The sequence below is a fragment of the Pseudomonas sp. S2_C11 genome, from assembly GCF_054668395.1.
On the sequence record NZ_CP162765.1, the window covers coordinates 297400 to 409542 of the forward strand.

The 112143-nt window shown below is 60.4% G+C and carries 108 protein-coding genes and 4 tRNA genes (2 of these 112 cut by a window edge); 63 read left to right on the top strand and 49 right to left on the bottom strand.

The features are described 5' to 3' along the window. Window positions 1-335, bottom strand: the 5' portion of a protein-coding gene (locus tag AB4N48_RS01420) for a polyribonucleotide nucleotidyltransferase (protein ID WP_252868336.1). The gene continues 85 nt to the left of window position 1, outside the view; the window shows 335 of its 420 coding nt (coding positions 1-335); the start codon lies at window positions 333-335; the stop codon falls past the left edge of the window. Between the two features lie 110 nt (window positions 336-445). On the opposite strand from AB4N48_RS01420, the gene hrpB reads away from it, so the two are divergent. The 3 genes from hrpB (at window position 446) to AB4N48_RS01435 (ending at window position 4107) form a co-directional block, all read left to right on the top strand. After that, window positions 446-2965, top strand: a complete 2520-nt coding sequence (hrpB, locus tag AB4N48_RS01425; RefSeq protein ID WP_460094673.1) for an ATP-dependent helicase HrpB — start codon at window positions 446-448, stop codon at window positions 2963-2965. A 130-nt stretch (window positions 2966-3095) separates the two neighbouring features. Then, window positions 3096-3668 carry a hypothetical protein gene (locus tag AB4N48_RS01430; RefSeq protein WP_041477744.1) on the top strand — a complete coding sequence of 191 codons (573 nt, stop codon included), beginning with the start codon at window positions 3096-3098 and terminating at the stop codon, window positions 3666-3668. 13 nt (window positions 3669-3681) lie between these two features. Beyond that, window positions 3682-4107: a hypothetical protein gene (locus AB4N48_RS01435; RefSeq protein WP_052392144.1), complete on the top strand. Its 426-nt coding sequence runs from the start codon at window positions 3682-3684 to the stop codon at window positions 4105-4107. 11 nt (window positions 4108-4118) lie between these two features. On the opposite strand, the gene AB4N48_RS01440 is transcribed toward AB4N48_RS01435, so the two are convergent. Further along, window positions 4119-5198 (bottom strand): endonuclease/exonuclease/phosphatase family protein, encoded by a 1080-nt coding sequence (locus AB4N48_RS01440; protein ID WP_460094676.1) that lies wholly within the window; start codon window positions 5196-5198, stop codon window positions 4119-4121. 75 nt (window positions 5199-5273) lie between these two features. Then, complete coding sequence (locus tag AB4N48_RS01445; RefSeq protein ID WP_016773061.1) at window positions 5274-5948, bottom strand: YciC family protein; 675 nt, start codon at window positions 5946-5948, stop codon at window positions 5274-5276. A 177-nt stretch (window positions 5949-6125) separates the two neighbouring features. Between AB4N48_RS01445 and AB4N48_RS01450 the strand changes: the two genes are divergently transcribed. The 5 genes from AB4N48_RS01450 (at window position 6126) to AB4N48_RS01470 (ending at window position 10948) form a co-directional block, all read left to right on the top strand. Then, window positions 6126-6887, top strand: coding sequence for a DUF2076 domain-containing protein (locus tag AB4N48_RS01450; RefSeq protein WP_457265196.1), 762 nt, complete (start codon window positions 6126-6128; stop codon window positions 6885-6887). Between the two features lie 287 nt (window positions 6888-7174). Continuing rightward, the gene (locus AB4N48_RS01455) at window positions 7175-7654 is read left to right on the top strand and encodes a LabA-like NYN domain-containing protein (RefSeq protein WP_041477747.1); all 480 of its coding nucleotides are present in this window, start codon (window positions 7175-7177) and stop codon (window positions 7652-7654) included. A 35-nt stretch (window positions 7655-7689) separates the two neighbouring features. Beyond that, complete coding sequence (locus tag AB4N48_RS01460; protein WP_024014425.1) at window positions 7690-8295, top strand: 3'-5' exonuclease; 606 nt, start codon at window positions 7690-7692, stop codon at window positions 8293-8295. A gap of 324 nt (window positions 8296-8619) precedes the next feature. Then, window positions 8620-9555, top strand: a complete 936-nt coding sequence (gene yedA, locus AB4N48_RS01465; RefSeq protein ID WP_041477748.1) for a drug/metabolite exporter YedA — start codon at window positions 8620-8622, stop codon at window positions 9553-9555. A 52-nt stretch (window positions 9556-9607) separates the two neighbouring features. Then, complete coding sequence (locus AB4N48_RS01470) at window positions 9608-10948, top strand: DEAD/DEAH box helicase (protein ID WP_041477749.1); 1341 nt, start codon at window positions 9608-9610, stop codon at window positions 10946-10948. Between the two features lie 156 nt (window positions 10949-11104). Here the strand turns inward: AB4N48_RS01470 and AB4N48_RS01475 are convergent, their stop codons facing one another. Together AB4N48_RS01475 and AB4N48_RS01480 are read right to left on the bottom strand one after the other, a co-directional pair. Further along, entirely contained in the window at window positions 11105-12349 is a 1245-nt protein-coding gene (locus tag AB4N48_RS01475; RefSeq protein ID WP_460094678.1) for a TIGR03862 family flavoprotein, read from the bottom strand. A 293-nt stretch (window positions 12350-12642) separates the two neighbouring features. Continuing rightward, window positions 12643-13563: a histone deacetylase family protein gene (locus AB4N48_RS01480; RefSeq protein ID WP_460094680.1), complete on the bottom strand. Its 921-nt coding sequence runs from the start codon at window positions 13561-13563 to the stop codon at window positions 12643-12645. Between the two features lie 82 nt (window positions 13564-13645). Between AB4N48_RS01480 and AB4N48_RS01485 the strand changes: the two genes are divergently transcribed. From AB4N48_RS01485 to AB4N48_RS01495, 3 genes are all read left to right on the top strand, one after another. Beyond that, a complete protein-coding gene (locus AB4N48_RS01485) occupies window positions 13646-14215 on the top strand; it encodes a GNAT family N-acetyltransferase (RefSeq protein ID WP_460094681.1) in 570 nt (189 codons plus the stop codon). A 111-nt stretch (window positions 14216-14326) separates the two neighbouring features. Continuing rightward, a complete protein-coding gene (gene tesB / locus AB4N48_RS01490) occupies window positions 14327-15196 on the top strand; it encodes an acyl-CoA thioesterase II (protein ID WP_460094683.1) in 870 nt (289 codons plus the stop codon). Then, window positions 15193-15786, top strand: a complete 594-nt coding sequence (locus AB4N48_RS01495; protein WP_460094685.1) for an HAD family hydrolase — start codon at window positions 15193-15195, stop codon at window positions 15784-15786. The genes tesB and AB4N48_RS01495 overlap by 4 nt, the downstream gene beginning before the upstream one ends. A 133-nt stretch (window positions 15787-15919) precedes the next feature. Here the strand turns inward: AB4N48_RS01495 and AB4N48_RS01500 are convergent, their stop codons facing one another. Next, a complete protein-coding gene (locus tag AB4N48_RS01500; protein WP_258707226.1) occupies window positions 15920-16873 on the bottom strand; it encodes an alpha/beta fold hydrolase in 954 nt (317 codons plus the stop codon). Continuing rightward, entirely contained in the window at window positions 16874-17758 is an 885-nt protein-coding gene (gene ypfJ, locus AB4N48_RS01505; protein WP_041477755.1) for a KPN_02809 family neutral zinc metallopeptidase, read from the bottom strand. Between the two features lie 390 nt (window positions 17759-18148). On the opposite strand from ypfJ, the gene AB4N48_RS01510 reads away from it, so the two are divergent. Then, window positions 18149-19027: a DMT family transporter gene (locus tag AB4N48_RS01510; RefSeq protein ID WP_041477756.1), complete on the top strand. Its 879-nt coding sequence runs from the start codon at window positions 18149-18151 to the stop codon at window positions 19025-19027. A 121-nt stretch (window positions 19028-19148) separates the two neighbouring features. On the opposite strand, the gene AB4N48_RS01515 is transcribed toward AB4N48_RS01510, so the two are convergent. Then, window positions 19149-20483: an MFS transporter gene (locus tag AB4N48_RS01515; RefSeq protein ID WP_041477757.1), complete on the bottom strand. Its 1335-nt coding sequence runs from the start codon at window positions 20481-20483 to the stop codon at window positions 19149-19151. 361 nt (window positions 20484-20844) lie between these two features. Here AB4N48_RS01515 and quiC point away from each other — a divergent pair, with 361 nt between their 5' ends. Both quiC and AB4N48_RS01525 read left to right on the top strand, forming a co-directional pair. Then, entirely contained in the window at window positions 20845-22746 is a 1902-nt protein-coding gene (quiC, locus tag AB4N48_RS01520) for a 3-dehydroshikimate dehydratase QuiC (RefSeq protein WP_460094687.1), read from the top strand. A gap of 102 nt (window positions 22747-22848) precedes the next feature. Next, window positions 22849-23526 carry a TetR/AcrR family transcriptional regulator gene (locus AB4N48_RS01525; RefSeq protein WP_016773079.1) on the top strand — a complete coding sequence of 226 codons (678 nt, stop codon included), beginning with the start codon at window positions 22849-22851 and terminating at the stop codon, window positions 23524-23526. 118 nt (window positions 23527-23644) lie between these two features. On the opposite strand, the gene AB4N48_RS01530 is transcribed toward AB4N48_RS01525, so the two are convergent. From AB4N48_RS01530 to AB4N48_RS01545, 4 genes are all read right to left on the bottom strand, one after another. Then, on the bottom strand, window positions 23645-24499 hold the full coding sequence (locus AB4N48_RS01530) for a shikimate dehydrogenase (RefSeq protein WP_056790559.1): 855 nt from the start codon (window positions 24497-24499) through the stop codon (window positions 23645-23647). Between the two features lie 5 nt (window positions 24500-24504). Next, window positions 24505-24945, bottom strand: coding sequence for a type II 3-dehydroquinate dehydratase (gene aroQ, locus AB4N48_RS01535; RefSeq protein ID WP_460094689.1), 441 nt, complete (start codon window positions 24943-24945; stop codon window positions 24505-24507). A 269-nt stretch (window positions 24946-25214) separates the two neighbouring features. Beyond that, on the bottom strand, window positions 25215-26294 hold the full coding sequence (trmA, locus tag AB4N48_RS01540; protein ID WP_460094690.1) for a tRNA (uridine(54)-C5)-methyltransferase TrmA: 1080 nt from the start codon (window positions 26292-26294) through the stop codon (window positions 25215-25217). After that, on the bottom strand, window positions 26291-27586 hold the full coding sequence (locus AB4N48_RS01545; RefSeq protein ID WP_460094692.1) for an NCS2 family permease: 1296 nt from the start codon (window positions 27584-27586) through the stop codon (window positions 26291-26293). Before AB4N48_RS01545 ends, trmA begins: the two co-directional genes overlap by 4 nt. Window positions 27587-27806: 220 nt before the next feature. On the opposite strand from AB4N48_RS01545, the gene AB4N48_RS01550 reads away from it, so the two are divergent. Both AB4N48_RS01550 and AB4N48_RS01555 read left to right on the top strand, forming a co-directional pair. Continuing rightward, window positions 27807-28253: a DUF4879 domain-containing protein gene (locus AB4N48_RS01550; protein WP_323621423.1), complete on the top strand. Its 447-nt coding sequence runs from the start codon at window positions 27807-27809 to the stop codon at window positions 28251-28253. A gap of 67 nt (window positions 28254-28320) precedes the next feature. Then, the gene (locus tag AB4N48_RS01555; protein ID WP_056790548.1) at window positions 28321-28872 is read left to right on the top strand and encodes a DJ-1 family glyoxalase III; all 552 of its coding nucleotides are present in this window, start codon (window positions 28321-28323) and stop codon (window positions 28870-28872) included. 4 nt (window positions 28873-28876) lie between these two features. On the opposite strand, the gene AB4N48_RS01560 is transcribed toward AB4N48_RS01555, so the two are convergent. From AB4N48_RS01560 to AB4N48_RS01570, 3 genes are all read right to left on the bottom strand, one after another. After that, on the bottom strand, window positions 28877-29164 hold the full coding sequence (locus AB4N48_RS01560; RefSeq protein WP_016773085.1) for a HigA family addiction module antitoxin: 288 nt from the start codon (window positions 29162-29164) through the stop codon (window positions 28877-28879). 14 nt (window positions 29165-29178) lie between these two features. Continuing rightward, entirely contained in the window at window positions 29179-29457 is a 279-nt protein-coding gene (locus AB4N48_RS01565; protein ID WP_041477766.1) for a type II toxin-antitoxin system RelE/ParE family toxin, read from the bottom strand. Window positions 29458-29557: 100 nt separating this feature from the next. Continuing rightward, window positions 29558-30793, bottom strand: coding sequence for an MFS transporter (locus AB4N48_RS01570; protein WP_400501154.1), 1236 nt, complete (start codon window positions 30791-30793; stop codon window positions 29558-29560). Between the two features lie 471 nt (window positions 30794-31264). Here AB4N48_RS01570 and AB4N48_RS01575 point away from each other — a divergent pair, with 471 nt between their 5' ends. From AB4N48_RS01575 to AB4N48_RS01585, 3 genes are all read left to right on the top strand, one after another. Beyond that, window positions 31265-32710, top strand: coding sequence for a cytochrome ubiquinol oxidase subunit I (locus AB4N48_RS01575; protein ID WP_041477768.1), 1446 nt, complete (start codon window positions 31265-31267; stop codon window positions 32708-32710). 3 nt (window positions 32711-32713) lie between these two features. Next, the gene (cydB, locus tag AB4N48_RS01580) at window positions 32714-33721 is read left to right on the top strand and encodes a cytochrome d ubiquinol oxidase subunit II (protein WP_016773089.1); all 1008 of its coding nucleotides are present in this window, start codon (window positions 32714-32716) and stop codon (window positions 33719-33721) included. 85 nt (window positions 33722-33806) lie between these two features. Continuing rightward, on the top strand, window positions 33807-33974 hold the full coding sequence (locus AB4N48_RS01585; protein WP_016773090.1) for a DUF2474 domain-containing protein: 168 nt from the start codon (window positions 33807-33809) through the stop codon (window positions 33972-33974). A 72-nt stretch (window positions 33975-34046) separates the two neighbouring features. Here the strand turns inward: AB4N48_RS01585 and AB4N48_RS01590 are convergent, their stop codons facing one another. Both AB4N48_RS01590 and AB4N48_RS01595 read right to left on the bottom strand, forming a co-directional pair. Further along, window positions 34047-35171 carry a methyltransferase gene (locus AB4N48_RS01590; protein ID WP_460094695.1) on the bottom strand — a complete coding sequence of 375 codons (1125 nt, stop codon included), beginning with the start codon at window positions 35169-35171 and terminating at the stop codon, window positions 34047-34049. A 174-nt stretch (window positions 35172-35345) separates the two neighbouring features. Further along, window positions 35346-36056 (bottom strand): autoinducer binding domain-containing protein, encoded by a 711-nt coding sequence (locus AB4N48_RS01595; RefSeq protein WP_041477771.1) that lies wholly within the window; start codon window positions 36054-36056, stop codon window positions 35346-35348. A 313-nt stretch (window positions 36057-36369) separates the two neighbouring features. On the opposite strand from AB4N48_RS01595, the gene AB4N48_RS01600 reads away from it, so the two are divergent. After that, window positions 36370-37146, top strand: a complete 777-nt coding sequence (locus AB4N48_RS01600; protein ID WP_460094697.1) for a ferredoxin--NADP reductase — start codon at window positions 36370-36372, stop codon at window positions 37144-37146. A gap of 45 nt (window positions 37147-37191) precedes the next feature. Here AB4N48_RS01600 and mscL read toward each other — a convergent pair whose 3' ends face one another. Beyond that, window positions 37192-37605 carry a large-conductance mechanosensitive channel protein MscL gene (mscL, locus tag AB4N48_RS01605; protein ID WP_024014404.1) on the bottom strand — a complete coding sequence of 138 codons (414 nt, stop codon included), beginning with the start codon at window positions 37603-37605 and terminating at the stop codon, window positions 37192-37194. A gap of 285 nt (window positions 37606-37890) precedes the next feature. On the opposite strand from mscL, the gene katB reads away from it, so the two are divergent. From katB to radA, 3 genes are read left to right on the top strand one after another with little or no spacing between them, the layout of a single operon-like run. Beyond that, window positions 37891-39432 (top strand): catalase KatB, encoded by a 1542-nt coding sequence (gene katB / locus AB4N48_RS01610; RefSeq protein ID WP_460094698.1) that lies wholly within the window; start codon window positions 37891-37893, stop codon window positions 39430-39432. 60 nt (window positions 39433-39492) lie between these two features. Next, complete coding sequence (locus AB4N48_RS01615) at window positions 39493-40038, top strand: ankyrin repeat domain-containing protein (RefSeq protein ID WP_150742268.1); 546 nt, start codon at window positions 39493-39495, stop codon at window positions 40036-40038. A gap of 47 nt (window positions 40039-40085) precedes the next feature. Then, a complete protein-coding gene (gene radA / locus AB4N48_RS01620) occupies window positions 40086-41453 on the top strand; it encodes a DNA repair protein RadA (protein WP_095181861.1) in 1368 nt (455 codons plus the stop codon). Between the two features lie 189 nt (window positions 41454-41642). Here radA and AB4N48_RS01625 read toward each other — a convergent pair whose 3' ends face one another. Continuing rightward, a complete protein-coding gene (locus AB4N48_RS01625) occupies window positions 41643-42011 on the bottom strand; it encodes a PilZ domain-containing protein (RefSeq protein ID WP_041477779.1) in 369 nt (122 codons plus the stop codon). Between the two features lie 159 nt (window positions 42012-42170). Here AB4N48_RS01625 and AB4N48_RS01630 point away from each other — a divergent pair, with 159 nt between their 5' ends. The 3 genes from AB4N48_RS01630 to yjiA all read left to right on the top strand — a co-directional run bounded on the left by AB4N48_RS01630 (window position 42171) and on the right by yjiA (window position 45580). Next, entirely contained in the window at window positions 42171-44237 is a 2067-nt protein-coding gene (locus AB4N48_RS01630) for a carbon starvation CstA family protein (protein WP_041477781.1), read from the top strand. A 15-nt stretch (window positions 44238-44252) separates the two neighbouring features. Further along, complete coding sequence (locus tag AB4N48_RS01635; RefSeq protein WP_003228401.1) at window positions 44253-44450, top strand: YbdD/YjiX family protein; 198 nt, start codon at window positions 44253-44255, stop codon at window positions 44448-44450. A 152-nt stretch (window positions 44451-44602) separates the two neighbouring features. Continuing rightward, on the top strand, window positions 44603-45580 hold the full coding sequence (yjiA, locus tag AB4N48_RS01640) for a GTPase (RefSeq protein WP_041477783.1): 978 nt from the start codon (window positions 44603-44605) through the stop codon (window positions 45578-45580). Between the two features lie 114 nt (window positions 45581-45694). Here yjiA and AB4N48_RS01645 read toward each other — a convergent pair whose 3' ends face one another. The 5 genes from AB4N48_RS01645 to morA form a co-directional block, all read right to left on the bottom strand. Continuing rightward, window positions 45695-46399 (bottom strand): GntR family transcriptional regulator, encoded by a 705-nt coding sequence (locus AB4N48_RS01645; RefSeq protein WP_460094699.1) that lies wholly within the window; start codon window positions 46397-46399, stop codon window positions 45695-45697. An 18-nt stretch (window positions 46400-46417) separates the two neighbouring features. Further along, window positions 46418-47122: a FadR/GntR family transcriptional regulator gene (locus AB4N48_RS01650; RefSeq protein ID WP_016773102.1), complete on the bottom strand. Its 705-nt coding sequence runs from the start codon at window positions 47120-47122 to the stop codon at window positions 46418-46420. Window positions 47123-47171: 49 nt separating this feature from the next. Beyond that, window positions 47172-48485, bottom strand: a complete 1314-nt coding sequence (locus tag AB4N48_RS01655) for a C4-dicarboxylate transporter DctA (RefSeq protein ID WP_041477785.1) — start codon at window positions 48483-48485, stop codon at window positions 47172-47174. Between the two features lie 335 nt (window positions 48486-48820). Beyond that, window positions 48821-50074 (bottom strand): serine hydroxymethyltransferase, encoded by a 1254-nt coding sequence (gene glyA, locus AB4N48_RS01660; RefSeq protein ID WP_016773106.1) that lies wholly within the window; start codon window positions 50072-50074, stop codon window positions 48821-48823. 231 nt (window positions 50075-50305) lie between these two features. Continuing rightward, complete coding sequence (morA, locus tag AB4N48_RS01665; protein ID WP_041477787.1) at window positions 50306-54154, bottom strand: cyclic di-GMP receptor MorA; 3849 nt, start codon at window positions 54152-54154, stop codon at window positions 50306-50308. 286 nt (window positions 54155-54440) lie between these two features. Between morA and ettA the strand changes: the two genes are divergently transcribed. Together ettA and gdhA are read left to right on the top strand one after the other, a co-directional pair. Continuing rightward, window positions 54441-56105 (top strand): energy-dependent translational throttle protein EttA, encoded by a 1665-nt coding sequence (gene ettA / locus AB4N48_RS01670; RefSeq protein ID WP_016773108.1) that lies wholly within the window; start codon window positions 54441-54443, stop codon window positions 56103-56105. 349 nt (window positions 56106-56454) lie between these two features. Further along, window positions 56455-57792 (top strand): NADP-specific glutamate dehydrogenase, encoded by a 1338-nt coding sequence (gene gdhA, locus AB4N48_RS01675; protein ID WP_460094700.1) that lies wholly within the window; start codon window positions 56455-56457, stop codon window positions 57790-57792. On the opposite strand, the gene AB4N48_RS01680 is transcribed toward gdhA, so the two are convergent. From AB4N48_RS01680 to AB4N48_RS01695, 4 genes are all read right to left on the bottom strand, one after another. Continuing rightward, complete coding sequence (locus tag AB4N48_RS01680; RefSeq protein WP_460094701.1) at window positions 57789-58283, bottom strand: GreA/GreB family elongation factor; 495 nt, start codon at window positions 58281-58283, stop codon at window positions 57789-57791. The genes gdhA and AB4N48_RS01680 overlap by 4 nt on opposite strands. 70 nt (window positions 58284-58353) lie before the next feature. After that, window positions 58354-58710 carry a hypothetical protein gene (locus AB4N48_RS01685; RefSeq protein WP_073475524.1) on the bottom strand — a complete coding sequence of 119 codons (357 nt, stop codon included), beginning with the start codon at window positions 58708-58710 and terminating at the stop codon, window positions 58354-58356. Window positions 58711-58929: 219 nt separating this feature from the next. Then, the gene (locus AB4N48_RS01690; protein ID WP_056790507.1) at window positions 58930-60783 is read right to left on the bottom strand and encodes an Lnb N-terminal periplasmic domain-containing protein; all 1854 of its coding nucleotides are present in this window, start codon (window positions 60781-60783) and stop codon (window positions 58930-58932) included. A gap of 97 nt (window positions 60784-60880) precedes the next feature. Continuing rightward, the gene (locus tag AB4N48_RS01695) at window positions 60881-61369 is read right to left on the bottom strand and encodes a DUF3015 domain-containing protein (RefSeq protein ID WP_016773112.1); all 489 of its coding nucleotides are present in this window, start codon (window positions 61367-61369) and stop codon (window positions 60881-60883) included. 302 nt (window positions 61370-61671) lie between these two features. Here AB4N48_RS01695 and AB4N48_RS01700 point away from each other — a divergent pair, with 302 nt between their 5' ends. Then, the gene (locus AB4N48_RS01700; RefSeq protein WP_056790505.1) at window positions 61672-64110 is read left to right on the top strand and encodes a Lon protease family protein; all 2439 of its coding nucleotides are present in this window, start codon (window positions 61672-61674) and stop codon (window positions 64108-64110) included. A gap of 324 nt (window positions 64111-64434) precedes the next feature. Continuing rightward, on the top strand, window positions 64435-64755 hold the full coding sequence (locus AB4N48_RS01705) for a PA4575 family protein (RefSeq protein ID WP_016773114.1): 321 nt from the start codon (window positions 64435-64437) through the stop codon (window positions 64753-64755). Here the strand turns inward: AB4N48_RS01705 and AB4N48_RS01710 are convergent. Then, window positions 64752-66581: a hypothetical protein gene (locus AB4N48_RS01710; RefSeq protein ID WP_457265233.1), complete on the bottom strand. Its 1830-nt coding sequence runs from the start codon at window positions 66579-66581 to the stop codon at window positions 64752-64754. The two genes, AB4N48_RS01705 and AB4N48_RS01710, sit on opposite strands and share 4 nt — an antisense overlap. Window positions 66582-66741: 160 nt before the next feature. Here AB4N48_RS01710 and AB4N48_RS01715 point away from each other — a divergent pair, with 160 nt between their 5' ends. The 3 genes from AB4N48_RS01715 (at window position 66742) to AB4N48_RS01725 (ending at window position 68405) form a co-directional block, all read left to right on the top strand. Continuing rightward, on the top strand, window positions 66742-67230 hold the full coding sequence (locus AB4N48_RS01715; protein ID WP_016773116.1) for a TIGR00645 family protein: 489 nt from the start codon (window positions 66742-66744) through the stop codon (window positions 67228-67230). 131 nt (window positions 67231-67361) lie between these two features. Then, a complete protein-coding gene (locus AB4N48_RS01720) occupies window positions 67362-67667 on the top strand; it encodes a DUF6482 family protein (RefSeq protein ID WP_110603155.1) in 306 nt (101 codons plus the stop codon). Window positions 67668-67787: 120 nt separating this feature from the next. Continuing rightward, entirely contained in the window at window positions 67788-68405 is a 618-nt protein-coding gene (locus AB4N48_RS01725; protein WP_039761705.1) for an FKBP-type peptidyl-prolyl cis-trans isomerase, read from the top strand. A gap of 139 nt (window positions 68406-68544) precedes the next feature. Here the strand turns inward: AB4N48_RS01725 and AB4N48_RS01730 are convergent, their stop codons facing one another. The 3 genes from AB4N48_RS01730 to AB4N48_RS01740 form a co-directional block, all read right to left on the bottom strand. Continuing rightward, window positions 68545-68802 carry a PA4570 family protein gene (locus AB4N48_RS01730; RefSeq protein WP_460094702.1) on the bottom strand — a complete coding sequence of 86 codons (258 nt, stop codon included), beginning with the start codon at window positions 68800-68802 and terminating at the stop codon, window positions 68545-68547. 204 nt (window positions 68803-69006) lie between these two features. Then, window positions 69007-69348: a zinc ribbon domain-containing protein YjdM gene (locus tag AB4N48_RS01735; RefSeq protein WP_016773119.1), complete on the bottom strand. Its 342-nt coding sequence runs from the start codon at window positions 69346-69348 to the stop codon at window positions 69007-69009. 181 nt (window positions 69349-69529) lie between these two features. Beyond that, the gene (locus AB4N48_RS01740) at window positions 69530-70498 is read right to left on the bottom strand and encodes a polyprenyl synthetase family protein (protein WP_016773120.1); all 969 of its coding nucleotides are present in this window, start codon (window positions 70496-70498) and stop codon (window positions 69530-69532) included. 241 nt (window positions 70499-70739) lie between these two features. On the opposite strand from AB4N48_RS01740, the gene rplU reads away from it, so the two are divergent. From rplU to AB4N48_RS01765, 5 genes are all read left to right on the top strand, one after another. Continuing rightward, window positions 70740-71051: a 50S ribosomal protein L21 gene (gene rplU, locus AB4N48_RS01745; protein ID WP_007924746.1), complete on the top strand. Its 312-nt coding sequence runs from the start codon at window positions 70740-70742 to the stop codon at window positions 71049-71051. A gap of 35 nt (window positions 71052-71086) precedes the next feature. Beyond that, a complete protein-coding gene (gene rpmA, locus AB4N48_RS01750; protein WP_016773121.1) occupies window positions 71087-71344 on the top strand; it encodes a 50S ribosomal protein L27 in 258 nt (85 codons plus the stop codon). A gap of 193 nt (window positions 71345-71537) precedes the next feature. Further along, window positions 71538-72761, top strand: coding sequence for an Obg family GTPase CgtA (cgtA, locus tag AB4N48_RS01755; RefSeq protein ID WP_016773122.1), 1224 nt, complete (start codon window positions 71538-71540; stop codon window positions 72759-72761). Window positions 72762-72898: 137 nt separating this feature from the next. After that, window positions 72899-74017 carry a glutamate 5-kinase gene (proB, locus tag AB4N48_RS01760; protein ID WP_039761700.1) on the top strand — a complete coding sequence of 373 codons (1119 nt, stop codon included), beginning with the start codon at window positions 72899-72901 and terminating at the stop codon, window positions 74015-74017. A 10-nt stretch (window positions 74018-74027) separates the two neighbouring features. Next, a complete protein-coding gene (locus tag AB4N48_RS01765; RefSeq protein ID WP_041477794.1) occupies window positions 74028-74495 on the top strand; it encodes a CreA family protein in 468 nt (155 codons plus the stop codon). A gap of 185 nt (window positions 74496-74680) precedes the next feature. On the opposite strand, the gene rpsT is transcribed toward AB4N48_RS01765, so the two are convergent. After that, complete coding sequence (rpsT, locus tag AB4N48_RS01770; RefSeq protein WP_003228351.1) at window positions 74681-74953, bottom strand: 30S ribosomal protein S20; 273 nt, start codon at window positions 74951-74953, stop codon at window positions 74681-74683. Window positions 74954-75205: 252 nt separating this feature from the next. On the opposite strand from rpsT, the gene murJ reads away from it, so the two are divergent. The 6 genes from murJ (at window position 75206) to ispH (ending at window position 82758) form a co-directional block, all read left to right on the top strand. Then, the gene (gene murJ, locus AB4N48_RS01775) at window positions 75206-76744 is read left to right on the top strand and encodes a murein biosynthesis integral membrane protein MurJ (protein ID WP_016773124.1); all 1539 of its coding nucleotides are present in this window, start codon (window positions 75206-75208) and stop codon (window positions 76742-76744) included. 129 nt (window positions 76745-76873) lie between these two features. Beyond that, window positions 76874-77812: a bifunctional riboflavin kinase/FAD synthetase gene (gene ribF / locus AB4N48_RS01780; protein WP_016773125.1), complete on the top strand. Its 939-nt coding sequence runs from the start codon at window positions 76874-76876 to the stop codon at window positions 77810-77812. 13 nt (window positions 77813-77825) lie between these two features. Next, window positions 77826-80657, top strand: coding sequence for an isoleucine--tRNA ligase (gene ileS / locus AB4N48_RS01785; RefSeq protein ID WP_122693089.1), 2832 nt, complete (start codon window positions 77826-77828; stop codon window positions 80655-80657). Continuing rightward, window positions 80650-81162 (top strand): signal peptidase II, encoded by a 513-nt coding sequence (lspA, locus tag AB4N48_RS01790; protein WP_252884854.1) that lies wholly within the window; start codon window positions 80650-80652, stop codon window positions 81160-81162. Before ileS ends, lspA begins: the two co-directional genes overlap by 8 nt. After that, window positions 81155-81607 carry an FKBP-type peptidyl-prolyl cis-trans isomerase gene (fkpB, locus tag AB4N48_RS01795; protein ID WP_056790492.1) on the top strand — a complete coding sequence of 151 codons (453 nt, stop codon included), beginning with the start codon at window positions 81155-81157 and terminating at the stop codon, window positions 81605-81607. The genes lspA and fkpB overlap by 8 nt, the downstream gene beginning before the upstream one ends. Window positions 81608-81813: 206 nt before the next feature. Next, a complete protein-coding gene (ispH, locus tag AB4N48_RS01800; protein WP_016773129.1) occupies window positions 81814-82758 on the top strand; it encodes a 4-hydroxy-3-methylbut-2-enyl diphosphate reductase in 945 nt (314 codons plus the stop codon). On the opposite strand, the gene AB4N48_RS01805 is transcribed toward ispH, so the two are convergent. Next, complete coding sequence (locus AB4N48_RS01805) at window positions 82715-83284, bottom strand: GspH/FimT family pseudopilin (protein WP_252876923.1); 570 nt, start codon at window positions 83282-83284, stop codon at window positions 82715-82717. The two genes, ispH and AB4N48_RS01805, sit on opposite strands and share 44 nt — an antisense overlap. Window positions 83285-83414: 130 nt before the next feature. Between AB4N48_RS01805 and AB4N48_RS01810 the strand changes: the two genes are divergently transcribed. Genes AB4N48_RS01810 through thiO form a run of 7 tightly spaced genes read left to right on the top strand, consistent with a single transcriptional unit; the run spans window position 83415 to window position 90185 of the window. After that, a complete protein-coding gene (locus AB4N48_RS01810; RefSeq protein WP_460094705.1) occupies window positions 83415-83888 on the top strand; it encodes a GspH/FimT family pseudopilin in 474 nt (157 codons plus the stop codon). Continuing rightward, on the top strand, window positions 83885-84334 hold the full coding sequence (gene pilV, locus AB4N48_RS01815) for a type IV pilus modification protein PilV (RefSeq protein WP_071173641.1): 450 nt from the start codon (window positions 83885-83887) through the stop codon (window positions 84332-84334). Before AB4N48_RS01810 ends, pilV begins: the two co-directional genes overlap by 4 nt. Further along, complete coding sequence (locus AB4N48_RS01820) at window positions 84331-85044, top strand: PilW family protein (RefSeq protein ID WP_281120872.1); 714 nt, start codon at window positions 84331-84333, stop codon at window positions 85042-85044. The genes pilV and AB4N48_RS01820 overlap by 4 nt, the downstream gene beginning before the upstream one ends. 10 nt (window positions 85045-85054) lie before the next feature. Continuing rightward, on the top strand, window positions 85055-85534 hold the full coding sequence (locus AB4N48_RS01825) for a pilus assembly PilX family protein (protein WP_095181844.1): 480 nt from the start codon (window positions 85055-85057) through the stop codon (window positions 85532-85534). Beyond that, window positions 85521-88610, top strand: coding sequence for a pilus assembly protein (locus AB4N48_RS01830; RefSeq protein WP_460094708.1), 3090 nt, complete (start codon window positions 85521-85523; stop codon window positions 88608-88610). Before AB4N48_RS01825 ends, AB4N48_RS01830 begins: the two co-directional genes overlap by 14 nt. Before the next feature lie 15 nt (window positions 88611-88625). Beyond that, window positions 88626-89027, top strand: coding sequence for a type IV pilin protein (locus tag AB4N48_RS01835; RefSeq protein ID WP_460094710.1), 402 nt, complete (start codon window positions 88626-88628; stop codon window positions 89025-89027). A gap of 57 nt (window positions 89028-89084) precedes the next feature. Continuing rightward, a complete protein-coding gene (thiO, locus tag AB4N48_RS01840; RefSeq protein ID WP_252868304.1) occupies window positions 89085-90185 on the top strand; it encodes a glycine oxidase ThiO in 1101 nt (366 codons plus the stop codon). A 92-nt stretch (window positions 90186-90277) separates the two neighbouring features. Here thiO and AB4N48_RS01845 read toward each other — a convergent pair whose 3' ends face one another. The 4 genes from AB4N48_RS01845 to AB4N48_RS01860 form a co-directional block, all read right to left on the bottom strand. Beyond that, window positions 90278-91624, bottom strand: coding sequence for a sigma-54-dependent transcriptional regulator (locus tag AB4N48_RS01845; protein WP_460094712.1), 1347 nt, complete (start codon window positions 91622-91624; stop codon window positions 90278-90280). After that, entirely contained in the window at window positions 91621-93210 is a 1590-nt protein-coding gene (locus AB4N48_RS01850) for a sensor histidine kinase (protein WP_310220193.1), read from the bottom strand. The genes AB4N48_RS01845 and AB4N48_RS01850 overlap by 4 nt, the downstream gene beginning before the upstream one ends. Further along, on the bottom strand, window positions 93200-93433 hold the full coding sequence (locus tag AB4N48_RS01855) for a PP0621 family protein (protein ID WP_252868302.1): 234 nt from the start codon (window positions 93431-93433) through the stop codon (window positions 93200-93202). The genes AB4N48_RS01850 and AB4N48_RS01855 overlap by 11 nt, the downstream gene beginning before the upstream one ends. 127 nt (window positions 93434-93560) lie before the next feature. Beyond that, window positions 93561-94577 carry an outer membrane protein assembly factor BamD gene (locus AB4N48_RS01860; RefSeq protein WP_056790462.1) on the bottom strand — a complete coding sequence of 339 codons (1017 nt, stop codon included), beginning with the start codon at window positions 94575-94577 and terminating at the stop codon, window positions 93561-93563. A 151-nt stretch (window positions 94578-94728) separates the two neighbouring features. On the opposite strand from AB4N48_RS01860, the gene rluD reads away from it, so the two are divergent. The 8 genes from rluD to AB4N48_RS01900 all read left to right on the top strand — a co-directional run bounded on the left by rluD (window position 94729) and on the right by AB4N48_RS01900 (window position 101606). After that, window positions 94729-95691, top strand: a complete 963-nt coding sequence (rluD, locus tag AB4N48_RS01865; protein ID WP_016773140.1) for a 23S rRNA pseudouridine(1911/1915/1917) synthase RluD — start codon at window positions 94729-94731, stop codon at window positions 95689-95691. Then, window positions 95688-96410: a peptidoglycan editing factor PgeF gene (gene pgeF / locus AB4N48_RS01870; protein ID WP_095181838.1), complete on the top strand. Its 723-nt coding sequence runs from the start codon at window positions 95688-95690 to the stop codon at window positions 96408-96410. The genes rluD and pgeF overlap by 4 nt, the downstream gene beginning before the upstream one ends. A gap of 130 nt (window positions 96411-96540) precedes the next feature. After that, on the top strand, window positions 96541-99105 hold the full coding sequence (clpB, locus tag AB4N48_RS01875) for an ATP-dependent chaperone ClpB (protein ID WP_056790458.1): 2565 nt from the start codon (window positions 96541-96543) through the stop codon (window positions 99103-99105). A gap of 297 nt (window positions 99106-99402) precedes the next feature. Then, window positions 99403-99478: transfer RNA gene (locus tag AB4N48_RS01880), tRNA-Asn, on the top strand. A 9-nt stretch (window positions 99479-99487) separates the two neighbouring features. Continuing rightward, a tRNA-Pro gene (locus AB4N48_RS01885) sits at window positions 99488-99564 on the top strand. A gap of 5 nt (window positions 99565-99569) precedes the next feature. Further along, window positions 99570-99645: transfer RNA gene (locus AB4N48_RS01890), tRNA-Lys, on the top strand. Between the two features lie 97 nt (window positions 99646-99742). After that, window positions 99743-99819 (top strand) — tRNA-Pro (locus tag AB4N48_RS01895). Window positions 99820-99980: 161 nt separating this feature from the next. Further along, window positions 99981-101606 carry a methyl-accepting chemotaxis protein gene (locus AB4N48_RS01900; RefSeq protein WP_041477812.1) on the top strand — a complete coding sequence of 542 codons (1626 nt, stop codon included), beginning with the start codon at window positions 99981-99983 and terminating at the stop codon, window positions 101604-101606. Between the two features lie 156 nt (window positions 101607-101762). On the opposite strand, the gene AB4N48_RS01905 is transcribed toward AB4N48_RS01900, so the two are convergent. The 4 genes from AB4N48_RS01905 to AB4N48_RS01920 form a co-directional block, all read right to left on the bottom strand. Continuing rightward, entirely contained in the window at window positions 101763-103061 is a 1299-nt protein-coding gene (locus tag AB4N48_RS01905; protein WP_016773144.1) for an NAD(P)/FAD-dependent oxidoreductase, read from the bottom strand. A 63-nt stretch (window positions 103062-103124) separates the two neighbouring features. Continuing rightward, window positions 103125-103298, bottom strand: a complete 174-nt coding sequence (locus AB4N48_RS01910; protein ID WP_007909875.1) for a DUF3094 domain-containing protein — start codon at window positions 103296-103298, stop codon at window positions 103125-103127. A gap of 51 nt (window positions 103299-103349) precedes the next feature. Beyond that, entirely contained in the window at window positions 103350-103877 is a 528-nt protein-coding gene (locus tag AB4N48_RS01915; RefSeq protein WP_160768590.1) for an MOSC domain-containing protein, read from the bottom strand. After that, window positions 103874-104500 (bottom strand): DUF1780 domain-containing protein, encoded by a 627-nt coding sequence (locus AB4N48_RS01920; RefSeq protein WP_007909887.1) that lies wholly within the window; start codon window positions 104498-104500, stop codon window positions 103874-103876. Before AB4N48_RS01920 ends, AB4N48_RS01915 begins: the two co-directional genes overlap by 4 nt. Window positions 104501-104690: 190 nt before the next feature. Here AB4N48_RS01920 and AB4N48_RS01925 point away from each other — a divergent pair, with 190 nt between their 5' ends. After that, window positions 104691-105380, top strand: a complete 690-nt coding sequence (locus tag AB4N48_RS01925; protein ID WP_041477814.1) for an energy-coupling factor ABC transporter permease — start codon at window positions 104691-104693, stop codon at window positions 105378-105380. Window positions 105381-105445: 65 nt separating this feature from the next. Then, entirely contained in the window at window positions 105446-105661 is a 216-nt protein-coding gene (locus AB4N48_RS01930) for a hypothetical protein (RefSeq protein ID WP_016773148.1), read from the top strand. A gap of 7 nt (window positions 105662-105668) precedes the next feature. On the opposite strand, the gene yacG is transcribed toward AB4N48_RS01930, so the two are convergent. The 5 genes from yacG to pilB are packed head-to-tail and all read right to left on the bottom strand — an operon-like array spanning window position 105669 to window position 110280. Then, window positions 105669-105869 (bottom strand): DNA gyrase inhibitor YacG, encoded by a 201-nt coding sequence (gene yacG / locus AB4N48_RS01935; protein ID WP_016773149.1) that lies wholly within the window; start codon window positions 105867-105869, stop codon window positions 105669-105671. Next, on the bottom strand, window positions 105866-106489 hold the full coding sequence (coaE, locus tag AB4N48_RS01940) for a dephospho-CoA kinase (protein ID WP_460094714.1): 624 nt from the start codon (window positions 106487-106489) through the stop codon (window positions 105866-105868). Before coaE ends, yacG begins: the two co-directional genes overlap by 4 nt. Next, the gene (locus AB4N48_RS01945; RefSeq protein WP_130900966.1) at window positions 106486-107358 is read right to left on the bottom strand and encodes a prepilin peptidase; all 873 of its coding nucleotides are present in this window, start codon (window positions 107356-107358) and stop codon (window positions 106486-106488) included. The genes coaE and AB4N48_RS01945 overlap by 4 nt, the downstream gene beginning before the upstream one ends. A 1-nt stretch (window position 107359) precedes the next feature. Beyond that, window positions 107360-108577 (bottom strand): type II secretion system F family protein, encoded by a 1218-nt coding sequence (locus AB4N48_RS01950; RefSeq protein ID WP_095181835.1) that lies wholly within the window; start codon window positions 108575-108577, stop codon window positions 107360-107362. A 2-nt stretch (window positions 108578-108579) separates the two neighbouring features. After that, window positions 108580-110280, bottom strand: a complete 1701-nt coding sequence (gene pilB, locus AB4N48_RS01955) for a type IV-A pilus assembly ATPase PilB (RefSeq protein WP_056790439.1) — start codon at window positions 110278-110280, stop codon at window positions 108580-108582. A gap of 226 nt (window positions 110281-110506) precedes the next feature. Here pilB and AB4N48_RS01960 point away from each other — a divergent pair, with 226 nt between their 5' ends. Both AB4N48_RS01960 and AB4N48_RS01965 read left to right on the top strand, forming a co-directional pair. Next, window positions 110507-110923, top strand: coding sequence for a pilin (locus AB4N48_RS01960; protein ID WP_071173630.1), 417 nt, complete (start codon window positions 110507-110509; stop codon window positions 110921-110923). A 291-nt stretch (window positions 110924-111214) separates the two neighbouring features. Further along, a complete protein-coding gene (locus tag AB4N48_RS01965; RefSeq protein ID WP_315435464.1) occupies window positions 111215-111568 on the top strand; it encodes a BON domain-containing protein in 354 nt (117 codons plus the stop codon). Window positions 111569-111831: 263 nt separating this feature from the next. Here the strand turns inward: AB4N48_RS01965 and AB4N48_RS01970 are convergent, their stop codons facing one another. Both AB4N48_RS01970 and AB4N48_RS01975 read right to left on the bottom strand, forming a co-directional pair. Then, a complete protein-coding gene (locus AB4N48_RS01970; protein ID WP_252878910.1) occupies window positions 111832-112131 on the bottom strand; it encodes a DUF2845 domain-containing protein in 300 nt (99 codons plus the stop codon). Beyond that, window positions 112128-112143 carry the final stretch of a DUF748 domain-containing protein gene (locus AB4N48_RS01975; protein WP_460094717.1) on the bottom strand. The gene runs 2936 nt beyond the window's last position, so 16 of the gene's 2952 nt are visible here — the last part of the coding sequence; its start codon lies beyond the right edge, outside the window; the stop codon is at window positions 112128-112130. The genes AB4N48_RS01970 and AB4N48_RS01975 overlap by 4 nt, the downstream gene beginning before the upstream one ends.

Here is a 112143-nt window from a genome sequence, read left to right on the forward strand (position 1 = left end):
TCTTTACCCAGTTCGCTCTCGAGAATCGCCTGCAACTTGTGATTGTCGACCTGACCGTCCGGGCCGATGGCTTGCTTGAGCTTGGCCGGATCGATCTGCGCGGTGTGGCCCGGTTCGAAATAGATCGCCCCGGTGGCGAAGTCGACGGCAAACGCGATCAGCCCGGGAATGATGTAGAACAGCAGGCCGACGGCATCGAGCACGGCAATCGCCGGGTCGATCTTGCCGTCGATCTGGCCACGGCGGTCCGGGTAGAAAATCGAACCGCACGCCGACAGTTGCGTGAGCAGAGTGGTGACCAGAACACCGCCGATCAGGCGAGAGGGTAAGCGCATGGAAATGTCTCCTGAGTCATCAAATAACGAAGCTTCGTCTTGTGAAGTTAAGACCCTGACGAACGTCAGACAGTTCGTCGTTATACTCGCCGCTCTGTTTGGGAGCCAGCATGATTTCTTTGCCGATCGATGATGTTTTACCCGCCCTGCGTGAAGCCCTCGCGTCACGCCACGAAGCCGTGCTCGAAGCACCGCCCGGCGCCGGTAAGACCACCCGCGTGCCCTTGGCCTTGCTCAACGAAGCCTGGCTGGCCGGGCAGACCATCGTCATGCTCGAACCACGGCGTCTGGCCGCGCGCGCAGCGGCGGAACGTTTGGCCAGCGAGCTCGGCGAGCAGGTCGGTGAAACCGTCGGCTATCGCATCCGCCTCGACAGCAAAGTCGGCCCGAAGACGCGTATCGAAGTGGTCACCGAAGGCATTCTCACCCGGCGCTTGCAGGACGACCCGGCGCTGGAGGGTGTGGGCTTACTGATCTTCGACGAATTTCATGAACGCAGTCTCGACGCCGATCTGGCGCTGGCCCTCAGTCTGAACGGTCGCGAGCTGTTTCGCGCTGAACAGCCGCTGAAGATTCTGCTGATGTCGGCCACCCTCGAAGGCGAGCGCCTGGCGGGCTTGCTCGATGACGCGCCGATCCTGCGCAGCGAAGGCCGCATGTACCCGGTGACGATGCGCTGGGGCCGGCCGTTCCAACCAGGGGAATACATCGATCAACGCGTTACCCAAACCGTGCTCGAAGCGCTGCACGACGAGACCGGCAGCCTGTTGGTGTTTCTGCCGGGGCAAGCGGAGATCCGTCGCGTGCATCAGCAATTGGCCGACGCCATTGGCGAGCGCAAAGACATCTTGCTGTGCCCGTTGCACGGCGAACTCGACCTCAATGCGCAACGCGCGGCGATCGATCCGGCGCCGCCCGGTCAGCGCAAAGTGGTGCTGGCAACCAACATCGCCGAGACCAGCCTGACCATCAACGGCGTGCGCGTGGTCATCGATGCCGGGCTGGCGCGGGTGCCGCGTTTCGACCCGGGCAGCGGCATGACCCGCCTCGACACTCAACGCATCTCCAAGGCCAGCGCCACCCAGCGTGCCGGCCGCGCCGGGCGATTGGAGCCGGGCGTGTGTTATCGCCTGTGGTCACAGGATCAGCACGAACAACTGGCGGCCTATGGCAGCGCGGAAATTCTCTCGGCGGATCTGGCCAGCCTCGCTTTGCAGCTGGGGCGCTGGGGCGTGACCCCGGGCGAACTGGTCTGGCTGGATGTGCCGCCAGCGGCCGCGTATGCGCAAGCGCAGGATCTGCTGCAACGGCTCGGCGCCTTGCACGGCGACACGCTGACGGCCCACGGCCAGGCGATGGCTGAATTGCCGGCGCATCCGCGCATTGCGCATTTGCTGTTGCGCGGTCAGGCATTGGGGCTGGCGGCGATGGCCTGCGATGTGGCGGCGCTGCTCGGCGAGCGCGATATCCTGCGCGGCGCTGGCGCGGATCTGCACAGCCGATTGGTCCTGCTTTCTGGCCAAGAACGTGCCGGTCGTGGGGCGCAGGGCGGGGTGCAACGTGCCCGGCAATTGGCTCGGCAATATCGCGGCTATCTGCGCGGCAAGCCGAGCGAACCGGTAAACGATCCCGAGCATCCACGCTGGCTCGGCGCGCTATTGGCGCTGGCCTACCCGGATCGCGTCGCCCAGCAACGGCGTGCTGGGGGGGCCGAATACCGCTTGGCCAACGGTCGCGCCGCGCTGTTCGCTGAGGCCGACAGCTTGATGAAGCATGAGTGGATTGTCATCGCCGACCTCGGCAGCCGTCAGGGCCAGCGCGAAGAACGCATCTATCTGGCGGCGGATTTCGATCCGGCGCTGTTCGACTCGGTGCTCGCCGAGCAAGTGCGCAGCGTTGACCAACTCGATTGGGATGAACGCGAAGGCGTGCTGCGTGCCGAGCGCCAGCGCAAGGTCGGCGAGCTGATTCTCAGCCGCGAACCGTTGACCGGTCTCGATGAAAACGCGCGCAGTCAGGCACTGGTCAATCTGGTGCGACGCAAGGGTCTGGAGCTGCTGCCATGGACGCCGGAACTGCGCCAGTGGCAAGCGCGGGTGGCGCTGTTGCGCCAGCTCGATCTGCGCACTCAGGACGACAGCCAATGGCCGGATGTCAGCGATACAGCGCTGCTCAATACCCTGGAAGACTGGTTGCTGCCCTATCTGGGCAAGGTCTCGCGGCTGAGCCATTTCGCCAACCTCGACCTGTCGAGCATCGTGCGCAATCTGCTGCCGTGGCCGCTGCCGCAGAAGCTCGACGAACTGGCGCCGCATCATTTGAGCGTGCCGTCGGGTTCATCGATTCGCCTGGATTACAGCGACCATCCACCGATTCTCGCGGTGCGCTTGCAGGAGCTGTTTGGTCTGGCCGATACGCCTCGGATTGCCGGCGGGAGGCAAGTGGTCAAGCTGCATCTGCTCTCGCCAGCGCGGCGGCCGGTGCAGGTCACGCAGGATCTGGCCAACTTCTGGCGCAGCACCTATGCCGAGGTGAAGAAGGATCTGAAGGGGCGTTATCCGAAGCATTATTGGCCGGACGATCCCTTGGTCGCCGAAGCCACGGCGCGGGCGAAACCACGGGGCACCTGACCCGCAATGGCTGCGTGCCATTAGCCCATCCGTGCTAATTGCCCTTGGTTGTTCAGGCTCGCAAAATCGCCGCCTGAACAATAACAAGCCTTGTTGCCTGACAACTTGCGCCCAAGGAACGGAACTGCCCATGAGCTCTTTCTTCAAGTTCAAGAAGTTGATCTTCTTGTCGGCTGCGCTGCTGGCCGCCTCTGATCCGGCAATGGCCGAAGAGTCCAACCCGATTGGCGACTGGTGGATTATCTACGGCAACGGCGTGCCCCAGAAAAACATCATGTACGTCGCTGATGCCACCTCGGTCGTGCCTTCGCAGAAAACCAAAGGCGCGACCATGGTCGCAGTGACCCTGGTGTATGAAGAGCCGGGCAAACCGATGATCGACGTCTACAACCTCGAAGCCCAATGCTCTACGGGCAAGGTGCGTTTTATCAATGGCCAGTCCATCGAGCGTCTTGCCTACACCATGCGTCATCTGAAAGTTGCCAATCAATGGCAGACCCCCAAAGAGTTCTGGGTCCAGCAAGCGCTGAAGTTTGCCTGCGCCCCTGGCAGTCGCGCGAAAAACGACATGGCCGCCGTGGGCAAGATGGAATACCTGCAGATGATCGAGATGCTGCAGCAGATGTTCTTCAAGCTCGCGCCGATCCAGCAAAAGAGCCAGATGATGGACAACATCGACAGCCTGCTCGAACTCAAGAAATAGGCCGGGGCGACCAATGACTTACACACGTTTGTGGCTGGCAACCCTAGTGGCAGGATTGCTCTTGAGCGGTTGTGGCACTATCGCGCAGAGCCGCTGGGAAGGCCGCGATCTCCAGGAAGCACTGGACCTGTTCGGCACGCCTGATTCGATGAAAAAAGAAATCGGCCCAAATGGCGAACCCTTGGCCGTGCTGACCTGGTACAAGTCCGCGAGCTGGACCACCACCGAAGCGGCTGGCACTTCGATGACCCATACCGGCAACGGCATGGTGTACACCGAGCATTATCAGCAAGTTGGGCACAGTTCCGATTGCAAATTGCAGGCGAAGATCGATCAACAGAAGAAGATTGCACAGTTCCTGATCGAGGACGGGCGAATCCTGCATGGCAAGTGCCTGGGCGTCCGGTTTGTCCCCGGTTACATTCCGCCCGGCTTCTAAGGGCATAGCGCTTATGGCGCAGCGGGTAGCAAGAAGCGCGCAATCACCGGCAAGTGGTCGGAGATGCGCAAGGTATCGTCCTGTCGCACCTGGGCTTGCAGGCGTTTGAGCTTCGGGCTGTAGAACAGATAATCCACCGTGCGATCCGGGCCGTTGAGGCCGGGGTCGTTGGGGTAATGGGTCAGCCATTTGGCCCGGTCGATGCCGCCAGCCTCGTTGTTGGTCGGGATCATCGGGTATTTGTCCCACAGCAAGTGCAGTTCGCTGTCGGCAGAGTAGGGCGTGCGGCGCTCCACGGGCAGGCGCCGGTACTGGCCCAGCGGCAGCAGATTGAAATCGCCACCGATCAGCCAGGGCAGGCCTTGGCTTTCATACTTGTCGAGCACCTTGGCCACGGCGGCGACTTGCGCCTGCAGGTGGCCGTCCGGCTCGCTGGCGCGCTGCAGATGGGTGTTGAATACGGTCAGTTGTCCGCCATCGCTGAGCGGCAGTTTGACGGCCAGCAAAGCGTCTTTGGGCTGGAACTGGCGGCTGATGAAGTTGCTCGGGGCCACGGGCAGTTGCAGGCGTTCGGCGTGTTCGATGCGATAGCGACTCAAGGTGGCCAACTGGCGGCCGACGCTGCCGTAGATATGTGGCTCGGGAACAAAATCCGCCTTCCAGTCGAAGGCGCTGGTGCTGCACGGGTACAGATCGGCGACGCGTTCCTGCAACAGCTTTAGCTGATTCTGGTAATCGCTGGCCTTGGCGCCGTCGTCGAGCTCCTGCAACAGCACCACATCGGGTTGTTCGTCGCGGATCACCCGCGCCACTTCGTCGAGGCTGAAGGCCATGTCTTCGGCGGTCGGCGCTTCGTCGTCGCCCTGAGCCAGGTCATTCCAGAATACGTAGCGCTTGCCGGCGAGGAACTGCACGTTCCAGGTCATGACTTTCAGTGCTTGCCCGGGCACCAGCGTCGGCGCCGTGGTGCTGCAACGGACCGGCAGGGTTTCGCGGGCATCGGGGCGCCAGGTCAGGCTGAACAGCAGTACGCCGAACAGGACGACGGCAAGGATGACGAGAAGCAGGGTGTAGCGCAGCAGACGGGTCATGGCTCGGCTTATAGCGTTACAGGAAGTGGCCCCGAGCATACCTGACGGCAGCCGCGAAGCCCAAGCACGGCGCGGTCAGACCGCTCCGTTACGTTTGTCAGGCAATTCGCTGATCAGCATGAACAGGCGGAACAGCACCACACTGGTGAACAGTTGCAGAAAGCTGTGGGCACTGTCGATCAGCCCGGCAATCAGCGGATTCTGCGGTTCGGGGTACACCGCCAGCGTCGCGCCCTTGAGCAACCACAACGGAGTCATCACGCAGAGAATGCACAGCAGGATGCGCCAGAAGTGCCCGCGCGTCAGGCGCAGACTTTCCTTCATTGCCTGCAACGGCCCGAGGCCGCGCAGCACCAGCAGGTATTCAGCGAAGGCGAGCATGACCATCAGCATCAGGCCCGGCAGGAAGTACAGCGACAGGCCCAGCAGAATCAGCAAGGTATTGAGCGCGGTCAGCACGGCGAAGCGTGGCCACAGGGTTGCGGCCATCGCCAGCAGGTCGCGGTTGCGCGGCGACTCGCCACGGCTGCGCGCATCGAGAAACAGGATCAGCGCGGCGGTGTACAGCGGATACACCAGCAGGCCGACGATGATGCTGACTCCGGCGAAGGTGTCCGGCCCGGTGGCGTGATCGACCGCCTGCTGCAAGAAAGCTTCGACAATCACCAGCGGCAGGCACAACTGCACGATGCTGCCCAGATGGCGTTTGAAAAAATACAAAGAGTCGCGCAGTACTTCGAGGGCATTCATCAGTCGGTATCGCAGGTCGAAAACAGTGGCTCACTTTAACCGATGCAACGCGGGGCGACACAAACGTAAACATTCGGTAAAGGTCATTGAAACGTTTTGTCACTGTCTCCATTACAGGAGAGCACCGCGCCCAGAGTGGGCGCGGGCACGTTATTACCGGCAATCTACGAGGTCGCCATGAACAGCGAAGAGCAAACCCTGATCGATGGACTGTTTTCCCGGCTGCAACAGGCCGAGACGGAGGCAGCCCCGCGCGACGCCCAGGCCGAGGCGCGGATCAAGGAACACCTGACGCGCCAACCGGCGGCAGGTTATTTCATGACCCAGGCGATTCTGGTGCAAGAGGCCGCGCTGAAAAGCCTCGATGAGCAGAACAAGCAACTGACCCAGCAAGTCCAGCGCCTGCAGGCCGAGCTGCAATCGGCCAAGGCCCAGAGTGGCGCTGCGGCAGCGAGCGGTGGCGGTGGCTTTCTGTCGAGCATTTTTGGTGGCGGCAATTCGCGTCCGGCGCCGAGCCAGAGCGCAGCGCCGTCGTCCTCCGGCGGCTGGCGTGAACCAGCGCCGCAGCAGAGCTACCAGGCACCGGCGCCACAACAGAGCTTCGGCGCCGCGCCACCCAACTATGCGCAGCAGGCAGCCCCGGCGGCGGGCAACAGCTTCCTCGGCGGCGCGCTGAAAACCGCCGCTGGCGTGGCCGGCGGTGTGATGCTGGCGCAGGGCATCAGCAGCCTGTTCCACCACAATCAGCAACCGGAAGAAATCGTCGAGGTCATCAAGGAAGAACCGGCGCAGGTCGCCGATCAGAGCAACAACGGCTGGGGCGATGATCAGCGCGTGGCGGACAACGGCTTCTCGGGCAATGACCAGGGCGGTTTCAGCGACGCCGATTACAGCAGCGACAATTCGTCGTTCTTCGATGACGACGACTCTTTCGTCTGACATAGCCTTTCAAGGCTGACATCGACCCCTGTGGCGAGGGGATTTATCCCCGTTGGGCTGCGTAGCAGCCCCGCTTTTCCTAATTGGAGCGAGGACTGCTGCGCAGCCCAGCGGGGCGGTGCGACGTTTCGCTAAATCCCCTCACCACAACACCGTTTGTCAGGGACATCTCGGCGCCAGCCGGTGATTATTCGCTGAATCTTTCTCTTGGCTGGCATACTGATCGCCTTTTTCAGGCCTGATCGCCTGACCCCGCTTCGTGCGCTTGTGCGCCCACAGGAACTCCGGTGAAAAAAATCGCAGTGTTCGCCGATGTGCAGAACCTCTACTACACCGTGCGTCAGGCCTATGGTTGCCACTTCAACTACGCCGCATTGTGGGCGGACATCAGCAAGAACGGGCAGATCGTCGAGGCCTACGCCTACGCGATCGACCGTGGCGACAGCAAGCAGCAGCAGTTTCAGCAGATCCTGCGCAACCTCGGCTTCATCGTGAAGCTCAAGCCCTACATCCAGCGCAGCGACGGCTCGGCCAAGGGTGACTGGGACGTGGGCATTACCCTGGACATCATGGACGCCGCCGACCATGTCGACGAAGTGGTGCTGGCCTCCGGTGACGGCGATTTCGACATGCTGCTCGAGCGCATCATCAACAAGCACGGTGTGCAAGCGGTGGCCTACGGCGTCCCTGGCCTGACCGCCAACTCGCTGATCCGCGCCGCCAGCCGCTACGTGCCGATCGAAGGCGCGCTGCTGTTAAAGAATTAAGCTCAAGAACTTATCTGTACGGAGTTGAACCCGGTTTGGAACGCATCGCAGTCATCGACTTTGAAACCACCGGCCTGTCGCCGAACAGCAGCTGCCGCGCCACGGAAATCGCCGTGGTCATGCTGGAAAACGGCCGCATCGTCGAGCGTTACCAGAGCCTGATGAACGCCGGCGTGCGCGTCCCCGCGTTCATCGAGCAACTGACCGGCATCAGCAACGCCATGCTGCGCACCGCGCCGCCGGCCGAGCGGGTGATGGAAGAGGTCAACGAATTCGTCGGCTGCACGCCGTTGCTGGCGCACAACGCCTCGTTCGACCAGAAGTTCTGGGATTTCGAACTGGGGCGGATCAAACGCACACGCCTGCAGAATTTCGCCTGTTCACTGCTGCTGGCGCGGCGCCTGATGCCGGCGGCGCCGAATCACAAGCTCGGTACGCTCACCACGTTCGCGCAGTTGCCGCACACCGGCCAGGCTCACCGGGCCATGGCCGATGCCGAGATGGCGGCCAATCTGATGGCGCATTTGGCGCAAGAGCTGCGAGGCAAACATGGAGTGCGCGAGTTGAATCACGACCTGCTGTGCAAGTTGCAGAAAGTCCCTGCCGCAAAAGTCGGCGAGCATCTGCAGCGTTATCGCTGATCCCGGGTACTCCGACTGATCGTTCCCACGCCCAGCGTGGGAATGAAGCCCGGGACGCTCCGCGTCCCTTTCAAAGCCGAACGCAGAGCGTCCGTTGAGGCATTCCCACGCGGAGCGTGGGGACGATCCATGCGGTGTGTCATTCAACGCAACTGTGACTGATACACCGCTTTCGCGAGCAGGCTCGCTCCCACAAGGACCTTAGCGGTCTCAGTTGCTTTCATGCAAAAGTGTACCGGCGCGAAAAACAGGTTTTGTAACTTATTTTTGCGCGGCGGCCTTTCTAGAATAAACCGTTCACCGAATCTGACTGTCGAGCTGCCCATGCCTGCCTTGCGCCGTTTTTCCCTGCCGTTGATCGCTGCGTTTTTTGCGTTGTACGTGATTTGGGGATCGACCTATCTGGTGATTCGCATCGGCGTCGAATACTGGCCGCCGCTGTTGCTGGCCGGGGTGCGCTTTGTCATTGCCGGCAGCTTGATGTATGCCTGGCTGCGCTGGCGCGGGGCTGCGGCGCCGACCTGGGCGCAGTGGAAAGCGGCGGGGCTGGTCGGCATTCTGCTGCTCAGTTTTGGTAATGGCGCGGTCAGCGTGGCCGAGCACACTGGTGTGGCTTCCGGCGTTGCCGCGCTGGCGGTGGCGACGGTGCCACTGTTCACCTTGTTGTTCGGCTACTTCTGGGGCGCGCGCAATACGCGACTGGAGTGGGCCGGTGTGGCGTTGGGGATTATTGGCATCGCCATGCTCAACATGGGTTCCAACCTGCAATCGAGCCCGCTCGGCGCGATGTTGCTGATCTTCGCGGCGGCGAGCTGGGCGTTCGGTTCGGTATGGAGCAAGCATCTGCCGCTGCCAGCAGGGGCGATGGCCAGTGCGGTGGAAATGCTCGTCGGCGGCGTGGTCTTGCTGATCGGCAGTGCGCTGAGTGGCGAGCACCTGCAAGCCATGCCGCCGCTCGAGGGTTGGCTGGCGCTGGCCTATCTGATCTTCTTTGGCTCAATCATCGCCTTCAATTCCTACATGTATCTGCTCAAACACGTGCGCCCGGCGGCGGCGACCAGTTATGCCTACGTCAACCCGGCGGTGGCGGTGTTGCTCGGCGTGGTGTTTGTCGGCGAGACCATCGGCATCGAAGAAGCGCTGGCGATGCTGGTGATCATCAGCGCCGTGCTGCTGATCAGCCTGCCGCAGTGGCGTCGACCTGCGCAGCCACCCGTGGAAGAGGCGAAAGCCGTTCCGACGGAAGCGCGTACGAATTAGGGTAAACTGCGCGGCATTGCATCCCCGCGTCATTTTTTCCTACGGTACTCCCATGACTTTCGCCTCCCTTGGCCTGATCGAACCCTTGCTGCGCTCCCTCGAGACGCTCGGCTACCAGACCCCGACGCCGGTGCAGGCGCAAGCCATTCCGGCGGTGCTGGCCGGTCGTGACCTGATGGCAGCGGCCCAGACCGGCACCGGTAAAACTGCCGGTTTCGCTTTGCCGCTGTTGCAGTTGCTGACCATGGAAGGGCCGAAAGTCACCGCCAATTCGGCGCGTGCGCTGATTCTGGTGCCGACCCGCGAGCTGGCCGAGCAGGTCCACGAAGCCGTGCGCCAGTACGCGGAAAACCTGCCGCTGCGTACTTACGCGGTGTATGGCGGTGTCAGCATCAACCCGCAGATGATGAAGCTGCGCGGCGGCGTCGATGTGCTGGTCGCCACACCCGGTCGCTTGATCGACCTGTTCCGCCAGAACGCGCTGAAACTCGATCAACTGCAAACGCTGGTGCTGGATGAAGCCGATCGTATGCTCGACCTGGGCTTCTCCGAAGAACTGGCGAATATTTACCGCATGCTGCCGAAAAAACGCCAGACCCTGCTGTTTTCCGCGACCTTCTCCGATGATATCCGCCTGCTTGCCGGGCAGATGCTCAACGATCCTTTGAGCGTCGAAGTCAGCCCGCGCAACGTCGCTGCCAACACGGTCAAGCAGTGGATCGTCACCGTAGACAAGAAGCGCAAGGCTGAACTGTTCGTGCACCTGATGCGCAAGAACAAGTGGAAGCAGGTGCTGGTGTTCGCCAAAACCCGCAATGGCGTCGATGCGCTGGTGGAAAAACTTCAGGGCCTCGGTGTGAATGCTGACGGCATCCATGGCGACAAACCGCAGGCCACGCGCCAGCGCGCGCTGGACCGTTTCAAGCTCAGCGAAGTGCAGATTCTGGTCGCGACCGACGTCGCCGCCCGTGGTCTGGACATCGAAGACCTGCCGCTGGTGGTCAACTTCGATCTGCCGATCGTCGCCGAGGATTACATTCACCGCATCGGCCGCACTGGCCGCGCGGGTGCCACCGGTGAGGCGATTTCGCTGGTGTGTGCCGATGAAGTGAACATGCTCTCGGCCATCGAAATGCTGACGCGGCAGAACCTGAAGCGCCAGAACGAGCCGGATTTCGAACCTGAGCACCGCGTGCCTGATACCGATGCCAGCGGTCAGGTGATCAAGAAGCCGAAGAAACCGAAGAAGCCGAAAGCCTCGGGCGGTGGCGGTGGAAAACGCAATCTGGGCAAGTGGGTCGACAGCGGCGAGACCTCGGCACCGGAGCCATCGATCAAGCCAGTGCGCAAAGTGCCGGTGTTCAATACTGGGCCGCGTAAGCGCAAGCCGTGATTTGATGCGGCGTCTGCGATAACGCCTTCGCGAGCAGGCTCGCTCTCACATTGGGGATGCGTTTCCCTGTAGGAGCTGCGGAACGCTGCGATCTTTTGATGTTGATGTTGATTTTTGAAGATCAAAAGATCGCAGCCTCGTTTCACTCGTCAGCTCCTACAGGGGTTTGTGCTTAAGCCACTGCACGATTCCCAGCCCAGCCGCCCGCCCACTGGCAAAACACCCGGTCAGCAAGTAGCCGCCCGTCGGCGCTTCCCAGTCGAGCATCTCGCCCGCACAAAACACCCCCGGAAGCGCCTTGAGCATCAAGCGCTCATCCATCGCCTCGAATCTCACGCCACCAGCACTGCTGATCGCTTCATCCAGCGGACGGGTTTTCACCAGTGTCAGCGGCAACGCTTTGATCGCTCGGGCCAACAGCGCCGGATTGGCGAAGGTTTCGGCATCGGTCAGCTCGCGCAACAACGCTGCTTTAACCCCATCAATCCCCACCTGACTGTGCAGATGCTTGGCCATTGAGCGCGAGCCACGTGGTTTGCTCAGGGCTGCCTGCAATTTATCCACAGGCCGGCCGGGCAGCAGGTCGATGTGGATAACCGCTGCGCCATAGCGATTGATTTCCTCACGAATCGGCGCCGACAGCGCATAGATCAGGCTGCCTTCAATGCCGGTCGCGGTGATCACGCATTCGCCCAAGCGCGGGATGTCGTCGTTCAAACCGATGGCAATGTTTTTCAGCGGCGCGCCGGCGAATTTGCTCACCATCAGATCGCTCCAGGCCTGCACCTCGAAGCCGCAATTGCTTGGCTGCAACGGTGCCAGATCCACGCCGCGCTGCTCCAGCGGCAACATCCACGCGCCATCCGAGCCCAGGCGCGCCCAACTGCCGCCGCCGAGGGCGAGCAGGGTGGCGTCGGGGTTTACGCTGATTTCGCCTTGCGGGCTGGCGATCCGCAGTGCACCGCTTGCGTCCCAGCCGAGCCAACGATGGCGGGTGTGGATAACCACGCCGCTGTCGCGCAGGCGCTTGAGCCAGGCGCGCAACAGCGGGGCGGCTTTCATGTCGGTGGGGAACACGCGGCCGGAGCTGCCGACGAAGGTTTCGATGCCCAGATCGTGAATCCACTGGCACAAGGCATCGGCATCGAATGCGCGCAGCAGCGGGGCGATCTGCGGTGCGCGTTCAGCGTAGCGGGAGAGAAACGCCGGGTACGCTTCGGAGTGGGTGATGTTCATGCCGCCGACCCCGGCCAGCAGGAACTTGCGCCCAACCGAGGGCATGCCGTCGTACACGTCGACGCGGATTCCGGCCTGGCTCAGCACTTCGGCGGCCATCAGGCCTGCGGGGCCACCGCCGATGATGGCGACGAGGGGGGTGGCGGAGGCGGAGTTCTGGGTCATGGGCGTGCGCTGCGGTATGGCGGGACAAGGCGCGCATTCTAACAGCGCTGAACCCTGTGGGAGACCCCATGTGGGAGCGAGCCTGCTCGCGAACGCGGTCTGTCAGTCAATGAGATGTTGTGGGTGCTAAAGCTTTCGCGAGCAGGCTCGCTCCCACCGGGGCTGCGGTGTATTTCGAGGCTGGTTAAAAAACAAACAGTGCGCTGGGCGCCTTGCCCAGCATGGCCTGCAGTCCCTTTCACTCAGGTTATCCACAGCCAGTTCCACAGCGATTGTGGGTAACGCAGCACGTTTCAATGACAGCCGTGTGAATCCCAGACCCGTTGCGCGCTGTGATGGAGGATGCCGTGGCGGCGGGCGAGGGCGTGGCGATCCTTGCTGTAGCCGCCGCCGATCACCCCGACCACCGGGATGTCGCGGCCCAGGCAATGGCGCATCACCCGTTCATCGCGCTCGGCCACCCCGGCGTCGGTCAGTTGCAGATAACCGAGGGCATCGTCCTTGTGCACATCGACGCCGGCGTCGTAGAGCACCAGATCCGGTTGATACAGCGGCAGCAGGTAATTGAGCGTGTCATCGACCACCTGCAGATATTCGGCATCGCCCATGCCTTTGGGCAGCGGAATATCCCAGTCACTTTCGGCTTTGCGCGCGGGAAAATTCTTCTCGCAGTGCAGGGAAACGGTAATCGCCTCCGGCGTGTCATGCAGAATCCGCGCGGTGCCGTCGCCCTGATGCACGTCACAATCGAAGATCAGCACGCGATTGACCCGGCCGCTCTGCAACAGGTACTGGCTGATGATCGCCAGGTCATTGAAGATGCAGAAGCCAGCGGGGTAATCGTAGTGAGCGTGATGGGTGCCGCCGGCCAGGTGACAGGCCAGACCATGTTCCAGCGCTTGCTCTGCCGCCAGGATCGAACCGCCCACCGCGCGTACGGTGCGCCGCGCCAGCGCTTCATTCCACGGCAGGCCGAGGCGCCGTTGGTCTTCGCGGGACAACTCGCCGCTCATGTAGCGTTCGATATAGCTGCGGTCATGGGCGAGGGCGAGGATGTCGTTGGGGCAGATCTGCGGGCGCAGCAGGTCGGCGTCGCGGGTCAGGCCGCTGTCGACCAGGTGATCGCGCAACAGACGAAACTTGTCCATGGGGAAGCGGTGCTCCGCAGGAAACTCGGGGCTGTAGTCTTCGTGATAGATCAACGGCAAAGGCATGGCTTGTTTCGCGCAGAACCTGGGAAAGAATGAACGATCCTACCAGCGGTGTAGACTCAACGGCATGGAAATGGAGGGGACGATGGAGCCGATACTGGAGCTGCAAAGCGCGCGCTTGTTGATGCGTCAATGGCAGGACGAGGATTTGCCGGCATTCGCCGCGATGTGCGCCGATCCGCAGGTGATGCGCTACTTTCCGGCGCCGCTGACCCGGCTCGAAAGCGCCGCATTGATCGGCCGCGTGCGCGGGCATTTCGCCGAGCACGGCTTCGGCCTGTGGGCACTGGAGCGCAAGGACACGGGCGAGTTCATCGGTTTCACCGGGTTGGGCGTGGTCGGCTTCGATGCGCCGTTTACTCCGGCGGTGGAGATCGGCTGGCGTCTGGCCAAGGAACACTGGGGCCTGGGTTACGCCAGTGAAGCGGCGTGGACGGCTCTGCGCGCGTGTTTCGACCAGTTGAAACTGGAGGAAATCGTCTCGTTTACCGCCGGGCAGAACGCGCAGTCGGAGAAGGTCATGCAGGCGATCGGCATGCATCACGATCCGCAGGATGATTTCGATCACCCCAAGCTTGCGCTCGATCACCCGTTGTGCCGCCATGTTCTGTATCGCATCAGTCGCGAACAATGGCTGCAAACCTTGCATGAATAAGCCGACACGGACGTTTACAATGGCCGCCATCGTATTTGGCCCGTGCCAGAACCTGAATCGTCCGCCGCAGCCAAGACTGCGCGGCCATTGCTTTGTGTGAGGAGAGTCTGAATGAGCCAAGTGCTGGAAGATCTGGTCGATCTGCTGACCCTGGAACCGATCGAAGAAAACCTGTTCCGTGGCCGCAGCCAGGATCTGGGGTTCCGCCAGTTGTTCGGTGGTCAGGTGCTCGGCCAGTCGCTGTCGGCGGCCAGTCAGACGGTGGAAGAGGCGCGCCACGTGCACTCGCTGCACGGTTATTTCCTGCGCCCGGGCGATGCCAAGTTGCCGGTGGTCTATTCGGTTGATCGCGTGCGTGATGGCGGCAGCTTCAGCACTCGCCGCGTGACGGCGATCCAGAAGGGCCACCCGATCTTCACGTGCAGCGCTTCGTTCCAGTACGACGAAAAAGGCTTCGAGCATCAGGGCCAGATGCCCGTGGTGGTCGGCCCGGAAAACCTGCCCTCGGAGCTGGAACTGATTCAGCAGCGTGCGCACCTGATTCCCGAGCACATGCGTGAAAAACTGCTGTGCCCGAAACCGATCGAAGTACGCCCGGTTACCGAAAAAGACCCGTACAACCCGCAACCGGCCGATCCGATCAAATATGTGTGGTTCCGCGCCGACGGCGCCTTGGCCGACATCCCGGCGCTGCACAAATACCTGCTGGCGTATGCCTCGGACTTCGGTCTGCTGACCACGTCGATGCTGCCCCACGGCAAGTCGGTCTGGCAGAAGGACATGCAGGTCGCCAGCCTCGATCACGCGCTGTGGTTCCACAATGATCTGCGCGCCGATGACTGGTTGCTCTACGCGATGGACAGCCCGTGGGCGGGCAACTCCCGTGGTTTTTCCCGTGGCAGCGTATTCAACCGCGCCGGGCAACTGGTCGCTTCGGTGACTCAGGAAGGTCTGATCCGCCATCGCAAGGACTGGGCATGAGCCTGACCGCGGTTCGCCATTGGGTATTCGACATGGACGGCACGCTGACTGTCGCCGTGCATGATTTCGCGGCGATTCGCGTGGCACTGGCGATTCCGCCCGAGGACGACATCCTCACCCACCTCGCCGCGTTGCCAGCGGATGAAGCGGCGGCCAAGCATGCCTGGTTGCTCGAGCATGAACGCGATCTGGCGTTGGGCTCGACCCCGGCCACCGGCGCTGTGGAGCTGGTGCGCGACCTGCATGCGCGCGGTTATCGCCTCGGCATCCTCACGCGCAATGCGCGGGAGCTGGCACATGTCACGCTGGAGGCGATCGGCCTGGCCGACTGCTTTGCGGTCGAGGATGTGCTGGGTCGCGACGAAGCACCGCCGAAGCCGCATCCGGGCGGTTTGCTGAAACTGGCCGATGCCTGGCAAGTACCGGCCAGTGACATGGTGATGGTCGGCGATTACCGCTTTGATCTGGATTGCGGCCGAGCAGCGGGGGCGCGGACGGTGTTGGTGAATCTGCCGGATAACCCGTGGCCGGAATTGACCGATTGGCATGCGAAGGATTGTGTTGAGTTGCGGCGGATGCTGCAGGCCTGAGATCGTTGTTGTCTGATCGGACGCCTTCGCGAGCAGGCTCGCTCCCACAGGGGAATGCATTCCGAGTGTGGCATTTATTCCAAATGTGGGAGCGAGCCTGCTCGCGAAGGGGCCGGTGGATTCATTAGAAAACTCACTGATCAAACAACGCCTTCTGCCCCTCCGCCGACGTCAGCATGCCATCCCCGTCATGCCCGACCCCAGGCACTTCAATCAGCCGCTGATTGACCCCCTCGGGATGCCGGCGCAGTAAGTAGCCGAAATACATTTTTCCGCGCATCAAGCGGTAAGCCCCTTGCGCCTCGGCCGCGCAGCTCTTGTCCAGCGCCGGATGTTCCGGGTCGACGTCCTGCTGCCCGAGCAGATAAATCACCTCGCGTTTGACGTAAGCGCTCTCGACCTGCAACGGCGTTTGCCCGCCGGCATACACCGGCATGTCCGCCAGGCCGTACTTCCAGCGATTGAAGCCCGGGCATTGTGCGTGGTCGAACGCCACTGGCCGCTGCTCGTTGAAGTACGCGTAAGAAGAGGGATTGGCAACCACATAGCGCAAGCGAATACCGTTGGCCTTGAGCGCCGGCTGATCCTTGGCCAGCAGGGCGTAACGCTGCACCACCTGACCACCGCCGGAGTGGCCGAAGATCACGATCTGCTTCACGTCCGGAAACTGTTTGCGGTCGCTGAGCCGCGCGACGATTTCGTCCAGCGCCGCGTAGGAACTCAGCGGATTCGGCCCGGTGGACAAGCCGCCGCCCATCCACTCGTTGCCCTGCCAGCGCAGCACCGTCGGCGGCAAGGAATACAGGGTGACGTCGCTTTCATTGAGAAACTGCGGGGCGATCACCAGCGTGTGCGCGGTCTGCCCGGCGAGTTCGGCGGCGCTTTCCGCGCTTTTGCGGTAGGTCTCGGCGTTGCGCAGGCGACCGTGAATGACGATCAGCACCCGCTCGATCTTCTCAGGTGCCGGGCCGATGCCCACTGCCATTTCCCCGGCCTTGAGTTGCAGGCGACCGGCGCTGATCGCGTCGACGCCGGCCGCTTGCGCGGTGCCGGCGATGAACAGTAACGCCACAAGCCATTTATGCATTTACAGGGTTTTCGCCGCGAAGGTGTCGCACTGGCTTACCTGGCCTTGCGCGAATCCGGTTTTGAACCAGCGCACCCTTTGCGCTGACGTACCGTGGGTAAACGAGTCCGGGACCACACGGCCCTGGCCCTGTTGCTGCAAGCGATCATCGCCGATGGCGTTGGCGGCGTTCAAGGCTTCTTCGATGTCGCCGGGCTCCAGCCAGTTCAGGCGTTTTTGCGCGTTGTATGCCCAGACGCCGGCGAGACAGTCGGCCTGCAATTCCTGGCGAACCAGCAAGCCGCCGTCGCCTTCCATCTGCCGGCCTTGCTGACGCGCCGCCTGCATCTTCGCCGAGACGCCCAGCAGCGTCTGCACATGGTGTCCGACTTCGTGCGCAATCACGTAAGCCTGAGCGAAATCGCCGGCGGCTTTGAAGCGCTGCGACATTTCCTGAAAGAAGGCCATGTCCAGATAGACCTTCTGGTCTGCCGGGCAATAGAACGGGCCGGTGGCAGAAGTGGCCATGCCGCACGCGGAGTTCACTCGATTGCTGAACAGCACCAGTGTCGGGTCTTTGTATTGGCGTCCGGCCTGCTGGAAGATCGGACCCCAGGTGTCTTCGGTGTCGCCAAGGATCGAACGGACGAATTCGGCCTGTTCATCATTGGCCGGTGGCGCCTGACGGGTTTGCGAGGAGGGCGCCGGTTGGTCCATCTGGCCGGTCAACTGGCCGAGGATCTGCATCGGGTCCTGGCCGGTGAGCCAGCCGATGCCGACAATCAGCACGATGGCCGTCAGGCTCAGGCCCTTGCCGCCACCGAAGCGCATGCCGCCGCCACCGCCTGCGTCATCACCCCGGGCGTCGACGACGTTGTCACTGCGTCGGCCTTTTTTCCATAGCATGTGGGAATCCTCTTTTATTGCCGGTGATGAATCTGCTGGTGATGAGTGTTGCCGCTGTGTGAGTGTGGCGCCAGTCCGGTCGTCCGTCCATGCACACGCGCCCACATGGTGCGGGCCTGGTATTGACGGTCGAGCGGGCCGTGAATTCAATCCCGAGTGGAATTTCTTCTGCCGATTCATGAACCCGCCGTTTCGACGGCAGTCTGTGATGTTGCACACTGGCCGGGCGGCGAAGTGGCGGGAATCTTGCCTCAGGGTTTTGCCTGGCGGCGGTTTCCCGGCGCAGAAGAGTGCAACCTGTGCGGTTGCTGAAAGCTCGGCCGACTATGATTGCCACAACGATTGCCGCCAGCGCGAACGCTCGCCCGGGTATTTTTTCAGAGATTGCCAATGACCGTCAGCACCCCGCTCTCCGGTGTCAACCAGCCCTTCAAGGGGATCTTGCTGATTGTCGTGGCGACGTTCCTGTTTTCCAGCCACGACGCGTTGTCGAAATACCTCTCCGGTTTTTATCCGATCGTGATGGTGGTGTGGGCGCGCTATGTGGTGCACACCTTGTTGATGGCGGGGATTTTCCTGCCGCAGTCCGGTTTGCGCGTTCTGCGCACCAAGAAGCCGTTATGGCAGCTCGCCCGTGCCCTGTGCCTGCTCGGCACCAGCCTGTTTTTCACCACGGCGCTGCTGTACATCCCGCTGGCGGAAGCCACGGCGGTCAACTTTCTCGCGCCGGTACTGGTGACGGCGTTATCGGTGCCGCTGCTCAAGGAACGAGTGACGCGCGGACAGTGGATCGCGGTGATCTGCGGCTTCATCGGCGTGCTGATCATCGTCCACCCGGGCGGCGAACTGTTCACCCCGGCAATCCTGCTGCCGTTCTGCTCGGCGCTGTTCTTCTGCTTCTACCAATTGCTGACGCGCAAGCTCGCCGAAGTGGACAGCCCGACCACCAGCAACTTCTTCGCCGGGCTGTGCAATACCCTGGTGATGAGCGCGCTGGTGCCGTTCTTCTGGCAGGTGCCGACGTTGCCTCATGCCGCGCTGATGCTGGCGCTGGGCAGTTGCGGGATGACGGCGCATCTGTTCCTGACTCAGGCCTTCCGTCACGCAGCACCAGCCTTGCTGGCGCCGTTCGGCTATTGCCAGATCGTCTTTGCCGGGTTGTTGGGCTGGCTGCTGTTCAATCACACACCGAGCGGGTTGACGGTGATCGGTATTGCGGTGATCTGTTGCAGCGGATTGGCGGCGGCGTGGCAGCAGAGCCGGCGCTAGGGGGGAGCAAAGATCCCTTGTAGGAGCTGACGAGTGAAACGAGGCTGCGATCTTTTGATCTTAAACAGCAAGATCAAAAGATCGCAGCGTTCCGCCGCTCCTACAGGGGCAATTTAGCGGGTTATTCGACGGTCGGAATCTTGCGCGGTGCCATGAAGTACATCCACGTCAGTGCGAGGAAGTACATTGCAGGGATCAGCGTGAACAGCACCGTGTAGTTGTTGTTGGTAACGGTGAGGATGTGGCCGACGATCTGGGTCATGAACATCCCGCCGATCGCCGCGCACATGCCGCCGAAGCCGAACACCGTGCTCATCATGTGCTTGGGCGTGTAGTCCATCACCAGGCTCCAGATGTTCGCAGTCCAGGCCTGATGCGCGCCGATCGCCAGCGAGATCGCCGCCACCGCCACCCACAGATTCGCCGAGCCGGCGGCCATCACCACGCCGATGATGCAGCAGGCAAACAGCAACATCGACAGCAGCCGCGCCTTGATCGAGTTCATCCCGCGACCGATCAGGAACGAGGACAGAATCCCGCCGCCGACACTGCCGAAGTCAGCCGTGACGTAGATGATGATCAGCGGAATACCCATCTGCGTCACGTTGATGCCGAGGTTGTATTGCTGATTGAGAAACGGCGGCAGCCAGTACAGATAGAACCAGAACACCGGCGCGGTCAGCGAGTAGGCGAGGGCGAAGGCCCAGGTGCCGCGCATGCGCAGGATCTTGCTGAACGGCACGCGGGCCTGTTCCGGTTCGACTTGCTGCTGGATGTAATCGAGCTCCGACTGTTTCACCGTCGGATGGTCTTCCGGATTGAAATACTTCAAGCCCCAGAACAGCAGCCAGATGCCGCCGAGTGCCGCCATGCACAGGAACGCCGCTTGCCAGCCCCACACATGCAGGACCAGTGGCAGCAGCATCGGCGTGAACATCGCGCCGACGTTGGTGCCGGCGTTGAAGATGCCGGTAGCGACAGCGCGTTCACCGGCCGGGAACCACAGGCGCGTGGTTTTCACACAGGCCGGGTAGTTGGCCGCTTCCGTCAGGCCGAGGATGAAGCGGCAGACCATGAAGCCGACTGCGGAGGTCGCCAGGCCATGGGCGCCGGTGGCCAGGCTCCAGAGCAGTACGGCGCAGAAGAACACGCGCTTGACGCCGACCCGGTCGATCAGGCGTCCCTGCAGGACAAACCCGATCGCGTAGCCGACCTGAAACCAGAAGTTGATGTTGGCGTAGTCCATCGCCGTCCAGCTCATTTCCTTGGCGAGGATCGGCTGCATGACGCCGAGGGCGGCGCGGTCGATGTAGTTGAGGGTGGTGGCAAAAAACACCAGCGCCAGCATGCCCCAGCGGGTCTTGCCGACGGCCATGGCGCCGCGGATCTTGTCGCCAATGCCACCCGTGGCAGTGCTCATGGCCGGAGCCATGCGGGAAGTCTGTGAAGGAATCATGTGTTCCACCCGTTTTTGGATTTGTTATTTGGTGTTCTTTTCTGTCGAACACCTTGCCCGGTGGTTAGTGGCCGGACTCGATGTGCAACCGATGTTGGGCAGTGAACAAAAAATCGTCAATTCGCCAAATCGCCTTAGTGTTCGATAATCGCACGAAAAACTAACCGGGTAGTACACTTTAAATTGCTGCGCGCAGGGATGCAGCCAATAATTTCCCTCACTATAAAAACCCATTCCCCGGTAGGAGCTGCCGAAGGCTGCGATCTTTTGATTTTGCTGTTTTGGTAATCAAGATCAAACGATCGCAGCCTTCGGCAGCTCCTACAGTAAAGATAAAGCGGCGCAGTCCGGGAGTTGAAACATGCAGCGTTCCATTGCCACCGTTTCCTTGAGCGGCACCCTGCCGGAAAAACTCGAAGCCATTGCCGCCGCCGGGTTCGACGGCGTGGAGATTTTCGAAAACGACCTCTTGTACTACGACGGCAGTCCCCGGGAAATTAAACAGATGTGCGCCGATCTGGGGATCGCCATCACCCTGTTTCAGCCGTTTCGTGACTTCGAAGGCTGCCGCCGCGAGCGCCTGGCGCGCAACCTTGAGCGTGCCGAGCGCAAGTTCGATCTGATGCAGGAACTTGGCACCGACCTGGTGCTGGTCTGCAGCAACGCCTCGCCGGACAGTGTCGGCGATCAACAAATCCTCGTCGATGATTTGCGCCTGTTGGCCGAACGCGCCGGCGCCCGTGGCTTGCGCATCGGTTACGAAGCGCTGGCGTGGGGCCGTCACGTCAATACTTATCAACAGGTCTGGGACATCGTCCGTCAGGCTGATCACTCCAACCTCGGCGTGCTGCTCGACAGCTTTCACACCCTGTCGCTAAAGGGCGATCCCAGCGCGATCGCCGACATTCCCGGCGACAAGATCTTCCTCGTGCAAATGGCCGACGCACCGATCCTGGCCATGGATGTGCTGGAGTGGAGTCGGCATTTCCGCTGTTTCCCGGGGCAGGGCGAATTCGATCTGCCGGGTTTCCTCGCGCCGATCATCAAGAGTGGCTATAGCGGGCCGCTGTCGCTGGAAATCTTCAACGACGGCTTTCGCGCCGCGCCCCCGCGAGCCAACGCCGCCGACGGTTTGCGCTCGCTGCTGTATCTGGAAGAGAAGACCCGTCAGCGTCTCGAGCAGGAAGCGGCGCCGGTGGCCAACCGTGAGATTCTTTTCGAAACGCCGCCGGCCAGCGAATACAACGGCGTGGAATTTCTCGAATTTGCCGTCGATGAAGCGCTGGGCGCTAAGCTCAGTCACTGGCTGCAACGCCTCGGTTTCGCCAAGGCCGGGCAGCATCGCTCCAAGAGTGTCAGCCTGCTGCGTCAGGGCGATATCAACCTGATTCTCAACTCCGAGCCGTATTCGTTCGCCCACAGCTTTTTCGAAGCCCACGGCCCGTCGCTGTGCGCCACGGCGGTGCGGGTCAAGGACAGCGCCAGTGCGCTGGCCCGCGCGGTCGCTTACAAGGGGCAGCCCTATCGCGGCCTGGTCGGGCCGAATGAACTGGAGCTGGCGGCGGTGCGCGCACCGGACGGCAGCCTGATTTATCTGGTCGATGAGGACGCCGACGTGTACGGCACCGATTTCAATCTGTTGCCGGACGCGCAGACCGGCGGCGGCCTCAAGCGTATCGATCACATGGCCATGGCACTGCCGGCGGACAGCCTCGACAGTTGGGTGCTGTTTTACAAAAGCCTGCTGGATTTCGAAGCCGACGATGAAGTGGTCTTGCCCGATCCGTACGGTCTGGTGAAGAGCCGCGCACTGCGCAGCCGCGACAGTTCGATCCGGCTGCCGCTGAACATTTCCGAGAACCGCAACACCGCCATTTCTCATGCGCTGTCGAGTTATCGCGGCTCCGGTGTGCACCACATCGCCTTCGATTGTGACGACATCTTCGCCCAGGTCAGTCGCGCCAAGGAGGCCGGTGTGCCGCTGCTGGACATCCCGCTGAACTATTACGACGACCTCGCGGCGCGTTTCGATTTCGACGATGAGTTTCTCAGCGAACTGGCCTATTACAACGTGCTCTACGACCGTGACGCCCAGGGCGGCGAGTTGTTTCACGTCTACACCGAGCCGTTCGAGGGGCGTTTCTTCTTCGAGATCATCCAGCGCAAGAATGGCTATGCCGGCTACGGCGCGGCCAACGTTGCGGTGCGGCTGGCGGCGATGGCCAAATCCCGCAGCGGTGCGGTGCGTCAGGCGAAGTTGTAGGGAATTCGTAAACGCGGGATTAAACACCGGCTGCGCGGCTTCCTTCACTGTCCCGCGCGGCCCATAATCGCCAGCTTGTGCAGTGATGGCCGTGAGCCCGCGATGACCATGAATTCAGAACTTTCCGCCGCTGCTGTCGAGTCCGACGCAGTGCCGCGCAAGAGTCGCAAGAACAACCCGGAAAAGACCCGCGAGAACATTCTGCAGGAGGCGATCGTCGAGTTCGTCCAGCAGGGCTTGTCCGGTGCCCGCGTCGACGCGATCGCCGAGCGCATCCACACCTCCAAGCGCATGATCTATTACTACTTCGGCAGCAAGGAGCAGTTGTACGTCGAGGTGCTGGAGAAGCTTTACGGCGATATTCGCAGCACGGAAAACCGCCTGCACCTGGACGAGCTGCCGCCCGAGCTGGCGATCCGTCGGTTGGTGGAATTCACCTTCGATCACCATGACCACAACGTCGATTTCGTGCGCATCGTCAGCATCGAAAATATCCACAACGCCGAGTACGTAAAGCGTTCCGATGCGATCAAGGCGCTGAACAACACGATCCTCGACACCTTGGGCGGGATTCTGCAACGAGGCGCGGACGAAGGTTTGTTCCGGCGTGGCATCGATGCGCTGGACGTGCACCTGCTGATCAGTTCGTTCTGCTTCTATCGCGTGTCGAACCGCCACACGCTGGGAGAAATCTTCCAGATCGACCTGCCGGACGAAACCATCAAGCAGCGCCACCGCGAGATGATCTGCGAATCGGTGTTGCGCTACCTGAAGGCCTGACTCGATCCCCCCTGTGGGAGCGAGCCTGCTCGCGAAGGCGTCGATTCAGTCAACGAACAGGGCGACTGACACACCGCTTTCGCGAGCAGGCTCGCTCCCACAGGGGCCGCTTTGAAATTCAGCCATTCATGCTCTGAAAATGCTCAAGCATGCGCTGCGCATCCGGCACCACGCCGCTGAACAGTTCAAACGCCTTCACCGCCTGAAACACCGCCATGTTGCCGCCATCCAGGGTGCGGCAACCCAAGGCGCGGGCATCGCGCAGCAGCTCGGTTTCCAGCGGGAAATACACAATTTCCGCGACCCACATTGCCTTGCGTAGCAAGCCGGCCGGCACCGGTGAACCCGGCAGCTTGGCCATGCCCATCGGCGTGGTGTTGACCAGGCCATCGGCCTGCGCCAGCGCCCCGGGCAAATCCCGTCCCGCCTGCGCGCGACCGGCGCCAAAATGTTGATTCAGATTGTTCGCCAGGCTCTCGGCACGCTCGCGGTCGACATCAAAAATCGTCAATTGCCGTACGCCTTCGCTGAGCAGCGCGTGGGCCACCGCCGCTCCAGCCCCACCGGCGCCCATCTGGACTACACGTTCTAGGGCAGCGTCCGGCAGACCTCGGCGAAAACCCTCGGCGAAACCGAGGCAATCGGTGTTGTGGCCGACACGCTTGCCGTCCTTCAGCACCACGGTGTTGACCGCGCCGATACCGCGTGCTTCCGGGGACAATTCGTCGAGCAGCGGGATGACCGCCTGTTTGCACGGGAAAGTGATGTTCAGTCCGGTGTAATTCATCCGCTCCGCCGCTTGCAGCAGGTCGTGCAGGGCCGTGCTGTCGAGGTGCAATTGATCGAGGTCGATGAGCTGGTACAGATAACGCAGGCCCTGCGCATCGCCTTCGTGCTCATGCAGTGCCGGTGTACGTGAAGCCTGAATCCCGGCGCCGATCAGCCCGGCGAGTATCACCTTGGAACGCGACATGGTTCTTACCTCTGCAACCGCTGACCGAAATGCTCCAGCGCCAGGCGGTAGCCATGGCTGCCGAACCCGCACATCACCGCCGTGGCGATGCCGGAAACAAACGAATGATGACGAAACGGCTCACGGGCGTGGACGTTGGACAGATGCACCTCGATCACCGGCAATTCACTGGCGACCAGTGCATCGCGAATCGCCACGGACGTATGCGTCCACGCCGCCGGATTGATCACGATCCCGGCACAACGACCACGCGCGGCGTGAATCCAGTCGAGCAGCTCGCCTTCATGATTGGTCTGGCGAAATTCCACGGTCAGGCCGAACTCGTCAGCCGCGCGACCACACAGCGCGGAAATATCGGCCAGGGTGTCATGACCATAAGTCGCCGGCTCGCGGGTGCCAAGCAAGTTCAGGTTCGGGCCGTTAAGCACCAGAACGATAGGGGACATGGGGGTACTCCACTTATTGTTTTTGGCATGGGCCGAGAGGTTCCGGCCTGTGGAGATAAAATGTACTAGATGGTTACATCGGTCAATTGAACAGAAATGACCTGGGCGTTTTATGTTCGGTGATCGCACGGATCAAAAGATCGCAGCCTTCGGCAGCTCCTACAGATAACCGCGGTCCACATGTAGGAGCTGCCGAAGGCTGCGATCTTTTAGAGCACCCACAAAAAAGCCGTCAATCACGACGGCTTTCTCGTACCAACTACCCGCGATTAGCGTCGGGTCAGCAGCACACCGGATTCCATGTGATGGGTCCAAGGGAACTGGTCGAACAATGCGCACTTGGTAATGCAGTGGGTGTCATGCAGCTGGGCGATGTTGGCCGCGAGGGTGTCAGGGTTGCAGGAGATGTAGAGGATGTTGTCGAAGCGTCGTGTCAGCTCGCAGGTGTCCGGGTCCATGCCGGCGCGCGGTGGGTCGACGAAGACGCTGCCGAATTCGTAGCTCTTCAGATCGATGCCGTGCAGGCGGCGGAACGGGCGCACTTCGTTGAGCGCTTCGGTCAGCTCCTCGGCGGACAAACGCACCAGCGTGACGTTATCCACAGCGTTTTCGCTGAGGTTGCTCAGGGCCGCGTTGACCGAAGTCTTGCTGATTTCGGTAGCGAGCACTTTGCGCACGCGCGTCGCCAGCGGCAGGGTGAAGTTGCCGTTGCCGCAGTACAACTCGAGCAGATCGTCGCTGCGATCGCCCAGCGCTTCGTAAGCCCAATTGAGCATCTTCTGGTTCACCGTGCCGTTGGGCTGGGTGAACGCGCCTTCGGGCTGGCGATAGCTGAAGGTGCGGCCGCCGACTTCGAGTTTCTCGACGACATAGTCCTGACCGAGCACTTCGCGCTTGCCCTTGGAGCGGCCGATGATGCTCACGCCGAGATCGGCCGACAGCTTCGTTGCTGCCGCATGCCAGTGCTCGTCCAGCGGACGGTGATAGCACAGGGTGATCATCGCGTCGCCGGCCAGCGTGGTTAGAAACTCGACCTGAAACAGCTTGTGGCTCAGCGCTGAACTGGCTTGCCACGCGGCCTTCAACTGCGGCATCAACTGGTTGATGCGCAGGCTGGCAATCGGGAATTCTTCGATAAGGATCGGCGTGCGTTTGTCGTCCTGAGAGAACATCGCGTAGTGGCGTTCGCCGCCCTCGCGCCAGAGGCGGAATTCGGCGCGCAGGCGAAAGTTCTGCAGAGGCGAATCAAACACCGTCGGCGCAGGTGCATCGAACGGTGCCAGCAGATCACGCAAGCGCGTGACCTTGGCTTCGAGTTGTTCGGCGTAGGCTTGGGAATCGAAACTCATGCGTTGAACCAACCCAACTTGATCACAAACAGAATCGACAGAATCACCAGTGCCGGGTTCAGCTCACGGGCACGGCCGGACAGCAGCTTGATGGCGGTCCAGGCGATGAAGCCGAAGGCGATACCGTTGGCGATCGAATAGGTGAACGGCATGGCCAGCGCGGTAACCACAACCGGCGCCGCCACGGTGATGTCGTCCCAGTCTATTTCCGCCAGGCCGGAAGTCATCAGCACGGCGACGAACAGCAGCGCTGGCGCAGTGGCGAACGCCGGAACGCTGGCCGCCAGGGGCGAGAAGAACAGCGCCAGCAGGAACAGGATTGCCACGACGATGGCGGTCAGGCCTGTGCGGCCACCGGCACTGACGCCGGCAGCGGATTCGATGTAACTGGTCGTGGTCGAAGTACCCAGCAGCGAGCCGGCCATGGCCGCAGTACTGTCGGCGATCAGCGCACGGCCCATTTTCGGCATTTGGCCGTCCTTGCCCATCAGGCCGGCGCGCTTGGCGACGCCGATCAGGGTCCCGGAGTTGTCGAACAGGTCGACGAACAGGAAGGCGAAAATCACGCTGACCAGACCGGTGTCGAGTGCGCCTTTGATGTCCAGTTGCAGGAAGGTCGGCGCCAGCGACGGCGGCATCGACAGGATGCCGCCGAACTCGGTGACGTTCAGTGCGATCGAGGCGATGGTTACGGCGAGAATGCCGATCAGCACCGCGCCACGCACTTTCAGCGCTTCGAGGGCGACGATCACGGCAAAGCCGACGGTGGCCAGAATCGGTGCCGGTTTGGTCAGATCGCCGAGGCCGACCATGGTCGCCGGGTTGCTGACCACGATGCCGGCATTGTGCAGGGCGATCAGTGCCAGGAACAGGCCGATACCCGCGGCGATCGCCGAGCGCAGTGGCAGCGGAATGGCGTTGATGATCCATTCACGGATGCGGAAGATCGACAGCAGAAAGAACAGCACGGCGGAAATGAACACCGCACCCAGCGCCACTTGCCAGGTGTGGCCCATGTGCAGCACCACGGTGTAGGTAAAGAAGGCGTTCAGGCCCATGCCCGGAGCGAGAGCGATCGGGTAGTTGGCGATCAGGCCCATCACGGTCGAGCCGATTGCAGCCGCCAGACAGGTGGCGACGAAGATCGCGCCTTTGTCCATGCCGGTCTCGCCGAGGATGCTCGGGTTGACGAACAGAATGTAAGCCATGGCCAGGAAAGTCGTGACGCCCGCAAGAATTTCGGTGCGCACGTTGGTGTTGTGTGCCTTGAGTTGAAACAGCCTTTCCAGCATGTCTGCTCCCCGTGGCGCGCGTGGCGCCGTGAATGTATCGACCTCAACAGCAAAGCACAGACCGTCGCAAGCGCCTGGAAAATTGTCGTGGGCCGGAAAAAGCCGCGCATCATACCAGCCGCGTGAGGAATTTGGCGGATGTTGGTGTCGATCGTCGGCGAAGTTTTGCGCAGCCGACAACTGCGCCATACTGCGCGCTGATTTTTCGGAGTGGGCAGGCATGCGCAACAGCGGGATCAGGATTTTCGGATGGATTGCAGCACTGCTGCTGACAGCTCCGGCGTTCGCGGCATCGGCGCCGCCACTCTCCGAGGTGAAGGTGATCAAAGTACAGTCACCGTCCTGCGGCCTGGAAGATATTGCCGATAACCAGCCGCAAACCCAATGCAATCACAGCGGGCCGAATATCAAAGTCTTCGTGCTGGAAGTCGGCTATGGCCAGAACCAGCCACACGTGACTCTGGATGGCTTCGAGGTCAACGGCACCCGAGGCCCGGTGTGCGCCTTCGATAATGGCAATCTCACCGAGTGCACGCCCGGTAGCAAAACCGTCGGTTCTCTTTATACCTTCGATCTGGCCGGCAAACAGGAAGGCAGCTTCAACTTCAGCAACACCTCGATCAACGCCCCGCGCAACACGCTTTCGACCCAGCTTTACATCAAGTAACGGCTGTCTGCGAACAGGGTGGGACAAAGCTGACTACGCTTGACTGACTATCCAGCGGAAAGCGCCCATGACTTCCAGAGCCCTGATTGCCCTCGCCGAGGGCATCGACGATTTGCAAAGCGTGACCCTGATCGACGTGCTGCGCCGCGCCGGCATCGAAGTGGTCGCCGCCAGCATCGAAGGCCGACGCATGCTGACCTGTGCGCGCGGCACCCGGCTGACTGCCGACGGCATGCTGGTCGATGTACTGGCACAGACTTTTGACCTCATTGTCCTGCCGGGCGGTGCCGTCGGTTCCCGGCATCTGGCGGCGCATCAACCCTTGCAGCAATTGCTCAAGGACCAAGCCAGCGCCGGCCGCCTGTTCGCCGCCATCGGCGAAGCTCCAGCTGTCGCCCTGCAAGCATCAGGCGTGCTGCGCCAGCGACGCATGACCTGCCTGCCCGGCGCCAGCCATCAACTATCAGGCTGTACGTTTGTTGATCAAGCGGTGGTGGTCGACGGCAACTGCATCACGGCCCAAGGCTCGGGACCGGCGCTGGAGTTTGCCTTGACCCTGGTCGAGCAACTTGGTGGCAAGGCGTTGCGGGCGAGGGTAGCGGGGGAGTTGATGGCCTGACGGTTCAGCCGTGGGCTGCGAGGGGTTCTATCATTGGTTGCTCACGGTGCTCCGCTTGCCAAAGATCGTAGTCGGTTTGGACGCCTAGCCAAACGCGCGCCTTGCCGATCCCTGCACGCTCAAGTCGTACTGCCAGATCCGGGCTGATCGGCGCGTGTCCGTGCAGTACGCGCGAAAGATGCGGGCGTGCAAAGCCAAGGTGCCGGGCCAATTCGCTCACGCTGATACCAAGCTCGGGCAAGACATCCAGCAGCAGGGTTTCACCGGGGTGTGGCGGGTTGTGCATGGGCATGAGCCTGCCTCCTGTCAGTGGTAGTCCAGATAATCGACCAATTCGATATCCGAACCGACAAAACGAAAGATCACTCGCCAGTTGCCTGAAACGCTGAGCGACCAATATTCGCTCAGCTCACCTTTCAACGGATGCAGGCGCCAGCCGGGCAAGTCCAGGTCTGCGGGAAGCGTCGCTCGATCCATGAACTGCAACATGCGCGAAAGCCGTTTTGCATGGTCGGCACGAATTCCACGAGTCGTACCTGTTTCATAGAAGCCACGAAGGCCTTTGTGCTGAAAGGATTTGATCATGGCGGCGAGTGTAAGGCGATACATTACACCTGGTGCGGTAACTATGTACCGCACGTTGTCGCTTAATAAGTGCTAAGCAGGTGAGTTTTTTCCAAAAAACTCAGACCTTCTCTTCCACCGGCACATGCATCCGATCCCGATTCGCCAACGTCGGAAACAGTTTGATCCACGTCCCCGTCACCACCAGCGTGCCGATCCCGCCCATGACCACCGCCGGCACGGTGCCGAACCAGTGGGCGGTGAGGCCGGATTCGAATTCGCCCAACTGGTTCGATGCGCCGATGAACAGCCCGTTCACCGCGCTGACCCGGCCGCGCATTTCGTCGGGGGTTTCCAGTTGCACGAACGAGGCACGGATGACCATGCTGATCATGTCCGCTGCGCCGAGCACCACCAGCACCGCCAGGGAGAACCAGAACGAGGTCGACAAACCAAACGCGATAGTGGCGACGCCGAAGATGCCGACGGCGGTGAACATCACCCGGCCGACATTGCGTTCCACGGCAAATCGCGCCAGAAACAGCGACATCAGCAACGCACCCACCGCCGGCGCCGAGCGCAACAGGCCAAGGCCCCACGGGCCGGTCAGCAGAATGTCCTTGGCGAACACCGGCAGCAGCGCTGTGGCGCCACCGAGCAACACGGCGAACAGGTCCAGCGAGATCGCTCCGAGGATGTCCGGGCGGCTGCGGATGAAGCGAATCCCTGCCAACAGCGAGTCCAGCGTGGCTTTGCCTTTATTCAATGGCGTCTGGCGTGCCGGTAGGTTGAGCATCAGCGTGCAGGCGATCACGTACAGCAGCACGGTCGGGCCGTAGACCCAGACGCTGCCGAACGCATAGAGCAAACCGCCAAGAGCCGGAGCGACGATAGTGGCCGACTGCTGCGCCGATTGCGCGGCGGCAACCGCACGGGGGAAAAGCGCACTGGGGACGATGCTCGGCAGCAAGGCCTGAGTCGTCGGCATCTCGAACGAACGGGCGGCGCCGAGCAGAAAGGCGAGGATGAAAATCATCTCGCGGGTGACGTGATCGGTGGCGCTGCCGATGGCCAGCGCCAAGGCAATCAATGCCTGCAATGACTGGCAGAGTGCGGCGACCTTGCGCCGATCATAGCGATCGGCAACGTGCCCGGTGTGCAGCATGAACAGCACCCGCGGCGCGAATTCGACCAGCCCGACCAGGCCCAGATCCAGCACGTTGCCGGTCAGTTGATACAGATTCCAGCCGATCGCCACGGTGAGCATCTGGAAACCGCTGGCGGTGAAAATCCGCGCCAGCCAAAAGGCCATGAATGGACGATGGTGACGTAACAGCAGGGGCTCTTGAATGGGCATCTGAAGGCAGGTCTTGGGCGAGTGAACGGCGAGATTATCACCAGTCTGTAACAGGAAGTTGCTAGGAGAAACAATTCAGTTAGCCAGACATCGATCTTTCATGCTGACAATCAACCCTGTGGTGAGGGGATTTATCCCCGTTGGGTCGCGCAGCGGCCCCAAAAGCTGGAAGCGACGACTGCTGCGCAGCCGAACGGGGATAAATCCCCTCGCCACGGGGGAGTGAGGCAACTTGTCACGCGGCAAACCACCACGCAGTTCATTGGTAAAAATGGGACTACTCTTTCAACGTTGCTTGATCCAGATCAAGACCCCGACCGGAACTGATCTGGCGGCCATTTGGCCAGACTCCCTGCGTTGCGATGGTTGCAAGAAAAAGAACGAATCCGAATTCGCCGCACTCCATATCCGTGGGGGCAGTGGTGCAGGCCTCCGGGCCAGCTACCCGTATTACCTGACAGAGGAAGCCATATGTTCGGTTTAGAGGCTCTGGATCTCGCCCGAATTCAGTTCGCGTTCACCATCTCGTTCCACATTCTGTTCCCGGCCATCACCATTGGCCTGGCGAGTTACCTGGCGGTGCTCGAAGGCTTGTGGCTGAAGACCCGCAACGACACCTACCGCGATCTCTACCATTTCTGGTCGAAGATTTTTGCCGTCAACTTCGGCATGGGCGTGGTTTCCGGGCTGGTCATGGCTTATCAGTTCGGCACCAACTGGAGTCGTTTTTCCGACTTCGCCGGTGCCGTCACCGGGCCGTTGCTGACCTATGAAGTGCTCACCGCGTTCTTCCTTGAGGCCGGTTTCCTTGGCGTCATGCTGTTCGGCTGGAACAAGGTCGGGCGCGGCCTGCACTTCTTCTCGACGGTGATGGTAGCGATCGGCACGCTGATTTCGACCTTCTGGATTCTCGCCTCCAACAGCTGGATGCAGACCCCGCAAGGCTTTGAAATCGTCAACGGTCAGGTGATCCCCACCGACTGGCTGGCAATCATCTTCAACCCGTCATTCCCTTACCGGCTGATGCACATGGCCACGGCCGCGTTCGTCGCCACGGCGTTCTTCGTCGGCTCGTCAGCGGCCTGGCACCTGCTGCGCGGCAGAGACAACCCGGCGATCCGCACCATGCTGTCGATGGCCATGTGGATGGCATTGATCGTCGCGCCGATCCAGGCGGTTATCGGCGACTTCCACGGACTCAATACGCTCAAGCATCAGCCGGCAAAAATCGCTGCGATCGAAGGCCACTGGGAAAACCATGGCGACGAAGCGACGCCGCTGATCCTGTTCGGCTGGCCGGACATGAAAGAGGAACGCACCAAGTTCGCCGTAGAGATTCCATACCTCGGCAGCCTGATTCTGACCCACTCGCTGGATAAACAAGTACCGGCGCTGAAGGAATTTCCACCGGAAGACCGGCCGAATTCGACCATCGTGTTCTGGTCGTTCCGGATCATGGTCGGCCTCGGTTTCCTGATGATCTTCACCGGTTTGTGGAGTCTGTGGCTGCGCAAGCGTGACTCGCTGTATACCTCGCGGCCGTTCCTGCATCTGGCGTTGTGGATGGGGCCGTCCGGCCTGATCGCAATTCTTGCCGGTTGGTTCACCACGGAAATCGGCCGTCAACCGTGGGTGGTCTATGGCCTGATGCGCACCGCAGATGCTTCGTCCAACCACAGTTTCATGCAGATGAGCATCACCCTGATCATGTTCGTAGTGGTGTATTTCGCCCTGTTCGGCGCCGGTCTCGGCTACATGATGCGCCTGGTGCGCAAAGGGCCGAAGATCAGCGAAGGCAGCGCAACGCCGGACGGTGGTCCAGGCAAGAAACGCACCCCGGCGCGTCCGTTGTCCGCAGCCGACGATCCGGCCGAGGGCGAGCACGAAGACAACACTCGCTTGACCAAGGAGATTTGACTCATGGGTATCGATCTTCCGCTGATCTGGGCCGTGATCATCATCTTCGGCATCATGATGTACGTGGTCATGGACGGCTTCGACCTGGGCATCGGCATTCTCTTCCCGTTCGTACCCGGCAAGACCGATCGCGACGTGATGATGAACACCGTCGCCCCGGTCTGGGACGGCAACGAAACCTGGCTGGTGCTGGGTGGCGCGGCGTTGTTCGGCGCCTTCCCGCTGGCCTATTCGGTGGTGTTGTCGGCGCTGTACCTGCCGCTGATCTTCATGCTCATGGGCCTGATCTTTCGCGGTGTGGCCTTCGAGTTCCGCTTCAAGGCCAAGGATGAAAAACGTCACCTGTGGGACAAGGCATTCATCGGTGGTTCGATCGCGGCGACGTTCTTTCAGGGCGTGGCGCTGGGAGCGTTCATCGATGGTCTGCCTGTGGTCAATCGCCAGTTCGCTGGAGGTTCACTGGACTGGCTGACACCGTTCACGCTGTTTTGCGGCGCGGCGCTGGTAGTGGCTTATGCCTTGCTCGGCTGCACCTGGCTGATCATGAAAACCGAAGGCAAGCTGCAGGAACAAATGCACGACCTGGCGCGGCCGCTGGCGTTCGTCCTGCTGGCAGTGATCGGTATCGTCAGCCTGTGGACACCCCTGTCGCATCCGGAAATCGCCTCACGCTGGTTCAGCATGCCGAATCTGTTCTGGTTCATGCCGGTGCCGATTCTGGTGCTGGTCACCTTGTACGGCCTGATCCGCGCGGTGGCACGTAACGCCAACTACACGCCGTTCCTGCTGACCCTGGTGCTGATCTTCCTCGGCTACAGCGGCTTGGGCATCAGCCTGTGGCCGAACATCGTGCCGCCGTCGATCTCGATCTGGGACGCCGCCGCGCCGCCGCAAAGTCAGGGCTTCATGCTGGTCGGCACGCTGTTCATCATTCCGTTCATCCTGGGTTATACCTTCTGGAGCTACTACGTGTTCCGCGGCAAGGTCACCCACGAAGATGGTTATCACTAATCCAATTGCTGGGCTTGCCCTGTGGGAGCGAGCCTGCTCGCGAAGGCGTCCGCAGTGACGCCTTGGCTTAACGGAGATCGATGCAATGACCGGCAAACATTCCCTGCACGACATTGAAGAAGCCGAAAAAAAGCCGCTGTGGCAGCGGCTCGGCTGGTTGGCCCTGATCTGGGTTGGCAGTGTCGGCGTGTTGTTCATCGCCGCCAGCCTGATGCGCATGTTCATGAATGCCGCGGGTTTGACCACCCACTGAAATATCCCGTCCCGGCGCCTTCGGGTATGGACTCGCAACCCTCCTCACGGAGGGTTTTTTTATGCCGCAGATTTATTTGCGCGCTTTGAGGATGACGAATTTCGGCGTGGCCGCCACTTGCTCGACGCCACGAAACAAGCGCGCCAGTTTGCTGTGATAGCCCAGATGCCGATTGCCGACAATGTACAGCGCACCGCCGACCACCAGCGCCTCGCGCGCCTGCTGGAACATGCGCCAGGCGAGGAAATCGCCGACCACCTGTTGCTGATGGAACGGTGGGTTGCACAGCACCACGTCCAGCGACTGCGGCGCCTGCCCGGCCAGACCATCGCCAGCGCGCACGATCACTTCGCGAGCGCCCAATGCCGCGCGCCAGTTCTCGGCAGCCGATTGCACCGCCATGAACGATTCGTCGACCAGCGTGTAATGCGCATCCGGGTTCTGCAAGGCGCTGGCGATTGCCAGAACACCGTTGCCGCAACCGAGATCGGCGACTCGCGCGTGGCCAAGGTTCTTCGGCAGATGCGGCAAAAACGCGCGAGTGCCGATGTCGAGGCCTTCACGGCAGAACACATTGGCGTGGTTGAGCAGTTCGATTGCCGGTTCGTCGAGGCGATAGCGAGTCGGATAGGGCGATGTGGCGGGCGCTTTGGTTTCAGGCGTGGCGATCAGCAGTCGGGCTTTCTTCACGGCCAGCGACGCCTGCACCGGGCCAATGTAGCGCTCGAGCAGATCGCCGGCAGCGCGCGGCAGATGCTTGACCATGGCGGCGGCGATCACTTGCGCGCCCGGAGCGAGTTGCCCTTGCAGGCGGATCAACTGCTCTTCCAATAGCGCCAGCGTCTTGGGAACGCGGATCAGCACCCGGTCAAACGGCCCGACCAAAGGCTCACTGGCCGGAATCGGACGGATCGCATCGAACGCCTGGCCATTGCGCAGCAGATTCTTTTCCAGCCCGACGAAACCGAGGAACGAGTCGCCGCTGCTGCTCACCTCGACCTTGCCCAGCAGGCTGATCGCCAAGGCGCCAAAGCTGTCATTGAGCACCAGCACGCGGGTGCTGCTCTGAGGTTGTCCGCTGGCGAGATGATTGAGCAGGTATTCGTCCGCCGCATCGAAGGCTTGCAGCGGTTCATTCTGCTGTTCAGGCTGGCGGATCAGGTCGAGCTGGGCGAAAGGCGTTTCGAGCAAGGGCATGGGGCGGGGACTCAGGATATTCGGCAGATATCCCGTTGCCGGCAGATGGTGCGACGGGATCCGACCGAGTGGACTGCGATGCAAGCAGGTTGCGTCATCACTCGGAAAGGCCTGAATGGTACGTTTTTTTGCGCGTAAATACTCGCAGGATTACCGTGCGATATCGCTCGTCAGTCAGATAATCCCGGCACGAGCGGCGGCAATCACCGCGGAAATCTTGTTGCAGACGTTGAATTTTTCGATGACGTTTTGCACATGATAGTTAACGGTGCGTTCGCTCAGGCTGAGGATTCTCGAAATATCGTGAGCGGTTTTGCCCATGGCGGACAATTTCATGATCTCCAGCTCCCGGGACGATAGCCTCGGCTTGCTGGGTTTGGCCGGTGTGGGCACGGTGCGGGCATACAGGTCACTGAAGTGTCGGTTGGCAAAAAACAGATAACCGTAATGCTCATACAGTTCGAGCGGGCTGATCGGGCAGTGGGTTCGAGCCAGACTGATGATGCTGCACAAACCGCTGGTTTCGTCATGAAAGGCCTGCGACCAGCCATGCTGCAGCCCATTCTGTTTCAACGCCTGCCACAACTCGGGTGCATCGTTGAAGACTCTTTCTTCCCAGACAATGGGTAATATTGAGTGATTGCAATGCGCTATTACCGGATCAATATTGCGGAAGTTCTCTTTGTTGTACTGAATGTTCCATTCTTTAGGGTAGTTATTGATCTGCAAGGCATTCAGGTGGACATCACGATGAGGGGACGTCACTGCTATTGCACAGTAGTTAAAGCCCAGATTCTCGGCAAATCTCAGCAGTATCGGGTATGCCGCTTCAATGCCTTTGGCAAATGTCAGTTGTTTCAATTGTGATTCCTTCCACGTTTCCATGAACTTTGCCTCTGTATCTTGATATCGGGGTGCGGAATGGATCCAAAAGATCCGGCACGAATCGAAGTGTAGGATCTTTCCTGCGAAACGCCTTACATTTTTTCGAGATTGAAACTTTGATGTTTTTTATAAAGTGTTCTTAGCAATACGCGCTGTTATATTTTAACTGTCATCTTAAAGTTATTACTCTAGATCTAACATTGACATCACATCAAATGTGCAGCGCTGATTCTGTCAATATCATTACCAATGGAAGGTGTTTGGCAGCGCGGTTTTGCGGGACACTGTGGGCAATCGTTTCAAGGAGTGCCTCATGACTGCCAGTGCCGAGAAGTACACCACCCAGACCTTGCTCGATGTGCAACCGTTGACGGCGAACCTGTTCACGCTGCGCACCAGCCGCGACCCAGGCTTTCGCTTTCGTGCCGGCCAGTTCGCCCGACTGGGCGTCACCAAGGCCGATGGGAGCACGGTCTGGCGCGCCTATTCGATGGTGTCGTCGCCGTTCGACGAGTATCTCGAGTTCTTTTCCATCGTCGTGCCGGGCGGCGAATTTACCAGTGAGCTGAGCCGGCTTCAGGTCGGCGACAGCTTGATGGTAGAACGCCAGGCGTTCGGCTACCTGACGCTGGATCGCTTTGTCGATGGCCGAGACCTGTGGTTACTGTCCACCGGCACCGGGCTGGCACCGTTTCTGTCGATCCTGCAGGACTTCGAGGTCTGGGAGAAATTCGAGCGGATCATTCTGGTTTACAGCGTGCGGGAGGCGCGGGAACTGGCTTATCAGGAGTTGATCGCCGGGTTGGCGCAACGGGACTATCTGAGCGAATACGCCCACAAGCTGCAATTCATCCCCACTGTGACCCGCGAAGCGCATCCAGGCGCGCTGCGGGGCCGGATTACTACGCTGATTGAAAACGGCGAGCTGGAACGTGCGGCGGGCGTTGAGCTCTCGCCAGAGCATTCGCGTGTGATGTTGTGCGGCAACCCGCAGATGATCGACGACACCCGCGCCTTGCTGAAACAGCGCGACATGCGCCTGAGCCTGACGCGCAAGCCGGGGCAGGTTGCGGTGGAAAATTACTGGTAACGAAAACGGCACCCGCGGGTGCCGTTTTGATGACTACCGAATGCCTCAGGGCCGCTCGTTCTGCGCCTTGAGCAGGTCGCGAATTTCGCCCAGCAGTTGCTCTTCCTTGCTCGGGATCGGCGGCGCGGTCGGTGCTACGGCTTCTTCGCGCTTGAGGCGGTTGATGGCTTTGACACCCATGAAAATCGCGAAAGCGACAATCACGAAATCCAGCACCGTCTGCAGGAATTTGCCGTAAGCCAGCACCACTGCGGGCGCATCGCCCTGGGCTGCTTTGAGCGTGACAGCCAGATCACTGAAGTCCACTCCACCGATCAACAGGCCAATCGGCGGCATGATCACGTCGCCGACAAACGACGAAACGATTTTGCCAAACGCCGCGCCGATGATGATACCGACGGCCATGTCGACCACATTGCCTTTGACCGCGAAGGCCTTGAACTCGCTAAGCACGCCCATAGTTATTTCCTTGTTACAGATGAGTTTGGTGTTGGCAGTGTAAATCAGCGAAACGCCTCCTGCGCGAAACACCTTCTTACAATGCCCGTTTTTATCGACACATCGATTGACGATTAGTTTGCAAATTGCCAGCAATCGCGCGCGGAATACGCGCTAACCCGCTGACGGGAAAGCCAATTTCTTCAATCATGGTGTTACGTTCTTTCTATTTATGTTCTGCGGCACAGGCCTCTAGCCTTGGTGTGGCGCACCTGGATGCGCCCAATAAAACCAGAGGAACCTGATATGACATCCACTCCTGGACTGGGGGCTTTTCCCTTCCGCCGCACCTTCGGCGTACTGACTGCCGGGCTGCTGACCTTCTCGGTCAACGCCGCTCCGCTGACCCGCGATAACGGCGCGGCAGTCGGTGACAATCAGAACTCGCAAACTGCCGGCGCCAACGGCCCGGTGCTGCTGCAGGATGTGCAACTGATCCAGAAGCTGCAGCGCTTCGATCGTGAACGCATCCCCGAGCGCGTCGTACACGCACGCGGCACCGGCGCTCACGGCACCTTCACCGTGACCGATGACCTCAGCGACCTGAGCAAGGCCAAGGTGTTCGCCGCAGGCCAGAGCACGCCGGTATTCGTGCGTTTCTCGGCGGTGGTGCATGGCAACCATTCCCCGGAAACCCTGCGCGACCCGCGGGGTTTCGCCACCAAGTTCTACACTGCTGACGGCAATTGGGATCTGGTCGGCAACAATTTCCCGACCTTCTTCATCCGCGATGCGATCAAATTCCCGGACATGGTGCACGCCTTCAAGCCCGATCCGCGCACCAACCTCGATGACGATTCGCGCCGGTTCGATTTCTTCTCCCATGTACCGGAAGCCACCCGCACGCTGACCGAGTTGTATTCCAACTACGGCACTCCGGCCAGTTATCGGGAGATGGATGGCAATGGTGTTCATGCCTATAAGCTGATCAATGCGAAGAATGAAGTTCACTATGTGAAGTTTCACTGGAAGAGTCTTCAAGGCATCAAGAATCTCACGCCAAAACAAGTCAGCGAAGTTCAGGGTCAGGATTACAGTCATATGACCAACGACTTGGTCAGTAATATCAACAAGGGCAACTTTCCGAAGTGGGACTTGTACGTGCAAGTTCTCAAGCCACAGGATTTGTCCAAGTTTGATTTCGATCCATTGGATGCAACCAAGATCTGGCCGGGTATTGCCGAGCGCAAAGTTGGACAAATGGTCCTGAACCGTAATCCGGCCAATGTCTTCCAGGAAACCGAACAAGTTGCCATGGCTCCAGCCAACGTAGTTCCGGGTATCGAACCTTCGGAAGATCGTTTGTTGCAGGGTCGAGTGTTCTCCTATGCCGATACGCAGATGTATCGCCTTGGCGCCAACGCTTTGCAATTGCCGGTCAATGCACCGAAAACCGCAGTGAACAATGGCAATCAGGATGGTGCGATGAATTTCGGCGCCAGCCAGTCCGGTGTCAACTACCAGCCAAGCCGCCTGCAACCGCGTGAAGAAACATCATCGGCGCGTTACAGCCAGTCGGCGCTGTCGGGCAGCACGCAGCAGGCGAAGATCCAGCGTGAGCAGAACTTCAAGCAGGCCGGTGATCTGTATCGCTCGTACAGCAAGCAGGAACGCCGCGACCTGATCGACAGCTTCGGCGGCTCGCTGGCCACCACTGATGACGAGAGCAAGCACATCATCCTGTCGTTCCTGTACAAGGCCGACCCTGAGTACGGCAGCGGTGTGACCGAAGTGGCCAAGGGCGACCTCAGCCGTGTGAAAGCACTGGCGGCGAAACTGACCGACTGATAGCCATGCGGCGCACGCGAGGGCCAGTGCGGCCTCGCGTGCGTTCAAGGAGAGAGCCCGATGCGTATTTTTCTTTTGTGCCTGGCCGGGTGCCTGTCGCTTACTGCGTGGGCAACCCCGGTCGAGCAGAGCCCCGAAGCGATCAAGGCGCAGTTGCAGGATTACTACTTCGACGCCGCCCGCCGGGGTGATGTGCCGATGCTCGAGACCTTTATCGAGTCCGGCTATTCCCTCGATACCCGCGATAGCAAGGGGTACACCGCGCTGATTCTGGCGGCCTATCACGGTCAGGCGCCGGCGGTTGAGCGCCTGCTCGCCGCTGGCGCAGATGCCTGTGCCCAGGACCAACGCGGTAACACGGCGCTGATGGGTGCGATTTTCAAAGGCGAATTACAGATCGCCCGGCGCCTGATGGCCACCGATTGCAGCCCCGACCAGCGTAACGGCGCCGGGCAGACAGCGGCGATGTACGCCGGGCTGTTCAAGCGTCTGGAATTGCTTGATGCGTTGAAAGCCAAGGGCGCTGACCTCAATGCCGAGGATCCGCTGGGCAACAGCGCCGCGCGTCTGGCCAGCGGCGAAATCCGTACCGCTGCGCCGCGCTGATCATCGATGGCTGCGTTATCATCGCGTCTTTTGTTCCGGGGGTTCTGATGGCCAAGGCCAAGCGCATGTACGGCTGCACCGAGTGCGGCGCAACCTTTCCCAAGTGGGCCGGGCAGTGCGGCGAGTGCGGTGCCTGGAACACTCTGACTGAAACCATGATCGAAAGCGGCGGCGCCACGGCACCCACCGGGCGCACCGGTTGGGCTGGCCAGCAGGCGCAGATCAAGACGCTCGCCGAAGTCAGCATCGAAGAGATTCCACGTTTTTCCACCGCGTCCGGTGAGCTCGACCGCGTGCTCGGCGGCGGGCTGGTCGATGGCTCGGTGGTGCTGATTGGCGGTGATCCGGGGATCGGCAAGTCGACAATCCTGCTCCAGACCCTGTGCAATCTGGCCAAGAGCATGCCAGCGCTGTACGTCACCGGTGAGGAATCCCAGCAGCAAGTGGCGATGCGCGCTCGCCGTCTCGGCCTGCCGCAGGATCAACTGCGGGTGATGACCGAAACCTGCATCGAAACCATCATTGCCACCGCCCGCCAGGAAAAGCCCAAGGTGATGGTGATCGACTCGATCCAGACCATTTTCACCGAACAACTGCAATCGGCCCCGGGCGGCGTGTCGCAGGTGCGTGAAAGTGCGGCGTTGCTGGTGCGCTACGCCAAACAGAGCGGCACGGCGATCTTCCTCGTCGGCCACGTCACTAAAGAAGGTGCGCTGGCCGGTCCACGTGTTCTGGAACACATGGTCGACACGGTGCTGTATTTCGAAGGTGAATCCGATGGTCGACTGCGTCTGCTGCGGGCGGTGAAGAACCGTTTCGGCGCGGTCAACGAATTGGGCGTGTTCGGCATGACCGACAAGGGCCTGAAAGAAGTCTCCAACCCATCGGCGATTTTTCTTACCCGCGCTCAGGAAGAAGTCCCGGGCAGTGTGGTCATGGCGACGTGGGAAGGCACCCGACCGATGCTGGTCGAAGTGCAGGCGCTGGTCGATGACAGCCATCTGGCCAACCCGCGTCGGGTGACGCTGGGGCTGGATCAGAACCGATTGGCGATGTTGCTCGCGGTGCTGCACCGCCACGGCGGGATTCCGACCCACGATCAGGACGTGTTCCTCAACGTGGTAGGCGGCGTGAAGGTGCTGGAGACGGCGTCGGATCTGGCGTTGATGGCGGCGGTGATGTCGAGTTTGCGCAATCGGCCGTTACCGCATGATCTGCTGGTGTTCGGCGAAGTCGGCCTGTCTGGCGAAGTGCGCCCGGTGCCGAGCGGGCAGGAGCGGCTGAAAGAAGCGGCCAAGCACGGCTTCAAACGCGCCATCGTGCCGAAGGGTAATGCTCCGAAGGAATCGCCGGCGGGGTTGCAGATCATTGCCGTGACCCGCCTTGAACAAGCACTTGACGCACTGTTTGAGTGAACGCCGAACCTCTGTGGTGAGGGGATTTATCCCCGTTGGGGCGCGTAGCGGCCCTGAAAAAAACGGGTCTGCTGCGCAGCCCAACGGGGATAAATCCCCTCGCCACATAAATCCCCTCGCCACATAAGTCCCTTCACCACATAGATCCCCCTCACCACAGGGCATTCCAATTCGGGGTTGGGGGTGGCGCTAGATTTCGATCAGCGCACCCAGTTCGCGCTCCAGCTCGGCCTCATCCGCCAGATTCAGTTCGATCAACCGGCGCAGGCGCTGGATCGATTCCAGGCTGATGTGCCGGCAGATGAACCCCAAGTGGCCGTTTTCCTCGTGGGCCAGATGCACGTCCATTTCGATATCGACGTCTTCGCTCAGATGAATGTCGACTAGGAAGTCCTGCTCTTTATCCCCAAGCCACGGCTCCGGTCGCTCGATCAGCAGGCCCTTGAGCGACAGGTCGATCAACTTGACCGGCCAGATGTACTCGCCCTGTTTCAGCTCGGTTCGGGCATCGAACGCAATACGTTTGAAACGACGTCGATTGGCGGGGTGCTCGCTCATGGCGCAATCCTCATGAAGGTTCGCTGACTATAGACCGCGAATGCGGGCGCCAGCCAATCGCTCAAGCGTCTAGACCTATGTCGGGGTATGGCCTTTGGCGCCGTAAGCGCTAAACTCGGGGTGGCTGTCTTTCTTGTCCACCCTGGCTGGAATAATAAAATGAAAAATAATAATAGCCTGCTGCGCCACTTACCCTGGCTCGTGCTGGCAATCGTAGGAGCGTGCGCCCTGGGCGTAGTGGCATTGCGCCGCGGCGAGGCGATCAACGCCTTGTGGATTGTGGTCGCTGCCGTGGCCATTTATCTGGTTGCGTACCGTTACTACAGTCTGTTCATCGCCAACAACGTGATGCAACTGGATCCGCGTCGGGCCACCCCCGCCGTGCTCAACAACGATGGTCTGGACTACGTGCCGACCAACAAACACATTCTTTTCGGTCACCACTTCGCGGCCATCGCTGGCGCGGGGCCGCTGGTCGGTCCGGTGCTGGCGGCGCAGATGGGGTATCTGCCCGGCACACTCTGGCTGATTGCCGGTGTGGTGCTGGCGGGCGCGGTGCAGGACTTCATGGTCCTGTTCATGTCGACCCGACGCAACGGCCGTTCCCTGGGCGACATGGTGCGTGAAGAGATGGGCCGGATTCCCGGGACCATCGCACTGTTCGGCTGCTTCCTGATCATGATCATCATCCTCGCGGTGCTGGCGCTGATCGTGGTCAAGGCCCTCGCCGAGAGCCCGTGGGGCATCTTCACCGTGATGGCGACCATCCCGATCGCGATGTTCATGGGCATCTACATGCGCTACATCCGCCCGGGCCGCATCGGCGAGATCTCCGTGGTCGGTGTGTTGCTGCTGCTCGGCTCGATCTGGCTGGGCGGGCAGATTGCTGCCGATCCGGTATGGGCCAAAGCCTTCACCTTCACCGGTGTGCAGATTACCTGGATGCTGGTCGGTTACGGTTTTGTCGCCGCGTCGCTGCCGGTCTGGCTGATTCTGGCGCCGCGTGACTATCTGTCGACCTTCCTCAAGATCGGCACCATCGTCGCCCTGGCGATCGGTATTCTGGTGACCATGCCCGAGCTGAAAATGCCGGCACTGACCCAGTTCGTCGACGGCACCGGCCCGGTGTGGAAGGGCGGTCTGTTCCCGTTCCTGTTCATCACCATCGCTTGCGGCGCGGTTTCCGGTTTCCACGCGCTGATCTCGTCGGGCACCACGCCGAAGCTTTTGGATAACGAAACCAACGCCCGCTACATCGGTTACGGCGGCATGCTGATGGAATCGTTCGTGGCGATCATGGCCATGGTTGCCGCTTCGGTGATCGAGCCGGGCGTGTACTTCGCCATGAACAGCCCGGCCGCCGTGGTCGGCAGTGATGCCGCGTCAGTGGCGCAAATGGTCACCAGCTGGGGCTTCGCGATCACGCCGGAAGCGCTGCAAGCCGTGGCCCACGACATCGGTGAAACCACCATTCTGGCCCGTGCTGGCGGTGCGCCGACCCTGGCGGTCGGTATCGCGCAGATCCTGCACAGTGTCCTGCCGGGTGAAAACACCATGGCGTTCTGGTACCACTTCGCGATCCTGTTCGAAGCGCTGTTCATCCTCACCGCTGTGGACGCCGGTACCCGTGCCGGGCGTTTCATGCTGCAGGATCTGCTCGGCTCCTTCGTACCGGCGCTGAAACGCACCGAATCGTGGACCGCCAACCTGATCGCCACCGCCGGTTGTGTGGCGATGTGGGGCTGGTTGCTGTATCAGGGCGTGATCGATCCACTGGGCGGCATCAACACCCTGTGGCCATTGTTCGGCATCTCCAACCAGATGCTCGCCGGTATCGCGCTGATGCTCGGCACCGTGGTCCTGATCAAGATGAAGCGCCAGCGCTACATCTGGGTCACCCTGTTGCCGGCCACCTGGCTGTTGATCTGCACCACCACTGCTGGCTTCATCAAGCTGTTCGACGCCAACCCGGCGATCGGCTTCCTGTCCCTGGCCAAGAAGTACAGCGATGCGCTGGCCAACGGTCAGGTGCTGGCGCCGGCGAAAAGCGTCGAGCAGATGCAGCACGTGATCTTCAACGCCTACACCAACGCCACACTCACCGCGCTGTTCCTGTTCGTGGTCTTCAGCATCCTGTTCTATGCGCTCAAGGTCGGCATCGCCGCCTGGGGCAAGAAAGAACGTACGGATAAAGAATCGCCATTCCAGGCCCTGCCGGATGCGTAACCAGAGGATTGCAGCATGTTCAATGACCTGAGTCGCCTCGGTAAATACCTCGGTCAGGCCGCGCGCCTGATGGTCGGCATGCCCGACTACGACACCTACGTCGAGCATATGCAAACCAAACACCCGGACAAACCGGTGATGAGCTACGAGATGTTCTTTCGCGAACGTCAGGAAGCCCGTTACGGTGGCAAGGGTGGGCCGAAGTGCTGTTGAGCTGACAGCCTTCGGTTGAGGTAATCCCCTGTGGGAGCGAGCCTGCTCGCGAATACGGAGTGTCAGTTGATGAAGGATTTGACTGACACACCGCTTTCGCGAGCAGGCTCGCTCCCACATTTGTTTTTGTGTTCTTTTCAGGAGATCGGGTTTTGTCTTCTCCCATTCCGGTAACGGTCCTCAGCGGTTTCCTCGGCGCCGGCAAGACCACTTTGCTGCGTCATTTATTGAAAGCCGAGCACGGCCTGAAAATCGCCGTGATCGAAAACGAATTCAGCGACGCCGGCATCGACACTCAGTTGCTGGGTGACGAGCCGGTGCAGGTCATGACCCTGGCCAACGGCTGCGTCTGCTGCACCATTCACACCGATCTGACCAAGGCGCTGTACTTGCTGCTCGAGCGCCTGGACAGCGGCGAGATCGCCTTCGATCGTCTGGTGATCGAGTGCACCGGTCTCGCCGATCCGGCACCGGTGGCGCAGACCTTTTTCATCGACGAAGAGCTGCGCGAGCGTTACCTGCTCGACGGCATCATCACCCTGGTCGACGCCGCTCACGCCGACGTGCACCTGACCCAGACCATCGCCCAGGCGCAGATCGGTTTCGCCGATCGTCTGCTGGTAAGCAAGACCGATCTGGTCGATGAGGCGACGTTCACCGCGCTGAGCGAGCGCCTTACGCGAATCAACCGCCGCGCGCCGATCCGCGTGGTCGAGCATGGCAACATCGATCTGGCTGAACTGCTGGATGTGCGCGGCTTCAACCTCAATGCTGACCTGGGCGGCGGTTTGAGCTTGCGTCCGGTGAGCAAGGCGCCGTCGATCGATCGCATCTCCAGCCTGGTGCTGCGCACCGATCAGGCGCTGGATATCGATCAGCTCAGCGAGTTCATGAACGAGTTGCTGGAAGAGCACGGCAAGCAATTGCTGCGCTACAAAGGCGTGTTGAATATTGCCGGGGAAGATCGGCGCCTGGTTTTTCAGGGTGTGCTGAAACTCTATGGTTTCGACTGGGACACCGAATGGGCCGAGGGCGAGACGCGCGAGAGTGTGATCGTGTTTATCGCCGATGACTTGCCGGAAGAGAAGATTCGGGCGGGGTTTGCCAGGGTTGCAGCGCAACAAGCCTGATAATTTCAATAGCTCAACGGGCCTCTTCGCGAGCAGGCTCGCTCCCACAGTAGAACGCATTCTGTCAGAAGGAATGCAATCCACTGTGGGAGCGAGCCTGCTCGCGAAGGCGGTCTAACCGACAGCACAATGCTCAAGATCTGAACCCAGCAGTGTCTGCTCAAGATGATCCAGATGCCGATTCATCAGCCCCTCTGCCTTGGCAGCATCACCTCGCTCCACAACCTCAACCAACGCCAAATGCTCCTGCCATGCGCAACAGCTTCGCGTCGAATCCTGACTCCGCGCAATCGCCAACGAGGTCAACGGCACCAGACTGCGCAGAAAATGCGCCAGCGGCACATTCCCCGCCATCCGTGCCAATTGCAAATGAAACTCCCCCGATAACCGAATCGCCGCCCCCCGACGATCCTGCTCGACGGCGCGCTTCTCGCGCTCTATCAACGTGCGCAAGCATTTCAAATCGTCTGGCTGCGGACGCTGACAGGCCAACCGCACCAAGGTGTTCTCAGCCAGCCGTCGCGCATGCAAGGTCTGCCGGATCAGCTCCCGATCAGGCGCAGCCACTCGTGGTCGATGATTGGCGCGCAATACCACGATCTGCTCATGGGACAACTGCGTCAGCACCCGCCGCACATCGGCGCGGCTGGCGCTGAACATCGCCTGCAGACTGTCCTCGGTGAACCGGCTGTCTTCATCGATACGCTGCTCGAGAATCGCGTCGAACAGTCGCGGATACAACTCCTCCACCGGCATGCGCAGGCGAGAGACGGGCAGGGCGGTCGAATCGGCATGCGAGGCTGAAGCAAAACTGTTCATGGCCGTTCTCCTGGCAAATCAGGTGGGCAGGTTGTCGTCCGGAATATTCAGCTCAACGCCCATGCGCTGGCCTTCGCGCAGAATGTGCCGACGCATTTCGGCGCTGGCCTGAGCGCTGTTCTTGCTGCGGATCGCGCGGACTACGGCTTCGTTTTCTTCCAGGCGTTCGGCCAGATGTTCCGGTGAATTGCGCAACACTTCGGCACTTTGCTTGAGCGCGTTGCTGGTCTGCTGCACCACGCTCTGGAAAATCGGGTTCGAGGTCAGCGTGAACAGTTCTTCGTGGAAAGCGATGTAGGCGCTGACCCCGGCTTCACTGTCACCGGCCTCGAGGGCTTCGCGCATGTCCATCAGGGTCAGGCGCAATTGGCCGACTTCCTTGCTGCTGATCGATTGCGCGACCAGCCCGACGATGAACGGCTCAAGGGTGTAGCGCAGTTGCAGCACGTCTTCGAGACTGGCGCCGGCAACTGCGCTGTCGTGGCTCTGGCTGTCGCTGAGTTGTGCGTCGAGCACGACCACGCCTTTGCCCGGCATCGAGCGCACCAGGCCGAGTGTTTCCAGCACGATCACCGCTTCGCGCAGGCTCGGCCGGCTGATGCCCAGTTGTTCGGCAAGTTCTCGCTGGCCCGGCAGCATGTCGCCGGAGCGCCACTGGCCTCGGGCCAACGCGGCGCGGAGTTTTTCCACCACTGAATTGACGACGGTTGAAGTTGTAATCACGTATTGGCTCCCTGCGCCGTGCCTGCGCATTGGCAGGCACGGCACTCATTCAGAATTCTTTGGCCGCCGCCGGAGCGACGGTTTTTCGCGGTTGAAAGTTATAGCCCTGCTCGCCGTTGAGCACCTTGTTCGCGCGCTGCACGTCGATGTCCTTTTCCCAGCGGGCGATGGCCACGGTGGCGACGCAGTTGCCGATCAGATTGGTCAGCGCGCGGCCGATGCCCATGAACCAGTCCACGGCCAACACCAGCACCAGGCCGACCACGGGAATCGCCGGAATCGCCGTCAGCGTTGCCGCGAGAATCACCAGCGCCGAACCGGGAATGCCGTGGGCGCCTTTGGAGGTGATCAGCGAAACCAGCAGAATCGTCAGCAAATCGGTCATCGCCAATGGCGTGCCGGTGGCGTTGGCGATGAACACGATGGCCAGGGTCAGGTAGATCGAGAAACCGTCGAGGTTGAACGAGTACCCGGTCGGGATCACCAGACCGACCGTCGAGCTGCCGATACCGAGGTGTTCGAGCTTGCGCATGATCTGCGGCAGTACGGCGTCGGAAGAGGCAGTGCCCATGACGATCAGCAGTTCTTCCCGCAGGTACTTGAGCAGCGGCCACATGCGCAGGCCGGAGACGCGCATCACCAGACCGAGGATCAGCGCGACGAAGGCGACGCAGGTCAGGTAGAACAGACCGACCAGACTGCCCAGGTGCTGCAACGAATCGAGGCCGTATTTGCTGGTGGTGAAGGCGATGGCGCCGAACACGCCGATCGGCGCCAGACGCACGATCATGCCCATGATGCGGAAGATCACGTGGCTGAGTTCGTTGATCAGCCGCGAGATTCCCGAAGCGGCTTCGCCAACCAGATTCAGCGCACTGCCGAACAGCACCGAGAACAGCAGCACCTGCAGAATATTGTTGTCAGCGAAGGCACCGATCACCGAGGTCGGGATCAGGTCCATCAGAAATTGCGTGGTGGTGTGCATGTGCTGGCTGCGCTCGGCGAGGTCGCCCATGTCGGCGCTGGAGAGCTGCTCCAGATGAATGTTCGCGCCGCTGCCAATGCCGGTGCTGAAGGCGAACACCAGACCGATCACCAAGGCGATGGTGGTCAGCACTTCGAAGTAGATCACCGACTTCAGGCCGATGCGCCCGACCTTCTTCAGATCGCCCGCGCCGCTGATGCCGCTGACCACCACGCAGAATACGATCAGGCCGATGAGCATCTTGATCAATTTGATGAAGCCATCGCCGAGCGGTTTGAGCTGGGCGGAGTATTCAGGAAGGGTCAGCCCGCAGACGATGCCGAGCATCAGTCCGAGAACCACTTGAAGGAAGATTGAACGCGAGCACCATCTGAGCATGGGAGGAATCCTGGGTCGGTGTCCTGGCTGCCGCACGCGTTGCGCATCGGATGCAGGACTTAATTATTGTGGTCTTACCGGTATGTCCAGTGCAGGCGCAGTCTAGGCTTGGTTTTTTCCTGATTACAAGGGGAAAACATGAAATTGGCATGACCGGTCTGACCAGCGGCCAAAGCCGCGTAGGAGCTGCCGAAGGCTGCGATCTTTTGATCTTGTTTTTAAAATCCAGATCAAAAGATCGCAGCCTTCGGCAGTTCCTACAGGTGAATTGCAGGCGAAAAAAAACCGGCCAATCACTTGGCCGGTTTTTTCATGCTGCTGGTTTAACGTCGCGATTAAGCGCCGTACACCGGCAGTTTCTTGCAGATGGCTTTGACTTTCTCGCGAACGGCGTCGATCACCGCTTCGTTGTTCAGGTCAGCCAGGATGTCGCAGATCCAGCCGGCCAGCTCTTTGCACTCAGCCTCTTTGAAACCGCGAGTGGTCACAGCCGGAGTACCGAAGCGCAGGCCGGAAGTCACGAACGGCGAGCGTGGATCGTTCGGCACGGAGTTCTTGTTCACGGTGATGAACGCTTTGCCCAGAGCGGCGTCGGCGTCTTTGCCGGAGATGTCCTGCTTGATCAGCGACAGCAGGAACAGGTGGTTTTCAGTACCGCCCGATACCACGTCGAAACCGCGCGCGATGAACACTTCGGCCATGGCCTTGGCGTTCTTCACCACTTGTTGCTGGTAAGCCTTGAACTCAGGCTGCAGCGCTTCCTTGAAGCAGATCGCCTTGGCCGCGATCACGTGCTCCAGCGGGCCACCCTGGGCGCCCGGGAATACTGCGGAGTTGAGCTTCTTCTCGATCTCGGCGTTGGCACGGGCCAGGATCAGACCGCCACGTGGACCGCGCAGGGTCTTGTGCGTGGTGGTGGTCACGACGTCGGCGAACGGTACCGGGTTCGGGTAGACACCAGCGGCAACCAGACCGGCGACGTGAGCCATGTCGACGAACAGGTAGGCGCCAACCTTGTCAGCGATCTCGCGGAAGCGCGGGAAGTCGAGGATCTGCGAGTAGGCCGAGAAACCGGCAACGATCATTTTCGGCTTGTGCTCGACCGCCAGACGCTCGACTTCGTCGTAGTCGATCAGGCCGTTGGCATCGATACCGTATTGAACGGCGTTGTACAGCTTGCCCGAGGAGGAAACGCTGGCGCCGTGGGTCAGGTGACCGCCATGGGCCAGGCTCATGCCCAGAATGGTGTCGCCACCTTGCAGCAGAGCCAGGTAAACAGCGGCGTTGGCTTGGGAACCGGCGTGCGGCTGAACGTTGGCGTAATCGGCGCCGAACAGTTCCTTGGCACGGTCGATGGCCAGTTGCTCAACCACGTCAACATATTCGCAACCACCGTAGTAACGCTTGCCCGGATAGCCTTCGGCGTACTTGTTGGTCAGGACCGAGCCTTGAGCTTCCATCACCGCTGGGCTGGTGTAGTTTTCCGAAGCGATCAGCTCAATGTGTTCTTCCTGACGCTGAGCTTCTTGCTCCATGGCGGCAAAAAGGTCGGCGTCGTACTTGGCAATAGTCAAATCACGGCTGAACATGGCGGTCCTCAAGGATCGGGGGCAGAAAAGGGGGGCATTCTAACCCAACCGCTTTTGGATGACATATGAAACGACGTCATGTCGCAGACAAGTGGCGTTCATGACAGATGTGCGGTGCTTTTGCCGGCCCCTTCGCGAGCAGGCTCGCTCCCACATTTGAGATGCATTCCCCTGCTGCAATGCATTCCCCTGTGGGAGCGAGCCTGCTCGCGAAGGGCGCGCCGCAGATGTTCAGTCGAACATGAACAGCGCATCGTTACAGAACTGCGCTTCAAACCGTCCCGCCGGCATCGGCCGGCCGAACAGATAGCCCTGCACCTCATCGCAACCATGCTCACGCAGGAAGTCCAGTTGCTCATGGGTTTCCACGCCCTCGGCGATCACCGCCAGGTTCAGGCTGTGGGCCATGGCAATGATCGCCCGGGCGATCTGCGCGTCCTGTTCGCCGGACGGCAGGCCGTCGACGAAAGTACGGTCGATCTTCAGCACGTCGATCGGGAATTGCTTGAGGTAGTTGAGCGATGAATAACCGGTGCCGAAGTCATCGACTGCGATGCTCAGGCCGAGGTTCTTCAGCCCGGCAAGAATCTGCATCGCCTCGCTGACTTCGCGCATCAGGATGCTTTCGGTCAGTTCCAGCTCCAGACACGCCGGCGGCAGGCCGGTTTCGCGCAGGATCGTCGCGATTCGCGTGCCCAACTGGCCGTCGGAGAACTGCCGTGCGGAAATGTTCACCGACACCTTCGGCACCCGCACCCGTTGCTGGTGCCAGGTTTTCAGCTGTCGACAGGCCTCGCTGATGACCCAGTCGCCAACGTCCACCACCAGGCCGAGCTCTTCCAGCACCGGAATGAAATCCCCCGGCGGCACCAGCCCGCGACGTGGATGGCGCCAGCGCAGCAGCGCTTCGGCGCCGGTCAGGCGCTTGCCGTCGCCACTGAACTGCGGCTGGTAATACAGGACGAATTCGTTCTGCTCCAGCGCATGGCGCAGATCGCTTTCCAGTTCCAGACGCTCCAGCGCACTGGCGTTCATGTCGGCCTGATAGAACTGGAAGTTGTTCTTGCCGCGTTCCTTGGCGTGGTACATCGCCGTGTCGGCGTTCTTCATCAACTGGCTGAGTTCGTTGCCGTCCTGCGGACTCAGGGCGATGCCGATACTGGCGGTGACGAAGAACTCGCGGCCCTCGAGCACGAACGGCCGCACCAAGCTGGCGAGAATCTGCTCGGCGACATGAATCGCCCGGTTCAGCGCCAGTTCGCGATTGGAGCGATGCTGCAGCAGCAAGGTGAATTCGTCGCCGCCCATGCGCGCCACGGTGTCGTCGTCATCGACGCAGGCCAGCAGGCGCGTGGCCATGTCCTTGAGCATGCGGTCGCCGGCGGCGTGGCCGAGGGAGTCGTTGATCGGTTTGAAACGGTCGAGGTCGAGGAACATCAGCACCACCCACGACTTCTGCCGTTCGGCCGCTTGCAGCGCGGTGTGCAGACGATCCTGGAACAGCGTGCGGTTCGGCAAATGGGTGAGGGCATCGTAATAGGCGAGGCGGTGGATGCGCTGCTCGCTGGCCTTGCGCTCGCTGATGTCGCTGAAGAAACACACGTAGCTGGCCAGATCGCCCTCGTCGTCGAGCACGGCAGTGATGCCGACCCACGCCGGGTAATGCTCGCCGTTACGGCGCTTCATCCATACTTCGCCTTCCCAGGTGCTGTGCTCGTGCAACTGCTTGAGCACGTAGCGCAGGTGCGCATCCTGCTGCTCGTCGACGGTGAGCATGTTCGGCAACTGGTCAAGCACTTCGCCGACGCTGTAGCCGCTGACCCGACTGAACGCTTCGTTGGCCTGAACGATATAACCGGCCGGGTCGGTGATCAGGATTGCCGAAGTCGAGTGCTCGAATACCGTAGCGGCCATGCGCAAATCTTTTTCGGCACGGCGCTGCTGGCTGATATCGCGGCCGACGCCGAGCACGCCTTCGAACGCGCCGTGTTCGTCCCACACCAGCACCAGGCGCAGTTCGATCGGAATCTTGCGGCCATCGGCACGCAGGCAATCGAAGAGGAACAGTTGCGTTTGCACCTGACTGCGCAGCAATGCCAGTTGCTCGGGCTTGTCCAGCGCCTTGCTGACGCGGTCCATCAGCACATGAATGCCGTTCAGTTGCCCGGGATTGGCGATGATCGATTGCCAGCCGTTCTGGAAGATCCATTCGGCGTTGTAGCCAAGCACGGCCTGCACCGACGGGCTGACGTAGTTCAGCGAGAGCTTGCTGTCGGTGGAGAAAATCACGTCGCTGATGCTTTCGGCGAGCATGCGGTAGCGCTGCTCGCTGTCACGCAGCGATTCGCTCGCCTCAATCTGTTCGGTGATGTCCTTGGCGACGCCGATGATCCGCGTGACCTGATCATGCTTGTCCCGCGCCAGCGCCTGTTCACGGATGTCGAAGCGCCGCCACTTGCCGTCGCGATGGCGGAAGCGCAATTGGCATTGCAACAACTGGCTGTAACCGGCGTGACGCTGCAACTGCCGCGAGCGATGGTAATAGTCGGCGTCTTCCGGATGCAGAAGGATTTCCCAGAAGTATTCGCCCATCTGATGCAGTTCAGTGCGGTTGTACCCCAGGGTCTGGCCGAGGTGGTGGTTGCTGAAAATCATCCGCTGGCTGATCACGTCCTGCACATACAGATGATCCGGCACGGTGCGCACCACGTCCGACCAGAAGCCTTCGCGCTCCAGCAACGACAGCTCGATCAGCTTGCGGCTGGTGATGTCGTTGATGCTGAGGATCACCGCTTTATAGTCGTGCTGCTCGCTTGGCAGGCGCAAAACCATCCACAGATGCTGGTCGCGACCGTTGCTGTTGGGCAGTTTGATTTCCAGTTCCAGCTGTTTCTGCTGCTGCAGGACGGCGTCGAGGATCTGCTGACCGATCGCGCACTGCGGATGGCGCTGGCCATCGATCAGCAGTTGCCAGGCATCGTCGCAGGAATGCACATCGAGCAGTTGCAGGGCGACCTGATTGACCTCGGTGACGCGCATTTCCGCGAGCAACTGCTGGCGCTGCTGCGGTTGGTCGAGCCAGGCCTTGAGCTGGTCGCTGGTCTGGATCTGCGCCTTGTCGAACATCTGCTTGAGTCCGGACAGGTCAAGCACGCACAAGGCCACGCCGGTGCCTTCGAAAATATCCTGGTAACGCCGCCGGCCTTCATGCACCTGGCGCTGGCGCCGACGCATGTTCAACAGTGCAATCACCGGCAACATCGAAAACGCCAGGCCGAGCAGGCATTTGCCGATGAACGCCGGCAGCAATTCTTCCAGTACGCGCTGGCGGTCGAACAGCCCGCGCAGTTGCCAGTCGCTGCTGCTCAGCGGCACGGTCAGCACGGTGTTGGCGACATCGTCAGGCGTCAGCCCGCCAGCCTTGGCCGAGGGCAGCCCCGCTTCGCGGCTGATGATCTGGTGATTGAGGCGGTTTTCCACCAGCCACAGCGGGCGCAGGGCGGTGGCGTCCTGTTTGGTGAGCGAGTCGAAGAAGGTTGGCGTCAGGCGCAAGGCCCAGTAACCGCGACTGCTGCCGCTGGCCTGATGCAACAGCAGGTGTACCACCGAGCCGTCATCGGCATTGCTGAAGTAATGCGCCTGGGCGCGGCTGCGGCGCACCAGTTCGGTCAGGTAATCGGCGTCGGAACTGTCGGTGGCGCTGTCGCTGATGATGCGGCCGGAGGGCGAGAGCAGGGCCATGCTGCGCAGATCGGGCAGCGAACGTTGCAACTTGCGCAGGAGCATCTGCTGTTCGTCGGCGGTTTGCGGTTGTTCGACGATCGGTAGCAGATTGAGGGCGATTTGCGCATTCAGCGCCATGTTCAGGCTGACCTGAGCGGCGAGATCGGCGGTGTAGTCGATGGTGTACTGGCGCTGATTCTTCTGGGTTTCACGCAATTGATCGAGCAGTTGCCAGAACAGCAACGCGAGCAATAACAGCACGAGGGTGGCCAGCGCACCCTTCAATGTCCCGCGCAGGGGCGAGCCGGGCGCCGGTGGGGTGCTGCTCACAGAGGCTGGCGGAGTGACATTGGTCAAGCTGTGATCCTGCGATTTGGCTGGACTGGCGCGACGTGCACTATAAGCCGGACGCCCGAAGGGCGGCTAGCATGCCTTGAGTTGTGGCGAAGTGCCAGCCCCTCTCGGCTGGACTGCCATCGGTCATTAAGGTAGCTTTGCCGGTTACGCGGGGGCGTTCCAGCTCCTAGAATCAGACTTTTTCCGCGCGCACGCATTGATGATCCTCAAGTGAACGACGCGCACCGGTCTGGCCAGGCATCGCCTGCGCTCCAATCATTCATCTGTCACTGACCCAAGGTTCTCCATGGCTCAATACGTCTTCACCATGCATCGGCTGGGCAAAGTTGTTCCGCCGAAGCGGGAAATCCTCAAGAACATTTCGCTGTCCTTCTTCCCCGGCGCCAAGATCGGCGTACTCGGCCTCAACGGTTCGGGTAAATCCACGCTGCTGAAAATCATGGCTGGCGTCGACACCGAGTTCGAAGGCGAAGCCCGTCCGATGCCGGACCTGAACATCGGTTACCTGCCGCAAGAGCCGCAGCTCGACCCTGCCAAGACCGTACGTGAAGTGGTCGAGGAAGCGGTCAGCGTGATCAAGGATGCGCAAGCGCGTCTGGACGAAGTCTACGCGGCCTACGCCGACCCGGACGCCGACTTCGACAAGCTCGCCGCTGAACAGGCCAAGCTCGAAGCGATTCTGCAGGCCAGCGACGGCCACAACCTCGAGCGCCAGCTGGAAGTCGCCGCTGATGCGCTGCGTCTGCCAGCCTGGGACGCGAAAGTCGAACACCTGTCCGGTGGTGAAAAGCGTCGTGTCGCCCTGTGCCGTCTGCTGCTGTCCGCACCGGACATGCTGCTGCTCGACGAACCGACCAACCACTTGGACGCTGATTCGGTGGCGTGGCTGGAGCATTTCCTCCACGACTTCCCGGGCACCGTGGTCGCGATCACGCACGACCGTTACTTCCTCGACAACGTCGCCGGCTGGATTCTGGAACTCGACCGCGGCGCGGGCATTCCTTACGAGGGCAACTATTCGGGCTGGCTCGAAGCCAAGTCCGATCGCCTGGCCCAGGAATCCAAGCAGCAGTCGGCTCACGAAAAAGCCATGAAAGAAGAACTGGAGTGGGTGCGCAAAGGCGCCAAGGCCCGCCAGTCGAAATCCAAGGCACGTCTGCAACGCTTCGAAGAAATGCAATCGCAGGAATTCCAGAAGCGCAGCGAAACCAACGAGATCTACATCCCGGCCGGTCCGCGCCTGGGTGACAAGGTCATCGAATTCAAGAACGTCACCAAAGGCTACGGCGATCGCGTGCTGATCGACAACCTGTCGTTCTCCATGCCGAAAGGCGCCATTGTCGGCGTGATCGGTGGTAACGGTGCCGGTAAGTCGACGCTGTTCCGCATGCTGATGGGCAAGGAAACCCCGGATTCGGGCAGCATCGAAATCGGCGAAACCGTGCAATTGGCCTGCGTCGACCAGAGCCGCGAAGACCTCGACGGCAGCAAGACCGTGTTCCAGCAGATTTCCGACGGTTCCGACCAGATCCGCATCGGCAACTACGAGATCCCGTCGCGCACTTACGTCGGCCGCTTCAACTTCAAGGGCGGCGATCAGCAGAAGTTCGTCAAGGATCTGTCCGGCGGTGAGCGCGGTCGTCTGCACCTGGCGCTGACCCTGAAGGAGGGCGGCAACGTCCTGCTGCTCGACGAACCGTCCAACGACCTCGACGTGGAAACCCTGCGTTCGCTGGAAGAAGCCCTGCTGGACTTCCCGGGCGCCGCCATTGTGATCTCCCACGATCGGTGGTTCCTTGACCGTGTCGCCACGCACATCCTGGCGTACGAAGACGACTCGCAAGCGGTGTTCTTCGAAGGCAACTACACCGAGTACGAAGCCGACCGCAAAAAGCGCCTCGGCGAAGCAGCGGCCCAGCCACACCGGGTACGTCACAAGAAACTGGCCTGAAATCGGGTTGGTTGCAGAAAGCGGAGCCTTCGGGCTCCGTTTTTTTTGCCCTGGGTTTTTCCTGATAAACCGAGTTGCGGCTTTCGCGAGCAGGCTCGCTCCCACAGGGGTAACGCATTCCAAATGTGGGAGCGAGCCTGCTCGCGAATACGGTGTAACTGTTGGTGCAAGTCTTGGATCTGTGCTCCCCACTCAGGTGCAAAAACGGATCAAATACCCCTCGGATTTATATCCTGTGCACCATTTAATTTCATAACTGCGACATTTTGCTCTGTTCCTGTGCGCAATTCGTTTGTTACAGTCCGGCCCAATCTCCTCCAACGACAATAAATTTGCCGAGACTTTGCCCATGATCGAATCCGTCGAATCCTTCCTTGCGCGCCTGAAAAAACGCGACCCGGATCAACCCGAATTCCACCAGGCTGTCGAAGAAGTCCTGCGCAGTCTGTGGCCGTTTCTTGAAGCCAATCCGCATTACCTGACTTCAGGCATTCTCGAGCGTATCTGCGAGCCGGAGCGCGCGGTGGTGTTTCGCGTGTCGTGGGTCGACGATCAGGGCAAGGTCCAGGTCAATCGCGGCTTCCGTATCCAGATGAACAGCGCCATCGGCCCGTACAAGGGCGGCCTGCGCTTCCATCCGTCGGTGAACCTCGGCGTGCTGAAATTCCTCGCCTTCGAGCAGACCTTCAAGAACTCGCTGACCTCCCTGCCCATGGGCGGCGGCAAGGGCGGTTCCGACTTCGATCCGAAGGGCAAGAGCGACGCCGAGGTCATGCGTTTCTGCCAAGCGTTCATGAGCGAGTTGTATCGCCACATCGGCGCCGACGTTGACGTGCCGGCCGGTGATATCGGTGTCGGTGCGCGGGAGATCGGTTTCCTCTTTGGCCAGTACAAGCGCCTGAGCAACCAGTTCACCAGCGTCCTCACCGGCAAGGGCATGACCTACGGCGGCAGCCTGATTCGCCCGGAAGCCACCGGTTTCGGCTGCGTGTACTTCGCCGAGGAGATGCTCAAGCGCCGCGGGCAGGGCGTGGAAGGCAAGCGCGTGGCGATTTCCGGTTCCGGCAACGTTGCTCAGTACGCGGCGCGCAAAGTGATGGACCTGGGCGGCAAAGTGATTTCCCTGTCCGACTCCGAAGGCACGCTGTACTGCGAGGCAGGCTTGAGCGAAGCACAGTGGCTGGCGCTGCTGGAGCTGAAGAACATCAAACGCGGGCGCATCAGCGAACTGGCGAGCGCCCATGGTCTGGAATTCCGCGCCGGCGAACATCCGTGGTCGCTGCCGTGTGATATCGCGCTGCCCTGCGCGACGCAGAACGAACTCGACGCCGAGGCCGCACGCACGCTACTGCGCAATGGCTGCGTCTGTGTGGCTGAAGGCGCGAACATGCCGACCACGCTGGAGGCTGTGGATATCTTTATCGAGGCCGGCATTCTGTTCGCACCGGGCAAGGCGTCGAATGCGGGCGGTGTTGCCGTCAGCGGTCTGGAAATGTCGCAGAACGCCATGCGCCTGCTGTGGACGGCGGGCGAGGTGGACAGCAAGCTGCACGCGATCATGCAGTCGATCCACCACGCCTGTGTGCATTACGGCGAAGACAACGGTCAGGTCAATTACGTCAAAGGCGCGAACATCGCCGGCTTCGTCAAAGTCGCCGATGCGATGTTGGCGCAAGGCGTGGTTTAAGCCGGTTCGATGCTGATCACTTCGATCAGTTGATCGCCGGCAGGTCGCTGCCATAGCACTTCATCGTTGAGCCGGGCGCCGAGCAAGGCCCGGCCCAGCGGTGAGGCCCAGTTGATCAGGCCCTGACTGGCATCGGCCTGATCCTCGCCGACCAGTTGCACGCGGTGTTCAGTGTCGTGTTCGTCGGCGAAGGTCACCCAGCTACCGATTTGGACCTTGTCGGTGGAGGTCGCAGCGACTGCGACTTGGGCGCTGCTCAGGCGTTGAGTGAAATAGCGCAGATCCCGTTGCAGATCGGCCAGACGTTGCTTGTCGGCCTGCTCGCTCTTGGCCGTTTGCTCGGCATGCAGGCTTTGCAGTTCGGCGACCTTGGCGTGCAACTGTGCCAGACCTTGCGGTGTGACGTAATTGGGCTGCGTGCTGACCTGACGTTCGACCGGCTGATCAGCCTGCGCGGCGGCGTTGTCTTCGTTGACGAATGCGCGACTCATGAAGTCCTCCTGTTAAAGGATTTGGGCCATGGTTGCCGGCATTTGGTTTCAACGGATGTCTGCAAACGACCTATTGCGAGCGATAAGCCCGCCCGACGTCCTGGTCCTTCTGCTGCTGCCAGGCGCGTTCGCGTTCATCCCAATGTTCGTTGCGATATTGCTCGCGATCCTTGTTTTCGAGCATCGCCTGACATTGGCGGAAGCCGTCGACCCAGCCGTCGGCGTATTGCTGGTCCTTGAGATAGCGCGGCACGTTCTTGCGAAACTCGCCGCTGATCGAACCTGCCGCTTGCCGGCCACTGACGCAACCGTCATCGAAACCGTCGGCGAAGGCCGGTGGATAACCCTTGGCGATCAAGTCTTCATGGGTGGTCTGGCAACCGCCCAGCGCCAATACAACGCCCAACAATCCCACGCACCGCCACATCGCACTCTCCCGCGCCGATACTCGGCTCATAAGGAAAGTCTAGAAGGGGATTCATGAGGCGGCTGTCGAAGGCCTGTGAAAAATCCATTGCACACCACAAGGCCCCTGTGGGAGCGAGCCTGCTCGCGAAGGCGTCTTGTCAGGCAACACTGCTATTGACTGACCCACCGCTTTCGCGAGCAGGCTCGCTCCCACAGGGAGATTTACACAGGCTCGGGATCAGTAGTGATACCACTTCACTTCAAGCATGACTTCCGTTTCCGGGCTGGCGAGCTGGCTGAACTCGCGCTGAGCGCTCAGGCGCAAACCGAGGTTGCGCGACAGCTCCCACTGCTGATTCAGGCTCAGGCTGCGGCGCACTTCACCGTTGAAGAAGTAGTCGCCCTTGGCCTCCAGGCTCAGATTGCCCAGCGGGTTTTTCCACAGCACGCCAGTGTTGAAGCCGCCGGCCGGGGAAACAAACTCGGCGAAGTCGTTGTTGTGTTCCACGCGCACCGTGCCAAGGGCGAAGCCGAGCACGTCTTCGCCCAACTGCCACGTGCCGCCGCCGCCACCGTTGACATGGCTGACCAGCGTCTCGTCATCATGCTTGCCCGGCACGCGCTCAAGGCCACCGGTGACTTGCCACGACAGCGGTTGCAGCAGCTCGTTGCGCGGTGTCAGCGAACGAATGGTCGCCAGGTCCAGTTGCTGCAACTGCCAGTCATTGCTTTCGTATTGGCGCAGCTTCAGTTGCAGGATCTCGATCTGCGCGCCGAGAGGAAAGCTTTCGGCGTTGTCATTGAGGTCGTGATAAGCCATGCGTAGGCCATATTCGCCAAAGGCGCGATCGCCTCGCGTACCTAGGCCGGCCTGCCAGGTGCGGGACTCGTGGCCATCTTCGGGCAGACCGGGTTGCGGAATTTCCAACTCCGGCGCCGGGTTCTTGTTGATCGCCCGCAGCAGTTCGAAACTGCGCTGCGCTCGTTGCGGGTCGCGCTCCTGGCCGTTGGCGCGGTAGCGCTCCAGACGATAGGCGGCGTCGACGATCAACGCCTGGCGCGCGCGCGGCAGCGCCTTGAACGTCGGCTCTTGCAGGACTTTTTGATCGGCGCTGACCTTGAGCACCCATTGCTGTTCTTCATCGCTCAACGGTTCGGCGCGGCTGAGCAGTTCACGTTCGCGGGACGGGCGATATTCGATGTGTTCGACCAGCCCGGCCTCTTTCACCGCTTTGACAGTGTCGGTCGGGATCGCGGTCAGCGGGAATTGTTCGGTCAGGCGCAGGCTCGGTCGCGCCACTTGCAGCAGTTCCAGCAAACGATACGAGCAGTTTTCGTCGAAGAAGAAGTAGTCGAACTGGATCTGCTTGAGCTCCCACACATGTTCGACCATGCGTGCGGTTTCTTCCTGAGTCAGGTTGAGGCGGTATTCCCACAGGTCGCGGTTTTCCAGGCTGCGGTATTCCGAGAGTTTTTCCTGATACGGCACCAGCGCAAACAGCCCCGGGTAGCCGCCCATCAAGCCTTTCCAGGCATACAGAATGCTGTTGTCCGAGCCTTCGATGTAGGCACCGAAGTTGATCGCGTAGCTGAGCAGCGAAGTCTTGTCGGCCTGCACATCCGCCTGATCGATGCGCAGCAGGGTGTGGCCGAACATCGACGAAGGGCTATTGAGATACGCCGCCGGGAAGATCATCACCGCGCTGTGCGGCGAGACGTCCTTGAACCATTGCTTGTATTCGGCGCATTCGGGCGCTGGCAGGTCGGCGAGATTGAGCTGCGCTTTCAGCCAGCGTGTACGCGCCGGGTAGACGCATTGTGCGTGTTGCTCGCCGAGGCTGGCCGGGGCGTACAGCGCCTGCACGGTGGCGGCCAGTTCGCGGTCCGGATGCTCGTTGCCGTCGGGCGCGAGAAAGAACTTCTTGTCGCTGACATAGCTGCGCCAGCCGCCGAGTTTGGCGGTTTCGTAATGACCGAGGGAAATCCAGAAGCGGTCGTTGGCCAGTTGCTGCAAACGTTGAGGATCGATGTGAGGCGCGGCGGACAGCGGGGCGCAGACACAGAGCGCCAGCCAGGCAAGGCGTTTGAGCATAGTCGGCAACTTGAACAGGAAAAGAAATAAAAGACCCAAAGAGGGGCGGGCCAAAAAAACAAAACCCGCTTCCCGAAGGAAGCGGGCGGGGTCGAGCTTAAGCCTGAGTTGCGTACTTGGCCAGACGTGGGTCCGATTTCAGTACCGCCAGGGTGTTGGTATGCACGTCTTCAGCGGTCACGTCAGCCTTGCTGAAGATCTGCTGGAAGTGCTCGTGGGTCACTTGCGCGAAGTGCGCGCGATCTTCCGGTGCTACGCCCAGGACCACGGCATAAGTGGTCAGCGCTTCGCCATTGCCTTTGGCCATGTCTTCGGACAGCTCGTTCATCATGCCATTCATGGCGAACCAGGATTTGCCGCCGTAGGTCAGCGATGCGTTGGTCGAGCAACCGTTGGTGCCGGAAGTCATACCGAACGTGGCGTTACCGGAAGTGCCGTTGGTGGTGGAAGCAAGGAAGTGCGCCGGGGTGCCACGCTGACCTTCGAACAGCATGTTGCCCCAACCGCAATCCGGGCCGCCCGGGGCTTGCGCCATTGCGTTGATGGATACAGCGGTGAAGAGAGTACCGAGAAGAATCCGTTTCATAGCTTTGTTCTCTTTATGTGCATACCAATGGACAGGGTTCTGGCCCTTCGCGCTCTGCCCGAGGACAGAGCCGAAAGTGTCAGTGGGCCGGTATTAGTTCCAGCCGCGCAGTTTGGAGTTTAGGCACGTTCCAGCGGTTCCGTGATTTTTTGCAAAATATTTGGAATAAACCTCTGATTTATCGGGATGCGTCGGCCGGCCGCGCGCTTGTCTATGCTTTGTCATGTGGCGCGCCTTGCCAGTGGGGCACGGGCAGCGCCAGAATGCCGCTACCTGCCCCGCCTGATTGTTAAGGAAGCCCGATGCCTGATCCTGTTGCTGCCAGCCTGCGTCTTGCGCCCGAAGCGCTGACTCGTCCGTTTTCCGCTGAACAGTTCAGCTTCACTAGCACCAATGATCTGGAGCCCTTTCGCGGTGTGCTCGGCCAGGAACGCGCGGTCGAAGCCTTGCAGTTCGGTGTGGCGATGCCACGCCCCGGTTACAACGTATTCGTCATGGGCGAGCCCGGCACCGGCCGTTTCTCGTTCGTCAAACGCTACCTGAAAGCCGAAGGCAAGCGCCTGCAGACCCCGGCGGACTGGGTCTACGTCAACAACTTCGATGAGCCGCGCGAACCGCGTGCACTGGAGCTGCCATCGGGCACGGCGGCCTCGTTCATCGCTGACATCAACGGCCTGATCGACAACCTGCTGGCGACTTTTCCGGCGGTTTTCGAACACCCGTCCTACCAGCAGAAAAAAAGCGCCATCGACCGCGCCTTCAACCAGCGCTACGACAAGGCGCTGGACATCATCGAGCGCCTGGCCCTGGAAAAAGACGTCGCCCTGTACCGCGACAGCAGCAATATCGCCTTCACGCCGATGCTCGACGGCAAGGCCCTGGACGAAGCCGAATTCGCGCAGTTGCCGGAAGCCGAGCGCGAGCGTTTTCACGATGACATTTCCGGCCTCGAAGAGCGCCTGAACGAAGAACTCGCCAGCCTGCCGCAGTGGAAGCGCGAGTCGAACAATCAACTGCGCCACCTCAATGAAGAAACCATCACCCTGGCCTTGCAGCCGTTGCTGGCGCCGCTGTCGGAGAAGTACGCGGAGAACGCCGGGGTCTGCGGTTACCTGCAAGCGATGCAGGTCTACCTGCTGAAAACCGTGGTCGAACAACTGGTCGACGACAGCAAGACCGACGCCGTCGCGCGCAAGTTGCTGGAGGAACAATACGCACCAAGCCTGGTGGTCGGGCATCCGGCCAGCGGCGGTGCACCGGTGGTATTCGAGCCACATCCGACCTACGAAAACCTGTTCGGCCGCATCGAGTACACCACTGATCAAGGTGCGCTCTACACCACTTACCGGCAGTTGCGTCCGGGTGCGCTGCACCGCGCCAATGGCGGTTTCCTGATTCTCGAAGCGGAAAAAATGCTCAGCGAGCCGTTCGTGTGGGATGCGCTCAAACGCGCCCTGCAATCGCGCAAACTGAAAATGGAGTCGCCGCTGGGCGAGATGGGCCGCTTCGCCACCATGACCCTGAATCCGCAGCACATCCCGCTGCAGGTCAAAGTCATCATCATTGGTGCGCGGCAGCTGTATTACACGCTGCAGGATCTCGATCCGGACTTCCAGGAGATGTTTCGCGTTCTGGTCGACTTCGACGAAGACATCCCGATGGTCGACGAAAGCCTCGAGCAGTTCGCCCAGCTCCTGAAGACGCGTACTTCGGAAGAAGGCATGGCGCCGTTGACCGCCGATGCGGTGGCACGATTGGCGACCTACAGCGCACGGCTGGCCGAGCATCAGGGGCGCTTGTCGGCGCGCATTGGCGATCTGTTCCAACTGGTCAGCGAGGCGGATTTCATTCGCCATCTGGCCGGCGATGAAATGACCGACGCCGGCCATATCGAACGCGCCCTGAAAGCCAAGGCCACCCGCACCGGGCGGGTCTCGGCGCGGATTCTCGACGACATGCTCGCCGGAATCATCCTCATCGACACTGACGGTGCAGCAGTCGGCAAGTGCAACGGGCTGACGGTGCTGGAGGTCGGTGATTCGGCGTTCGGCGTGCCGGCGCGGATTTCCGCCACGGTCTATCCGGGCGGCAGCGGTATCGTCGACATCGAACGTGAGGTCAACCTCGGCCAGCCGATTCACTCCAAAGGCGTGATGATCCTCACCGGTTATCTGGGCAGCCGTTACGCCCAGGAATTCCCGCTGGCGATTTCGGCAAGCATTGCGCTCGAGCAGTCGTACGGTTACGTCGACGGCGACAGTGCATCGCTGGGCGAGGCGTGCACGCTGATTTCGGCACTGTCGAAAACCCCGCTCAAGCAATGTTTTGCCATCACTGGATCGATCAACCAGTTTGGCGAAGTGCAGGCGGTCGGCGGGGTCAACGAGAAGATCGAAGGCTTCTTCCGCCTCTGCGAAGCACGCGGTCTGACCGGCGAGCAGGGCGCGATCATTCCCCAGGCCAACGTCGCCACGCTGATGCTCGATGAGAAAGTCCTCGCCGCCGTGCGCGCCGGCCAGTTCCACGTGTATGCGGTGCGTCAGGCCGATGAGGCGCTGAGCCTGCTGGTGGGCGAGCCGGCCGGAGAGCCGAACGCCGATGGCGAATTCCCCGAAGGCAGCATCAATGCCCGAGTGGTCGAGCGCCTGCGCGATATCGCCGAGATGATCAGCGAAGAGGACTTGAAAGAGGCCGAGAAGGAGCTGGCGCAGGAGGCTCTCGCCGAAGCCAAACCGGCCTGATCAGTTCACGCCAGACCCTGTGGGAGCGAGCCTGCTCGCGAAAGCGCTGTATCAATCGACGAATGAGTTGGCTGATCCATCGTCTTCGCGAGCAGGCTCGCTCCCACAATGCTTTTCCAGATTGATTTCTGCGGAGATCTTCGGGGAATGTGTCACGAGTCTGGCGCCAATATTCACACAATGACCATTCGGCGCCTTCTGGTTCCATTTGGCTTGCGCGGGACACTTTTCTTCTATTCTCAGGTCAAGGATATCGACAGTATCACTGGATCGAGCCAGTCCTCCCATGGGGGCTGAATACCGGCTTTACCGAGGGTCGCCGCCATGTCGCGCAACCTCTGTCTCACCCGTCAATGCCTGGGTCTGGTGACCCGGATCGAATGCGCCGTCAAGCCGCTGGCCGGCGACAACGGCATGTGGACGCTGCTCTTCGCGGCCGGCATGGCCGGCGAACAACCTTCCGCGATCAAAGCCCAAGGCCCTTTTCACGGCCCGGTCGCGGCCGAGTCGATTCTCGACACCATCGTTGAAAGCCTGACCTTGCATGGTTACGAACTGGCCGATGATCCGCAGATCTGGAGCCTGCACCTGCAAGCCCAGTTGCGGCAGATCAACGGCGGCCGTGGGCGCAGCCTCAACGGTTAAGGTGCTGACTGGTCGACCTGCGCCTTGTCGAGCTTGACCTCAAAACCGTATTGCACGGTGGCGAGGTCGGTGCGCTGATAGGTTTCCACGCGAGTCGGGCGACCGTAAAAATAGTGCACGCCGAGTAGCGCCGGGCCTTCTGCACTGGCGTCGTGGCTGACCGAAAGAATCTGCTTGAGGTAGTGGCCACTGTCGTCCTTGACGAAGAAACGCCATTCGTTGGCCGGGAAGGTTTTCAGGTCGACCACCAGCGTGTTGTCCTTGATCGCCAGGCCTTTGGGCAATGACTGCGCGTCGTAGGATTGCTTGGCCACCGTGGCCAGAAATAACGGCATCGAGCCCACGGCAATCGCCGGGGTTTCCGGAAACAGGTTCAGATCATATGTAATCGTCGCTTGCAGCGGATCGACCTGATACGCCTCGGGCGGCAGTTCGATCGGCTCGTCGAGTTTGCCGCCGCGCTTTTCCGTGAAGAAAGTCACCGGGCTGACGCCGGGATTGAGTTGGTCGCCAAGCAATTCGTCATTGAAGGTGCGGCGGTGGGAAAACTCGATACGCGCCGCGCTCGGCTCTTCCACCGATTGATGAATGCGCACGCCGGCCTTCAATTGTTCCTCGGTCAGGTCCGCGCCTTTGAGCCAGTTGGCGGCGAGATCGTCATACACCACAACTGGCAGGTCCAGCGGCTGCACGGCTTTGGCCGTGGTGTGCGGATTGAAGGTGCGCACCGGCAGGTCCAGGGATTTGCGCGTCACTGTTGCCGAGGAGAAGTCGAGCACACTGACTTCCAGTGTGTCGATCGGGCCGTGGAAATACACCTTGTTGTAGCGGCGCGGGTGTTCTTTCTCGAAGGCTTGCTGTTCGTCGCTGAGCTGTTTTTCCAGGGTGTCGCTCCAGCTCTTCTGCTTCTGTAACTGCGTCAGTTGCTTCTGGTAGAACGCGACCTGCTCCGGGCTTTCGTTGATTGAACCGGCGCGCACCAGGTATTGGCCGCTGGCGTCGCGGGCCTGGACGATCAGCGGATTGATCCGGGTTTCGGCCACTTCTGCCGCGAGCGGCAGGCTGTTGCTGACTTCGACCTCGGCGAAGTTCTTTTCCAGCTTGAGCAGTTTGACGCTGAGGTTGTCGTTGCTGCGGGTTTGGCCGACATCTTTGTGCGTCAGGTCGAAGCTGTACAAGCGACGGGGCGCAATGACCTCGACCTGGCCTTGCAGGCTGACCGGTTGTGGCAGGCTTTTTTTGTCGACGTTGAGGCCATCGATGAACGGATAGGTCACCGTCAGGTCATCGGGGTTGGTCACGTTGGAGCTGGACGGGCTGAGCTGAATGCCAGGATCGGTCTCCGACCACTCCGGCTGCCAGGCGATCACGCGTTTGTTGCTCAACGTCACCGAGTGCCACTCGATGCCGTGCGGGAATAGAAAACCGCCGGGAATGTTCAGGTTGAACGGGAATACCGGTTGCAGATCGGTCAGGTAATCCGAACTGGCGTCCTTGTGCAGCACGAACAGGCCGTTGATGAAGGTATCGACTAGCGCCTGCGGGGTAGGGTAGTGCTTGAGCACGGCGAGGGCGTCGGCACCGTATTCGGTATGCGGGGTGATGTCGTCAAGCTTGAGCCTGGCCCGTTCGAGCAACAGCAGCGAACCGCCGAGTTCGGTGATGGCGTCCTTGAGCTTCGGATCGCTGATCGTGTCCAGGGACTGTTCGAAGGTGGCGGTCTTTTCGTCAAGGTTGGCGACTTGTTTTTCATCGCCGGGCGAGCAACCGCCGATGAGCAAGGCGAGGCAGATTCCGGCAGTCGTCAAGGCTGATCGCACATCCATTTCCACGCATCCTGTCCACTGTCATTGGGCTGTCAATGCTTTGGACACTAGCAGAAAAACTTTGTCACACACACGCAGGTGGCGGATTTTCCGGCGGTTTCTGGCTGTCACAGCGGGCTGTTATACTCGCCGCCATTTCCAGCCCCTTGTGTGAGAGTCAATGGAACGCTTTATCGAAAATGCAATGTACGCCACCCGCTGGCTGCTGGCGCCGATCTACATCGGCCTGTCCCTCGGTCTGCTGGCGCTGGCATTGAAGTTCTTCCAGGAAATCATCCATATCCTGCCCAACGTCTTCGCCATGGCTGAATCGGATCTGATTCTGGTGCTGCTGTCGCTGATCGACATGGCGCTGGTGGGTGGTCTGCTGGTGATGGTGATGATTTCCGGCTACGAGAACTTCGTCTCGCAACTGGACATCGACGAAGGCAAAGAGAAGCTCAGCTGGCTGGGCACCATGGACTCGTCGTCGCTGAAGATGAAAGTCGCGGCGTCGATCGTGGCGATTTCTTCGATCCACCTGCTGCGCATCTTCATGGATGCCAAGAACGTCGATCCCGAGCATCTGATGTGGTACGTGATCATTCATATGACTTTTGTGGTGTCCGCGTTTGCCATGGGTTACCTGGACAAGGTCACCAAGCACTGATCAGCCGATCAAGGCAAAAAAACCGCCCGTCTGTAGCGAAACAGACGGGCGGTTTCGTTTGTGGCTTGTGCTTTCAAGCGCAGCGGCCTATGCCTGTAACGGTGCGATTCGCCACGGTGTGAGGTGCTTCCATGAACCTGCAAGAGTTGAACGCGTTTGCTGTTGCCAAAAAGGTCGACGAGTTGAACCTGATCTCCATGGAAGGGGGCATTTACCTGTTGGAAGCGAGGATGCATGGGACGGCGTATCCGTTGAGCGATCTCAAGGGCAATATGCTGACGCTGCGCTCAGTGGAGCACGCGCGGGATCTGCTGCATGCCTTCCCGGTGCTGCCATTCAACCTTGTGCACACCTCGGTCCATGACGAAATGTGCGGGCTGGTCGCTGACCTCGATGAAAGCCTGAAAGTGCCGCTCGCCTGGCGCTCGGCCCTGTAGCCCCGGCCCCAAGTCCGGGGTATCTGTGCTAGTCTGCTCGCCCTTTTGGTTCCGGGCGCGCCGGGACGCGCTGTGCACGCACGGCAAGTCCTGTTGCCGTCCGCACAGCGGAGCAGTGTCATGTCCGAAGTAAATCTGTCCACCGACGAAACCCGCGTCAGCTACGGTATCGGCCGTCAACTCGGCGACCAGCTGCGCGACAACCCGCCACCGGGTGTCAGCCTGGACGCGATCCTGGCCGGTCTGACCGACGCTTTCGCCGGCAAGCCAAGCCGTGTTGGCCAGGAAGAAATGTCCGCCAGCTTCAAAGTGATCCGCGAGATCATGCAAGCCGAAGCAGCGGCCAAGGCTGAAGCCGCGGCTGGCGAAGGCCTGGCCTTCCTCGCCGAAAACGCCAAGCGTGACGGCATCACCACCCTGGCTTCCGGCCTGCAATTCGAAGTGCTGACTCAGGGCGAAGGCGCCAAGCCGACCCGTGAAGACCAGGTACGTACGCATTACCACGGCACCCTGATCGACGGCACTGTGTTCGACAGCTCCTACGAGCGCGGCCAGCCTGCAGAATTCCCGGTTGGCGGCGTGATCGCTGGTTGGACCGAAGCCCTGCAACTGATGAATGCCGGCAGCAAATGGCGCCTGTACGTGCCGAGCGAACTGGCTTACGGCGCACAAGGCGTGGGCAGCATCCCGCCGCACAGCGTTCTGGTATTCGACGTCGAGCTGCTGGACGTTCTGTAATACCGAGCCTGCCTAGATGGCGGGCTAAAAAATGTGGGAGCGAGCTCGCTCGCGAAGGCGGTTTTTCAGTCGACTCATTCGTTGACTGATTTATCGCTTTCGCGAGCAAGCTCGCTCCCACAGGTTTTTTTAATGCTGCTCATATTTCGATCTTGTTGTGCAGCTCATTGGTCGGGCGCAACGCCCGGGCATAGCAGAACAGGAACAGATTGCGCACCAGCTCCTTGAGTATCAGCGGCTCGCTGGAATTGAGGCTGCTGACGTCCAGATCACCTTGATCCTGCAGCTCATGCAAGGCTTCTTCTTCAAGCACCGCACAGACTTCGCCGGTTTCCCGATGGAGGATTCTGAGGTACGGGTGTGGGCGATCCAGCCAGGCGTCGATCAAATAAGTCATGGGTCTCATCTCCTTGAAAGGTTTCAATGAGAATAATTCTTATTCGTCAAATAGCAAGTGCCTATTGGCGGATTGTGGACTTTTCCGGGTAAAGGTTGTGTCAGATCAAAATGGCTGGCTGATGGCCATGCGCGGATTTATTGAGCTGAAGCGGGGAGGGCAAAGCTCCATCCCACGGCTGGCGCAGGATGGATGACGCAAGGCTCAGACTTTTCTGACGAACTCGGATTTGAGCTTCATCGGGCCGATGCCGTCGATCTTGCAGTCGATGTCGTGATCGCCATCGCACAGGCGGATGTTCTTGACCTTGGTGCCGACCTTGACCACCAGCGACGTGCCTTTGACCTTGAGATCCTTGATCACGGTGATGGTGTCGCCGTCCTGCAGGACGTTGCCGACCGAATCTTTCTTCACGGCATCATCGGCCGCCACTTCGGCTTCGCCGCTGGCAGACCACTCGTGGGCGCACTCGGGGCAGACCAGTTGGGTGCCGTCTTCGTAGGTGTATTCGGAATTGCATTTCGGGCAGGGTGGCAACGTGCTCACTAAGGTTCCTTGGGTATCAGGAGGACTAAAGGGCGCACATTGTATAGGGTTTTACGCGGAGGAGGGCATAGCGCAGAAACAACTGTGGGAGCGAGCCTGCTCGCGAAAGCGCTGTGTCAGTCAACATTGAGTCGATTGGCAGATTGCTTTCGCGAGCAGGCTCGCTCCCACAGGGGATGAATCAGTGCGTGCGGGCTACCGCGAACTCGCTCAATTCAACCAGCGCATCGCGGTATTCGCTGGCCGGCAGCGCCTCGAGGCACTTGATCGCGCGGGCCACGTAATCGCGGGCCAGTTGCGCGGTGTACTCCAGCGAGCCGGACGCTTCGACGGCGATGCGGATGCTTTCCAGGTCTTCGATCCCGCCTTTCTGGATCGCCTGACGCACCAGTGCCGCCTGCTCGGCCGTACCTTCGCGCATGGTGTAGATCAGCGGCAGGGTTGGCTTGCCTTCGGCCAGATCGTCGCCGACGTTCTTGCCCAGGGTTTCCGCGTCGCCTTTATAGTCGAGCAAGTCATCAACCAGCTGGAACGCCACACCCAGGTGATCGCCGAACGTGCGCAGGGCTTCACTCTGCTCGGCGGTCGCGCCAGCCAGGGCGGCGGCGCTGTGGGTCGAGGCTTCGAAGAGCATCGCGGTCTTGCCGCGGATGACTTCCATGTAGGTTTCTTCGCTGGTGCTGGCGTCTCGCACCTTGGACAGCTGCAACACTTCGCCTTCAGCGATGATCCGCGTGGCTTGAGACAAAATCTTCATCACCGGCATCGAGCCCAGTTCGACCATCATTTCGAACGAGCGCGAATACAGGAAGTCGCCGACCAGCACGCTCGGGGCATTGCCCCACATGGCGTTGGCGGTCGAGCGGCCACGGCGCATGCCGGACATGTCGACGACGTCGTCATGCAGCAGGGTCGCGGTGTGCAGGAATTCGATGGTGGCGGCCAGCAGGCGCATGTCGTCGCCTTCGCGACCCAGGGCCTTGCCACACAGCAACACTAATAAAGGACGCAGGCGTTTGCCGCCGGCCGACGTGATGTAATCGCCGATTTTCGATACCAGCGGCACTCGAGACGTCAGCTGCTTCTTGATGATGCCGTCGACGGCGCTAAAATCGTCCGCCACCGCGCGGTAGAAAGCTTGGGGTTGCATCAGCGAGAGTCGCTCCAGAAGGGTTGCGCGGCATGCTAGGACCCCCGTCCAGACCTGTCAAGGCGCGATGGACGGCCACTTGCGCGAGGCAGATTGCTTGCGTACAATCGCGCACCCTGAACTTCCTGGGCAGCACCTGCCTTACGCAATTGCACTTGGGCCGTTCCAGCCCCATGCAGCCATGCCAGCCAATACCTCTTCTTATAAAGAGCTGGGTGAGCAGGATTATCGGAGAAATACCATGTACGCAGTAATCGTTACCGGCGGTAAGCAATACAAGGTCGCTGAAGGTGAATACCTGAAGATCGAAAAACTGGAAATCGCTACTGGCGAATCCGTGACTTTTGATCGCGTTCTGCTGGTCGCCAATGGCGACGACGTGAACATCGGCGCACCAGTTGTTGCTGGCGCAACCGTCAAGGCTGAAGTGATCTCCCAAGGTCGTCACGATAAAGTCCGCATCATCAAGTTCCGTCGCCGTAAGCACCACATGAAGCGTATGGGCCACCGCCAGTGGTTCACCGAGATCAAAATCACCGGTATTCAGGCTTAATTACAGCCTAATTCCTCACTAGGAGAATTGAACTCATGGCACACAAAAAAGCTGGTGGTAGTACCCGTAACGGTCGCGACTCAGAAGCCAAACGCCTTGGCGTGAAGATGTATGGCGGCCAGGTCATCAAGGCCGGCAACATCATCGTGCGTCAGCGCGGCACCCAATTCCACGCTGGCTACGGCGTTGGCATGGGCAAGGATCACACTCTCTTCGCTAAAATCGAAGGCGTGATCAAGTTCGAAGTAAAGGGCGCCTTCGGTCGTCGTTACGTGAGCGTAATCGCGGCTTAATCGCGAGATCGCTGGAGAAGCCCTGTCTTGCGACGGGGCTTTTTCGTTTGTGGGGTGAGTCTCTTGCAAAGCTGTTTGTATGGGCTGTCGGCGTGCGATGCAGGTCGTGTCTTGGGGTCGCTGCGCTCATTTTTGCAAGAGTCTTATGTCTTGATTGTTTTTCGGCTCGTCCGTACGGCGAGAGGCGTTGGTTATGAAGTTTGTTGATGAAGTATCGATTCGCGTAAAGGCCGGTGACGGTGGCAACGGTGCCATGAGTTTCCGCCGGGAAAAATTCATTGAAAACGGCGGCCCGAACGGCGGTGATGGCGGTGACGGCGGTTCCATCTACATGATGGCCGACGAAAACCTCAATACCCTGGTCGACTACCGTTACACCCGTCACTTCGATGCCGAGCGTGGCTCCAACGGTGGCAGCACCGACTGCACCGGCAAGAAGGGCGAAGACCTGATCCTGCGCGTGCCGGTCGGCACTACCGTGATCGACTCCGCCACCCAGGAAGTCATCGGCGACCTGACCAAGGCTGGTCAGAAACTGATGGTAGTGCAGGGCGGCTGGCACGGTCTGGGTAACACCCGTTTCAAATCCAGTACCAACCGTGCGCCGCGTCAGACTACGCCAGGCAAGCCGGGCGAGCAGCGTGACCTGAAACTGGAAATGAAAGTGCTGGCCGACGTCGGTCTGCTGGGCTTGCCGAACGCCGGTAAAAGTACCTTTATCCGTTCGGTCTCGGCCGCCAAGCCGAAAGTCGCCGACTACCCGTTCACCACACTGGTGCCGAACCTGGGTGTGGTCAGCGTCGATCGCTGGAAAAGCTTCGTCATTGCCGACATTCCGGGCTTGATCGAAGGCGCTTCCGATGGTGCCGGCCTGGGTATTCGCTTCCTCAAGCACCTGGCGCGTACGCGTCTGCTGCTGCACCTCGTCGACATGGCGCCGCTGGATGATTCCAGTGCTCCGGACGCGGCTGAAGTGATCGTCAACGAGCTGATCAAGTTCAGCCCGTCGCTGGCCGAGCGTGATCGCTGGCTGGTGCTGAACAAGTGCGATCAGATCCTTGAAGAAGAGCACGATGCTCGCGTCAAGGAAATCGTCGATCGCCTGGAATGGACTGGTCCGGTGTACGTGATCTCGGCCATCGCCAAGATCGGTACCGAGCGTCTGTGCCACGACATCATGCGTTACATGGAAGACCGTGCCGATCGCCTCGCCGCAGACCCTGCGTACAAGGAAGAGCTGGCCGATCTCGATCAGCGCATCGAAGACGAAGCCCGTGCGCAGTTGCAGGCGCTGGACGACAAGCGTGCCCTGCGTCGCAGTGGCGTGAAGTCGGTCCATGACATCGGCGACGATGACTGGGACGAAGAAGATGTGGATGACGAAGACGGTCCGGAAATCATTTACGTGCGTGACTGATCCGTTGCGATAAACTTGAACGCCGCTCAATCGAGCGGCGTTTTAGTATCCGGAAATCGATCGTTGGTCAGCAATCGCCACGATTAACGTCACGGGCAGTGCCAGGTCGCGCTGCCCTCAAGCTAAGGTTGAAGATGATGCGGAGCAAGGTGACAGGTGCGCAGCGTTGGGTCGTGAAGATCGGCAGCGCTTTGCTGACAGCTGACGGCAAAGGGCTGGATCGCGCGGCAATGAGTGTCTGGGTCGAGCAGATGGTGGCGCTGCATGAGGCGGGCGTCGAGCTGGTGCTGGTGTCCTCCGGGGCGGTAGCGGCCGGCATGAGTCGCTTGGGCTGGACCGCACGACCCAGTGCCATGCACGAGCTCCAGGCGGCCGCTGCAATCGGTCAGATGGGGTTGGTGCAGGCGTGGGAGTCGAGCTTCGCCGAGCATGGCCGGCACACTGCACAGATTCTCCTGACCCACGACGACCTGTCCGACCGCAAGCGCTACCTCAACGCCCGTAGCACCTTGCGTGCACTGGTCGAGCTGAAGGTCATTCCGGTGATCAATGAAAACGACACCGTGGTCACCGATGAAATCCGTTTCGGCGACAACGACACGCTGGCGGCGCTGGTGGCCAATCTGGTCGAGGCCGATCTGCTGGTGATCCTCACTGATCGCGACGGCATGTTCGACGCTGATCCGCGCAACAATCCCGATGCGCAGCTGATTTATGAAGCGCGCGCCGATGATCCGACGCTCGATGCGGTTGCAGGCGGTACCGGTGGTGCGCTGGGGCGCGGCGGCATGCAGACCAAGTTGCGTGCGGCACGCCTGGCAGCGCGTTCCGGTGCGCACACCATCATCGTCGGCGGGCGGCTTGAGCGTGTGCTCGATCGCCTGAAGGCGGGCGAGCGCATTGGCACGCTGCTATCGCCGGAGCGCGGCATGCTCGCGGCGCGCAAGCAGTGGCTGGCCGGGCACCTGCAAACCCGTGGCACCCTGGTGCTGGATGAGGGGGCGGTGTCGGCGTTGTCCAAGGGCAACAAAAGTCTGCTGCCGGTGGGGGTGAAACTGGTTCAGGGCAGTTTCCGTCGTGGTGAGATGGTCGTCTGTGTGGCGCCGGACGGTCGGGAGATCGCTCGGGGTCTGGCCAATTACAGCGCCCTGGAAGCGCAAAAAATCATCGGTCAGTCGTCGGATGCGATTGTCGGTTTGCTCGGTTACATGGCGGAGCCGGAACTGGTTCACCGTGACAACCTGATTCTGGTCTAAGGAAAATTCGATGCGTGTAGCGAAAGGTTTGTTGGGCCTGCTGATGGCCATGCCATTGCTGGTCTCGGCCGAGGAAATCGGTCAGGTGTCGACGGTGTTCAAGTTTGTCGGGCCGAATGACCGGATCGTGGTCGAGGCCTTCGACGATCCGAAAGTCGAGGGCGTGACCTGCTACCTGTCTCGCGCCAAGACCGGCGGAGTGAAGGGTGGTCTGGGTCTGGCAGAGGATCGCGCCGAAGCCTCGATTGCCTGTCGTCAGGTCGGGCCGATCAAGTTCAAGGGTGAGTTGAAGGACGGCGACGAGGTGTTCAAGGAGCGCACCTCGCTGGTGTTCAAGACCATGCAGGTGGTGCGTTTCCTCGACAAGAAGCGCAACACGCTGGTGTATCTGGTCTACAGCGATCGCTTGATCGAGGGTAGTCCGCAGAATGCGGTCACGGCCATCCCGATCCTGCCGTGGGTGCCGGTCCAGCAATAAGCGCCACCAATCCGAACTGTGGGGGCGAGCCTGCTCGCGAAGAGGTCATGTCGGTCGATAGAAATATCAACTGGCAGATCGCATTCGCAAGCGGGCTCGCTCCCACAGTTTTTTTGCCTGTAGCTTGTTAAATCACAGGCAATAAAAAACCGACCCTGAGGTCGGTTTTTTAATGACTACGTCGATTAAGCGGCTTCTTTCAGCGCTTTGACGTGGCCATTCAGACGGCTCTTATGACGAGCAGCCTTGTTCTTGTGGATGATGCCTTTATCGGCCATACGGTCGATAACTGGCACAGCCAGAACGTATGCAGCTTGAGCTTTTTCAGCGTCTTTTGCGTCGATGGCCTTAACTACATTCTTGATGTAGGTACGAACCATGGAACGCAGGCTGGCGTTGTGGCTGCGACGCTTCTCAGCCTGTTTTGCACGTTTTTTGGCGGAAGGTGAGTTGGCCACCGTCGAGCTCCTCGAAAGACTTTTTAGGAAATAGCAAACAAAATAGGCCGCGAATCATGCCGATGAAGACTTGTCTTGTCAAGGGCACTTGAATCGTTCCGCTAAGTGGTAGGTATAAAGAGGCGGGATATTTATTTCCGGCGCTTGACCTGTAAACTCGCGAGCTTTGGCTCTGTGCTGTTGCGGCGCGGAGTATCGCACAAGTAGGCGCATTGTTCGCCTGCTGTTTATCGACAGGCACAAACTCTCTCAATGAATCTGCTCAAATCGTTGGCCGCCGTCAGCTCTATCACGATGCTTTCCCGGATTCTGGGTTTCGTTCGTGACACGCTGATCGCGCGGACATTCGGCGCCGGGATGGCCACGGATGCCTTCTTTATTGCGTTCAAACTGCCCAACCTGCTGCGGCGGATCTTTGCCGAAGGGGCTTTCTCCCAAGCGTTCGTGCCGATCCTGGCCGAATATAAAAGCCAGCAGGGCGAAGAGGCGACGCGCACCTTCATTGCCTATGTATCGGGCCTGTTGACGCTGGTGTTGGCGGTTGTGACTGCACTGGGCATGATCGCCGCCCCTTGGGTGATCTGGGCCACGGCGCCCGGTTTTACCGATACCCCGGAAAAATTCCAGCTCACCTCCGATCTGTTGCGGGTGACCTTTCCTTATATATTGCTGATCTCGCTGTCGTCGCTGGCCGGCGCGATCCTCAACACCTGGAACCGCTTCTCGGTGCCGGCCTTCGTACCGACTCTGCTCAACGTCAGCATGATCGTGTTTTCGCTGTTCCTCACGCCGTATTTCGATCCGCCGGTCATGGCACTCGGGTGGGCGGTGTTGGTCGGCGGTCTGGCGCAGTTGCTGTATCAGCTGCCGCACCTGAAAAAGATCGGCATGCTGGTGCTACCACGCCTGAACCTGCGCGACAGCGGCGTTTGGCGGGTGATGAAGCAGATGCTGCCGGCGATTCTCGGCGTGTCGGTGAGTCAGATTTCATTGATCATCAACACCATCTTCGCCTCGTTTCTGGTCGCAGGTTCAGTGTCGTGGATGTATTACGCCGACCGTTTGATGGAATTGCCGTCGGGCGTATTGGGCGTGGCGCTCGGCACGATTCTGCTGCCGACACTGGCCAAGACCTACGCCAGCAAGGATCGCCACGAATACTCGCGCATCCTCGATTGGGGGCTGCGCCTGTGCTTTGTGCTGGTGCTGCCGTGCGCGCTGGCACTGGGGATTCTTGCCGAGCCGCTGACTGTTTCGCTGTTCCAGTACGGTCAGTTCAGTGGCTTTGATGCCGAGATGACCCAGCGTGCACTGATTGCCTATTCGGTCGGCCTGCTCGGGATTATCGTGATCAAAGTGCTGGCGCCGGGCTTTTATGCGCAACAGAACATTCGCACCCCGGTGAAAATCGCAATTTTCACGCTGGTCTGCACGCAGTTGTTCAACCTGGCGCTGATCGGGCCGCTGGCCCACGCCGGCCTTGCCTTGGCGATCAGTGCCGGTGCTTGCCTGAACGCCGGGCTGCTGTTCTACCAACTGCGCAAGCAAAAGATGTATCAACCGCAACCGGGCTGGGGCAAATTCGGCTTCAAGCTGGTCGTTGCGGTGACCGTGATGTCGGCGGTCTTGCTGGCCGGCATGCATTTCATGCCCGCCTGGGATGAGGGCCATATGCTTGAGCGCTTCTTGCGCCTGGGCGCGCTGGTGGTTGCTGGCGTGGTGGCGTATTTCGGTATGTTGTTGCTGTTGGGTTTCCGCCTGCGCGACTTCAATCGCAAGGCCTTGAGCTGAGGTTTCAGCCTTCATGAGCAGGCATGGGCCGGCGGTTTTGTCGGCTCGTTCACTTTGCGTTACGGTGTTGCCTGTCGTCGGCCGTCGGGTGTGGTTATAATCGACCACTTTATGAGCAAGAAGCGCGTTATGCAGCTGGTTCGAGGCCTCCACAACTTGCGCCCCCAGCATCGGGGCTGCGTCGCCACTATTGGCAACTTTGACGGTGTTCACCGTGGTCACCAGGCTATCCTGGCGCGGCTGCGTGAGCGTGCGCTCGAGTTGGGCGTACCCAGCTGCGTGGTGATTTTCGAGCCGCAGCCACGGGAGTTCTTTGCCCCCGACACCGCACCGGCACGTCTGGCGCGGTTGCGCGACAAGCTGCAATTGCTGGCCGCGGAAGGCGTCGACCGGGTGTTGTGCCTGGCTTTCAACCAGCGGCTGAGCAAGCTCAGCGCCAGTGAGTTCGTCGATACCATTCTGGTCGATGGCCTTGGCGTGCAGCATCTGGAGGTCGGTGATGATTTCCGTTTCGGTTGCGACCGCCTCGGCGATTTCGATTTTCTGATGCAGGCCGGGCAGGTTCACGGTTTCACCGTCGAAGCGGCGCAAACCGTCGAGCTGGACGGCATTCGCGTCAGCAGCACGCAGGTGCGCAACGCCTTGGCTGCGGCCGATTTTGCCTTGGCCGAACGCTTGCTCGGCCGTCCGTACCGCATCGCCGGTCGCGTGCTGCATGGCCAGAAACTGGCCCGGCAACTGGGCACGCCCACTGCCAACATTCAACTCAAGCGTCGTCGCGTGCCGTTCACCGGGGTCTATCTGGTGAATGTCGACATCGACGGCAAGACCTGGCCCGGCGTCGCCAATATCGGCGTGCGCCCCACGGTGCAAGGAGATGGCAAAGCCCACCTCGAGGTCCATCTGTTAGATTTTGCCGGCGATCTGTATGACCGGCGTTTGACGGTGGTTTTCCACCAAAAGCTGCGTGAAGAGCAGCGCTTCGCCTCTCTGGAGGCATTGAAAACGGCGATCAATGCGGATGTCGCCACCGCCCGTGCACTAGCCGCACCTAGCGCCCATCGCTAATGAAGAGCCTTAAATGACCGACTATAAAGCCACGCTAAACCTTCCGGACACCGCCTTCCCAATGAAGGCCGGCCTGCCACAGCGCGAACCGCAGATCCTGCAGCGCTGGGACAGTATTGGCCTGTACGGAAAGTTGCGCGAGATTGGCAAGGATCGTCCGAAGTTCGTCCTGCACGACGGCCCTCCGTACGCCAACGGCACGATCCACATCGGTCACGCACTGAACAAGATTCTCAAGGACATGATCATCCGCTCGAAAACCCTGTCGGGTTTCGACGCGCCGTATGTCCCGGGCTGGGATTGCCACGGCTTGCCGATCGAGCACAAGGTGGAAGTGACCCACGGCAAGAACCTCGGCGCGGATAAGACCCGCGAGCTGTGCCGCGCCTACGCCACCGAGCAGATCGAAGGGCAGAAGTCCGAGTTCATCCGTCTCGGCGTGCTGGGCGACTTCGCCAATCCGTACAAGACCATGGATTTCAAGAACGAGGCCGGTGAAATCCGCGCCCTCGCCGAAATCGTCAAGGGTGGTTTTGTCTTCAAGGGCCTCAAGCCGGTGAACTGGTGCTTCGATTGCGGTTCGGCTCTGGCTGAAGCGGAAGTCGAGTACGAGAACAAGAAGTCCTCGACCATCGACGTTGCGTTCCCGATCGCCGACGAAGCCAAACTGGCTGCGGCCTTCGGTCTGGCCTCGCTGAGCAAACCTGCTGCGATCGTGATCTGGACCACCACCCCGTGGACCATCCCGGCCAACCAGGCGCTGAACGTGCACCCGGAATTCAACTACGCCCTGGTCGATATCGGCGACAAGCTGCTGGTGCTGGCTGAAGAGCTGGTCGAAGCCTGCCTGGCGCGCTATGGCGTGCAAGGTTCGGTCATCGCCACCACCACCGGTAAAGAGCTGGAGCTGATCAACTTCCGTCACCCGTTCTACGATCGTCTGTCGCCGGTGTACCTGGCTGACTACGTCGAACTGGGCGCAGGCACCGGCGTGGTTCACTCCGCCCCGGCCTATGGCGTGGACGACTTCGTGACCTGCAAGAAATACGGCATGGTCAACGACGACATCCTCAACCCGGTACAGAGCAACGGCGTGTACGTGCCGTCGCTGGAATTCTTCGGCGGCCAGTTCATCTGGAAGGCCAACCCGGCTATCGTCGAAAAACTGACCGAAGTCGGTGCGCTGATGCACACCACCGTCATCGAACACAGCTACATGCACTGCTGGCGCCACAAGACCCCGCTGATCTACCGCGCTACTGCGCAGTGGTTCATCGGCATGGACAAGGAGCCAACCAGCGGCGACACCCTGCGCGTGCGCTCGCTCAAAGCCATCGAAGACACCAAGTTCGTTCCGGCCTGGGGCCAGGCGCGCCTGCACTCGATGATCGCCAATCGTCCGGACTGGTGCATCTCGCGTCAGCGCAACTGGGGCGTGCCGATCCCGTTCTTCCTCAACAAGGAAAGCGGCGAGCTGCATCCACGCACCGTCGAGCTGATGGAAGAAGTCGCCAAACGCGTTGAAGTCGAAGGCATCGAAGCCTGGTTCAAACTCGACGCCGCCGAACTGCTCGGTGATGAAGCGCCGCAATACGACAAGATCAGCGACACCCTCGACGTCTGGTTCGACTCCGGCACCACGCACTGGCACGTCCTGCGCGGTTCGCACCCGATGGGCCACGAGAGCGGCCCGCGTGCCGACCTGTACCTGGAAGGTTCCGACCAGCACCGTGGCTGGTTCCACTCGTCGTTGCTGACCGGTTGCGCCATCGACAACCACGCACCGTATCGCGAACTGCTGACGCATGGCTTCACCGTCGACGAGTCCGGCCGCAAGATGTCCAAGTCGCTGAAAAACGTGATTGAGCCGAAGAAGATCAACGATACGCTGGGCGCCGACATCATGCGTCTTTGGGTCGCGTCGACCGACTACTCTGGCGAAATCGCTGTGTCGGATCAGATCCTGACCCGCAGCGCCGATGCCTATCGTCGTATCCGTAACACCGCGCGCTTCCTGCTTTCCAACCTGACCGGTTTCAACCCGGCCACCGACCTGCTGCCGGCCGAAGACATGCTGGCGCTGGATCGCTGGGCGGTGGATCGTACGCTGTTGCTGCAACGCGAGTTGCAAGAGCACTACGGCGAATACCGTTTCTGGAACGTGTACTCGAAGATCCACAACTTCTGCGTGCAGGAGCTGGGCGGTTTCTACCTCGACATCATCAAGGACCGCCAGTACACCACCGGTGCCGACAGCAAGGCCCGTCGCTCGTGCCAGACCGCGCTGTTCCACATCTCTGAAGCGCTGGTGCGCTGGATCGCGCCGATCCTCGCCTTCACTGCTGACGAGCTGTGGCAATACCTGCCGGGCGAGCGTAACGAGTCGGTCATGCTCAACACCTGGTACGAAGGCCTGACCGAGCTGCCGGAAGGCTTCGAGCTGGGTCGCGCCTACTGGGATCGCATCATGGAAGTGAAAGTCGCGGTCAACAAAGAGATGGAAATCCAGCGTGCGGCGAAAGCCGTCGGTGGCAACCTGCAGGCCGAAGTGACGCTGTTTGCCGAAGAGGCGCTGAGCGCCGACCTGGCCAAGCTGAGCAACGAGCTGCGCTTTGTCCTGATCACCTCGACTGCCAGCGTCGCGCCATTCGTTCAGGCTCCGGCCGATGCAGTGGCCACCGAAGTCAGCGGTCTGAAACTGAAGATCGTCAAATCGGCGTTCCCGAAATGCGCGCGGTGCTGGCATTGCCGCGAAGACGTCGGCGTGAACCCGGAGCATCCGGAAATCTGCGGTCGTTGCGTCGACAACATCAGCGGTGCTGGCGAGGTTCGTCACTATGCCTGATGCCATTGGCCGTTTCGGACGGCTGAGCTGGCTGTGGTTGAGCCTGCTGGTCCTGGTCATTGACCAGGCCAGCAAGTTCTACTTCGAAGCCAGGCTCGAAATGTTCCAGCAGATCGTGATCATTCCCGATCTGTTCAGCTGGACGCTGGCCTACAACACTGGCGCTGCTTTCAGCTTCCTCGCCGACAGCTCCGGCTGGCAGCGCTGGCTGTTTGCGCTGATCGCCATTGTCGTCAGTGCGGTACTGGTGGTCTGGCTCAAGCGCCTGGGCCGCAACGACACCTGGCTGGCCGTCGCCCTGGCACTGGTGCTGGGTGGCGCGCTGGGCAACCTGTATGACCGCATTGCCCTGGGCCATGTGATCGACTTCATTCTGGTGCACTGGCAGAACCGCTGGTATTTCCCGGCGTTCAACATTGCCGACAGCGCGATCACCGTTGGCGCGATCATGCTGGCACTGGACATGTTCAAATCGAAGAAAACCGAAGAGGCTGCTCATGACTGAACCGCAATCGACTGAGCAACGCATCGGCCAGAACACCGAAGTCACCCTGCACTTTGCCTTGCGCCTGGAAAACGGTGACACCGTCGACAGTACCTTCGACAAGGCCCCGGCGACCTTCAAGGTCGGCGATGGCAACCTGCTGCCGGGTTTCGAAGCCGCACTGTTTGGCTTCAAGGCCGGCGACAGGCGCACAGTGACCGTTGAGCCGGAAAACGCTTTCGGACAGCCAAACCCGCAGAACGTGCAGACCATCCCGCGTTCGCAGTTCAACGACATGGAGTTGTCACCGGGTCTGCTGGTGATCTTCAACGATGCGGCCAATACTGAATTGCCAGGAGTGGTGAAGGAATTCGATGACACGCAAGTGACCGTCGACTTCAACCACCCGCTGGCGGGCAAGACGCTGACCTTTGACGTGGAAATCATTTCCGTCAAAGCAATCTAAAAATGCAGGAGTGAGCTTCTGTGGCGAGGGGATTCATCCCCGCTGGGGTGCGAAGCGCCCCCAGACCAGTCAACGGATTCTGAGATAAGTCCGTTGAAGGTCTGCGACTGCTACGCAGCCGAGCGGGGATGATTCCCCTCGCCACAACAAGCAGGTCTCCACAGTCTGTTTTCCATTGTTTTCGCGCGCAAGACACGAGGCACAGCATGCAAATCAAACTCGCCAACCCCCGTGGCTTCTGCGCCGGTGTGGACCGGGCGATCGAAATCGTCAACCGCGCCCTGGAAGTCTTCGGGCCGCCGATCTATGTGCGTCATGAAGTGGTGCACAACAAGTTCGTCGTCGAAGACCTGCGCAGCCGTGGCGCGATTTTCGTCGAAGAGCTCGATCAGGTGCCCGATGACGTGATCGTCATCTTCAGCGCCCACGGTGTTTCCCAAGCCGTGCGCAACGAAGCTGCAGGTCGTGGCCTGAAAGTCTTCGATGCAACCTGCCCGCTGGTGACCAAGGTGCACATCGAGGTCGCCAAATACAGCCGCGACGGTCGCGAGTGCATCCTGATCGGCCACGCCGGTCACCCGGAAGTCGAAGGCACCATGGGCCAGTACGATGCCAGCAACGGCGGCGCGATCTACCTCGTCGAAGACGAAAAGGACGTGGCCGCATTGCAGGTACGCGATCCGGAAAGACTCGCCTTCGTCACCCAGACAACCTTGTCGATGGACGACACCAGTCGCGTTATCGATGCCCTGCGCACGCGCTTCCCGGCCATCGGTGGTCCGCGCAAGGACGACATCTGCTACGCCACACAAAACCGTCAGGACGCCGTCAAGCAACTGGCCGACGAGTGCGACGTGGTGCTAGTGGTCGGCAGCCCGAACAGTTCCAACTCCAACCGTCTGCGCGAATTGGCTGAGCGCATGGCGACTCCGGCGTACCTGATCGACGGTGCCGAGGATCTGCAACAGAGCTGGTTCGACGGCGTCGAGCGCATTGGTATTACCGCTGGCGCCTCGGCACCGGAAGTGCTGGTCCGGGGCGTGATCCAGCAATTGCAGGCCTGGGGCGCGACCGGTGCCGATGAGCTGGCTGGCCGTGAGGAGAACATCACGTTCTCGATGCCGAAAGAGCTGCGCGTCCGTTCGATCTGACGCTTCTGCTTTTGTCGCACAGCGCCTGTTCGGTCTCCTGACTGCTCAGGCGCACGCGACCGGTCGCCGCCAGCACGATCTGCCGCTGGCTGACCGGCTCGCGCGGCGAGCAGATGTGTATCGTCCCCGCCTGAAATCGCCGCCCCGGCATCAGTGGCTGCCCCAGATGACTGAAGCGCACATAGCGGCTCACCCACCAGTTGCCGACAATCGGCACTTTCGCCTCACTGGCGCGTTCAACCAGCAGCGGATTGCTGCTGTCCTCCGGCCCCTTGCCGCTTCTATCCAGAATGATCCGCCAACCCTGACTCCAGTCACTCCCGATGCCATGGATCACCACGCTCTGATTGTGCGTGATGGCCAGTGTGCGAGCGTGGCGGATGCCTTCGAGCAGCGACTGCGCTGCGTGGTCGCGCTGATTCGCTTGCTTGAGCGCGGCGAACGCCGGGCTGACCAGCAGCAGAACAATTGCGCCAATCGCCAGTCCCATAAGCAGTTCAATCAGGCTGAAACCGTGTTGCGGCATGAAAAATCCCTCCGTGGAATGGTATGAGCAGCGCAATCCGTGCGCCGCGCAGGGCAAATCAGTCGGCGCGTGCCGAGCGAATGTTCTAGCGTGTAAAAGCAGGTATAGCCGACGGCAACGGAGGGCACCGATGGATCTTCGTACAAAAGGTTTCACGCTGGTCGAGTTGCTGGTCGCCATTGCGGTGTTCCTGATACTGATCACGCTGGCGGTGCCGGCCTTTACCCGTACGATCCAGAGCAGCAAGGCGGATACCGAAGTCGGCGACTTGCAGCGGGCAATCAATTTCGCTCGCCTCGAGGCAATCAATCGCGGCGTGACCACGCGTCTGCGTCCGACCGCTGGCGGCAGTGTCTGGACCGGTGAACTGGCGGTCTACGACAGTACTGGCAATCCGGCCAATGTGTTGCGGGTTGTTCCAGCAATGAGCAGTGGCGCGACTCTGACGCTACCCTCAGGAGTGACCGCACTGGATTTCAACAACCTCGGCGGTCTGGCGGCACCGTCGACGGCGGTGGTCATCGGTTACACGCTGGGCACGCAAAGCAGGACGCTGAACGTGTGTTTGAACGGACGCACTCAACTGGGTGGAAATTGCGGATGAGGGCAGGGAGCAAAAACGCACAGGAGGGCATGACGCTGATCGAAGTGCTGGTCGCGTTGCTGATTCTGACCGTCGGGCTGTTGGGCGCAGCGGCGGTGCAGCTCAATGCGCTGAAGTACACCGACAGTTCGCGGATGACCAGTCAGGCCAGTTTCATCGCCTATGACATGATGGATCGCATCCGCGCCAATTCCGGCGCCAACTACACCGTCACGCCACCGACCTCGGGCAATCTCAGTAATGCGCGGGACCAGGATCTCTACGATTTCACCACCAACATCGCCAACTTCGGCGGCCCGACCGCGACGGGCAGCATCACCCTCAACCAGCGGGTCTACACCATCACCATTACCTGGAGCGATGCGCGCGCGGCGAACGCTGCCAGTGCCCAGCGCAGTTTCGTCCTGAGCAGCCGGGCGGCGGTCGATCCGGTGGCCACACCATGAAGCGTGCCAGCCGTGGTTTCGGCCTGATCGAATTGCTGATTGCTCTGGCTTTGGGGCTGATCGTAGTGCTCGGCGTGGTACAGATTTTCATCGCCGCAAAAAACACTTACGTCAGTCAGAACAGCGCCGCAGCGATGCAGGAAGATGCGCGCTTCGTTCTCAGCAAAATGATTCAGGAAATTCGTATGGTCGGCATGTTCGGCTGCCTCGGCACCATCGTCGACTCCAGTTCTGCAGGGGATTTCAACACCGCGCAACTCATCCCGATCAACTGGGATAACGCCAGTCTCAAGCTGACCATGGTCACCGCCGATGTCGGCAGCGGCGGGGGAACGCCGACCTGGACGGTGATTTCCGATTGTCGCAACAGCGCGGTCGCCTACAGCGGATTGCGCAGCCCGACCACGGGGCAGATCGCGTTCCCGATCCGGCGCCTGATCTACAGCTTCAGCAATAACCAGATCCTCATGGGCACTGGCAGCGGCAATCCGGCGCAGCAAGTGCTGGTGAACAACGTCAGCGCCTTCAACGTCACATTCGGTCTGGCCAGCTCCGCGACCGACGTCGCAGCTTCAACGTACAGCAGCAACCCCGGCGATCCGGCGCGCATCCGCAGCGTGCGCCTGAGCCTGACCCTCACCGACCCGAACAATCGGGTGCGCAATCAAACCTTCAACGTGGTTGCGGCATTGCGCAACCGCTTGCCATGAGGGGGCGGCGATGAGGATTTCCTTGCAACAACGTCAGGCCCAGCGCGGCATGGTCCTGTTGGTGAGCCTGGTGTTTCTGCTGTTGCTCACATTGATCGGTTTGTCCTCGATGCAGAGCGCCAACCTGCAAGAGAAAATGGCCGGCAGCGTAAGCCTGCGCAATCAATCGTTTCAGGCTGCGGAAGCGGCGTTGCGTATCGGCGAAAGTGCGGTGCAGCTGGACAGTTACTCGTTGGCGGTGTGCAGCGGCACGACCCAATGTCTGCCGCCGGCGGAGTCGTCAGTGGTCAGCTCGGCCGGCTTCAATTCGACCTCCGGGGTGACCTGGATCGCCGCCGGTAATGGCTTTTATGGCGTGCAGAACATCGGCACGACCCTGACGGCGGTGAACGTACCAAGTAACACTTCGGCGACGTTGTATCGAGTCACTGCGGTCGGCATCGCCGGCAATTCGCGTAGCGTGGTGGAGAGTGTCTATGCGAAGTATTGAGCGCGGCCTGTCGCTGCTGATCGGCATGCTGCTGAGTTGCTACCTGGCGGCACCGGCCTGGGCTTTCACGCCTTCCGATTCGCCATTGCTGAGCGCGGCTGCGGTGGCGCCAAACGTGATGCTGCTGATCGACGACTCCGGCAGTATGAACAGCATCATCTACGCCGCCGGATTCGACCCGAACGTCAACCGCACTCCCGCCCGGCAGTGCAATGCCTTCCTCGGCTTGTGCTCTGCACTCAACGCGCCGCAGATTACCGGCGACACGGTGTTTCTATCGAGCCTGCCGACTTCCGGGTGCTCGGGAGGCGCCTATGCGTTCTACAACAACAGCGTGGCGCCGTTGTGCCTCAAGCTCCCAGACCCGGTAGGCAACGAGAACACTCGGTATTCCGCCGATTACATTTCCTACATAGTCAGCCTCGCCAACAGCACCGGCACCCGCGACTTCACTACGGGGGCGATTCCCAACGATTACCGGATGAACGTGGCGCGCAACGTTTCCACCGCACTGGTGAGCAGCAACCGCACTTTGCGCATGGGCCTGTCGACATTCAATCCGGCGACCAGCAGCAACCCGGGCAACGGCGGTTTCATCGCTCGCTCAATCACCGATTTGTCACCCGTCGCGGGCAGCGTCACCCAGGCCCAGGCAGACACCAACTACAACGCGCTGATCTCATCGATCAACGGCTTGAACGCCGTGGCCAACACGCCATTGGCCGAGAGCTATTACGAAGTCACGCGCTACATGCGTGGGTTGGCGCCTTACTACAACGGCACGCCGGCGAGCTATACCAGTCCGATTCAATACCGCTGCCAGAAAAACTACGGCGTGGTGATTACCGATGGCTTGCCAACCTATGACCGTACCTTCCCGACCAACGATCCGCTGGGAGGCAGCCGGCTACCGAACTGGGATGGCGTGAATAACGATGGCGACAACCTCAACGGTGACGGTGAAGGCGACACGCTTTATCTGGATGACATCGCCAAATTCGCCTTCGACATCGACATGCGTTCGACCGGTACTGACGCAGCAGGCAAGAGCTGGAACGCGGTGGATTTTCCCAGGCAGAACATGAACACCTACACCGTGGGTTTCGCGGCGGATAACGACATGTTGTCCGACGCCGCCAGTTATGGGCAGGGCAGGTATTACCAGGCGACCGACAGCTCCGGGCTCAATGCGGCGTTATCGTCGGCATTGAGCGATATCACTTCCAAGGCCGGCTCCGGTGGTGCCGGTGTTGCCAGCAGCAGTACGTTGACCAGTGGCAGCAGTTTTTACCAGACAACCTACGATCCCAAGGATTGGCGCGGCACGATCAGGTCGTTCGGCTTTACCTCGACCGGCACGGTAAATACCTCGGCGGCGCAATGGTCGACCGACACCACCATCGTGCCCTCTGCCACAGCGCCGAATTTCCAGTCATGGAACACCTTGAGCAACACGCCCATTGCCCTGGCACTCCTCAACTTTTCCCCGGCGCAGCAGACTACGCTAAATCAGGGGTTGCCCGCCGGAATCAACGGCAATGATCTGGTGGAGTGGAGCAAGGGGACCAACAAGGCCGGGCTCAAAGTGCGCACTGCGCTGTTGGGCGACATCATTAATTCGCCGCTGGTGCTCGCGTCGCCTTCGGACAAGACCGCATCCGATCTGACGGGTGACAGCAGTTACACCAACTACCTGACCACCAAGGCTGCGAACATGAATGCCAGTCTGGTGGTGAACGCCAACGACGGTTTCGTCAACGTGATCAATTCGGCGAACGGCACCCGCCGTTATGCCTACATGCCCTCCAGCGTGCTGCCTTCGTTGCGGCTGATTGCGGATACCAATTACGTCAACGGCGTCAGCCACAAGTTTCTCGTGGACGGTCAGGTCGGCGTGTTCGATGCGCAGGCCGGCACCACCTGGAGAACGCTGGCCATTGGCGGAACGGGGGCCGGTGGTAAAACCTTCTACGGACTGCAACTGTTCGATGCCTCGGCAGGCAACGTGATCAAGGCACTGTGGGAAGTCAGTGCGCCGGCCACGGCCAACACGGCGAATGCGTTCAATGATCTGGGTTACGCCTATGCCAGGCCGGAAGTGGCACGCTTGGCCAATGGTCGCTGGGCGACATTCATCGCCAATGGTTACGGCAGCAATTCGGGGGTTGCAGCGTTGTATGTGCTGGATGCGCTGGATGGTTCGCTGATCAGGAAAATCGTCATCGACAGCACGGAAACCGGCAACGGTCTGTCTTCGGTAAAACTCAGGGTCAATTCCTCGAACGTAGTGCAGGCTGCCTACGCTGGTGACCTGAAGGGGCGTATGTGGAAATTCGACTTGAGCGCACCCGGGGCAGAAAGCTGGGGCGTGGCGTTTGCCGGCAAGCCATTGTTCACCGCCCCGGGCGGGGCAACGCAGCCGATCACCGCGCAACCGCTGCTGGCGGATAATCCGCAGGGCGGCAAGCAGGTGTTCTTTGGCACCGGCAAGTTCAACGAGACTGCCGACAAGACCAACAAGGATCTGCAGGCGTTCTATTCGATCTGGGATGCAGAGGGTGGGGCCGGCCAAATCACCGTTAGCAGTTTGCAGGCACAGGCGATTACCGGCTCGTTCTCCGGCAGTTCCGGGCAGTTTCTGACCACCAGCCAGAATGAAACGACGTATCCGGCAGAGAAAGGCTGGTATCTGCCGCTGGTGTACAACAACGTGCTGACCGGCGAGCGCGTGATCAATCAGGCCAGTATTGTGTTGGGACGAGTTGTTTTCACCACTGCCAGCGTCGATACCACCGACCCTTGTTCGAGTTTTGGTACGGGCCGACTGGTCGAACTCGATGCGTTCAACGGTAAGATGCTCAACTACGCCGTGATCGACACCACCGGTGACCGTTTGGTCGACAGCAACGATACGATATCCAGTGGCGTGATTTTTACCGGCGGCATTCCGACCCTGAACTTCATCTCGGCTAACGGCGAGCGCAAGGGCACGACTGACACCAGCGGCGCGGTCACGGTCATTGTGGAAAAAGGTGGCGGCGGCAGCCGTCGTATCATGTGGCGACAAATCCAGTAAGCGAGAATTTGAGGCATGCGCAGATCCAGCCGAGGTTTTACCCTGATCGAGATCATGATCGTCACCGCGATTATCGGGATCATCCTCACCATCAGCATTCCCAGCTACAACGAATACGTGAAGAAGGGCCGTCGCGCCGAAGTGGTCTCGCTGCTCTCGGAGCAGGCGCAGACCCTCGAACGCTTCTACACCCGCAACAATGTCTACACCGGCGTCACCGGGCTGAGCCCGGGCAATGATTTCTACACCATCACCCCGACGCTGACCGACCAGACCTTTGTGCTGACCGCGGTGCGTAAAACCGGCTCGGCCATGGCCACCGACAAATGCGGGGATTTCACTCTGACCAACACCGGCGTGCGAAGCATGAACAACGCGACTACCGGTGTGACCGCCAAGGATTGCTGGGGCCGCTGACGCATTCTTTTTCGGGCGCCTTTTGCGCCCACTGTCTTTTTTACGGTTGGATCAAACATGACCAGGCAACAGCAAGTAGTGATTGTCGGCGGCGGGGTGATTGGCCTGCTCACTGCCTACAATCTCGCCTCCGAAGTGCGCAGCGTGGTGCTGCTGGATCGCTCGAATGTCGGCCAGGAATCGTCCTGGGCTGGCGGCGGCATCGTCTCGCCGTTATACCCGTGGCGCTACAGTCCGGCAGTCACCGCGCTGGCGCATTGGTCGCAGGATTTTTATCCACAGCTCGGCGAGCGCTTGTTTGCTGACACTGGCGTTGATCCTGAAGTGCACACCACTGGTCTGTATTGGTTGGATCTGGACGATGAAGCCGCAGCCATGGCCTGGGCCGCGCGGGAAAATCGGCCGCTGCGGGCTGTGGATATCTCGGCGGCACATGACGCGGTGCCGGTGCTTGGCAGCGGTTTCAGCCGAGCGATCTACATGGCCGATGTCGCCAACGTGCGCAATCCACGGCTGGTCAAATCGCTGAAAGCCGCGCTGCTGGCGCTGCCGAACGTGACGATTCACGAGCAATGCGAAGTCAGTGGTTTCGTCCGCGAGGACGAGCGCGTGGTTGGCGTGCAAACCTCCACTGGGGTGATGAGCGGCGACGAGTTTGTGCTGACGGCGGGGGCGTGGAGCGGCGATCTGCTCAAGACGCTGAACCTGACGCTGCCGGTCGAACCGGTCAAAGGCCAGATGATTCTCTACAAGTGCGCGGCTGATTTCCTGCCGAGCATGGTGCTGGCCAAGGGACGTTATGCGATCCCGCGTCGCGACGGTCACATTCTGATCGGCAGCACGCTGGAGCACGAAGGTTACGACAAGACCCCGACCGATGTAGCGCTGCAAAGCCTCAAGGCCTCGGCGATCGAATTGCTGCCGGCGTTGGCGGATGCCGAGGTGGTCGGGCACTGGGCCGGGCTGCGGCCGGGGTCGCCGGAAGGGGTTCCCTTTATTGGCCGGGTGCCGGGGTTCGAGGGGTTGTGGCTGAACTGCGGGCATTACCGCAACGGGCTGGTGCTGGCGCCGGCATCGTGTCAGTTGTTTGCCGATGTGATGTTGGGGCGAGCGCCGATTATTGATCCGGCGCCGTATGCGCCTGAGGGCCGGATTTAGTCAGAGGCTGGTAGACCGCCTTCGCGAGCAGGCTCGCTCCCACAGGAATACTCATTCCAAATGTGGGAGCGAGCCTGCTCGCGAAGGGGCCTTCAATCCAGTCCCAATTTCTTCAGCCGATAACGCATCGACCTGAACGACAGACTCAACCGCTGCGCCGCCGCCGTGCGGTTCCAGCGGGTTTCCTCCAGCGCCTGCAAAATCAGTTTGCGTTCGACGCTCTCCAGATAATCCTCAAGATTGTCGACCTGCGTCAGATCGGCCATCGCCCCGTCCGCCGTGCAATTGCCTTCGCTCAAACGCAGATCCTGCGCTTCGATCGTGCGGTTTTCACACAGGGTGTGCGCGCGTTCGAGAACATTCTCCAGTTCGCGCACATTGCCGGGAAAGCGATAGTTCTTCAGCGCCTCCAGCGCTTGCGGGTGCAGGCGCGCTTCGGGGTGTCCGGTGTCTTTGGCCAAGCGCTTGAGCACGTGCATGGCAAGCGCCTCGATGTCGTCGCGGCGTTCGCGCAGGGACGGTACGCGCAGTTCGATGACGTTGAGCCGGTAATACAGATCCTGGCGGAAACGCTCGGCTGAAACTTCGGCTTCAAGGTCTTTGTGCGTGGCGCAAAGGATGCGTACGTCGACCACTGTTTCCTGCTGGCCGCCGACGCTGCGCACGGCTTTTTCCTGAATCGCCCGCAGCAGTTTTACCTGCATCGACAGTGGCAGATCGGCGACTTCATCGAGAAACAGAGTGCCGCCATGGGCCGCCTGGAATAGCCCCGGCTTGTCTTCGACGGCACCGGTGAAGCTGCCTTTGCGGTGGCCGAAAAATTCGCTTTCCATCAGTTCCGACGGAATTGCCCCGCAGTTCACCGGCACAAACGGCTGGCTGGCGCGCGGGCCTTGTTCGTGAATCAGACGCGCGACCAGTTCTTTGCCGCTGCCGGATTCACCACTGATGTACACCGGCGCCTGACTGCGTGCGAGCTTGTCGATCTGCTTGCGCAGATTAGCCATCGGCGGCGAATCGCCCAGCAAGCGTCGCTCGATTGCCGTGCTCAAGCCGCCCGCTGTCGGCAGGCGCAGCGCCGAGCTGACCAGTTCACGCAGGCGCGGCAGCTCCACCGGTTTGGTGAGGAAATCGAACGCCCCGGCCTTCAATGCATTGATGGCCGTTTCCAGGCTTCCGTACGCAGTGATCATCGCCACCGGCAGGTTTGGATCGCGTTGCTGAATGTGTTGCACCAGCTCCAGCCCGGTGCCGTCGGGCAGGCGCATGTCGGTCAGGCACAGGTCAAAGTGCTCGCGCTGCAACAGCGCCTGAGCCTCGCCCAGATTGCGTGCGCTGAAGGTCTCGAGTTTCATCCGTCCCAGGGTGATTTCCAGGAGCTCGCGGATATCCGGTTCGTCGTCGACGATTAGAATTTTTTGCCGTGGGCTTGTATTCAACTTTGTTTCCGTCCGTGAGCAAAAGTGATGCAAAAGCAGCCGCCGCCTTGGCGTGATTTGAAGTCTAGGCGTGCCTGGTTGCTTTCGCACAGCTCACGGGACAGATAAAGGCCAAGACCGGTGCCCTGACTGCTCGTAGTGAAGAACGGCTCAAACAGATGCGCCTGTTCATCGGCCGACACGCCGGGGCCGTTGTCCTGCACTTCGAGCACTGCCAATTGGCTGTCGGGGTCGACGAACAGTGCCAGCCAGACGTCGGCCTGCTCGTGCAGTTGGGCACTGTGACGCCAGGCGTTGCGGATCAGATTGTCGAGAATCTGCCGCAGCTGGTTGGGGTCCATCAGTGTGGTGAAATCGCCGGAATTGATTCGCAGATGAATGTGCTGGCGTTCGGTGGCCTGCTCGCGGGTTTCGCCGACGAAGTCTTCCAGCCACGGCTTGAGGTCCAGCCGTTGCGGCGCGCTTTGCTGGCGGCGGGACAGTTGCAGGACGTTTTCGATGACTCGGTTCATGCGCTGGGAGTGGTCTTGAATAATCTGCGTCAGACGTCGATCTGCGCTATCGAGTTCCTCGGACTCGGCCAACAGCTGCGCGGCATGACTGATCGCGCCCAGTGGATTGCGAATTTCATGGGAGATGCCGGCGGTCAAACGCCCGAGCGCAGCGAGCTTGAGTTGCTGGGCTTGTTGGGTGATTTGCGCGAGGTCTTCGAGAAACACCAGCGTCTGCTGGTTCGGACTCTGCTCGAGAGCGATGAAGCTGGGTTGCAGCTCAAGGCCATTGCCGGGGATTTTCAGACTCTGCGGGCGCAAGGTCGGGTTGTTGCGCCACAGTTGCAGGCGCTCGACGAGTGCTGGCGAATATTCGTCGATCAAATGACCTTGCAGGTGACTATGGCCGAGCAGACTCTGCGCACTGTGATTGGCCAGTTGTACCCGGCGTTGTTCGTCGAGTACCAGAATGCCGGTGCGCATGCGTTGCAGGATCAACGCATTCAACGCCTCCAGGCTGACCACCTCGCTGGCGCGTTGTTCGGCCAGGGTCTCGCTGACTTCGAGGCGACGAATCAGCCCTTGCACCAGCAATGAGGCGGCGAAGCACAGCGCGCCGAGGGTGCCGGCTTGCAGGTACGCGTTGGCGCTCAAGGGGCGGCTGAGCCCCAGCAGAAAACTCAGGCCGACAATGCCGATCGCCGCGATGGCGGCAATCAGCAGGCCGATGCGTCGGCGCAGCAGGGTGTTGCTGATTGCCACCGAGACCACCAGCAGATTGCCCAGCGCACTGGCCACGCCGCCGGCCGCGTAGAACAGGCCGCACAACAGCAGCACATCGACAAGCGCCAGGGTGAACAACTGCGCCGGGCGCCGGGTGTTTTCGAGGAACACCACCAGCAGCATATTGATGATCAGGTACAGCCAGCTGCCGCCGCGCAGCAGATCGTCGTTGGCCGACGTCAGCAGGCGGTTGTCCATGTTGCTGGAGATCAGCAACACCAGAGTGATGCCGACACTTAAACGGTACAGGTGATAAAGGCGCAGCAGACGCTGCGCCTGTTTCTGGTCGGCGTTGACGGCCTCAGCGACCACTGGCGCCCGGGCCTTGCTCGAGATGAGCCTGGCTGCAATACCACAGTTGCTGGTTGCCCAGCGCGCGGTCGCGCGGCAGGTGCACGCCGCAGTGGGCACAACGCACCATCGGCGGCGCGTCCTGTTCGCGCGACGATCGGGTGGACGAGGCGGGGGCCTTGAATTTGCGCCAGAGCCAGATGGCGGCGAAGATCAGGGCAATCCAGAACAATAAACGAAGCATGATGAGCGGCTTTTCGACTGATGATCCGGCAGTTTAGCCAAGGACCCGATCAGCGCACAGCCTATTAAAGCGCGGCAATAAAAAAGGGAGATCCGCGGATCTCCCTTTTTTCGTACAGCCGGTGTGATCAGTCGAACACGCCGAAGGTCATGTAGCTGAACCACGAGCGGTCGGTGTCGCTGGATTCCGGTTCTGGCTCTTCGATCACGTCGCCGTTCTCGTCTTTAGGCTTGAGCTCGTTCGGGATCGCATCTTTCGCGTCCTGGAACTGCTTCTGCACGTCCTGGTTGGCGCGGGTTTCGCCCGGCGGCAGCGGTGGACGCGATTCGATCAGGCCCAAAGTCGCTTTGCTCAGGAACGAACGGTTGTCAGCTTCGGCTACGCGTGGCACGAACTGGCCATCCTCCAGGCTCGGGTGGTCCGGATAGTTGAGCTTCAGGGTTTCCAGGCTGGTGGCCGCCAGATCGTCGAGGTGCAGACGCTGGTAGGCTTCAGTCATCACCGCCAGGCCGTCGCCGACCGATGGGGTTTCCTGGAAGTTCTCCACGACGTACTTGCCACGGTTGGCAGCGGCTACATAAGCCTGACGGGTCAGGTAGTAGTCAGCGACGTGGATTTCGTAGGCGGCCAGCAGGTTGCGCAGATAGATCATGCGCTGCTTGGCGTCCGGCGCGTAGCGGCTGTTCGGGTAGCGGCTGGTCAGTTGCGCGAACTCGTTGTACGAGTCGCGGGCGGCGCCCGGGTCACGCTTGGTCATGTCCAGCGGCAGGAAGCGCGCCAGCAGGCCGACGTCCTGGTCGAACGAAGTCAGACCCTTGAGGTAGTACGCGTAATCCACGTTCGGATGCTGCGGATGCAAACGAATGAAGCGCTCGGCGGCAGACTTTGCAGCTTCCGGCTCGGCGTTCTTGTAGTTGGCGTAGATCAACTCCAGCTGAGCCTGATCGGCGTAGCGACCGAACGGATAACGCGACTCCAGAGCCTTCAGCTTGGCTGTGGCGCTGGTGTAGCTGTTGTTGTCCAAGTCAGTCTGAGCCTGCTGATACAGCTCGGCTTCGCTGAGGTTTTCGTCTACGACTTCCTTCGATGAGCAAGCAGCGGTCAATGCGAGGATGGCGATCAGCAGCAGGTGTTTCACTTGCATGGCGGCTTGCGTCCCTATGACGGCCGCTGTCTTGGGCGGGGCCGTCCTGTTATGATGAGCGCCCCGTTGAAAAGCCTCGGGGCAAAAGACGCCGTATTTAACCACAAGCGCGCAGCCGAAACCAAAGGCTGTGCCGACGCCCAGTCCGAGCATGTCCGATAAAATTGAACTTCGCGCAGAGGTGCCGTCCGAATTGGGCGGCCAACGCCTCGATCAAGTCGCCGCCCAACTCTTCGCTGAGCACTCACGCTCGCGCCTTTCCGCCTGGATCAAAGAAGGTCGCCTGACTGTGGACGGGGCGGTGATCCGCCCGCGCGACATTGTGCATGGCGGTGCCGTCCTTGAGCTGACTGCCGAGCAGGAAGCCCAGGGCGAGTGGATCGCCCAGGACATCGAGCTCGACATCGTCTATGAAGACGACGACATCCTGGTGATCAACAAGCCTGCGGGCCTGGTGGTGCACCCGGCCGCCGGTCACGCCGATGGCACCCTGCTCAACGCTTTGTTGCACCATGTGCCGGACATCATCAATGTCCCGCGCGCCGGTATCGTGCATCGTCTGGACAAGGACACCACCGGTCTGATGGTGGTGGCCAAGACCATTCAGGCGCAGACCAAACTGGTTGCGCAATTGCAGAGCCGCAGTGTCAGCCGCATCTATGAGTGCATCGTCATTGGCGTGGTCACCGCCGGTGGCAAGATCAACGCGCCGATCGGTCGTCACGGCCAGCAACGCCAGCGCATGGCAGTGATGGAAGGCGGCAAGCCTGCCGTCAGCCATTACCGCGTGCTCGAGCGTTTCCGTTCGCACACCCACGTGCGGGTGAAACTGGAAACCGGTCGGACCCACCAGATCCGCGTGCACATGGCGCACATCAACTTCCCATTGGTCGGCGATCCGGCGTATGGCGGGCGTTTCCGCATTCCGCCTGCGGCCAACCCGACCATGGTGGAATCGCTCAAGCACTTCCCGCGTCAGGCGCTGCACGCGCGCTTCCTTGAACTCGATCACCCGACGAGCGGTGAGCGCATGAGCTGGGAATCGCCGCTGCCGGAAGATTTCGTCTGGCTGCTGACCCTGCTCAAGCAGGATCGCGAGGCCTTCGTCGGATGAACTGGCTGACGCCGGACTGGCCTGCGCCGGCCAGCGTCAGGGCCTGTGTCACCACCCGCGAGGGTGGTGTCAGCGAGGCGCCGTTCGACAGCCTCAATCTGGGTGATCACGTCGATGATCGCCCGCAAGCGGTGGCCGAAAATCGTCGCCGCTTGACCGAACACTTCTCCATACAGCCTGCCTGGTTGCAGCAAGTGCACGGGATCACCGTTGCCCATGCTGATCCGGGCATCGTTGCGACTGCAGATGCCAGTTGGACGGCAACGCCGGGTATTGCCTGTGCGGCGATGACGGCAGACTGTTTGCCGGCATTGTTCTGCGATCGTGCCGGCACGCGTGTCGCGGCCGCTCATGCCGGTTGGCGTGGTCTGGCGGCGGGTGTGCTTGAGGCAACTCTCGACAGCCTCGATGTTCCTGCTGACGAGGTACTGGTCTGGCTCGGCCCGGCCATTGGCCCCAAAGCCTTTGAAGTCGGTCCGGAAGTACGGGAAGTCTTCATCAATCAACTGCCTGAAGCAGCAGAAGCGTTCGTACCGAGCAACAATGCCGGCAAGTTCATGGCTGATATCTATCTGCTGGCGCGCCTGCGTCTGGCTGAACGGGGTGTCACGGCTGTTTATGGTGGCGGTTTCTGCACCGTGACCGATCCGCGTTTCTTTTCTTACCGCCGTGCGTCGCGCACCGGTCGTTTCGCCTCCCTTGTTTGGCTCACCCGCTAAACTCTCTGATCTGCATCAACTCTCCGACGCTTGAATCTCCCAGAATCGACCGCATCTACAGTGGTATCTGGCAGGTTTCTTTATTCAGGATGGTTTCTTAGGTCCGGCCTGCTCAAAAGGAAGGTGACCCATGCGTATTGACCGTTTAACCAGCAAATTACAGTTGGCCCTGTCCGACGCCCAGTCGTTGGCGGTTGGCCACGATCATCCGGCCATCGAGCCGGCGCACTTGATGCAGGCCATGCTTGAACAGCAGGGCGGTTCGATCAAGCCGTTGCTGATGCAAGTAGGCTTCGACGTCAACAGCTTGCGTAAAGAGCTGACCAAAGAGCTCGATCAACTACCGAAAATCCAGAACCCGACCGGCGACGTCAACATGTCGCAGGATCTGGCGCGTCTGCTCAATCAGGCTGACCGTCTCGCTCAGCAGAAGGGCGACCAGTTCATTTCCAGCGAACTGGTGCTGCTCGCCGCGATGGACGAGAACAGCAAGCTCGGCAAGTTGCTGCTCGGCCAAGGCGTGAGCAAGAAAGCCCTGGAAAACGCGATCAACAACCTGCGTGGTGGCGAAGCGGTAAATGACGCCAACCACGAAGAGTCGCGGCAGGCGCTGGACAAGTACACCGTCGACCTGACCAAGCGCGCCGAAGAAGGCAAGCTTGATCCGGTGATCGGCCGTGACGACGAGATCCGCCGCACCATTCAGGTTCTGCAACGCCGTACCAAGAACAACCCGGTGCTGATCGGTGAACCTGGCGTGGGTAAAACCGCGATCGCCGAAGGGCTGGCGCAGCGCATCATCAACGGCGAAGTGCCGGACGGCCTCAAAGGCAAGCGCCTGCTGTCGCTGGACATGGGCGCGTTGATCGCCGGCGCCAAGTATCGCGGTGAGTTCGAAGAGCGCCTGAAATCGTTGCTCAACGAACTGTCGAAGCAGGAAGGGCAGATCATTCTGTTCATCGACGAACTGCACACCATGGTCGGCGCCGGTAAAGGCGAAGGCTCGATGGACGCTGGCAACATGCTCAAGCCTGCGCTGGCTCGCGGCGAGTTGCACTGCGTCGGCGCGACCACGCTCAACGAGTATCGCCAATATATAGAGAAGGATGCGGCGCTCGAGCGGCGTTTCCAGAAAGTCCTGGTGGACGAGCCGAGCGAAGAAGACACCATCGCCATTCTGCGTGGCCTCAAGGAACGTTACGAGGTTCACCACAAGGTGGCGATCACCGACGGCGCGATCATCGCTGCGGCCAAGCTCAGCCATCGCTACATCACGGATCGACAGCTGCCGGACAAGGCCATCGACCTGATCGACGAGGCGGCCAGCCGTATCCGCATGGAGATCGACTCCAAACCGGAAGTACTCGATCGTCTGGAGCGGCGCCTGATTCAGCTGAAGGTGGAATCCCAGGCGCTGAAGAAAGAAAGCGACGACGCGGCGAAGAAACGCCTGGAAAAACTCCAGGAAGAAATCGAGCGTCACGAGCGTGAGTATTCCGATCTGGAGGAAATCTGGAACTCGGAGAAAGCCGAGGTGCAGGGTTCTGCGCAGATTCAGCAGAAGATCGAACAGTCGCGCCAGGAACTGGAAGCCGCGCGCCGTAAAGGCGACCTGAATCGCATGGCCGAGTTGCAATACGGGGTGATCCCCGATCTGGAACGCAGCCTGCAGATGGTCGACCAGCACGGCAAGAGCGAAAACCAGTTGCTGCGCAGCAAGGTGACTGAAGAAGAGATTGCCGAAGTCGTGTCGAAGTGGACCGGCATCCCGGTGTCGAAAATGCTCGAAGGCGAGCGCGACAAGCTGATGAAAATGGAGAGCCTGTTGCACAAACGGGTAATCGGTCAGGAAGAAGCGGTCGTGGCTGTGGCCAATGCCGTGCGGCGTTCCCGCGCCGGACTGTCCGACCCGAATCGTCCGAGCGGCTCGTTCATGTTCCTCGGCCCGACCGGTGTCGGTAAAACCGAGCTGTGCAAGGCGCTGGCCGAATTCCTTTTCGATACTGAAGAGGCGATGGTGCGGATCGACATGTCCGAGTTCATGGAGAAACATTCCGTGGCTCGTCTGATCGGTGCGCCACCAGGCTACGTCGGCTATGAAGAGGGCGGTTACCTGACCGAAGCGGTGCGTCGCAAGCCGTATTCGGTGATCCTCATGGACGAAGTCGAGAAGGCGCACCCGGATGTGTTCAACATCCTCCTGCAAGTGCTTGAGGATGGCCGTCTGACCGACAGTCACGGGCGTACGGTGGACTTCCGCAACACGGTGATCGTGATGACGTCCAACCTCGGGTCGATGCAGATCCAGGAACTGGTCGGTGATCGTGAGGCGCAGCGTGCTGCTGTGATGGACGCGCTGACCTCGCACTTCCGTCCTGAGTTCATCAACCGCGTTGACGAAGTGGTGATCTTCGAGCCGCTGGCGCGGGATCAGATCGCCGGCATTACCGAGATCCAGTTGGGCCGCCTGCGCAGCCGCCTGGCGGAGCGCGAGCTGAAGCTGGAGCTGAGCCCGGAGGCGATGGACAAGCTGATCGCCGTCGGTTACGACCCGGTGTATGGCGCACGTCCTTTGAAACGGGCGATCCAGCGCTGGATCGAAAACCCGCTGGCACAGTTGATCCTGTCGGGTCATTTCATGCCGGGCGACACCGCCACCGGCAAGGTCGAGAACGACGAAATCGTTTTCGGCTAAGCCTCAGCGGCAATGAAACCGGGAAGGCCTCGCATTGCGAGGCCTTTTTTTCGCCAGGCTGTTGAACTCAAAGGAAAAGGCTTGTAAAGTGCGCCCCGCAGTCAGTCACCGGCAGCGTTTCAACCCACCGGGTTGGAATCTGAAATAAGTTGCAAATCATTAACTTGAAAGCAATTTAGGGGGTTGACAGAGGTGTTCTAGGTTGTAGAATAGCGCGCCTCAGACACACGAACGCAGCGATGCGAACGGGTGGCGAGATGCAACAAAGCTTCACCGTTGTAAATTGAAATATGTAGTTCCGTGATAGCTCAGTCGGTAGAGCAAATGACTGTTAATCATTGGGTCCCAGGTTCGAGTCCTGGTCACGGAGCCAATTTCAAACCGGGGTATAGCGCAGTCCGGTAGCGCGCCTGCTTTGGGAGCAGGATGTCAGGAGTTCGAATCCCCTTACCCCGACCATTTTTGGGTCGTTAGCTCAGTTGGTAGAGCAGTTGGCTTTTAACCAATTGGTCGTAGGTTCGAATCCCACACGACCCACCATTTTTGAAACCAGTTTGCGCTGGGATCGAATCTTAAGATCAGAGGCCAAAAGCGCTGATCGAAGAAGGCGATCTTTGAAAGGTCGCCTTTTTTTTACCGGGGTATAGCGCAGTCCGGTAGCGCGCCTGCTTTGGGAGCAGGATGTCAGGAGTTCGAATCCCCTTACCCCGACCATATTGAAAATCCTCGTATCGAAAGATACGGGGATTTTTTTTGCCTGCCGAAAGCTGAATCCCTTCAAGTCGTCATACAACCTGCCGATAGCCCGCTAACACGAGGGGACTGCCAACGCTTCGCCCCTTGATCTGGCCATTACAAGAATAAGGGCGTTCGTCATGTTGCTTCGTCAGTTGAATATTGCTCCCCGGGCTGCCCTGGGATTTGCCCTGATCGCGGTGCTGGTGGCCTTGCTCGGCGTGTTTGCGCTGGGGCAGATGTCGAGCATTCGCGACAGCGAGGTGGCGGTGGAGAACCGCTGGTTGCCGAGCATCCGTGGCGGCGACGAGATCCGCGAACTGATGCTGCGCATCCGCACCATCTCCCTGCGCATGGCGCTCGATCAGGATCCGGCCAATATCGCCACCTATCGCGGCCAGATGGACACCCGCGACAAGGAACTGAGCGAGAAGATCGCCGCCTACGACAAACTGGTCGACACTGCCGAAGGTCAGCAGCTGTATGACCAGTTCAAGAAAACCTTCGCCGCCTATCGCACCGGCATCGCCCAGTCATTCACCCTCGCCGAGCAAGGCAAGCGTGACGAGTTGACCAAATTGTTGCTGGTTGACATGAAGACCGTGGTCGACGGCTCCGGCAAGCAACTCAACGATCTCGCCGATCTGTTCGCCCGCCAGGTCGCCGCCGAAAGCGAGAAGTCCGCCGCGCATTATGAAACCTCGCGGACCATCGTCAGCCTGTTCATTGGTCTGGCAGCGCTGGCCACGGTGGCGCTGGCGATGTTGCTTACGCGCAGTATCGTGCGCCCGCTGAGCAGCGCCGTGGATGCCGCAGAAAGTGTCGCCAAGGGCGATCTCACGCGGCCGATCGAAACCCATGGCAACGACGAAGTCAGCCGCTTGCTCAAGGCCTTGGCAACGATGCAACAGAACCTGCGCGAGACGCTGCAAGGTATCAGCGGCTCAGCCACACAACTGGCCACCGCCGCTGACGAACTGAGCGCCGTCACCGTCGACAGCACCCAAGGCCTGCAGGAGCAGAACAACGAAATCGAACAAGCTGCCACTGCGGTCAACGAGATGACCGCTGCGGTGGAGGAGGTCGCGCGCAACGCGGTGTCGACGTCCGATGCCACGCGCCAGTCCAGTCAATCGGCGCAATTGGGCCAGGAGCGCGTCAGCGAAACCGCCAGCGCGATCAATGCCCTGGCCAGTGATGTGCAAAACACCGGCGAGCTGGTGCAGTCGCTGGCCAATCAATCGCAAGACATCGGCAAGGTTCTGGACGTGATTCGCGCAATCGCTGAGCAGACCAATCTGCTGGCGCTCAACGCTGCCATCGAGGCAGCACGCGCGGGCGAAAGCGGTCGCGGCTTTGCGGTGGTAGCCGATGAGGTGCGCGCGCTGGCGTATCGCACCCAGCAATCGACGCAGGAAATCGAACAGATGGTGCAAGGCATGCGCAGCGGTTCGAGCCAGGCGCTGGAGTCAATGCAGGCCAGCGCATCTCGTGCGGCGAGTACGCTGGTTCTCGCAGAGCGGGCAGGTGAGGCGTTGGTGACGATCACGGCGTCGGTGCACGAGATTCACGAGCGCAACCTGGTGATCGCCAGCGCCGCCGAGGAGCAGGCGCAAGTGGCGCGGGAAGTGGATCGCAATCTGGTGAACATTCGCGACCTGTCGGTACGTTCGGCTGCGGGGGCTGATCAGACCAGCGCATCGAGCCATGAGCTTTCGCAACTGGCCAATGCGCTGCAGGGCATGGTGCGACGCTTTCAGCTCTGATGAACAGAGATCAATTGCAGGCCTTCGCCTGCTGATTTGCGCACAACACGAAACAATGTGGGAGCGAGCCTGCTCGCGAAGGGGCCGGATCATTCAACGACAGTGTTGACAGACCCACCGCTTTCGCGAGCAGGCTCGCTCCCACAGGTTGGCGCTTTAGTGCAGTTTCAGACGCGGTTCGGTGCCACGACCAATCTTGCTCCCCAGCATCAACATCGCTGTGCGAAACGGCCCGTACAGCGCCATCTGGTGCATACGGTACAGCGACACATAGAACATCCGTGCCAGCCAGCCTTCGAGCATGACGCTGCCGGTCAGGTTACCCATCAAGTTACCCACAGCAGAAAAACGCGACAGTGAAATCAGCGAGCCGTAGTCGGTGTACTTGTACTCCGGCAGGGTCTTGCCTTCGATGCGCAATTTCAGCGACTTGGCCAGCAGCGACGCCTGTTGATGCGCCGCTTGTGCCCGTGGCGGCACGTTGCGATCGGTACCCGGTTGCGGACAGGCCGCGCAGTCACCGAAGGCAAAGATGTTTTCGTCGCGAGTGGTTTGCAGAGTCGGCAGCACTTGCAGCTGATTGATGCGGTTGGTTTCCAGACCGTCGATGTCCTTGAGGAAACCCGGTGCGCGAATGCCGGCAGCCCAGACCTTCAGGCTGGCCTTGATCTCGTTGCCATCGGCGGTGATCAGGCTGTCGGCAGTCACTTCGCTGACTGCTGCGTTGGTCATCACATTGACCCCGAGCTTCTCCAGGGTCTTGTGCACCGGCCCGCTGATGCGCTCCGGCAGGGCAGGCAGCACCCGTGGGCCGGCTTCGATCAGCGTGATGTGCATGTTTTCCGGTTTGATCCGGTCCAGACCATACGCGGCCAGTTCATGGGCGGCGTTGTGCAACTCGGCCGCCAGTTCGACGCCAGTGGCGCCAGCGCCGACGATCGCTACGCTGATCTGCTCGACCACGTCGGTCTGCCCGGCGTGGGCGCGCAGATAATGATTGAGCAATTGCTGATGGAAGCGCTCGGCCTGTTTGCGCGTATCAAGAAACAGGCAATGCTGCGCCGCGCCCTGGGTGCCGAAATCGTTGGTGGTGCTGCCGACGCTGATCACCAGCGAGTCATAAGCCACTTCACGCGCCGGTACCAGCTCGACGCCGTTTTCGTCATAGGTTGCCGCCAACTGGATTTTCTTCTGCGCGCGATCAAGCCCGCTCATGCGCCCGAGCTGGAACTCGAAGTGGTTCCATTTTGCCTGGGCGACATAATTGAGTTCGTCTTCGGAGGAGTTCAGGGAACCGGCGGCCACTTCGTGCAGCAGCGGTTTCCAGATGTGGGTCAGGTTCGCGTCGACCAGCATGACGCTGGCCGTGCCGCGCTTGCCCAGAGTCTTACCCAGACGGGTAGCCAACTCCAGACCGCCGGCGCCGCCGCCGACAATGACAATACGATGGGACATAGGGATAACTCGCAAGGTTTTTAAAGGAAATCGGTGCGGTTACCCGAGGGAGCGCAAGGCAGCTCATAACGTCAGGTAACTGATAAATCGGCTCAACAGGCCCAGACCAATGGTCACTGCCAGCACCAGCACCAGGAGCATCCACGGCCGGAAAGGCCGGCGCTCGACACGGTGTTGGGACAATTGCAGGTACTCTTCGACATGCTTTTGGTCTTCGGGGTTCAGGCGGCTGGTCATATTTGCCTCGTCAGGTAGACGTTACTGAATGAGCACAGGCTACAGCGGTTTTCAGCCCGGGTTGAACGCAGCGTAGCCGCTGTCCGGGACCGGTTCGACGCACACGCTATCGTCGAGGCGAATGATGCCGCTTTGTAACACCCGGGCAGTGATCCCGCCATGCCCGCGCACGGCTTGAAACGTGCCCGGGCCGAGATTGTTCTGCAAGCGTGCGCAGGGCTGACACCAGCCAGTGGTTTCGAGTATCGCTTGCCCGATGCGAAAGCGCCGCCCCTTCAGGCTAAACAAATTGATTCCGCTTATAACGAGATTGCGCCGCAGATCTTCAGGCCGGACCGGCTCGTCATCGGGACGGCCCATCAATGCATTGATCACCGCCAAGTGCTCCCACTGAATCAGCGTCACCTGTCGCGCATTGCGAACGCCCGGGCGGGCGTGGTCGCCGGTGAGCCCGGCTTCCAGCCGCGCCTCGACCGCGTCCAGCTCAAGCATCGGCCCACGGGATTCTGGACGCACACCGATCCAGCGCACACGACCGGTTTGCGGAACCTCAGCGATCAACTGCTGCAGCGGCGTCACAGGCTGATGCCCACGTCGAACACAATGCTGCGGCCGAGGTTGCTGCGCAGAAAGTCCGGCGCGTCGGGATGAGCAAACAGCACCCTGGCGAATGTCGGGCCGACCAGCGACAGCGAGCGCCAGCCCTGACGCAGATATTCGGTCGGTGGCGGGAAATGACTGTTGAGATCGAGCACTTCGCGCTTGAGGCTGGCGAAGGCGATGATGTCCAGTTCACCCAGATCCATGCCGCGTTCCTTGTAGTTGTGCGCCTTCTTGCGCAGGGTTGGCGCCAGGCGCAGGAGAAATTCATTGGCCGGGATGCGTTTGGGCTTGGCTTCGCGGCGCACCAGTTGGCTCAGGGAAAACGCGCTGCGCCGACGCTGCAATTCGTCGCGCCATTCATCATTGAGACGGCGGCCCTCATCGAGGACGAAAAAAACTTCGAAATTGGCATCGCGAAACAACACGTCCGGCGGCTCACCGGCCGGGGCGAATTCGTCGGCGCGGTAGGGGATGTTCAGACCTTGCAGCAGGCGCTGGCAGACCCAACGCTCACGCTCCCATTTGCGGGCATTGGACAGGAACGCGTTGGCTTGCTCGGCCGCGATGGTCAGCAGGCGTAAATAATCTGAATCATCCATAAGCCCAAGCTTAGCGTCCAAATGCGACAAGCAGATAGCTTTGCATCGGCTCAGACATAAACGTCGCGCGATTGCGCCCTTGTAGGAGCTGCCGAAGGCTGCGATCTTTTGCTTTTATAAACAAGATCAAAAGATCGCAGCCTTCGGCAGCTCCTACAAAAAAGCGTGTCGAGTAGCAGGTGAGGGAATCATGATCGGTGCCGAACTGCTTTCAACGGCAAGCCTGACACTCGGCTGGCTGATTTATCTGCCGGCGCTGCTCTGGGCGATCATGCGTGCGCCATGGGTCGAGCTGTTCAGCGACAGTCGTCGGCAGCACTTGCTGTTCGGCACGGTGTTCGCGCTGTTTCTGCTGTGGCTGGTGCGCAGGGATTTCGACACCGGTGTGTCTTATCACTTCATCGGCATGACCGCGGTGACGCTGCTGCTCGATTGGCCGCTGGCGATTGTCGGCGGGCTGGTTGCGCAGATTGGCCTGGTGCTTTTGGGGCGTCAGGACCTGGCTGCGGTGGGCGTCAATGGCGCGTTGCTGATTCTGCTGCCAGTGCTGATCACCGAGTGCGTGGCGATTCTGGTCGAACGCGCGCAGCCACGAAATCCGTTCGTTTACATCTTCTGTTCCGGCTTCTTCGCCGCCGCGTTGTCCGGCCTGTTGTGCCTGATCCTCAGCCTGACGCTGCTGTGGTACGACGGCCTCTTCGCCATGCCGGAATGGCTGGAAGATTTCGTCGGCTACCTGTGGTTGCTGCTGTTTCCCGAGGCTTTTATCAACGGCATGGTCGTCAGTGCATTGGTGGTGTTCTGCCCGGAATGGCTGGAGACCTTCAACCGCACCCGCTACCTTTCGGCGCCGTGGAAGGACGACGATCCGAAGTCTTGATCCACATCAAACCGGCCATGCCGCAGAGATTTCATGCTCGCGCAAATCCCTTCAGGAGCAGTGGCATGGGCGTTTATGAATGGGCGCGGCAGGAAACCCGGCAGAGTCTGGAGCTGGCGCAGGAAGTGGGCTTTGACCCGGGCCTGAGTTTGCGCGCCCTGCTCAGCGCCGTGGTGCAGCAGAGCAAGGCAGTGCGCAATGCCGAAGACCTGGCCGACGAGTTGCGCTTTCTCGCGGAGAACCTCGACGACAGTCAGGACTACGGCTTTATGCGGCCCTGATCAGCGATCAGTGACGCGGATCGAAATCGCCGGAAAACAGCTCGTCTTCGGCATCCGGGGCGACAGGAATCTTGTGCTCTTCCGAGGCCCAGGCGCCGAGGTCGATCAATTTGCAGCGGTCGGAGCAGAACGGACGGAATTTGTTCGCCGGGGTGAATTCGACGGGGGCGCCGCAGGTCGGGCATTCAACGGTTGGAATCTGGCTCATGCTTGGCCTCCGGATAAAGTCAGATAAAAGTGATGCAGACGCTCGACCTCGCTGTGCAGCCAGGCGAGGTCGCGATCGTTGACGATCACGTCGTCGGCACGGCTCACACGGTCTTCACGGCTCGATTGCGCCTTGAGGATCGCCTGCACCTGCGCTTCGCTGGTCTGGTCACGCTGCAAGGTGCGTTCGATCTGCAGTTGTTGCGGCGCATCGATGACCAGGATGCGCTGAGTCATCGCGTATTGCCCGGACTCGATCAGCAGCGGTGAAACCAGAATCGCGTAAGGCGATTTTGCCTGCGCCAGATGATGAGCGATTTCTTCGCCGATCAACGGATGCAGCAGCGCTTCGAGCCAACGCCGCTGTTCAGGGTCTTCAAAAATCAGTTTGCGCAGGGCGGCACGGTCCAGCGTGCAGTCGGCCTGCAACACGCCGGAACCGAAATGCTCGGCGATTTTCGCCAGCGCCGGACGCCCCGGTTCGACTACCCAGCGCGCCGCATGATCGGCATCCACCACGTGCACGCCGAGGTCGATGAAGTGCTGCGCCGCCGCGCTTTTGCCGCTGCCGATGCCGCCGGTCAGGCCGAGGATCCAGGGTTTTTCCACAGGGGTATTCATTTCAAACCGACAGACTGCCAATAGAAGTCGGTTATTTGACCACCCCAGAGCAAGGCAATCCAGCCGGCAATTGCCAGAAAGGGTCCGAAGGGGATCGGCGTCGAGGTTGCCTGGGCGCGCAGACGCAGCATGACGACGCCCAAAATCGCTCCCACCAAGGATGACAACAGAATCGTCAGCGGCAGAATCTGCCAGCCACCCCAAGCGCCAAGCAAGGCCAACAGCTTGAAATCGCCATGACCGATGCCGTCCTTGCCGGTGAGCAGTTTGAACAGCCAGAACACCGACCACAGCGCCAGATAACCCGCCACTGCGCCCCACAATGCATCGGGCAACGCCACGAACACGCCGAAGCTGTTGACGATCAGCCCCAGCCACAGCAGCGGCAGCACCAGCACATCGGGCAGCAGCTGATGTTCGCAGTCGATCAGACTCATCGCCAGCAAGCCCCACGTCAGCAAAATCAGCAAGCCCGCCGGCCAGCCGAAGCCCAGATGCCAGGCGATGAATGCCGACAGCAGGCCGCAGGCCAGTTCGGTCAGCGGGTAACGTTTGCTGATCGGCGCCGAGCAGGCCGAGCAGCGACCGCGCAGCAGCAGATAACTGAGCAGCGGAATATTTTCCCACGGGCGGATCCGGTGTCCGCAATGCGGGCAAGCGGAGTGCGGCAGCATCAGGTTGTAGGTCGGCACAGGCGTTTCAGTGGGCAGGCCGAGCACATCATGGGCCTGCTGGCGCCAGTCGCGCTCGAGCATCTTCGGCAGGCGCCAGACCACTACGTTGAGGAAGCTGCCGACCACCAGCCCGAGCAGCAGCGCGCTGACCACAAAGGCCAGCGGATACACGGCAAACAGTTCGTCGATAGGCATGTCAGATCGCTGAGCCGAGCTGGAAGATCGGCAGGTACATGGCCACCACCAGTCCACCGACGATGACCCCCAGCACCACCATGATGAACGGCTCCATCAGGCTGGTGAGGTTGTCGACCATGTTATCGACTTCCGCTTCATAAAAACCGGCGACCTTGTCGAGCATGTCATCCAGCGCGCCCGATTCCTCGCCGATGGCGGTCATCTGCACCGCCATGTTGGGAAACACACCGGTGCTGCGCATGGAGAAATTCAGTTGCATGCCGGTCGAGACGTCCTGCCGCACCCGCAACACCGCGCGCTTGAACACCACATTGCCGGTGGCACCGGCGACCGAATCCAGTGCTTCCACCAGCGGCACACCGGCTGCGAATGTGGTCGACAGGGTGCGGGCAAAACGTGCGACGGCGGACTTGTACATCAAGGTGCCCACCAGTGGCAGCTTCAGCAGCCAGGCATCGCGCCGGTCGCGCAGGGCCTGCGAAGTCTTCAACGCGTGGCGAGTGCCGAAAAACGCTGCCACCAGCGCAAAAAGAATGGCCCACCACCACTGCTGCATGAATTCCGACAGGCTGATGATCATCAGGGTGAAGCCCGGCAGTTCTGCGCCGAACCCGGAAAACACCGACTGGAACTGCGGCACCACTTTGACCAGCAGAATGCCTGTTACCACTGCCGCCACCAGCACCACGGCGGTGGGGTAGGTCATGGCTTTCTTGATCTTGGCCTTGAGCGCTTCGCTTTTTTCCTTATAGGTCGCGACCCGTTCAAGCAAGGTGTCGAGGGCGCCAGACTGTTCGCCGGCGTCGACCAGATTGCAGTACAACTCGTCGAAGTATTGCGGTTTCTTGCGCAGGGCCGTAGCGAAGCTGTTACCGGCCGCGACCTCCTGTTTGACCTCGTCGACCAGTTTGCGCATGGCCGGGTTTTCGAAGCCTTCGCCGATGATGTCGAAGGACTGCAACAGCGGCACGCCGGCCTTCATCATGGTCGCCATCTGCCGGGTGAACAGGGCGATGTCCTGCGGTTTGATGCGTTTGCCCAAGGTCAGCAGGGAGGCGGATTTCTTGCGCACCTTGCCCGGGTTTATCCCCTGTTTGCGCAGTTGCGCCTTGATCAGTGCGGGGTTCTGTCCGCTCAACTCGCCGCTGACTTTACTGCCTTTGCGGTCCGTGCCTTCCCAGGCGTAAACGCTGACTTTCGCTGCCTTGACCGCCATGTTCAATCCTTGGTGACCCGGTTGATTTCCTCAAGGCTGGTGATGCCTTGCATGGCCTTGTGCAGCCCGGAAGTGCGCAGATCGGCGAAGCCGTCGCGGCGCATCTGAATATCGATTTCCAGCGAATTGCCCTCGGCCATGATCAACCGTTGCAGGTCCGGTGTGTTCTTTACCACTTCATAAATCCCCACGCGTCCTTTGTAACCGCCATTGCAGTGATCGCAACCGACCGGCTCGTAGATCGTGAAATGGCCGATGCGTTCCTCGGGGAAGCCTTCCTTGAGCAAGGTTTCGTGCGGGATCTCCAGCGGCCGCTTGCAGTGTGCGCACAACTTGCGCGCCAGACGCTGGGCGATGATCAGGCTGACCGAGGTGGCGATGTTGAAACCGGGAATGCCCATGTTGTGCAGGCGTGTCAGGGTTTCCGCTGCGCTATTGGTGTGCAGGGTCGACAGCACCAGGTGGCCGGTCTGCGCAGCCTTGATTGCGATCTCGGCGGTTTCCAGATCGCGGATCTCGCCGACCATGATCACGTCCGGGTCCTGACGCAGAAACGAGCGCAGCGCCTGGGCAAAGTCCAGCCCTTGGCGGGGATTGACGTTGACCTGATTGATGCCTTCCATGTTGATTTCCACCGGGTCTTCGGCGGTGGAAATATTGATGTCGACGGTGTTGAGGATATTCAGCCCGGTGTACAGCGACACGGTTTTACCGGAGCCGGTGGGGCCGGTGACCAGAATCATTCCTTGCGGCTGTTTCAGCGCGGCCAGGTACAAAGCCTTTTGCTCGGCTTCGTAACCCAAGGCGTCGATGCCCATTTGTGCACTGGACGGGTCGAGAATCCGGATCACCACTTTTTCGCCCCACAGGGTCGGCAAGGTGTTGACGCGAAAATCGATGGATTTGCTTTTCGACAGGCGCATCTTGATCCGCCCGTCCTGGGGTTTGCGTCGTTCGGAAATATCCAGACTGGCCATCACCTTCAGGCGCGCGGCAATACGCCCGGCCAGCTGGATCGGCGGCTTGGCCACCTCGCGCAGCATGCCGTCGGTGCGCATGCGCACCCGGTAGTTTTTTTCGTAGGGTTCGAAGTGCAGGTCGGAAGAGCCGCTCTTGATCGCATCGAGCAGCATTTTGTGCACGAAGCGCACGACCGGGGCGTCGTCGGCATCGAGGCCGCCGATCACGTCCTGTTTGTTGTCATCAATGGACTCGACGTCGAGGCCGTCGAGATCGACATCGGCCATTTCTTCCAGACCCGAGGCGTGGCTGTCGAAGAACTTGTCGATGGCGTCGCTGAGTTTGTCGTCCTCGACCAGGATCGCTTCGGTGCTCAGGCCGGTGCTGAACTGGATGTCGCTGATCGCCTGCTGATTGCTTGGGTCGGAAAGGCCCACGAACAGTTTGTTGCCGCGCCGCCACAAGGGCAGGGCGCAATGCTGACGAACCAGTTTTTCACTGACCAGCCCCTTGGGCTGAGTCTCCTTGTCGAGGCAATGCAGATCGAGCAGGGCCATGCCGAAATGTTCGGAAGCGATCTCGGCGATCTGCCGGCTGTTGACCAGTTTGTTGTGCACCAGGTAATTGACCAGCGACACGCGATTGCGCTGGGCCTGCGCCCAGGATTGCCGGGCGCTTGTTTCCGTGAGCAGTTCGGCCTGGACCAATTGCTTGGCCAGACCGCTCAGAGCGATGTCATTCATGGGGATTCCGCACGCTTGCCGTTCATGACTTATAGCCTAGTCAAGTGACAGCGCCAAACACGGCCGGTGCAGGTGACAAAAAGTGTCAGATAGTGCGGTTGCGGGTTGTAGGAAACGGCGCAGGCGATTGCGCGCGCCCAGCAGGCGGGGCCTGAAAGGCGTTGGCATGGGCTGTGCTGAGCCTTGTTCAGATCATGAGATTTCGACTCATGCATGGAGCGTGTCTATGAAAAAACAACAAGGTTTCACATTGATCGAGCTGCTGATCGTTGTGGCGATCATCGGCATTCTGGCGACTATCGCCCTGCCGCAGTATTCGAAGTATCAGGCGCGGTCGAAGGTGACGGCGGGTATTGCCGAAGTTTCCGCCCTCAAAGTCAATTTCGAAGACGTGATCAACGCGGGATCTGGTGATCCAACTTTGGCTAACGTCAACGCAAACGTAGGTGCCACTCAAAACTGCACAATGGGTGTGAGTGGCAAAGTGGCTGACGGTACCGGGACGATTACTTGCAAGTTGCTTAATGCTCCGGCTCCGGTTCTTGGCCAGACGATCACCTTGACTCGTAGTGCGACCGCGGGTTGGTCTTGCGGCTTCTCCGGTTCCAAGGAATACACGACGACCAGTTGCCCTGGCGTTTAACTGAGTACAAAGCGAATGCCCCGCACTGCGGGGCATTTTCGTATGGTCACCTGTCTACAAAAGCTCCAATAATTTCAGCAGCTTATGAACTTTCCAAAAAACCGCAACTTGCATGCGAAGATTGAGCGAGTCATGCATTTTGCATGAAAATGAAAATTGGCATTTTTCATAACTCATTGTTTTTAAAAGAATTTATATGGCAAAAAAAGTTGGCACAGCGTTCGCAATATATCCGGTAACCCTGCTGACAAGCGTTACAGCAGACTTCCAGTAAAAACAGGAGTTACTCGTATGAAGAAGTTCGCTATCACTGCCGCTGCTACCGCTCTGACCCTGACCATGGCTGGTGGCGCTTTCGCCCAGTCCGCTCAGGCTACCCAGTCGCCAATGGTTCTGGCTGCTGGTGAAGTTACCGAGGCTAAAGAAGCTACTTCCGACACTTGGATCACCACCAAAGTGAAAAGCGATCTGGTTACCGAAAAAGGTATTCCAGGCACCGACATCAAAGTCGAAACCAACAAAGGTGTAGTTTCCCTGTCTTCTGACGTAGCAGTAACAGACGCTCAGAAAGCTTCCGCTGTCGCGATCACCAAAAAGATCAAAGGCGTTAAAGCAGTTTCTGCTGACGGCCTGAAAGCCGAGTAAGGCAAGACTTCTCGCCTGAACCGGGAGAAGACGCGACAGACGGGCCGAGCAATACGTCTGTCGCAACTTTAGAGTTCATGCGAACGGTCACACGGATGTGACCATTACAGGCCCCGGCACTTGTGTCGGGGCCTGTTCTATTTGGGCAATACCAATGTGGGAGCGAGCCTGCTCGCGAATGCGTAGTGTCAGCCGACAAGTTCGTCAGTAGACAGACCGTATTCGCGAGCAGGCTCGCTCCCACAGGGTGAATTTCGTTCGGCTTAGTTACCGCGTTTGCTGTTGATCTGCCGCAGGCGATTGCCTTCGAAGCGCAGGTATTGATACATGCCGTTGTTTGGTCCGTAGGTCCATTCCTCGACCTGAAACTCTTCGCGGCGATTGGCACTGCGCTTGTAGCCGAGCACATCGCGGCTGACCGGCTCGCCGCATTTTTGCAGCACTTCGCTGGCGCGGTCGCCGAGGCTGATCAATTGGCTGCCGCAGCGCAATGTATCCGACGCCGACGCATGGCCGGCGGCGCAGGTCAGAGCGAGCGCCATCAACCAGTTACGCACGGTCATTCGGCATCCAGG

Bases quoted from the DNA above. Each gene is read 5' to 3' on its own strand.
- hrpB (WP_460094673.1), top strand. From the start codon at position 446: ATGATTTCTTTGCCGATCGATGATGTTTTACCCGCCCTGCGTGAAGCC.
- AB4N48_RS01430 (WP_041477744.1), top strand. From the start codon at position 3,096: ATGAGCTCTTTCTTCAAGTTCAAGAAGTTGATCTTCTTGTCGGCTGCG.
- AB4N48_RS01435 (WP_052392144.1), top strand. From the start codon at position 3,682: ATGACTTACACACGTTTGTGGCTGGCAACCCTAGTGGCAGGATTGCTC.
- AB4N48_RS01440 (WP_460094676.1), bottom strand. From the start codon at position 5,198: ATGACCCGTCTGCTGCGCTACACCCTGCTTCTCGTCATCCTTGCCGTC.
- AB4N48_RS01445 (WP_016773061.1), bottom strand. From the start codon at position 5,948: ATGAATGCCCTCGAAGTACTGCGCGACTCTTTGTATTTTTTCAAACGC.
- AB4N48_RS01450 (WP_457265196.1), top strand. From the start codon at position 6,126: ATGAACAGCGAAGAGCAAACCCTGATCGATGGACTGTTTTCCCGGCTG.
- yedA (WP_041477748.1), top strand. From the start codon at position 8,620: ATGCCTGCCTTGCGCCGTTTTTCCCTGCCGTTGATCGCTGCGTTTTTT.
- AB4N48_RS01470 (WP_041477749.1), top strand. From the start codon at position 9,608: ATGACTTTCGCCTCCCTTGGCCTGATCGAACCCTTGCTGCGCTCCCTC.
- AB4N48_RS01475 (WP_460094678.1), bottom strand. From the start codon at position 12,349: ATGACCCAGAACTCCGCCTCCGCCACCCCCCTCGTCGCCATCATCGGC.
- AB4N48_RS01480 (WP_460094680.1), bottom strand. From the start codon at position 13,563: ATGCCTTTGCCGTTGATCTATCACGAAGACTACAGCCCCGAGTTTCCT.
- AB4N48_RS01485 (WP_460094681.1), top strand. From the start codon at position 13,646: ATGGAGCCGATACTGGAGCTGCAAAGCGCGCGCTTGTTGATGCGTCAA.
- tesB (WP_460094683.1), top strand. From the start codon at position 14,327: ATGAGCCAAGTGCTGGAAGATCTGGTCGATCTGCTGACCCTGGAACCG.
- AB4N48_RS01495 (WP_460094685.1), top strand. From the start codon at position 15,193: ATGAGCCTGACCGCGGTTCGCCATTGGGTATTCGACATGGACGGCACG.
- AB4N48_RS01500 (WP_258707226.1), bottom strand. From the start codon at position 16,873: ATGCATAAATGGCTTGTGGCGTTACTGTTCATCGCCGGCACCGCGCAA.
- ypfJ (WP_041477755.1), bottom strand. From the start codon at position 17,758: ATGCTATGGAAAAAAGGCCGACGCAGTGACAACGTCGTCGACGCCCGG.
- AB4N48_RS01510 (WP_041477756.1), top strand. From the start codon at position 18,149: ATGACCGTCAGCACCCCGCTCTCCGGTGTCAACCAGCCCTTCAAGGGG.
- AB4N48_RS01515 (WP_041477757.1), bottom strand. From the start codon at position 20,483: ATGATTCCTTCACAGACTTCCCGCATGGCTCCGGCCATGAGCACTGCC.
- quiC (WP_460094687.1), top strand. From the start codon at position 20,845: ATGCAGCGTTCCATTGCCACCGTTTCCTTGAGCGGCACCCTGCCGGAA.
- AB4N48_RS01525 (WP_016773079.1), top strand. From the start codon at position 22,849: ATGACCATGAATTCAGAACTTTCCGCCGCTGCTGTCGAGTCCGACGCA.
- AB4N48_RS01530 (WP_056790559.1), bottom strand. From the start codon at position 24,499: ATGTCGCGTTCCAAGGTGATACTCGCCGGGCTGATCGGCGCCGGGATT.
- aroQ (WP_460094689.1), bottom strand. From the start codon at position 24,945: ATGTCCCCTATCGTTCTGGTGCTTAACGGCCCGAACCTGAACTTGCTT.
- trmA (WP_460094690.1), bottom strand. From the start codon at position 26,294: ATGAGTTTCGATTCCCAAGCCTACGCCGAACAACTCGAAGCCAAGGTC.
- AB4N48_RS01545 (WP_460094692.1), bottom strand. From the start codon at position 27,586: ATGCTGGAAAGGCTGTTTCAACTCAAGGCACACAACACCAACGTGCGC.
- AB4N48_RS01550 (WP_323621423.1), top strand. From the start codon at position 27,807: ATGCGCAACAGCGGGATCAGGATTTTCGGATGGATTGCAGCACTGCTG.
- AB4N48_RS01555 (WP_056790548.1), top strand. From the start codon at position 28,321: ATGACTTCCAGAGCCCTGATTGCCCTCGCCGAGGGCATCGACGATTTG.
- AB4N48_RS01560 (WP_016773085.1), bottom strand. From the start codon at position 29,164: ATGCCCATGCACAACCCGCCACACCCCGGTGAAACCCTGCTGCTGGAT.
- AB4N48_RS01565 (WP_041477766.1), bottom strand. From the start codon at position 29,457: ATGATCAAATCCTTTCAGCACAAAGGCCTTCGTGGCTTCTATGAAACA.
- AB4N48_RS01570 (WP_400501154.1), bottom strand. From the start codon at position 30,793: ATGCCCATTCAAGAGCCCCTGCTGTTACGTCACCATCGTCCATTCATG.
- AB4N48_RS01575 (WP_041477768.1), top strand. From the start codon at position 31,265: ATGTTCGGTTTAGAGGCTCTGGATCTCGCCCGAATTCAGTTCGCGTTC.
- cydB (WP_016773089.1), top strand. From the start codon at position 32,714: ATGGGTATCGATCTTCCGCTGATCTGGGCCGTGATCATCATCTTCGGC.
- AB4N48_RS01585 (WP_016773090.1), top strand. From the start codon at position 33,807: ATGACCGGCAAACATTCCCTGCACGACATTGAAGAAGCCGAAAAAAAG.
- AB4N48_RS01590 (WP_460094695.1), bottom strand. From the start codon at position 35,171: ATGCCCTTGCTCGAAACGCCTTTCGCCCAGCTCGACCTGATCCGCCAG.
- AB4N48_RS01595 (WP_041477771.1), bottom strand. From the start codon at position 36,056: ATGGAAACGTGGAAGGAATCACAATTGAAACAACTGACATTTGCCAAA.
- AB4N48_RS01600 (WP_460094697.1), top strand. From the start codon at position 36,370: ATGACTGCCAGTGCCGAGAAGTACACCACCCAGACCTTGCTCGATGTG.
- mscL (WP_024014404.1), bottom strand. From the start codon at position 37,605: ATGGGCGTGCTTAGCGAGTTCAAGGCCTTCGCGGTCAAAGGCAATGTG.
- katB (WP_460094698.1), top strand. From the start codon at position 37,891: ATGACATCCACTCCTGGACTGGGGGCTTTTCCCTTCCGCCGCACCTTC.
- AB4N48_RS01615 (WP_150742268.1), top strand. From the start codon at position 39,493: ATGCGTATTTTTCTTTTGTGCCTGGCCGGGTGCCTGTCGCTTACTGCG.
- radA (WP_095181861.1), top strand. From the start codon at position 40,086: ATGGCCAAGGCCAAGCGCATGTACGGCTGCACCGAGTGCGGCGCAACC.
- AB4N48_RS01625 (WP_041477779.1), bottom strand. From the start codon at position 42,011: ATGAGCGAGCACCCCGCCAATCGACGTCGTTTCAAACGTATTGCGTTC.
- AB4N48_RS01630 (WP_041477781.1), top strand. From the start codon at position 42,171: ATGAAAAATAATAATAGCCTGCTGCGCCACTTACCCTGGCTCGTGCTG.
- AB4N48_RS01635 (WP_003228401.1), top strand. From the start codon at position 44,253: ATGTTCAATGACCTGAGTCGCCTCGGTAAATACCTCGGTCAGGCCGCG.
- AB4N48_RS01645 (WP_460094699.1), bottom strand. From the start codon at position 46,399: ATGAACAGTTTTGCTTCAGCCTCGCATGCCGATTCGACCGCCCTGCCC.
- AB4N48_RS01655 (WP_041477785.1), bottom strand. From the start codon at position 48,485: ATGCTCAGATGGTGCTCGCGTTCAATCTTCCTTCAAGTGGTTCTCGGA.
- glyA (WP_016773106.1), bottom strand. From the start codon at position 50,074: ATGTTCAGCCGTGATTTGACTATTGCCAAGTACGACGCCGACCTTTTT.
- ettA (WP_016773108.1), top strand. From the start codon at position 54,441: ATGGCTCAATACGTCTTCACCATGCATCGGCTGGGCAAAGTTGTTCCG.
- gdhA (WP_460094700.1), top strand. From the start codon at position 56,455: ATGATCGAATCCGTCGAATCCTTCCTTGCGCGCCTGAAAAAACGCGAC.
- AB4N48_RS01680 (WP_460094701.1), bottom strand. From the start codon at position 58,283: ATGAGTCGCGCATTCGTCAACGAAGACAACGCCGCCGCGCAGGCTGAT.
- AB4N48_RS01685 (WP_073475524.1), bottom strand. From the start codon at position 58,710: ATGTGGCGGTGCGTGGGATTGTTGGGCGTTGTATTGGCGCTGGGCGGT.
- AB4N48_RS01690 (WP_056790507.1), bottom strand. From the start codon at position 60,783: ATGCTCAAACGCCTTGCCTGGCTGGCGCTCTGTGTCTGCGCCCCGCTG.
- AB4N48_RS01695 (WP_016773112.1), bottom strand. From the start codon at position 61,369: ATGAAACGGATTCTTCTCGGTACTCTCTTCACCGCTGTATCCATCAAC.
- AB4N48_RS01700 (WP_056790505.1), top strand. From the start codon at position 61,672: ATGCCTGATCCTGTTGCTGCCAGCCTGCGTCTTGCGCCCGAAGCGCTG.
- AB4N48_RS01705 (WP_016773114.1), top strand. From the start codon at position 64,435: ATGTCGCGCAACCTCTGTCTCACCCGTCAATGCCTGGGTCTGGTGACC.
- AB4N48_RS01710 (WP_457265233.1), bottom strand. From the start codon at position 66,581: ATGGATGTGCGATCAGCCTTGACGACTGCCGGAATCTGCCTCGCCTTG.
- AB4N48_RS01715 (WP_016773116.1), top strand. From the start codon at position 66,742: ATGGAACGCTTTATCGAAAATGCAATGTACGCCACCCGCTGGCTGCTG.
- AB4N48_RS01720 (WP_110603155.1), top strand. From the start codon at position 67,362: ATGAACCTGCAAGAGTTGAACGCGTTTGCTGTTGCCAAAAAGGTCGAC.
- AB4N48_RS01725 (WP_039761705.1), top strand. From the start codon at position 67,788: ATGTCCGAAGTAAATCTGTCCACCGACGAAACCCGCGTCAGCTACGGT.
- AB4N48_RS01730 (WP_460094702.1), bottom strand. From the start codon at position 68,802: ATGACTTATTTGATCGACGCCTGGCTGGATCGCCCACACCCGTACCTC.
- AB4N48_RS01740 (WP_016773120.1), bottom strand. From the start codon at position 70,498: ATGCAACCCCAAGCTTTCTACCGCGCGGTGGCGGACGATTTTAGCGCC.
- rplU (WP_007924746.1), top strand. From the start codon at position 70,740: ATGTACGCAGTAATCGTTACCGGCGGTAAGCAATACAAGGTCGCTGAA.
- rpmA (WP_016773121.1), top strand. From the start codon at position 71,087: ATGGCACACAAAAAAGCTGGTGGTAGTACCCGTAACGGTCGCGACTCA.
- cgtA (WP_016773122.1), top strand. From the start codon at position 71,538: ATGAAGTTTGTTGATGAAGTATCGATTCGCGTAAAGGCCGGTGACGGT.
- proB (WP_039761700.1), top strand. From the start codon at position 72,899: ATGCGGAGCAAGGTGACAGGTGCGCAGCGTTGGGTCGTGAAGATCGGC.
- AB4N48_RS01765 (WP_041477794.1), top strand. From the start codon at position 74,028: ATGCGTGTAGCGAAAGGTTTGTTGGGCCTGCTGATGGCCATGCCATTG.
- murJ (WP_016773124.1), top strand. From the start codon at position 75,206: ATGAATCTGCTCAAATCGTTGGCCGCCGTCAGCTCTATCACGATGCTT.
- ribF (WP_016773125.1), top strand. From the start codon at position 76,874: ATGCAGCTGGTTCGAGGCCTCCACAACTTGCGCCCCCAGCATCGGGGC.
- ileS (WP_122693089.1), top strand. From the start codon at position 77,826: ATGACCGACTATAAAGCCACGCTAAACCTTCCGGACACCGCCTTCCCA.
- lspA (WP_252884854.1), top strand. From the start codon at position 80,650: ATGCCTGATGCCATTGGCCGTTTCGGACGGCTGAGCTGGCTGTGGTTG.
- fkpB (WP_056790492.1), top strand. From the start codon at position 81,155: ATGACTGAACCGCAATCGACTGAGCAACGCATCGGCCAGAACACCGAA.
- ispH (WP_016773129.1), top strand. From the start codon at position 81,814: ATGCAAATCAAACTCGCCAACCCCCGTGGCTTCTGCGCCGGTGTGGAC.
- AB4N48_RS01805 (WP_252876923.1), bottom strand. From the start codon at position 83,284: ATGCCGCAACACGGTTTCAGCCTGATTGAACTGCTTATGGGACTGGCG.
- AB4N48_RS01810 (WP_460094705.1), top strand. From the start codon at position 83,415: ATGGATCTTCGTACAAAAGGTTTCACGCTGGTCGAGTTGCTGGTCGCC.
- pilV (WP_071173641.1), top strand. From the start codon at position 83,885: ATGAGGGCAGGGAGCAAAAACGCACAGGAGGGCATGACGCTGATCGAA.
- AB4N48_RS01820 (WP_281120872.1), top strand. From the start codon at position 84,331: ATGAAGCGTGCCAGCCGTGGTTTCGGCCTGATCGAATTGCTGATTGCT.
- AB4N48_RS01825 (WP_095181844.1), top strand. From the start codon at position 85,055: ATGAGGATTTCCTTGCAACAACGTCAGGCCCAGCGCGGCATGGTCCTG.
- AB4N48_RS01830 (WP_460094708.1), top strand. From the start codon at position 85,521: ATGCGAAGTATTGAGCGCGGCCTGTCGCTGCTGATCGGCATGCTGCTG.
- AB4N48_RS01835 (WP_460094710.1), top strand. From the start codon at position 88,626: ATGCGCAGATCCAGCCGAGGTTTTACCCTGATCGAGATCATGATCGTC.
- thiO (WP_252868304.1), top strand. From the start codon at position 89,085: ATGACCAGGCAACAGCAAGTAGTGATTGTCGGCGGCGGGGTGATTGGC.
- AB4N48_RS01855 (WP_252868302.1), bottom strand. From the start codon at position 93,433: ATGCTTCGTTTATTGTTCTGGATTGCCCTGATCTTCGCCGCCATCTGG.
- AB4N48_RS01860 (WP_056790462.1), bottom strand. From the start codon at position 94,577: ATGCAAGTGAAACACCTGCTGCTGATCGCCATCCTCGCATTGACCGCT.
- rluD (WP_016773140.1), top strand. From the start codon at position 94,729: ATGTCCGATAAAATTGAACTTCGCGCAGAGGTGCCGTCCGAATTGGGC.
- pgeF (WP_095181838.1), top strand. From the start codon at position 95,688: ATGAACTGGCTGACGCCGGACTGGCCTGCGCCGGCCAGCGTCAGGGCC.
- clpB (WP_056790458.1), top strand. From the start codon at position 96,541: ATGCGTATTGACCGTTTAACCAGCAAATTACAGTTGGCCCTGTCCGAC.
- AB4N48_RS01900 (WP_041477812.1), top strand. From the start codon at position 99,981: ATGTTGCTTCGTCAGTTGAATATTGCTCCCCGGGCTGCCCTGGGATTT.
- AB4N48_RS01905 (WP_016773144.1), bottom strand. From the start codon at position 103,061: ATGTCCCATCGTATTGTCATTGTCGGCGGCGGCGCCGGCGGTCTGGAG.
- AB4N48_RS01910 (WP_007909875.1), bottom strand. From the start codon at position 103,298: ATGACCAGCCGCCTGAACCCCGAAGACCAAAAGCATGTCGAAGAGTAC.
- AB4N48_RS01920 (WP_007909887.1), bottom strand. From the start codon at position 104,500: ATGGATGATTCAGATTATTTACGCCTGCTGACCATCGCGGCCGAGCAA.
- AB4N48_RS01925 (WP_041477814.1), top strand. From the start codon at position 104,691: ATGATCGGTGCCGAACTGCTTTCAACGGCAAGCCTGACACTCGGCTGG.
- AB4N48_RS01930 (WP_016773148.1), top strand. From the start codon at position 105,446: ATGGGCGTTTATGAATGGGCGCGGCAGGAAACCCGGCAGAGTCTGGAG.
- yacG (WP_016773149.1), bottom strand. From the start codon at position 105,869: ATGAGCCAGATTCCAACCGTTGAATGCCCGACCTGCGGCGCCCCCGTC.
- coaE (WP_460094714.1), bottom strand. From the start codon at position 106,489: ATGAATACCCCTGTGGAAAAACCCTGGATCCTCGGCCTGACCGGCGGC.
- AB4N48_RS01945 (WP_130900966.1), bottom strand. From the start codon at position 107,358: ATGCCTATCGACGAACTGTTTGCCGTGTATCCGCTGGCCTTTGTGGTC.
- AB4N48_RS01950 (WP_095181835.1), bottom strand. From the start codon at position 108,577: ATGGCGGTCAAGGCAGCGAAAGTCAGCGTTTACGCCTGGGAAGGCACG.
- pilB (WP_056790439.1), bottom strand. From the start codon at position 110,280: ATGAATGACATCGCTCTGAGCGGTCTGGCCAAGCAATTGGTCCAGGCC.
- AB4N48_RS01960 (WP_071173630.1), top strand. From the start codon at position 110,507: ATGAAAAAACAACAAGGTTTCACATTGATCGAGCTGCTGATCGTTGTG.
- AB4N48_RS01965 (WP_315435464.1), top strand. From the start codon at position 111,215: ATGAAGAAGTTCGCTATCACTGCCGCTGCTACCGCTCTGACCCTGACC.
- AB4N48_RS01970 (WP_252878910.1), bottom strand. From the start codon at position 112,131: ATGACCGTGCGTAACTGGTTGATGGCGCTCGCTCTGACCTGCGCCGCC.